General features: G+C 59.0%; 105 protein-coding genes, 4 tRNA genes and 3 pseudogenes (2 of these 112 only partly in view). 50 read left to right on the forward strand and 62 right to left on the reverse strand.

What is annotated here, in order from left to right:
* Window positions 1-788: pseudogene (locus tag BK662_RS09330) on the reverse strand (DNA internalization-related competence protein ComEC/Rec2) (it extends 1415 nt beyond the left edge of the window).
* 136 nt (window positions 789-924) lie between these two features.
* Here BK662_RS09330 and BK662_RS09335 point away from each other — a divergent pair.
* Window positions 925-1446 carry a DUF2062 domain-containing protein gene (locus tag BK662_RS09335; protein ID WP_123357819.1) on the forward strand — a complete coding sequence of 174 codons (522 nt, stop codon included), beginning with the start codon at window positions 925-927 and terminating at the stop codon, window positions 1444-1446.
* 163 nt (window positions 1447-1609) lie between these two features.
* On the opposite strand, the gene BK662_RS09340 is transcribed toward BK662_RS09335, so the two are convergent.
* From BK662_RS09340 to BK662_RS09355, 4 genes are all read right to left on the reverse strand, one after another.
* Window positions 1610-2389, reverse strand: a complete 780-nt coding sequence (locus BK662_RS09340; protein WP_007905224.1) for an ABC transporter permease — start codon at window positions 2387-2389, stop codon at window positions 1610-1612.
* Window positions 2386-3318 carry an ABC transporter ATP-binding protein gene (locus BK662_RS09345; RefSeq protein WP_123357820.1) on the reverse strand — a complete coding sequence of 311 codons (933 nt, stop codon included), beginning with the start codon at window positions 3316-3318 and terminating at the stop codon, window positions 2386-2388. The genes BK662_RS09340 and BK662_RS09345 overlap by 4 nt, the downstream gene beginning before the upstream one ends.
* 133 nt (window positions 3319-3451) lie before the next feature.
* Complete coding sequence (locus BK662_RS09350) at window positions 3452-4075, reverse strand: glutathione S-transferase family protein (RefSeq protein ID WP_123357821.1); 624 nt, start codon at window positions 4073-4075, stop codon at window positions 3452-3454.
* 43 nt (window positions 4076-4118) lie between these two features.
* The gene (locus tag BK662_RS09355) at window positions 4119-4778 is read right to left on the reverse strand and encodes a transglutaminase-like domain-containing protein (RefSeq protein WP_123357822.1); all 660 of its coding nucleotides are present in this window, start codon (window positions 4776-4778) and stop codon (window positions 4119-4121) included.
* A 246-nt stretch (window positions 4779-5024) separates the two neighbouring features.
* Here BK662_RS09355 and BK662_RS09360 point away from each other — a divergent pair, with 246 nt between their 5' ends.
* Entirely contained in the window at window positions 5025-7472 is a 2448-nt protein-coding gene (locus tag BK662_RS09360) for an acyl-CoA dehydrogenase (protein WP_123357823.1), read from the forward strand.
* Window positions 7473-7580: 108 nt separating this feature from the next.
* Window positions 7581-7988 (forward strand): PA2817 family protein, encoded by a 408-nt coding sequence (locus BK662_RS09365; protein ID WP_007905217.1) that lies wholly within the window; start codon window positions 7581-7583, stop codon window positions 7986-7988.
* A gap of 193 nt (window positions 7989-8181) precedes the next feature.
* On the opposite strand, the gene BK662_RS09370 is transcribed toward BK662_RS09365, so the two are convergent.
* Complete coding sequence (locus BK662_RS09370) at window positions 8182-9180, reverse strand: LysR family transcriptional regulator (RefSeq protein ID WP_123357824.1); 999 nt, start codon at window positions 9178-9180, stop codon at window positions 8182-8184.
* 90 nt (window positions 9181-9270) lie between these two features.
* Between BK662_RS09370 and BK662_RS09375 the strand changes: the two genes are divergently transcribed.
* The 3 genes from BK662_RS09375 (at window position 9271) to BK662_RS09385 (ending at window position 11401) form a co-directional block, all read left to right on the forward strand.
* The gene (locus tag BK662_RS09375; RefSeq protein ID WP_123357825.1) at window positions 9271-9897 is read left to right on the forward strand and encodes an alanyl-tRNA editing protein; all 627 of its coding nucleotides are present in this window, start codon (window positions 9271-9273) and stop codon (window positions 9895-9897) included.
* 93 nt (window positions 9898-9990) lie between these two features.
* Window positions 9991-10761: a 2OG-Fe(II) oxygenase gene (locus BK662_RS09380; protein ID WP_123357826.1), complete on the forward strand. Its 771-nt coding sequence runs from the start codon at window positions 9991-9993 to the stop codon at window positions 10759-10761.
* Between the two features lies 1 nt (window position 10762).
* Complete coding sequence (locus BK662_RS09385) at window positions 10763-11401, forward strand: LysE family translocator (protein ID WP_123357827.1); 639 nt, start codon at window positions 10763-10765, stop codon at window positions 11399-11401.
* A gap of 66 nt (window positions 11402-11467) precedes the next feature.
* Here the strand turns inward: BK662_RS09385 and BK662_RS09390 are convergent, their stop codons facing one another.
* Together BK662_RS09390 and BK662_RS09395 are read right to left on the reverse strand one after the other, a co-directional pair.
* Entirely contained in the window at window positions 11468-12709 is a 1242-nt protein-coding gene (locus BK662_RS09390) for an OprD family porin (protein ID WP_123357828.1), read from the reverse strand.
* Window positions 12710-12829: 120 nt separating this feature from the next.
* Window positions 12830-14112, reverse strand: a pseudogene (locus tag BK662_RS09395) (MFS transporter).
* Between the two features lie 275 nt (window positions 14113-14387).
* Here BK662_RS09395 and BK662_RS09400 point away from each other — a divergent pair.
* From BK662_RS09400 to BK662_RS09430, 6 genes are all read left to right on the forward strand, one after another.
* Complete coding sequence (locus tag BK662_RS09400) at window positions 14388-15335, forward strand: LysR family transcriptional regulator (protein ID WP_123357829.1); 948 nt, start codon at window positions 14388-14390, stop codon at window positions 15333-15335.
* A 91-nt stretch (window positions 15336-15426) separates the two neighbouring features.
* Window positions 15427-16230, forward strand: coding sequence for a putative hydro-lyase (locus BK662_RS09405; protein ID WP_123357830.1), 804 nt, complete (start codon window positions 15427-15429; stop codon window positions 16228-16230).
* An 82-nt stretch (window positions 16231-16312) separates the two neighbouring features.
* Entirely contained in the window at window positions 16313-16870 is a 558-nt protein-coding gene (locus BK662_RS09410) for a hypothetical protein (protein ID WP_123357831.1), read from the forward strand.
* Between the two features lie 742 nt (window positions 16871-17612).
* Window positions 17613-18842: a type II and III secretion system protein family protein gene (locus BK662_RS09420; protein ID WP_123357833.1), complete on the forward strand. Its 1230-nt coding sequence runs from the start codon at window positions 17613-17615 to the stop codon at window positions 18840-18842.
* Between the two features lie 113 nt (window positions 18843-18955).
* On the forward strand, window positions 18956-19669 hold the full coding sequence (locus BK662_RS09425; RefSeq protein WP_123357834.1) for a tetratricopeptide repeat protein: 714 nt from the start codon (window positions 18956-18958) through the stop codon (window positions 19667-19669).
* An 18-nt stretch (window positions 19670-19687) separates the two neighbouring features.
* Window positions 19688-19957, forward strand: coding sequence for a DUF3613 domain-containing protein (locus BK662_RS09430; protein ID WP_123357835.1), 270 nt, complete (start codon window positions 19688-19690; stop codon window positions 19955-19957).
* A gap of 522 nt (window positions 19958-20479) precedes the next feature.
* Here the strand turns inward: BK662_RS09430 and BK662_RS09435 are convergent.
* From BK662_RS09435 to BK662_RS09485, 11 genes are all read right to left on the reverse strand, one after another.
* The gene (locus BK662_RS09435; protein ID WP_123357836.1) at window positions 20480-21448 is read right to left on the reverse strand and encodes a type II secretion system F family protein; all 969 of its coding nucleotides are present in this window, start codon (window positions 21446-21448) and stop codon (window positions 20480-20482) included.
* Between the two features lie 29 nt (window positions 21449-21477).
* Entirely contained in the window at window positions 21478-22464 is a 987-nt protein-coding gene (locus tag BK662_RS09440) for a type II secretion system F family protein (RefSeq protein ID WP_123357837.1), read from the reverse strand.
* Window positions 22461-23900: a TadA family conjugal transfer-associated ATPase gene (locus tag BK662_RS09445; RefSeq protein ID WP_123357838.1), complete on the reverse strand. Its 1440-nt coding sequence runs from the start codon at window positions 23898-23900 to the stop codon at window positions 22461-22463. The genes BK662_RS09440 and BK662_RS09445 overlap by 4 nt, the downstream gene beginning before the upstream one ends.
* Before the next feature lie 3 nt (window positions 23901-23903).
* Entirely contained in the window at window positions 23904-25124 is a 1221-nt protein-coding gene (locus tag BK662_RS09450; protein ID WP_123357839.1) for an AAA family ATPase, read from the reverse strand.
* Entirely contained in the window at window positions 25118-25612 is a 495-nt protein-coding gene (locus BK662_RS09455; protein ID WP_123357840.1) for a TadE family protein, read from the reverse strand. Before BK662_RS09455 ends, BK662_RS09450 begins: the two co-directional genes overlap by 7 nt.
* Window positions 25612-26091 carry a TadE/TadG family type IV pilus assembly protein gene (locus tag BK662_RS09460; RefSeq protein WP_123357841.1) on the reverse strand — a complete coding sequence of 160 codons (480 nt, stop codon included), beginning with the start codon at window positions 26089-26091 and terminating at the stop codon, window positions 25612-25614. The genes BK662_RS09455 and BK662_RS09460 overlap by 1 nt, the downstream gene beginning before the upstream one ends.
* An 8-nt stretch (window positions 26092-26099) precedes the next feature.
* Window positions 26100-27440 (reverse strand): pilus assembly protein TadG-related protein, encoded by a 1341-nt coding sequence (locus tag BK662_RS09465; protein ID WP_123357842.1) that lies wholly within the window; start codon window positions 27438-27440, stop codon window positions 26100-26102.
* A 75-nt stretch (window positions 27441-27515) separates the two neighbouring features.
* Window positions 27516-28325: a Flp pilus assembly protein CpaB gene (gene cpaB, locus BK662_RS09470; RefSeq protein WP_123357843.1), complete on the reverse strand. Its 810-nt coding sequence runs from the start codon at window positions 28323-28325 to the stop codon at window positions 27516-27518.
* 15 nt (window positions 28326-28340) lie between these two features.
* The gene (locus BK662_RS09475; protein ID WP_123357844.1) at window positions 28341-29675 is read right to left on the reverse strand and encodes a DUF8689 domain-containing protein; all 1335 of its coding nucleotides are present in this window, start codon (window positions 29673-29675) and stop codon (window positions 28341-28343) included.
* Between the two features lie 2 nt (window positions 29676-29677).
* Complete coding sequence (locus BK662_RS09480) at window positions 29678-30208, reverse strand: A24 family peptidase (RefSeq protein WP_123357845.1); 531 nt, start codon at window positions 30206-30208, stop codon at window positions 29678-29680.
* Window positions 30209-30236: 28 nt separating this feature from the next.
* The gene (locus BK662_RS09485; protein WP_123357846.1) at window positions 30237-30434 is read right to left on the reverse strand and encodes a Flp family type IVb pilin; all 198 of its coding nucleotides are present in this window, start codon (window positions 30432-30434) and stop codon (window positions 30237-30239) included.
* 410 nt (window positions 30435-30844) lie between these two features.
* Between BK662_RS09485 and BK662_RS09490 the strand changes: the two genes are divergently transcribed.
* On the forward strand, window positions 30845-31711 hold the full coding sequence (locus BK662_RS09490) for an AraC family transcriptional regulator (protein WP_123357847.1): 867 nt from the start codon (window positions 30845-30847) through the stop codon (window positions 31709-31711).
* A 58-nt stretch (window positions 31712-31769) separates the two neighbouring features.
* Here BK662_RS09490 and BK662_RS09495 read toward each other — a convergent pair.
* The 4 genes from BK662_RS09495 to BK662_RS09510 form a co-directional block, all read right to left on the reverse strand.
* Window positions 31770-31845, reverse strand: a tRNA-Gly gene (locus tag BK662_RS09495).
* A 3-nt stretch (window positions 31846-31848) separates the two neighbouring features.
* Window positions 31849-31924, reverse strand: a tRNA-Glu gene (locus tag BK662_RS09500).
* A 104-nt stretch (window positions 31925-32028) separates the two neighbouring features.
* Window positions 32029-32104 (reverse strand) — tRNA-Gly (locus BK662_RS09505).
* A 2-nt stretch (window positions 32105-32106) separates the two neighbouring features.
* Window positions 32107-32182, reverse strand: a tRNA-Glu gene (locus BK662_RS09510).
* 395 nt (window positions 32183-32577) lie between these two features.
* On the opposite strand from BK662_RS09510, the gene BK662_RS09515 reads away from it, so the two are divergent.
* Window positions 32578-33336, forward strand: a complete 759-nt coding sequence (locus BK662_RS09515) for a hypothetical protein (RefSeq protein ID WP_185047098.1) — start codon at window positions 32578-32580, stop codon at window positions 33334-33336.
* 111 nt (window positions 33337-33447) lie between these two features.
* Here BK662_RS09515 and BK662_RS35800 read toward each other — a convergent pair whose 3' ends face one another.
* From BK662_RS35800 to BK662_RS09530, 4 genes and pseudogenes are all read right to left on the reverse strand, one after another.
* Window positions 33448-34329, reverse strand: coding sequence for a methyl-accepting chemotaxis protein (locus BK662_RS35800; RefSeq protein WP_375538988.1), 882 nt, complete (start codon window positions 34327-34329; stop codon window positions 33448-33450).
* Between the two features lie 27 nt (window positions 34330-34356).
* A pseudogene (locus BK662_RS35805) lies at window positions 34357-35412 on the reverse strand (methyl-accepting chemotaxis protein); the annotation flags it as partial.
* Window positions 35413-35589: 177 nt separating this feature from the next.
* On the reverse strand, window positions 35590-36966 hold the full coding sequence (locus tag BK662_RS09525; RefSeq protein WP_123357850.1) for an aminotransferase-like domain-containing protein: 1377 nt from the start codon (window positions 36964-36966) through the stop codon (window positions 35590-35592).
* 284 nt (window positions 36967-37250) lie between these two features.
* On the reverse strand, window positions 37251-38012 hold the full coding sequence (locus BK662_RS09530) for an SDR family oxidoreductase (RefSeq protein ID WP_123357851.1): 762 nt from the start codon (window positions 38010-38012) through the stop codon (window positions 37251-37253).
* Between the two features lie 235 nt (window positions 38013-38247).
* Here BK662_RS09530 and BK662_RS09535 point away from each other — a divergent pair, with 235 nt between their 5' ends.
* Entirely contained in the window at window positions 38248-39252 is a 1005-nt protein-coding gene (locus tag BK662_RS09535) for an NADP-dependent oxidoreductase (RefSeq protein ID WP_123357852.1), read from the forward strand.
* A gap of 136 nt (window positions 39253-39388) precedes the next feature.
* Here the strand turns inward: BK662_RS09535 and pyrF are convergent, their stop codons facing one another.
* The gene (gene pyrF, locus BK662_RS09540) at window positions 39389-40087 is read right to left on the reverse strand and encodes an orotidine-5'-phosphate decarboxylase (RefSeq protein ID WP_185047099.1); all 699 of its coding nucleotides are present in this window, start codon (window positions 40085-40087) and stop codon (window positions 39389-39391) included.
* A 292-nt stretch (window positions 40088-40379) separates the two neighbouring features.
* Here pyrF and BK662_RS09545 point away from each other — a divergent pair, with 292 nt between their 5' ends.
* From BK662_RS09545 to xopAW, 3 genes are all read left to right on the forward strand, one after another.
* Entirely contained in the window at window positions 40380-41138 is a 759-nt protein-coding gene (locus tag BK662_RS09545) for a response regulator (RefSeq protein ID WP_123357854.1), read from the forward strand.
* The gene (locus BK662_RS09550; protein ID WP_123357855.1) at window positions 41138-42187 is read left to right on the forward strand and encodes a sensor histidine kinase; all 1050 of its coding nucleotides are present in this window, start codon (window positions 41138-41140) and stop codon (window positions 42185-42187) included. Before BK662_RS09545 ends, BK662_RS09550 begins: the two co-directional genes overlap by 1 nt.
* A gap of 234 nt (window positions 42188-42421) precedes the next feature.
* On the forward strand, window positions 42422-43267 hold the full coding sequence (gene xopAW, locus BK662_RS09555; RefSeq protein WP_123357856.1) for a XopAW family type III secretion system calcium-binding effector: 846 nt from the start codon (window positions 42422-42424) through the stop codon (window positions 43265-43267).
* Window positions 43268-43547: 280 nt separating this feature from the next.
* Here the strand turns inward: xopAW and BK662_RS09560 are convergent, their stop codons facing one another.
* The gene (locus tag BK662_RS09560; RefSeq protein WP_123357857.1) at window positions 43548-50711 is read right to left on the reverse strand and encodes a retention module-containing protein; all 7164 of its coding nucleotides are present in this window, start codon (window positions 50709-50711) and stop codon (window positions 43548-43550) included.
* Between the two features lie 586 nt (window positions 50712-51297).
* On the opposite strand from BK662_RS09560, the gene BK662_RS09565 reads away from it, so the two are divergent.
* The 3 genes from BK662_RS09565 to BK662_RS09575 all read left to right on the forward strand — a co-directional run bounded on the left by BK662_RS09565 (window position 51298) and on the right by BK662_RS09575 (window position 56525).
* On the forward strand, window positions 51298-52656 hold the full coding sequence (locus tag BK662_RS09565; RefSeq protein ID WP_123357858.1) for a TolC family outer membrane protein: 1359 nt from the start codon (window positions 51298-51300) through the stop codon (window positions 52654-52656).
* A gap of 142 nt (window positions 52657-52798) precedes the next feature.
* Window positions 52799-54958, forward strand: a complete 2160-nt coding sequence (locus tag BK662_RS09570) for a type I secretion system permease/ATPase (RefSeq protein ID WP_123357859.1) — start codon at window positions 52799-52801, stop codon at window positions 54956-54958.
* A gap of 202 nt (window positions 54959-55160) precedes the next feature.
* Window positions 55161-56525: an HlyD family type I secretion periplasmic adaptor subunit gene (locus BK662_RS09575; RefSeq protein ID WP_123357860.1), complete on the forward strand. Its 1365-nt coding sequence runs from the start codon at window positions 55161-55163 to the stop codon at window positions 56523-56525.
* Between the two features lie 148 nt (window positions 56526-56673).
* Here BK662_RS09575 and BK662_RS09580 read toward each other — a convergent pair whose 3' ends face one another.
* Together BK662_RS09580 and BK662_RS09585 are read right to left on the reverse strand one after the other, a co-directional pair.
* On the reverse strand, window positions 56674-57270 hold the full coding sequence (locus BK662_RS09580; RefSeq protein ID WP_123357861.1) for a tRNA-uridine aminocarboxypropyltransferase: 597 nt from the start codon (window positions 57268-57270) through the stop codon (window positions 56674-56676).
* Between the two features lie 14 nt (window positions 57271-57284).
* Window positions 57285-58181 (reverse strand): LysR family transcriptional regulator, encoded by an 897-nt coding sequence (locus BK662_RS09585; protein WP_123357862.1) that lies wholly within the window; start codon window positions 58179-58181, stop codon window positions 57285-57287.
* A gap of 337 nt (window positions 58182-58518) precedes the next feature.
* On the opposite strand from BK662_RS09585, the gene speB reads away from it, so the two are divergent.
* The 6 genes from speB (at window position 58519) to BK662_RS09615 (ending at window position 64185) form a co-directional block, all read left to right on the forward strand.
* A complete protein-coding gene (gene speB, locus BK662_RS09590; protein ID WP_123357863.1) occupies window positions 58519-59469 on the forward strand; it encodes an agmatinase in 951 nt (316 codons plus the stop codon).
* Window positions 59470-59478: 9 nt separating this feature from the next.
* The gene (locus BK662_RS09595) at window positions 59479-59901 is read left to right on the forward strand and encodes a YybH family protein (protein WP_123357864.1); all 423 of its coding nucleotides are present in this window, start codon (window positions 59479-59481) and stop codon (window positions 59899-59901) included.
* Window positions 59902-60013: 112 nt separating this feature from the next.
* Window positions 60014-61525, forward strand: a complete 1512-nt coding sequence (locus BK662_RS09600; protein WP_123357865.1) for a purine-cytosine permease family protein — start codon at window positions 60014-60016, stop codon at window positions 61523-61525.
* A 164-nt stretch (window positions 61526-61689) separates the two neighbouring features.
* Complete coding sequence (locus BK662_RS09605; protein WP_123357866.1) at window positions 61690-63069, forward strand: sodium:solute symporter family protein; 1380 nt, start codon at window positions 61690-61692, stop codon at window positions 63067-63069.
* An 83-nt stretch (window positions 63070-63152) separates the two neighbouring features.
* Complete coding sequence (locus BK662_RS09610; RefSeq protein WP_123357867.1) at window positions 63153-63878, forward strand: MBL fold metallo-hydrolase; 726 nt, start codon at window positions 63153-63155, stop codon at window positions 63876-63878.
* 55 nt (window positions 63879-63933) lie between these two features.
* Window positions 63934-64185, forward strand: a complete 252-nt coding sequence (locus BK662_RS09615; RefSeq protein ID WP_123357868.1) for an acyl carrier protein — start codon at window positions 63934-63936, stop codon at window positions 64183-64185.
* A 205-nt stretch (window positions 64186-64390) separates the two neighbouring features.
* Here BK662_RS09615 and BK662_RS35180 read toward each other — a convergent pair whose 3' ends face one another.
* Both BK662_RS35180 and ptrR read right to left on the reverse strand, forming a co-directional pair.
* Window positions 64391-64522 carry a PA1414 family protein gene (locus tag BK662_RS35180; protein WP_256580670.1) on the reverse strand — a complete coding sequence of 44 codons (132 nt, stop codon included), beginning with the start codon at window positions 64520-64522 and terminating at the stop codon, window positions 64391-64393.
* 139 nt (window positions 64523-64661) lie between these two features.
* The gene (ptrR, locus tag BK662_RS09620; RefSeq protein WP_123357869.1) at window positions 64662-65555 is read right to left on the reverse strand and encodes a putrescine utilization regulator PtrR; all 894 of its coding nucleotides are present in this window, start codon (window positions 65553-65555) and stop codon (window positions 64662-64664) included.
* Window positions 65556-65659: 104 nt separating this feature from the next.
* Here ptrR and BK662_RS09625 point away from each other — a divergent pair, with 104 nt between their 5' ends.
* The gene (locus BK662_RS09625; RefSeq protein WP_123357870.1) at window positions 65660-66850 is read left to right on the forward strand and encodes an MFS transporter; all 1191 of its coding nucleotides are present in this window, start codon (window positions 65660-65662) and stop codon (window positions 66848-66850) included.
* Here the strand turns inward: BK662_RS09625 and BK662_RS09630 are convergent.
* The 3 genes from BK662_RS09630 to BK662_RS09640 all read right to left on the reverse strand — a co-directional run bounded on the left by BK662_RS09630 (window position 66786) and on the right by BK662_RS09640 (window position 70597).
* Window positions 66786-67718, reverse strand: a complete 933-nt coding sequence (locus BK662_RS09630) for a DMT family transporter (RefSeq protein ID WP_038982029.1) — start codon at window positions 67716-67718, stop codon at window positions 66786-66788. The genes BK662_RS09625 and BK662_RS09630 overlap by 65 nt on opposite strands.
* Before the next feature lie 168 nt (window positions 67719-67886).
* Window positions 67887-69332, reverse strand: a complete 1446-nt coding sequence (locus BK662_RS09635) for an NCS1 family nucleobase:cation symporter-1 (protein ID WP_123357871.1) — start codon at window positions 69330-69332, stop codon at window positions 67887-67889.
* 428 nt (window positions 69333-69760) lie between these two features.
* Entirely contained in the window at window positions 69761-70597 is an 837-nt protein-coding gene (locus tag BK662_RS09640; RefSeq protein WP_030131899.1) for a CvfB family protein, read from the reverse strand.
* Window positions 70598-70948: 351 nt separating this feature from the next.
* Between BK662_RS09640 and BK662_RS09645 the strand changes: the two genes are divergently transcribed.
* From BK662_RS09645 to BK662_RS09655, 3 genes are all read left to right on the forward strand, one after another.
* A complete protein-coding gene (locus tag BK662_RS09645) occupies window positions 70949-71137 on the forward strand; it encodes a PFL_1563 family small protein (RefSeq protein ID WP_017337097.1) in 189 nt (62 codons plus the stop codon).
* Between the two features lie 210 nt (window positions 71138-71347).
* Entirely contained in the window at window positions 71348-72064 is a 717-nt protein-coding gene (locus BK662_RS09650; RefSeq protein ID WP_123357872.1) for a TorF family putative porin, read from the forward strand.
* A 77-nt stretch (window positions 72065-72141) separates the two neighbouring features.
* Entirely contained in the window at window positions 72142-73011 is an 870-nt protein-coding gene (locus tag BK662_RS09655) for a DUF6279 family lipoprotein (protein WP_123357873.1), read from the forward strand.
* A gap of 126 nt (window positions 73012-73137) precedes the next feature.
* On the opposite strand, the gene BK662_RS09660 is transcribed toward BK662_RS09655, so the two are convergent.
* Window positions 73138-73530, reverse strand: a complete 393-nt coding sequence (locus tag BK662_RS09660; RefSeq protein ID WP_123357874.1) for a transcriptional regulator — start codon at window positions 73528-73530, stop codon at window positions 73138-73140.
* Between the two features lie 201 nt (window positions 73531-73731).
* Between BK662_RS09660 and BK662_RS09665 the strand changes: the two genes are divergently transcribed.
* The 3 genes from BK662_RS09665 (at window position 73732) to BK662_RS09675 (ending at window position 75254) form a co-directional block, all read left to right on the forward strand.
* Complete coding sequence (locus BK662_RS09665; protein WP_123357875.1) at window positions 73732-74466, forward strand: DUF899 domain-containing protein; 735 nt, start codon at window positions 73732-73734, stop codon at window positions 74464-74466.
* A 163-nt stretch (window positions 74467-74629) separates the two neighbouring features.
* Window positions 74630-74872, forward strand: a complete 243-nt coding sequence (locus tag BK662_RS09670) for a hypothetical protein (RefSeq protein ID WP_123357876.1) — start codon at window positions 74630-74632, stop codon at window positions 74870-74872.
* Between the two features lie 106 nt (window positions 74873-74978).
* A complete protein-coding gene (locus BK662_RS09675; RefSeq protein ID WP_123357877.1) occupies window positions 74979-75254 on the forward strand; it encodes a hypothetical protein in 276 nt (91 codons plus the stop codon).
* 135 nt (window positions 75255-75389) lie between these two features.
* Here the strand turns inward: BK662_RS09675 and BK662_RS09680 are convergent, their stop codons facing one another.
* Window positions 75390-76736 (reverse strand): DEAD/DEAH box helicase, encoded by a 1347-nt coding sequence (locus BK662_RS09680; RefSeq protein WP_008153197.1) that lies wholly within the window; start codon window positions 76734-76736, stop codon window positions 75390-75392.
* 192 nt (window positions 76737-76928) lie between these two features.
* On the opposite strand from BK662_RS09680, the gene BK662_RS09685 reads away from it, so the two are divergent.
* Window positions 76929-78227: a mechanosensitive ion channel family protein gene (locus BK662_RS09685; protein ID WP_123357878.1), complete on the forward strand. Its 1299-nt coding sequence runs from the start codon at window positions 76929-76931 to the stop codon at window positions 78225-78227.
* A gap of 108 nt (window positions 78228-78335) precedes the next feature.
* Here BK662_RS09685 and BK662_RS09690 read toward each other — a convergent pair whose 3' ends face one another.
* The 3 genes from BK662_RS09690 to BK662_RS09700 all read right to left on the reverse strand — a co-directional run bounded on the left by BK662_RS09690 (window position 78336) and on the right by BK662_RS09700 (window position 80754).
* Window positions 78336-79202, reverse strand: a complete 867-nt coding sequence (locus BK662_RS09690; protein WP_123357879.1) for a carboxylate/amino acid/amine transporter — start codon at window positions 79200-79202, stop codon at window positions 78336-78338.
* 347 nt (window positions 79203-79549) lie between these two features.
* Window positions 79550-80149: an FMN-dependent NADH-azoreductase gene (locus tag BK662_RS09695; RefSeq protein ID WP_123357880.1), complete on the reverse strand. Its 600-nt coding sequence runs from the start codon at window positions 80147-80149 to the stop codon at window positions 79550-79552.
* Between the two features lie 275 nt (window positions 80150-80424).
* Window positions 80425-80754, reverse strand: a complete 330-nt coding sequence (locus BK662_RS09700; RefSeq protein WP_123357881.1) for a 3-phosphoglycerate kinase — start codon at window positions 80752-80754, stop codon at window positions 80425-80427.
* Window positions 80755-80803: 49 nt separating this feature from the next.
* Between BK662_RS09700 and BK662_RS09705 the strand changes: the two genes are divergently transcribed.
* The 4 genes from BK662_RS09705 to BK662_RS09720 all read left to right on the forward strand — a co-directional run bounded on the left by BK662_RS09705 (window position 80804) and on the right by BK662_RS09720 (window position 85032).
* A complete protein-coding gene (locus BK662_RS09705; RefSeq protein WP_007984865.1) occupies window positions 80804-81727 on the forward strand; it encodes a PA3225 family LysR-type transcriptional regulator in 924 nt (307 codons plus the stop codon).
* Window positions 81728-81741: 14 nt separating this feature from the next.
* A complete protein-coding gene (locus BK662_RS09710) occupies window positions 81742-82545 on the forward strand; it encodes an alpha/beta fold hydrolase (protein ID WP_123357882.1) in 804 nt (267 codons plus the stop codon).
* Between the two features lie 3 nt (window positions 82546-82548).
* The gene (locus BK662_RS09715) at window positions 82549-83106 is read left to right on the forward strand and encodes a peptidylprolyl isomerase A (RefSeq protein ID WP_008013582.1); all 558 of its coding nucleotides are present in this window, start codon (window positions 82549-82551) and stop codon (window positions 83104-83106) included.
* A gap of 93 nt (window positions 83107-83199) precedes the next feature.
* Window positions 83200-85032 (forward strand): ABC transporter ATP-binding protein, encoded by a 1833-nt coding sequence (locus tag BK662_RS09720; RefSeq protein ID WP_123357883.1) that lies wholly within the window; start codon window positions 83200-83202, stop codon window positions 85030-85032.
* A gap of 228 nt (window positions 85033-85260) precedes the next feature.
* On the opposite strand, the gene BK662_RS09725 is transcribed toward BK662_RS09720, so the two are convergent.
* The 3 genes from BK662_RS09725 to BK662_RS09735 form a co-directional block, all read right to left on the reverse strand.
* Window positions 85261-85749 (reverse strand): GNAT family N-acetyltransferase, encoded by a 489-nt coding sequence (locus BK662_RS09725; protein WP_123357884.1) that lies wholly within the window; start codon window positions 85747-85749, stop codon window positions 85261-85263.
* A gap of 90 nt (window positions 85750-85839) precedes the next feature.
* Window positions 85840-86325, reverse strand: a complete 486-nt coding sequence (locus BK662_RS09730; RefSeq protein ID WP_048395713.1) for a GyrI-like domain-containing protein — start codon at window positions 86323-86325, stop codon at window positions 85840-85842.
* A 67-nt stretch (window positions 86326-86392) separates the two neighbouring features.
* Window positions 86393-87055, reverse strand: a complete 663-nt coding sequence (locus BK662_RS09735) for a LysE family translocator (protein WP_123357885.1) — start codon at window positions 87053-87055, stop codon at window positions 86393-86395.
* Window positions 87056-87193: 138 nt separating this feature from the next.
* On the opposite strand from BK662_RS09735, the gene alaC reads away from it, so the two are divergent.
* The gene (gene alaC / locus BK662_RS09740) at window positions 87194-88411 is read left to right on the forward strand and encodes an alanine transaminase (RefSeq protein ID WP_123357886.1); all 1218 of its coding nucleotides are present in this window, start codon (window positions 87194-87196) and stop codon (window positions 88409-88411) included.
* 243 nt (window positions 88412-88654) lie between these two features.
* Here alaC and BK662_RS09745 read toward each other — a convergent pair whose 3' ends face one another.
* Both BK662_RS09745 and BK662_RS09750 read right to left on the reverse strand, forming a co-directional pair.
* A complete protein-coding gene (locus tag BK662_RS09745; RefSeq protein WP_123357887.1) occupies window positions 88655-90007 on the reverse strand; it encodes a GntP family permease in 1353 nt (450 codons plus the stop codon).
* Window positions 90008-90090: 83 nt separating this feature from the next.
* Complete coding sequence (locus BK662_RS09750) at window positions 90091-90624, reverse strand: gluconokinase (RefSeq protein WP_007902444.1); 534 nt, start codon at window positions 90622-90624, stop codon at window positions 90091-90093.
* Window positions 90625-90839: 215 nt separating this feature from the next.
* Here BK662_RS09750 and gntR point away from each other — a divergent pair, with 215 nt between their 5' ends.
* Entirely contained in the window at window positions 90840-91871 is a 1032-nt protein-coding gene (gene gntR / locus BK662_RS09755; RefSeq protein ID WP_123357888.1) for an HTH-type transcriptional regulator GntR, read from the forward strand.
* A 66-nt stretch (window positions 91872-91937) separates the two neighbouring features.
* Entirely contained in the window at window positions 91938-92570 is a 633-nt protein-coding gene (locus tag BK662_RS09760; RefSeq protein WP_123357889.1) for a glutathione S-transferase family protein, read from the forward strand.
* Window positions 92571-92632: 62 nt separating this feature from the next.
* Here BK662_RS09760 and BK662_RS09770 read toward each other — a convergent pair whose 3' ends face one another.
* Window positions 92633-93565, reverse strand: coding sequence for a LysR family transcriptional regulator (locus tag BK662_RS09770; RefSeq protein WP_259695891.1), 933 nt, complete (start codon window positions 93563-93565; stop codon window positions 92633-92635).
* A gap of 99 nt (window positions 93566-93664) precedes the next feature.
* Here BK662_RS09770 and gstA point away from each other — a divergent pair, with 99 nt between their 5' ends.
* Window positions 93665-94267: a glutathione transferase GstA gene (gene gstA / locus BK662_RS09775; RefSeq protein ID WP_123357890.1), complete on the forward strand. Its 603-nt coding sequence runs from the start codon at window positions 93665-93667 to the stop codon at window positions 94265-94267.
* Between the two features lie 142 nt (window positions 94268-94409).
* Here gstA and BK662_RS09780 read toward each other — a convergent pair whose 3' ends face one another.
* The 4 genes from BK662_RS09780 to BK662_RS09795 all read right to left on the reverse strand — a co-directional run bounded on the left by BK662_RS09780 (window position 94410) and on the right by BK662_RS09795 (window position 98091).
* On the reverse strand, window positions 94410-95423 hold the full coding sequence (locus tag BK662_RS09780) for an ABC transporter substrate-binding protein (protein ID WP_123357891.1): 1014 nt from the start codon (window positions 95421-95423) through the stop codon (window positions 94410-94412).
* On the reverse strand, window positions 95420-95983 hold the full coding sequence (locus BK662_RS09785) for a sigma-70 family RNA polymerase sigma factor (protein WP_123357892.1): 564 nt from the start codon (window positions 95981-95983) through the stop codon (window positions 95420-95422). Before BK662_RS09785 ends, BK662_RS09780 begins: the two co-directional genes overlap by 4 nt.
* 238 nt (window positions 95984-96221) lie before the next feature.
* Window positions 96222-97013 (reverse strand): phosphate/phosphite/phosphonate ABC transporter substrate-binding protein, encoded by a 792-nt coding sequence (locus BK662_RS09790; RefSeq protein ID WP_123357893.1) that lies wholly within the window; start codon window positions 97011-97013, stop codon window positions 96222-96224.
* 136 nt (window positions 97014-97149) lie between these two features.
* A complete protein-coding gene (locus tag BK662_RS09795; protein ID WP_123357894.1) occupies window positions 97150-98091 on the reverse strand; it encodes a fatty acid desaturase in 942 nt (313 codons plus the stop codon).
* A gap of 342 nt (window positions 98092-98433) precedes the next feature.
* On the opposite strand from BK662_RS09795, the gene BK662_RS09800 reads away from it, so the two are divergent.
* A complete protein-coding gene (locus BK662_RS09800; RefSeq protein ID WP_123357895.1) occupies window positions 98434-98850 on the forward strand; it encodes a GNAT family N-acetyltransferase in 417 nt (138 codons plus the stop codon).
* Window positions 98851-98988: 138 nt separating this feature from the next.
* Here BK662_RS09800 and def read toward each other — a convergent pair whose 3' ends face one another.
* The 3 genes from def to BK662_RS09820 form a co-directional block, all read right to left on the reverse strand.
* Window positions 98989-99528: a peptide deformylase gene (gene def, locus BK662_RS09810; protein WP_123357897.1), complete on the reverse strand. Its 540-nt coding sequence runs from the start codon at window positions 99526-99528 to the stop codon at window positions 98989-98991.
* Window positions 99525-100469, reverse strand: a complete 945-nt coding sequence (locus tag BK662_RS09815; protein ID WP_123357898.1) for a YihY/virulence factor BrkB family protein — start codon at window positions 100467-100469, stop codon at window positions 99525-99527. Before BK662_RS09815 ends, def begins: the two co-directional genes overlap by 4 nt.
* A 169-nt stretch (window positions 100470-100638) precedes the next feature.
* On the reverse strand, window positions 100639-100830 hold the full coding sequence (locus BK662_RS09820) for a CsbD family protein (RefSeq protein ID WP_123357899.1): 192 nt from the start codon (window positions 100828-100830) through the stop codon (window positions 100639-100641).
* Window positions 100831-101021: 191 nt separating this feature from the next.
* On the opposite strand from BK662_RS09820, the gene BK662_RS09825 reads away from it, so the two are divergent.
* The gene (locus BK662_RS09825; protein ID WP_123357900.1) at window positions 101022-101399 is read left to right on the forward strand and encodes a hypothetical protein; all 378 of its coding nucleotides are present in this window, start codon (window positions 101022-101024) and stop codon (window positions 101397-101399) included.
* A 203-nt stretch (window positions 101400-101602) separates the two neighbouring features.
* On the opposite strand, the gene fadD1 is transcribed toward BK662_RS09825, so the two are convergent.
* Both fadD1 and fadD2 read right to left on the reverse strand, forming a co-directional pair.
* On the reverse strand, window positions 101603-103303 hold the full coding sequence (gene fadD1, locus BK662_RS09830) for a long-chain-fatty-acid--CoA ligase FadD1 (RefSeq protein WP_123357901.1): 1701 nt from the start codon (window positions 103301-103303) through the stop codon (window positions 101603-101605).
* 382 nt (window positions 103304-103685) lie between these two features.
* Window positions 103686-105374, reverse strand: a complete 1689-nt coding sequence (gene fadD2 / locus BK662_RS09835; RefSeq protein ID WP_123357902.1) for a long-chain-fatty-acid--CoA ligase FadD2 — start codon at window positions 105372-105374, stop codon at window positions 103686-103688.
* Window positions 105375-105618: 244 nt separating this feature from the next.
* Here fadD2 and BK662_RS09840 point away from each other — a divergent pair, with 244 nt between their 5' ends.
* Window positions 105619-106563, forward strand: a complete 945-nt coding sequence (locus tag BK662_RS09840; RefSeq protein WP_123357903.1) for an alpha/beta hydrolase — start codon at window positions 105619-105621, stop codon at window positions 106561-106563.
* 43 nt (window positions 106564-106606) lie between these two features.
* On the forward strand, window positions 106607-107077 hold the full coding sequence (locus tag BK662_RS09845; protein ID WP_007902410.1) for a MaoC family dehydratase: 471 nt from the start codon (window positions 106607-106609) through the stop codon (window positions 107075-107077).
* Window positions 107078-107178: 101 nt separating this feature from the next.
* Here BK662_RS09845 and BK662_RS09850 read toward each other — a convergent pair whose 3' ends face one another.
* Window positions 107179-107913, reverse strand: a complete 735-nt coding sequence (locus tag BK662_RS09850) for a hypothetical protein (protein ID WP_123357904.1) — start codon at window positions 107911-107913, stop codon at window positions 107179-107181.
* A 250-nt stretch (window positions 107914-108163) separates the two neighbouring features.
* Window positions 108164-108631, reverse strand: coding sequence for a ferritin-like domain-containing protein (locus BK662_RS09855; protein ID WP_123357905.1), 468 nt, complete (start codon window positions 108629-108631; stop codon window positions 108164-108166).
* 204 nt (window positions 108632-108835) lie between these two features.
* On the opposite strand from BK662_RS09855, the gene BK662_RS09860 reads away from it, so the two are divergent.
* Complete coding sequence (locus tag BK662_RS09860; RefSeq protein ID WP_123358128.1) at window positions 108836-109072, forward strand: DUF3820 family protein; 237 nt, start codon at window positions 108836-108838, stop codon at window positions 109070-109072.
* A 25-nt stretch (window positions 109073-109097) separates the two neighbouring features.
* Window positions 109098-110279, forward strand: coding sequence for an aminotransferase class V-fold PLP-dependent enzyme (locus tag BK662_RS09865; protein WP_123357906.1), 1182 nt, complete (start codon window positions 109098-109100; stop codon window positions 110277-110279).
* A 2-nt stretch (window positions 110280-110281) separates the two neighbouring features.
* Here the strand turns inward: BK662_RS09865 and BK662_RS09870 are convergent, their stop codons facing one another.
* The 4 genes from BK662_RS09870 to zwf all read right to left on the reverse strand — a co-directional run bounded on the left by BK662_RS09870 (window position 110282) and on the right by zwf (window position 114141).
* A complete protein-coding gene (locus tag BK662_RS09870) occupies window positions 110282-111007 on the reverse strand; it encodes an intradiol ring-cleavage dioxygenase (RefSeq protein WP_123357907.1) in 726 nt (241 codons plus the stop codon).
* A gap of 281 nt (window positions 111008-111288) precedes the next feature.
* Complete coding sequence (locus BK662_RS09880) at window positions 111289-111954, reverse strand: bifunctional 4-hydroxy-2-oxoglutarate aldolase/2-dehydro-3-deoxy-phosphogluconate aldolase (protein ID WP_123357909.1); 666 nt, start codon at window positions 111952-111954, stop codon at window positions 111289-111291.
* A gap of 17 nt (window positions 111955-111971) precedes the next feature.
* A complete protein-coding gene (gene pgl, locus BK662_RS09885; RefSeq protein ID WP_123357910.1) occupies window positions 111972-112685 on the reverse strand; it encodes a 6-phosphogluconolactonase in 714 nt (237 codons plus the stop codon).
* Complete coding sequence (gene zwf, locus BK662_RS09890; RefSeq protein ID WP_048395673.1) at window positions 112672-114141, reverse strand: glucose-6-phosphate dehydrogenase; 1470 nt, start codon at window positions 114139-114141, stop codon at window positions 112672-112674. The genes pgl and zwf overlap by 14 nt, the downstream gene beginning before the upstream one ends.
* 227 nt (window positions 114142-114368) lie before the next feature.
* Here zwf and BK662_RS09895 point away from each other — a divergent pair, with 227 nt between their 5' ends.
* A protein-coding gene (locus tag BK662_RS09895; protein WP_173667542.1) for a MurR/RpiR family transcriptional regulator crosses the window boundary here: on the forward strand, window positions 114369-114695 show its beginning. 534 nt of this gene lie beyond the right edge of the window; the window shows 327 of its 861 coding nt (coding positions 1-327); the start codon lies at window positions 114369-114371; its stop codon lies beyond the right edge, outside the window.

Consider the following 114695-nt stretch of genomic DNA (forward strand, 5'->3'; position numbering starts at 1 on the left):
GCAGCCCATAACCGAGCGCCGCCGCGAATGCCAATCCGCATGCCCAAGGCAACCACGGCAAGCGCCTGGGCCACAAACCATAACGAGCCAGTCCGGCAATCAGCAGATACACCACGCCCGCCAACAAACCAATGTGCTGCCCGGAAATCACCAACAAATGCACGGTGCCGGTATCTTGCAGCACCTGCCAGCACCAACGCCGTCAGCGCACCCGTTCGCCCTTGGGCATCCACGGCCTGCAAACGCTGACGGATGCCGTCACGCCAGGCCCACTGCGCTTCCATCAGTCGCTGGCCATCCTTGACGGTCCCGGTGGCGCCGATGTGCCGGGCCAGTAACCAGGCGTCGTAATCGAATGCATGCGGGTTGAGCAGCCCTGAAGGACGCTTCAATTTGACGGCCAGCCGCCAATGCTCGCCGCTATTGACGGGCGGCCCGCCATACCAGGCCAGGCGCAGGTACCGAGGCAGTCTGGTGCGACGCGACTGACTGTCCGTCAGTTCGAAACGCACTACGCCCTCGGCCTGCTGCGGCAACCCGGTCACACGACCTTCGACCCAGCGAGTCTCGCCATCGAGCTTCAGCACCAGGCGATCATTCAACGCCCACTGGGCATTCGCGCCCGCCCAACTGAAACCGAACAGAAAAAATGCCAGGGGAAAGGTGCGAAACGGCAGCAACATCAAACCCACTACCGGCAACAACAGCCACAACCCCGCCGGCGGTAATACCGGTAAAAAACGCAGGGCCAGCAAACCCAACGCCAGCGCCATCATCCCTGTGCGCATAAGCCCGTCCTTGAGAGTCCCCTTCCCAGGCTTAGCCGCTGCGCCGCACGTCTGTCGTTATCAATTGTCACAAAGTCTGAATGGGCGGCTCGTAGAATCCAGACATACTTGCCGCCTGAACCGACCGAGAAGCCTTATGCCCCGGCGCTTATTCAAACGTTACATGCCAGATCCGACCAGCATCAGGGAACATAAATCCTTACGCTTTCTCGGCACCCTGCTGCATGACCCGAACCTCTGGCACCTCAATCGCCACTCCGTCGCACGGGCTATGGCGGTCGGTTTGTTCGCGGCGTTCCTGCCTATCCCGTTGCAGATGCTGTTGGCGGCCATCCTTGCCATTGTGGTGCGCGGCAACATGCCGATTGCCGTCAGCCTGGTCTGGCTGACCAACCCGATCACCATGCCGGCGGTGTTCTTCTGTACTTACCAGACCGGCGCCTGGTTGATGGATGTTCCCGCCCGCAGCCTGCCGGATGAGTTGACCTGGGAATGGATCAGCGGCGAACTCTCGAGCCTGTGGCAACCGTTCTTGCTCGGGTCGGTGGTTACGGGGCTGGTGCTGGGTGCCCTCGCCTATTGTCTGACCATGATGTACTGGCGCTGGTGGGTGAGTCGGCAGTGGAAGCGGCGTAAGAAAAGCCGGATGCAAGAATGAAAACGGCCTCCGCTTGGGAGGCCGTTTCTTTTTGCGGTGTTTGTGCTGACGCCATCGCGAGCAGGCTCGCTCCCACACTGATTGGCGTTGCCCATCTATTTTGCGATCGACACAAAACCAATGTGGGAGCGAGCCTGCTCGCGATGCAGGCGACTCGGTTTTCTTAGGTACGCATCCCGCGCCCACTCACCAGCAACCGCGCACAGCCGATGTACAGCACAACGGTCGCTATCAGCATGAAGGTAATCGCCACGCTGATCTTGATGTCCGACACACCGAGGATGCCGTAACGGAAAGCGTTGACCATGTGCAGCACCGGGTTGGCCAGTGACACGGTCTGCCAGAACGGTGGCAGCAAGCTGATCGAGTAGAACACCCCGCCCAGGTACGTCAACGGCGTCAGCACGAATGTCGGGATGATCGAGATATCATCGAAGTTGCGTGCAAATACCGCGTTGATGAAGCCCAGCAGCGAGAAGATCGTCGCCGTCAGCACCACCACCAGAACGGTCACGCCCAGGTGATGAACCTGCAATTGAGTGAAGAACAACGACAACAGGGTCACGATGATCCCGACCATCAACCCACGCAGCACGCCGCCCAGAGTGTAGCCGATCAGAATCGTATGCGGTGATACCGGCGACACCATCAATTCTTCGATAGAACGCTGGAACTTGCTGCCAAAGAAACTCGACACCACGTTGCCGTAGGAGTTGGTGATCACCGACATCATGATCAGCCCCGGCACGATGTACTCCATGTAAGTGAAGCCACCCATGTCGCCGATCTGCCGACCGATCAGATTGCCGAAGATCACGAAGTACAAAACCATGGTGATGGCCGGCGGCAGCAGGGTCTGCGGCCAGATCCGGGTGAAACGCTTGACCTCACGGTAGACGATGGTATTGAGGGCAACGAGGTTGGGTTGCAGCTCGGAACTCATACCGCCACCTTCGACAGATTCTTCTCCACCAGGGACACGAACAACTCCTCGAGGCGATTGGTTTTGTTACGCAGGCTCAACACTTCGATGTTCTGCTGTGCCAATTGGGTGAACAGCGCGGTAATGCCCATGGCCTTGTCGACCTGAACTTCCAGGGTATGACTGTCGACCAGTTTGGCCGGGTAACCGAGCAATTGCGGGGCCACTTGCAAGGTGTTCTTAATATCCAGCAGGAAGGTTTCGACATGCAGTTGGCTGAGCAACTGCTTCATGCTGGTGTTCTCGACAATGGTGCCGTGGTCGATGATGCCGATGTTGCGGCACAACTGCTCAGCCTCTTCCAGATAGTGAGTGGTGAGGATGATGGTGATGCCTTTCTTGTTCAGTTCGGTGAGGAAGGTCCACATCGAGCGACGCAATTCGATGTCCACCCCCGCCGTCGGTTCGTCGAGGATCAGCAGGCGCGGTTCGTGAACCAGCGCACGGGCGATCATCAGTCGGCGCTTCATGCCACCGGACAGGGAGCGCGACGGCACATCGCGCTTGTCCCACAGGCCCAGTTGGGTCAGGTACTGCTCGGCGCGTTCCTTGGCGATTTTCGGCGGAATGCCGTAGTAACCGGCCTGGGTCACGACAATGTCGAAGGTTTTTTCGAACTGGTTGAAGTTGAATTCCTGAGGCACCACGCCGATGGAGCGCTTGAGCTGCGCAGGATTCTTGTCCAGGTCGTGACCGAAGATGTTCACCGTTCCGCTGGTCTTGTTCACCAGCGTCGAGAGAATGCCGATGGTCGTGGATTTGCCGGCGCCGTTGGGGCCGAGCAAGGCGAAAAAGTCACCTTCGGCGACGTCCAGATCGATACCACTCAAGGCCTGGAAACCGTTGCCGTAGGTTTTGGTTAGCTGCCGGATGGACAGAGCGGAACTCATATCGGATTTACGCACCAAGAAGGGAAGAAAGGAATAAATAAGGGCGGGCGGCGAGCAATGCAACCGCGGCGCATGAGCGCAATGGTGCTTGTCGCTGCCGCACAAGTACAGTCAAGCGTGTCGATAGTGAGTATTAAGTCAACGCGGTCATGACGGCTTTGCGATACGCCGGACGCTGTTTCAGGCGCTCGTACCAGGCTTGGAGATGAGGCTGCGGCGCACGCTCGATCGGCATCTCGAACCAGGCATAAATGAAACTGCCCAGGGGAATGTCGCCCATGCCGATCTCATCGCCGGACAGGTACGGTTTGGCCGCCAGCACTTGATCGGCCATCGACAGCAGATCGTCGCACTCCTTGATCGCGGCCTTGATGGCTGGCCAGTCCTGCTGGTCTTCCGGGGTGCGCAACACGCCCCAGAACACCGTGCGGAACGGAGCGGCAAAACTTGAGGTGGTCCAGTCCATCCACTTTTCGGCAGAGGCTCGGGCCTGCAGGTCTGTCGGATACCAGGCCGTATCGCTGGCATGACGGGCCATCAGATAACGGACGATGGTATTGGATTCCCACAGCACGAAACCGTCGTCTTCGATCACCGGCACCCGGCCGTTGGGATTCATCGCGCGGTACTCAGGCGTGTCGACCACGCCAAAGGCGCCGCCGGCGTCGATGGCTTCATAGGCCAGGCCCAGTTCTTCGGCCGCCCACAACGGCTTCCTGACATTCGACGAATTTTTCCGACCCCAGATCTTCAGCATGACCGCCCCTTTTTGGATGAATGCGCAGGCAGCATACGCCGGATCAGGCGCGACTCAAATCGCTCTGCATGTCACCCAGCAGCACCGGCAGCTGCTCGCCGAACAGATGCGGATAGCACTTTTCCAGGTGTTCGAAAAAGAACGCTTCAGGCACATCGGTGAACTGGCCGTGATCGATCAGGTACTCCATCAATTGCTCGCCGTCACGGTTGAAGGGGTGGAACACGCTGTCGTTGATCCCGTCGAACTCCAGCGGCGCGACATTGAACAGTTCGCAGAGTTGTTGATTAAAGGCTGGGGTGGCTTTGACCCAACGATCGTTCAGATATAACTCGGTGTAGCCGTGCATGGCGAACACATCGCTTTTGAGCAATTCGAGCAGACGCGGCGTCGATAAATGATTACGCACATCCGCCAGACCGATACGCGCCGGGATCCCGCAATGCCGTGCTGCACCGGCCAGCAGCGTGGCTTTGGGCACGCAATAACTCTCCCCCGCCGCCAGCGCATAGCTGCCGCGCAAGGTTTCTGGATCGCGACTGAAGGTGTAAGGGTTGTAGCGCACAGCCTCGCGCACCGCGTAATAGAGATTGATCGCCTGTTCGAGCGGATCGCGCCCGGCGCCACGATGTTTTTCGGCGAACTCCACCACCGAGGGGTGGTCACTGTCGATGAAGCGGCCGGGGCTCAGACATGCGTGCATGGGAACAATCTCCTGGGGGAAGCCACGAGTCTAGCGATACCTTCAGCACAGAGATAACGACGTTTCGGCCAAATATCAGCGTTTGCCGCCTGTCGATCACAGCGCTCAACCGTCAGCCCTCGAAATAACTGACAAGTTTCAGCCGTTGCTTCCTACACACTCAGACTCATGCTCTGCCCCCCACTTTTATGGATGCCGTCTAAGCTCTGAAAGTGGTTTTGCCCCTGGCTTCATGGAGAATTGAATATGTTGCTGTTGTGGATACTGGTTCTGGTGGTCGGGATTGCCTACCTGGCACATCGCCGCACTGCACCTCTGCCCGCCTTGGGCATCATCGCGGCCTATCTGCTGGCAATGGGCATCTTCAGCCATGCCCCCGTCTGGCTCATGCTGATTTTCTGGGTGATGCTCGCGGTCGTGACCGCTTTCCTGTTGCTGCCGGATCTGCGCCGAAAACTCTTCACTGCGCCAATATTCGTCTGGTTTCAAAAAAACCTGCCGCCGATGTCGCAAACCGAGCGTGAAGCCATTGAAGCTGGCACGGTCTGGTGGGACGGCGAACTGTTCAACGGCCGTCCGGACTGGAACAAGCTGCTGGCCTATCCAAAAGCGCAACTGAGCGAAGAGGAACAAGCCTTCATCGATGGCCCGACCGAAGAGCTCTGCGCCATGGTCAGCGATTGGCAGATCAGCCAGTTGATGGATCTGCCGCCCAAGGCTTGGGATCACATTAAACAACATGGCTTTTTTGCCCTGATCATCCCCAAAGAGTACGGTGGCAAAGGCTTCTCGGCCTATGCCCACTCCCAAGTGGCGATGAAACTGGCCACCCGCAGCGGTGACCTGGCGTCGACCGTCATGGTGCCCAATTCCCTCGGCCCGGCGGAATTGCTGCTGCATTACGGCACCGACGAACAACGCAATCATTACCTGCCACGGCTGGCACGCGGCGACGATATCCCCTGCTTTGCCCTGACAGGCCCGATGGCAGGCTCCAACGTCGGCGGGATGACCGACACCGGGGTGATCTGCAAAGGTGAATGGGAAGGCAAAGAAACGCTCGGTCTGCGCCTTAACTGGGAAAAACGCTACATCACCCTCGGCCCGGTGGCGACCTTGATCGGCCTGGCGTTCAAGGCTTATGACCCGGAGCATCTACTGGGCGACAAAGTCGACCTGGGGATCAGCCTCGCCTTGATTCCAACCCAGACCCCCGGTGTAGAAATCGGTCGCCGTCACTTGCCGCTGGGCGCCTCATTCATGAACGGCCCGAATTCCGGCAAGGATGTGTTCGTACCGCTGGAATTCATCATCGGCGGTCAGGAGATGCTCGGTGAAGGCTGGATGATGCTGATGAATTGCCTGTCAGTCGGGCGTTCCATTTCGCTGCCTGCCATCGGTACCGCTGCGGGCAAGTTCACCAGTCTGGTGACGGGCCAGTACGCGCAGGTTCGCGAACAATTCAACGCACCGCTGTCAGCGTTCGAAGGGATTCAGGAAGCACTGGCGCGGATCGCCGGCAGTACCTGGCTGATGGACAGCGCACGGATGCTCACCGCCAACGCGGTCGATCTCGGCGAAAAACCGTCGGTACCTTCGGCCATTATCAAATACCACCTCTCCGAACGCGGCCGCGAGTGCATCAGCCACGCCATGGATGTTCACGGTGGCAGGGCCATCATCATGGGCCCGAACAATTACCTGGCGCGTAGCTGGCAAGGTGCGCCCATTTCCGTCACGGTCGAAGGTGCGAACATCCTGACACGCAACTTGATGATCTTCGGCCAGGGCGCTATTCGCTGCCATCCGTTTGTGCTCAAGGAAATGGCCCTCGCCCACCGCGAAGACAAACAACAGGCACTGGTCGAATTCGACGCACTGCTGCTCGACCACATTGGTTTTGCCGTGAGCAACGCCGCCAGCACCCTGGTGCTGAACCTCGGTCTTGGGCATTTCGAACACGTCCCCGGGGACAAGCTCAGCCAAGGCTATTTCCGCTCCCTCAACCGTCAGGCCGCGGCCTTTGCCCTGCTTGCAGACCTGAGCATGATGCTGCTGGGCGGTGAACTGAAGCGCCGCGAACGGCTGTCCGCACGTTTGGGCGATGTGCTCAGCTACCTGTATCTGGCCTCCGCCGCCCTGAAGCGTTATCACGATCTCGATTCACCGGAGCATATGCATCCGCTGTTCGCCTGGGCCATGGAAGAGAGCCTCGGTCAGTCCGAACGTGCGCTGGACGAACTGCTGACCAACTTCCCGAACAAGGTACTTGGATGCCTGCTGCGGGTGATGGTGTTTCCGTTCGGTCGTCGCCACAGAGGCCCGTCGGACAGACTGGCGGCCCAAGTCGCAGCCGTCATCAGCCGCGCCAAGGGCGATCCAACGCTTGAGGAGTTACTGGGGGGCTGCTATCGCCCGCAATCGCCAGAGGATTCGGTCGGCGCCCTGCAGCACGCCTGCGACTTGTTGAATGCTGCCAAGCCGCTACAGAAAAAACTCAATACCGCACTGAGAAGTCGTCAGGTCAAACCCACTGTCGGAGAATCTGCCATCGATGCCGCCCTGGAGGCTGGCGTCTTGCAACCGGCCGAAGCCCAGAGCTTGCGCGAGTCAGAAGTGGCACGACGCAAGGTGATTGATGTCGATGATTTCGACCCAAAGGAGCTGATATTGGCCAAAGGCAAGGTTCGCTGATCCAGCAGACCGTGTGTCTTCTCGCTATCATGGGGCTCTTTACCATGTGAAAAAGGGGCTCAGGAGCTTTATACTCCTGCGCCCGTTTTGCTCTTGAGGACTTATCTCGTGTCCAATGTCGTTGCCGATCATCTCGTCTTGCTCGACCACCTGCGCAGCATCCTGGTCGCCGTAGGTGAGGCCGAACAGGTTCCCGAAGAAAGCCATGCCTTGTTCCTGGAGCGCTTCGACGAACTGCGTGCATTGCTGCCGGTCGACCCGATCGAAAGCCAGTACCTGGGCCAGGACATTCTGTGTCAGGTGATCACTCGTTATCCGCAAATCGCCCACCTGGTCCCGCGCGACCTGCTGTGGTACTTCGCCGGCGACTGCCTGCATTACATGCCCGATGATGAAATCGACCTGTACCAGGCCCTTGAAGAGCGTCGCTTCGAAGCCGAACAGAACGACGAGCCGTTTGACTGGAATCAGGAAAAACAGCTGCTGGCGATGTCGAACCAGGACAGCAAGCACTGATCCCACAGTCAGTAATGCAAAAGGCCCGCATGGTTGAACATGCGGGCCTTTTTTGTGGCATTGCCGAGTGATGTGGTGGTTGGGCTGCCGTCTTCGCGAGCAAGCCCGCTCCCACAGTGGATTTCTGTCATACACAGAATCTGTGTCCACTGAGGATCAAATGTGGGAGCGGGCTTGCTCGCGAAAGGGCTCTTCAGAGCAACCCATCACTCTCGGGCAACTCATACTCCGCCGCGACCTTACCTGAACCACTCAACCTCCCCGGCCTGCTCAAGGTCGGCTCCTTCTCCAGGCATTCCACCAGATAGTCGATAAACACCCGTAATTTGGGCGGTAGATAGCGCGTTGGCGAATGCAGCAACCAGGCGCCTCCGTGATAGGACGCCAAAAAAGTCCAGTCCGGCAGTACCTGCACGATCAGCCCTTGTTCCAGCGCATAACGGGCGGTGAAGTACGGCAGGCTGCCGATTCCGATGTGTTGCAATACCGCGCCCAGTCGCACGCCCGTGTGGTTGGCGGCATAACGTCCGCGTACGCCAACGGTCACGGCTTTGCTGCCTTTCTTGAATTTCCAGCGCGCATCGCTCGGGGTTTCGCCCAGATAGATGCAGCTATGGTTGAGTAAGTCGTGGGGATGAGTTGGCGTGCCGTGTTCGGCCAGGTACTGCGGCGTTGCGCAGAGCAAATGATCGATGGTCAGCAACTGTCGCCCCACCAGCCCTGCAGGCGGGCAATCGGTAATACGGATCGCCAGATCAACGTTATCGTCGATCAAATCCACCTGACGGTCCTCGAGCAACAACTCCACATTCACTTTGGGATAGCGCCGCAGAAATTCCGGCATGTGCGGATGAATCACGAATCGCCCGACGGCCTTGGGCACGCTGACGCGCACCAGCCCTTCCGCTTCATGGGTGAACTGACCGCTGATTTCCATCACCGACTTCGCCGCGCTGACCATCTCCTGGCAACGCTTGAACACCTCTTCGCCACCGTCACTCAGGCGCAGCTTGCGCGTGGTTCGTTGCAGCAGCCGCGTGGCGAGCGCCTTCTCCAGCCGAGAAATGCTGCGACTCACCGCCGAGGGTGAAGAACCTAATTGACGCGCGGCTTCGGAGAAACTGCCGGTCTCGACAACTTTGACGAAAATCGCCATTTCACCGAGCAGTGGCAGGGGAAGATTTATGCTCACAGCGCAACAGTCCTTTGATGATTGAACGGATTATCACGCAATTCCACGGTTCATATAATAAAAATAGAAACTTTAATAAGAGCATGGAATATGACGCTTCGCCTCTTCTTCCATAGTGATGAGCTCAAGGCCAATGTGGAAGTCCTGGAATGCACACCCCAGGAGAACGAATTCACTGTGGTGCTGCGGGCCACACTGTTTCATCCCCAAGGCGGCGGGCAATCCTGGGATACCGGCTGGATCGGCGAAAGCCAGGTACTGCGCGTGGTTCAGGATCCGGACCGGATCATCCATTTTGTCGACCACCCGGTAAAACTCGGCATGACTCAGATTCGGGTCGACGAGCAACGCCGCCAGTTCAACACGCGCATGCATTCGGCGGGGCACTTGATTGGCCACTTCGTCCAGGCGATGGGCTGGATGCCGATCAAGGCTCATCACTGGCCGGATGAAGGACGTGTCCAGTTCAAGCCGGGTGATAGCGCACAGGAGGTCGATGCCCAAATGATTCAACACGGCATCACGCAATGGATCGCCCATGACCTGCCGCGCCTGACGTCGTTACGCGAAGGTGCCCGGGAAATCGGTTTCGGTGAACTGCCCGCCTACGGCTGCGGCGGCACCCATGTACGGAGCCTGAAGGATTTGGGCACGGTCACGATTGCTTCCCTTTCACAGAAAAAGGGAACGCTGTCAGTCCACTACAGCGTGGATTGAGCATTTGGGCGATGTCGGCCCCGTCATCGCCTGACGCCGGGGGAGCCTGCGTTCGCGGGCTCTGTTGACTATCTGATAGATGGACCTAAAGACATGATGCTTGACGTCGAGCGTCTCGATGAGACGTGCATACAAAAACTGGCCAACGAAGAAGTCCTCGCCATCCGCGTCAAAGGCTTGTTGCCTCGGCCGCTGGCGATCCAGATCGGCGACAAGATCCTCGCCCCCGGCTTCGAAGGCTACATCAACGCGCCGAGTATCGGTCGCATTGGTATGGCGTTTTATGAAGCGGAAAACCAGCCGCTGCTGATCGAGGACTATTTTGAGCGCGCCACCAGCAATATCGCCGAATTGCGCAGCCGTTGTGCGCCCTACTCCTCTCCTGTCGACACGCTGCGCTGCATGCTCGACGAGTCCTGGCCGGCAGGGGCGCATCTGGAGAATCTCTATGGCCGCAAGATGTATGTGGGGCTATCCCGGGTCGTGAAGCCCGGGGTGTGCTTCCTCGCCCATCACGACATTTTCGCCAAGGATGCCCCGGACAGCTTCCAGGCCAGAAGCCTGGAAGCGCAGTTCGCCTGCAACGTCTATCTGAACATGCCGACCGAGGGCGGCGCGTTGCAGATGTGGGATCACGACATTTCCCCGGATCAGTTCGACGAAATGCGTGGCGACAGTTACGGCATCGACCCGGCCTTGCTTGGCCCTCCGACCCTGGAGATTCGTCCTGAGCCGGGTGATTTCATCATGTTCAATTCGCGCTGCATGCACTCGGTGACCCCGGGTGTGGACGACCCGCGATTGAGCCTTTCCTTCTTTGTCGGCTATCGCGGCAATGCTTCACCCCTGACTTTCTGGAGCTGAGATGTTTTCGAATTACCTGGGCGAGTTTCTGGCGCTGGCAACGATCCACTTTCTGGCCGTGGTCGCCCCCGGACCGGACTTCGCCGTGACCATCCGCCAAAGCGTGCGTTTCGGCCGTTTAGTGGGCATCTGCACGGCGCTGGGCATCGGTGCGGGCATTTCCGTGCATGTGCTTTACACCTTGCTCGGCGTCGGCGCGCTGATGCACACCACGCCCTGGTTGTTGACGGTGGCCAAGATCGTGGGGGGTGCCTATATCTTGTACCTCGGCGTGAGCCTGATACGCAGCAAACCCAAATCGGCAATTGAAGGCGACAAGGGTGCAGAAGCGTCAGCGGAACGGCAGACCTTGTTCAAGGCCTTCAGCACGGGGTTTCTGACCAACGCCACCAACCCCAAGGCCACGCTGTTTTTCCTGGCGATCTTCACGACCATCATCAGCGCCTCGACACCGCTGCAGATTCAGGCGCTGTACGGGCTGTGGATGTGCTTCGTGAATGCCTTGTGGTTCGTGATCGTGGCGCTGTTTTTTTCCAGCGCGAGGGTGCGATTGCTGTTCATGCGCATGGGGCACTGGTTCGAACGGACCATGGGGGTGATCCTGATTCTGTTCGCTGGCCGGTTGATTCTGTCGATGTAAAACAAACGGCCCGCACAGTCTGACTGGCGGGCCGTCGACTCATTACTTGCTTGATAGCCCAGACATTTACCAAAGCGCCAGGGTATAGCTGACGATCAAGCGATTCTCATCCAGATCATTGCCAAAGTTCGAACGCACCGACGCGTTGCGCCATTTAAAGCCCAAGCCTTTCAACGTACCGTCCTGCACCACGTAAGCGATATCGGTGTTGCGCTCCCACTCCTTGCCTTCACCCGCAGCACTGCGCTGCACGTTATCCCCCGAGACGTAGCGGGTCATAAAGCTCAACCCCGGTACACCCAATGCGGCGAAATTATAGTCATAGCGCGTTTGCCAGGAGTGTTCGTCAACGTTGGCGAAGTCATTGATCTGCACGAAGTTGACCAGGTACGGATCGCTGCGTCCGATGTACGGAAACGGATCGTCGCCGCTCATGCGCTGGTAGCCGAAGCCCAACGCGTGACCGCCGAGACTGTAGGTAAACATCGCACCGAGAGCCTGATTGTCGAGGTCACGAAAGTTGCCATCTTCGGCACTGCGCGCATAACGCACGTCGCTCTTGAGCGACTGACCGGCCCCCAGATCCAGCAGGTGGATCAATCCGAGGTAGTTTTGCTGGTAGATATTTTCCAGTTTGCCGTAGCGGTACTGCGCTGTCAGGTTCGGCAGGAATTGATAGTCAGCCCCGGCGAACTGGAATTTGTCGCTTTGCCCGCCGATGCGATTGGCAGTCATGTCCTGGTAGTCAGTGGAATCGACAAAATTGATCTGTGTGAGTTGACCGGCGGTGAGCTTCAAACGGTCGATTTCCTGCACATTGACCAGGCCGCCTTTGAAAGTTGACGGCAACAGACGAGTGTCGTTGGAATTCACCACCGGATCCTTGATCTGCAACGTCCCCAGCTTCAGGGTGCTCTTGGACAAGCGCACTTTGGCGGTCAGGCCCAACTCGCCATAGCGATCCTGCGAGCCGCCCGACAAATCCGGCGGCAACAGATTGGTGCCCGCCGTGCCGCCGCCGGAGTCCAGTTTAAAACCGGCCATGCCCAGCGCATCCAGACCAAACCCCAGCGTGCCAGCGGTATACCCGGACTCCATCCGCAACAGAAAACCCTGTGCCCATTCCTCGGCTTTGTCTCGCGAGCCGTCCTGGCGGAAATCGCGATTGAAGTAAAAGTTGCGTGCCTCCAGGCTTCCCTTACTGTCGGCAATGAAATCCGCCTGAGCGGCCGGTGCGCCGAGCAAGCTCAAGCCGAGCAATGTGCCGACCGGGAGGTACAACCGTTGGGTGGAAAGCGAATAGTGCATGCCGTGCTCCTGTTACGGACGCGAGCGAGCCCTCTCGGGGGCGTTGCGATCGCGACCGATGTTTGTCGATTAGCAATGGATCAGCGACGTCTGGGCACAATTGCCCAGACGTGTCGGGGTTCAGGATTCGAGTTGGCGACCGCGGGTTTCCGGCAGGCTTAACGCGGCCAGAATCACCACGCCATAGGCACCGGCAGCGAAGATTCCGATCCCCGTACCAATCGGCAACGTTTCGCTCAGCGCACCGATGAACAACGGAAACAGCGCGGCGATGGAGCGCCCGGCGTTATAGCAAAAGCCCTGGCCCGAACCGCGCATGCGGGTCGGAAACAACTCGGTCAGAAAAGCCCCCATGCCAGCAAAAATGCCCGAAGCGAAGAAACCCAATGGAAAGCCCAGCCAGAGCATCCAGGTGTTGTCGATGGGCAGTTGGGTGTAGGCCAGAACGATCGCCATGGAGCCGACGGCAAACAGGATGAAGTTCTTCTTTCGGCCGATGGCATCGGTCAGCAATGCACTGGTCACATAGCCGATGTAGGAGCCGACGATCACCATCGCCAGATAGCCGCCAGTGCCGAGCACGCTCAGGCCTCGCTCGGTTTTCAGGTAGGTCGGCAACCACGTGGTGATCGCGTAATAACCGCCCAGCGCACCAGTGGTCAGCAACGAAGCGCGCAGGGTGGTACTGAGCATCCGAGGCGCGAAAATTTCGAAGAAGGCCCAACGCGAATCCTTTTCAGGCTTGGCCTTGCGCTCAATGCAGGCCTGCTCGAAGGTGTCCGACTCCTTGACCAGTCGGCGGATTACCAATACGAATAGCGCTGGCACCAACCCGATCATGAACAGCGCCCGCCAGGCCTCTTCCGGTGGCAGAACGCTGAATAATCCGGCGTAGAGCAGTGCCGTAAGCCCCCACCCTAGCGCCCATCCGGCCTGCACCATGCCCACTGCCTTGCCACGATCCTGGGAGCGAATCACTTCGCCAATCAGCACCGCACCCGCCGTCCATTCACCACCGAAACCAAAGCCCATCAAAGTCCGGGCCACCAGCAGTTGCTCGTAGTTCTGTGCCAGTCCGCAGAGGAAGGTGAAGAAGGCGAACCACAGCACCGTCAGTTGCAAGTGCGCACCCGACCGATGCGGTCGGACAGTATTCCGGCGACCCAGCCACCCGCCGCCGAGGCCAGCAGCGTGCAGGTGCCGATCATCCCGGCATCGCCCTTGGAGATGCCCCAGGTGGCGATCAGGGTCGGAATGACGAAACTCAGCATCTGTGTGTCCATGCCATCCAGGGCATAGCCGATCTTGCAACTCCAGAAGGTACGCTTTTCATTTTTCGACAGGGGGCCGTACCAACTGAACGGGCCGGTGCGGCCCGAACCTGAAAGCACGTGGTCAGTCATGGTCTTTTCCATGGGAGTTCCTGCGGCAGCAAGCGAAGATGACGGACACGCCTCATTATTTTTTTGTGAAGGCGTTGTCGTGGGGGGCAGACGCAGTGGCTGCGTCGTGGAGCGGATTCTTCGCGTCAAGGCCAAACTGCGTCAAACGGGAAAAAAACGGGGTTATGCATAAGAAAATTTGATACCCCCGGCGACGAACTCTGGAGTAACAATTACTGCACCCCCACCACGGTTCTCTGTGGAAAAACAGTGAACGCCCTACAACGAGAACCGCCATGAACCTCAAATTTCTCGAAACCTTCGTCTGGGTCGCACGCCTGCAAAGCTTCAGCCTTACCGCCGAGAAAATGTTCAGCACCCAGGCGGCTATCTCCAGCCGGATTGCCTCGCTGGAAGAAGAGTTGGGCCTGCGTTTGTTCGTGCGCGATTCGCGCGGCGTGTCGCTAACGCTGGAAGGCCTCAAGGTGCTCGACTACGCCGAGCAGATGCTCGAGGTTCAGCGAGCGTTGAAACACTCACTGGACAACACCAACCCGCAACAGGGCCTAGTGCGCATCGGTGTGATGGATACGGTGATCCACACCTGGCTCAGCCCGTTGATGTCGACCCTGATGCAGACCTTCCCCGCCGTAGAAATCGAGATCACCGCAGACGCCGCACGCAATCTGTGCGATCAGCTGCAAAAGGGCTATCTGGACATCGTGTTCCAGACGGACCTGATCCGCCACGAAAGTGTGCGCAACCTCGAACTGGCGCACTACCCCATGCACTGGATCGCCGCCAGTAACTCAATCTATGCCCGCCCCTATGCCTCACTGACCGAAATGGCCAGTGAGCGCATCATCACCTTCGTCAAAAACTCCCGGCCGCATCAGGATGTACTCAACCTGCTGCACGCCCACGGCATCAGCACGCCACGCGTCAGTTGCGTCAACTCGGTGTCGGCCATGACCCGGCTGATTCGTGACGGCTTTGGCATTGGCGCCTTGCCGGCCGCGCTGGTGGCCAAGCCCTTGGCCAGCGGCGAGCTGATTCAGCTGGAACCGGGCACTCGCTTGCCGCAGCTGGATGTCGTGGCTTCATGGCGCGCCGGCGTCGGCCTGGAATTGATCGAAAGCATCGTCGACATGAGCCGCCAGGTGGTGTCCCAATACGCAGCGGATGTCGGCCCGCTTAGAATGGTTCCGGCACCCGGTCTCAACCGCCGACGGACTCTTGAATAACTTTTTGTTGTCCGGGGGTAACAACATTCCTGGTTGGACGCCATCGTCATGGTTTTCTAAAAAGGGTCATCGAACCTGAAGAGTTGCCGTGATGAGCCAATCCACCCTGTCTTTCGAACAACTGAAGCACAGCGTTCCACTGGCCCTGCGCCAATGCATCGCTGCCGGACAATATCGGGGCCACACCAGCGGCTTGGCCCAAGGTCGGGTGCAAGCCAATATCGTGATTCTGCCCAATGATTGGGCTAACGAGTTTCTCCGGTATTGCACGCTCAATCGGCAGGCTTGCCCGGTGCTCGACGTTACCGAACCGGGTGATCCGTATTTTCGCAATCTCGGCACAGCCATTGATATCCGCCACGAGGTGTCCCGATACAGGGTCTATCGCCATGGCGAACTGAGCGAAGAACCGTCGGATATCGGGCATTTGTGGCAGGACGATCTGGTGGCCTTCGCCATCGGTTGCTCGTTCTCCTTCGAACAACCGCTGCTGGATGCCGGCATCACCCTCAGGCACATCGATCTGGGGCGCAATGTCGCCATGTACCGGACGAACATAGACACTCGCCCTACCGCGCGCCTGAGCGGCAAGCTGGTGGTGAGCATGCGCCCGATGAAGGCCGCCGCGGCGATCCAGGCGATCCAGATCACCGCACGCATGCCCAACGTCCACGGCGCGCCCGTGCATATCGGTGATCCGGCGCTGATTGGCATCGATTCACTCAGCAGCCCGGACTACGGCGATGCCGTGCCAGTCGAAGCCGACGAAATCCCGGTATTCTGGGCCTGCGGTGTGACCCCGCAATCGGTGGTGCAAACTTCACGTCCGCCGCTGTGCATCACCCACGCCCCCGGCTGCATGCTGGTAACGGATGTTTTGAATAGCGCTTTGTAAATGAGTGCGGGCTCGCGTGGAATAGTAACGTGAGCCTTGGATTAGACTGTTTTCAACCTGATATGGATGCCACGGAAAAACAATGAACACTGCTCAACAATCGATTCGACAGTACATAAAAGCCAAGGACGGTAACCGCCCCCATTTGTTGCGCCAGGCCTTTGCGCCAGACGCGATCCTGGACATGGTCGTGCACACCGGGTCTATCTCGTTTCCACCCCACGTTGAAGGCCTTGGACCTATCGGCGATGTGCTGGTCAGGCGATTCGGCCAGACCTTCGAAAACGTCTATACCTTTTGCCTGGGACTCCCACCAGAACCAGAGGCCAAAACATTCCAGTGCAAATGGCTGGTCGGCATGTCCGACAAGAGCTGCGGCGAAGTCCGAGTCGGTTGTGGTCTGTATGAATGGCAGTTCAGCCCCGAGTCGGGGCTTGTCGAGAGGCTCACTATCACCATTGAGCACATGAAAACCCTGCCGGCGACTGATCTGCACTGCATCATGGAGTGGGTATCACATCTGGATTACCCATGGTGCAGTTCGCAAGCGTTAGTGAACAATGCTCCTGACATAGACACCCTTGAAGAGGTGATCCAGTACCTTACAGCCAATACTCCAATCCGCACCTCGCAAGTGTAGAGCTACACAATCAGTCGTATTCAGCTTCCTGGTCATATCCCGCCAGATGCCATTGTTACTATTGGTCAGCCTTCGAAAAGTACAAACCGGTACGCCTGAAAACGCCACTCAATGAGTGGCGTTTTTGTGAAATGTGCAGCGCAAAATCCAAAGAAAAACTCGCGGGACCGTAAAGCACCCCTTATTCCATCAGCATCCGGCGCAATACCAATGATTGCGTGGCCTGACCGTGGCTTTCAGAAAAAAACCAGTATCTGTATCGAAAGTTTTCGCTCAAAGCATGGCGCTTTGCCTCGGTTGAACTACCTTTCAAACAAGAAGAAGACGTAACGGTTCGAAATGCCACGTTAGGTTCAGCGATCAGATAGCGGAATGGCAAAAGGAGTTACCTCACTATGGTCCTGGCAAGCATTTTCCGGCTCTTTGCTTTGATTGCCGGTTGCTTTTTAGGGGAGTCAGGTCGGCACAAAGTGCCGTCTTTAGCTGCTGTTGCTTTCGAGCCCGAGCCTATCGTTCGGGTCGACAGCTCAGGTATCTGGATCACTAAAAACCGTTATAGCGAAGGTCGCTCGTTGTTCCGTCAGAACAGCGTATTGCACCTGCTTGCATGTAGCACCACGGAATATTGCCGGGGCCATTAGTCAGGGGTCTGGCGGGGTAGAGGGCCGACCAAGGCCCCTTGTAGTGATCCGAGGCAACCTAGTTAGCCTCAAAGATGGCCTATTCAGCGAGGATGCACTTAATGAGCTATCGTACCGTGCCCGCTTTCAAGCGAATTATCCAAGGCCTGTTCTGGACAGGCCTCAGCGTGAATGCGGCTCAGGCCGCGCCGGCCAATTGTTCGCAACTGAATAGTTTGCCGGCAACGTTCGAGGTCGGTCAGGGACTTCAGAACGAACTGCGCGTCCCCGTGCCGGTGACAAAACTGGCGATAGGCGACCCGAAAATCGCCGACGTGCAACCCAGCGGCAACAATCTCGACGCCTTCTTACTCACCGGTATAGCGCCGGGGACCACCAGCCTGATGGTCTGGACCGCCTGTTCGAAAGAACCGCGCCAAAGCATGGTGTTCGTCAAAGGCAGGGCCACCGCGGCGCTGACCAGCGTGTCGACGGTGCCTTCCGAAGACCCGCTGCTGCCAAGCCAGGTGCAGACCGATATCCGCTTCGTTGAAGTCAGCCGGACCAAACTCAAGGAGGCCTCCGCCTCGATTTTCGGCACCCGCGGCAACTTCCTGTTCGGCTCGCCAAGAACCTTGCCCACCATCGGCGGCATTGTCACGCCGTCGGTGCCGGTGAACAACGACATGTTCAATCTCTCGTTTGCTACCGGCAATACCTTGGTGGCGATCAACGCGCTCGAAGGCAGCGGTTTCGCCTACACCCTGGCGCGACCAAGTCTGGTGGCGCTCAGCGGGCAGAGTGCAAGCTTTCTGGCCGGTGGTGAAGTGCCGATTCCGGTGCCCAGTTCCGGCAGCGATAACGTGTCCATCGAGTACAAGGAATTCGGTATCCGCCTGACCCTGACGCCGACCATCGTCGGGAAAAACCGTATCGCACTGAAGGTCGCGCCAGAAGTCAGTGAGCTGGACTTCACCAACGCCGTGAGCATCGCCGGCACCATTGTTCCGGCGCTGACCATACGCCGTACCGACACCAGCATTTCCCTGGCCGACGGCGAAAGTTTCGTCATCAGCGGTCTGATCAGCACCCGCAACAGTTCCCAGGTGAACAAGTTTCCGGGGCTGGGCGATATTCCGATTCTGGGCGCCTTCTTCCGCGATAACTCCATCAACCGTGAAGAGCGCGAACTGCTGATGATCGTTACCCCGCATCTGGTCCAGCCACTGGCTGCCAATGCACAACTACCGTCGTTGCCGGGCGAGCAGCTGCGTAATTACGACCCGAACTTCTACCGCATGTTCTTCCTCGAAAATGGCGATTTCGACAGTCGCTCCGGGCTCTCGCAATGAGCCTGAATCAGACTTGCCTCGACCTCACTCGTAACGGTGACCTTGAGCGCTGGCCGGGCCAGCTTTATTGCCATTGGCCAGGCGTTCAACGTGTTGTAGCCAGAGGACACTCGATGAAAGCAGTCTTTGCAATAGCGGCGACAATAATGCTCACAGGTTGTGCCACCAACGGCCTGTCTTCGCAACCGGCCATCTGTGCCAAGCCTGCCTCAGAGCAAGAGCTGGCCCTGAACCTGGCCGACAACATGGCCAACGAGGGCCGTTTGTATGCCAGCCTGGCGAATCTGGAGGGCTTACCCGACAACCTGGTCCAGGTTCGCCTGCGCAAGGCTCGGGTACTGCGCTTGATGGGGCGAAAAGACGCGGAGCCTTTGTATCGAAGCTTGCTCGGCACCTGTCTGGCCGCTGACGGGGAACATGGCCTGGGCCAGTTGGCCGCGGCCAAAAATGATTACGCCTCCGCGACCACTCACCTTGAGCGTGCGGTGAAGATGGCCCCTACCGACGACAAGATGCGCAATGACCTGGGGGTCGTCTACCTCAATCAGCGACGCATCCCTGAAGCACGCTTCGAGTTCATGACCGCCATGGAGCTCAAGCAGACCGATTCACTGGCGGCACTGAATATGGTGACGCTGCTGATCTATCAGGATAACTGGAAGGCAGCTTCCGAGCTCGTGACCCGCGCCAGCTTGAGTCCTCAGCAAGTCGCAGAGGCTCAAACCCGCGCTGAAAAACTCAAGGCTTCTGCTAAAAAAGCGGTGGCTTCCGAGGGGAATCGCAGAACCGAGGTAGCCGATGCCTCCTCCACTGCTGCGAACAAGTAACAAGTACGAGGAGTCGAGATGAATACCAAGAGGCTGTTGATCGTGTGCATGGCTTGCCTGTCCACCAGTGCCTGGGCTTTTGAACCAGGCCCCTCTTCGAAGGAGCAAAAAGGCACCGAGCAGTGGATGCAGCTACAGATTCGCGGCACCGTTGCTTCACCCAAACTGCAAACCGCTTCGGCCACCGAACGTGACCTGGCCATGCAGCGTTGGATCAATAGCTTCAGCCACCCGATTCCGGAGTTTTTTGACCAGGATACTGCGGGAGAGATGCCCAGCAGTAATTGAGGCGCATCAACGGGTGATCAGTTTCTGGCGTCGTCTAGAGTGGCCTGGCTGCAAAGCCGGGCTAGACGTCGTATGCAGGAAAGCATAGGCATCTACACATTGTCCGAGCCTGGCCGGATTACCCTGGCGCTGCCGCAGGCTGCGATCTTTTGCTCTTCAGCGATCCCTCGGCCATCCAAATAAAAAGATTGCCGGCTTCGCCAGTTCCTACGTCTGACCGAATCGGTGTTCCTGAAAGGGGTATCAGGCAACCATCGATTCCGCCTGATCAGCCTGTCACCGAGCGTATCGCAGCAATCAGCGCCAGGTCGTGATCAACCGATGTATACAAATCTCTGTAGGAGCGGCCGCAGGCTGCGATCTTTTGATTCAGAGACTTGGGCAACAAATTGCCTGTCATCAAAATCAAAAAATCGCAGCCTGCGGAGTTCTTACGGGGAGGTGTAGATCTATGGCTGGACGTGCAAATCAGGTTCAGGAGACAAGGCCATCTGACTCGACAGCACATGCCTCCTGTTCATTTCAAAGCTTCCCGAATGCTCTGAGCACTCCGATCAACGGAGGGCCCACGGCTACCAGAAAGAAGCTCGGCCACAGACAGAAAATCAATGGGAATATCAGCTTGGTACCGATTTTCGCCCCCGCTTCTTCGGCGGCCTGCGTACGCCGGTCACGGAACTCATCGGCATAGATGCGTAGGGTATCGGCCACGCTGGTACCAAAGCGGATGCTCTGCGCCAAGAGGCTGACCAACCCTTGTACGTCTTCCAGCCCGGTCCGCACAGCCAGTTGCTTGAGCGCTTCGGTACTGGGGACGCCGGCGCGGATTTGCGAATTGACCAGCGCCAGCTCCTCAGCCAGCTCAACCTGGCTGACCGACATCTCCTCAGCCACCCGCTCGATGGTCTGCGGCAATGCCAGACCCGACTCCACGCACACCACCATAAGGTCCAGTGCATCAGGAAAGGCGGCACGCAGTCTGCCCTGTCTAGCCTGCTTGCGCTTTTCGACATAAATCGCTGGCAGCAACCATCCAGCAGCAGCAGCCATTGACACCATCAACAACCCCATATTCAGAGAAAGCCTGGAGAACATCGGCAACAACAACAGCGCAAGACCAACCGATATCAGTGGCAACAGCAAGCGCACCGCCCAGTACATCTGTACCGCTGAGGGCGAGCGGTAACCGGCGTGCATTAACAGAGTTTGGGTGGCAGACGTCTGAGCCGCCTCAACCGAGCCAAAACGTTGGCCGACCCGCTCCAGCAATAATTGCAGATTACTCGGAGCGTCCTGCCCGGCGACATTCCCTGAATGACCGCGTTTGATAAGTGCCAGACGACGCTGCACTGGATCCTGCAGTCCCAACACCAGCAACATCACGGTGACGGCCGCTAGCACCGCACTCAAACCAATAACACAGACGAACAACATACGCGCCAGCTGCGCATTGCCCGCCACCTGACTGAATACCCCGAGCAAATAGTCCATGACCTGCACCTCTGAGAAACGAATACCACTCAAACCTGGATCCGGATAATTTTGCGAATCCAAAAAATCCCAAGCAACATGGCGCCGAAAGCCCCGATGATCAACTTGTGGCCAAGCGGATCATTGAGTAGCAAAGGCATATAACTGGGGGTTGTGACCAGGATCACTGCAGCCAACACGAAGGGAATGGCCACCAGCACCCAAGCCGACATGCGTCCTTCAGCAGACAAGGTTTTGACCTTGCGCTGGAAACGGAAGCGCCCACGAATCAGTCGACTCAAACGCTCCAGCACCTCGGTCAGATTACCTCCGGTCTCGCGATGAATGAGGATTGAGGTCACCAGCATCATCACTGTCATGCTCGGCATCCGCTCTAGCAGGCCAAGCATGGCCCGGCGTACATCGTTGCCGTAGTTGATATCGGCAAAGGTCGCGCCGAATTCTTGAGCCACTGGTCCCTTATGCTCCTCAGCCACCAAATGCAAGGTTTCATTGAAGGGGTGACCGGCTCGCAGAGCCCTGCACATGGCATCCAATGCATCTGGCAGGCCCTCCTCAAACGCAGCGAAACGTTTGCCACGGTCACGAGAGATTTTCAGCATGGGTAACCAGAACGCTCCGAGGCTCGCCATCAACGCCATCCACCAGACGGACGAGACCATCCAGATCAAGACACCCGCCCAAGCGCCCAGCACCAACCCGAGCAGCAATACCCTATAGGCCCGGTATTCGTGCCCAGATTGCTCAATCATTTGCGTCAATGTCTCCATAAAGGGCAGCTGCTCAAGCCTGGCCTCCAGTGGTGACAAACGCGTCAGGTATTTCTGCCGCAATACCGTCTGCATGTTGGGCAGATTGTTGGCCTTCTCCATCACATGCAAGCGGCCGCGGATGCGCTTGCGCATCTTGCCGGCCTCGCCGAACACCGGCACCACCACGCCCTGGGACAGCAGGAACACGGCAATAAACACCATGCCGAGGAACATCAGGATGAATTCACTGGGAATATTGTTCATGGCTGCCGTGCCTCCATCCATTCAGGCCTGAACATGTTAAGCGGCAATTCAATGCCGCGCTTGGCCAGCACATCGCGGAAGGCCGGGATCATGCCGCTGGGACGGTATTCGCCGAGCACTTCGCCGTTTTCGCCCATGCCTTGACGGGCAAAGGAGAAGATTTCGGTCATGGTGATGATCTCGCCCTCCATGCCGTTGATCTCCTGCACGCTGACCAGTCGGCGCTTGCCGTCTTCCTGACGCTCCAGCTGAATCACCACATCAATGGCCGAAGCGATCTGCTGCCGCATGGCCTTGATCGGGAAGGTCGCCCCGGTCATCGACACCATGTTCTCAACTCTTCCCAACGCATCGCGCGCGGTGTTGGCGTGGATGGTGGTCAACGAGCCATCGTGGCCGGTGTTCATCGCCGTCAGCATGTCCAGCGCTTCGGCGCCACGCACTTCGCCGATCACAATGCGGTCCGGACGCATCCGCAGGCTGTTGCGCACCAACTCCCGCTGACTCACCTCGCCACGCCCTTCGATGTTGCAAGGGCGGGTTTCCAGGCGCACCACATGGGGCTGCTGCAGTTGCAGTTCGGCCGAGTCTTCGATGGTGACAATCCGTTCGTTTTGCGGGATGAAACTGGACAGCACATTGAGCATGGTTGTCTTGCCGCTGCCGGTACCACCGGAAATCAGCACGTTCAAGCGTCCGCGGACAATCGCCTTGAGCAGCAGGGCTATGGCCGGGGTCAACGTCCCCACCGAGATCAGGCTGTCGGTATTGAGCAGGTCCACCGCAAAGCGGCGAATCGACATGCTCGGGCCGTCGATGGCCAGCGGCGGGATAATCGCGTTGACCCGTGAACCGTCCTTGAGCCGGGCGTCCACCAATGGCGAGGACTCGTCGATACGCCGACCAAGGCTGGATACAATGCGGTCGATGATGTTCAGCAAATGCTGATCATCGCGAAAGCGCACATCGGTCCGTTGCAGTTTGCCGAAGCGCTCGACATAGACCGAGGCATAGCCGTTGACCAGAATGTCGGACACGCTGTGATCGGCCAGCAGCGGTTCCAGGGGACCCAGGCCAAGCACCTCGTCGGTGATCTGCTTGATGATCAATTGGCGGCTAACGGAACTCACCGGCGCCGAATGTTCATCGAGCAAGCGCTGGCAAATATCACGAATCTGCCGCGTGGCCTCGGCCTGTTCAAGGGAGTCCAGCAAGGACAGGTCCATGACCTTGAGCAACTGCTGGTAGATCTTTTCCCGCCACTCGGCCTCCACCGGGGTGACCTGGGTTCTGGTTTCATACAGGACATCCGGAATTGCATGCTCCCACGCCATCAACTCTTCTGCCGGATCCGGGTCACGGCCCAACTGGGTAGCCGACGAAGAGGCGGGTTTACCGGACTGTTTGCGCAAGCGGTTACGAAAGTCGCTGATCATGGGTCATCCCCCGAAAAAACGGTTGAAGGCGCGTTTGAGTAAGCCTTTGTTCCCGGCCACCTGTTGACCGACCAGGTCCTCGGTCATGTCGCGCAGTGCGGCAGTAATCGCTGCCCTCGGCGCATGCAGCCCCAACGGCACGCCAGTGTTCTGACTCTGGCTGACCAGGTTGAAGTCGTTGGGTAATTTCGACAGATTGGTGCAGCGCAGTGCCTCGCCAATGTCTTTGAGGCTGATCGCTCCCGCCTTGTCAAAGCGGTTGACCACTATCTGCAATTGATCCCCGCGCACGCCCAGGTCATCGCGAAGAATCCGCACCAGGGAGCTGGCATCCCGCAGATGACTGACGCTTTGCTGCACCACTACGTACACCCGATCCACCTGTTCCAGCACGGAGCCGGTGAGGTGATCGATTTGCCGCGGCAGGTCGATCACCACCCAGTCATAGCTGGCACGGGCCAACTTCAACAGGGCATCAAGCTGCTCGGGTTGGGCATCCTGCGGTAGACACAGCTCACCGGCCCGACCACCCAGCACATGCAAGGTCGGGCTGAAGTGGCTGCAAAAACCGCGTAGCGCGACGCTGTCCATGCCGTCGATCTGGTGCAACACCTCCAGATGGCTGTGCGACTGCGCCACATCCAGATAATGCGTCACGCTGCCAAATTGCAGGTCCATGTCCAGCAACAGGGTACTGCCACCCCTGGCACTGAGCTGCTGAGCCAGGTTGCAAGCCACCAGGGTTCCGCCGGAGCCGCCCTTGGCGCTCATCACGGCGATCAATTTCCCTTCTGCCCCGCTGCCGGTCCGAACCTCCATGACCAGGCGATTCAAGGCGGCGACCAGCTCTGTCTCGGCGATGGGCTCCGGCAGCACGTCACGGGCCCCCGCTTGCATCGCCAGACGCATGGCCTCCTGCTCGCTCAAGAGCCCGCACACCAACATCGGCGGCCGCTCATGGGCCGGACGCTGTAACAGCGCTGACAACTCTTCGCGCCACAGATGGCTGACGCGCAACAGCAACAGATCGGGCATCCGGTCCAGACCGTAGAGTGGGTCGACATGCCCATTACTTACCAGGCGAGTGCTCACCTCCAGGCAAGGCATGCGTTGGCAGACGCTCTGCAGATCGCGCAAAGCGGTGGCATCACGGCTGCTGATCAGCAACCGGAGCCCGGTTTTGCCGGTCGAGGTGGAGAGCGGAGTTTCCTTGGTATTCAGCATGGCGTGATCTCCCCGGAATCGGAATGACGCCCGAGGCTTTCGCGTGGCAACGTTGCCCTGAAGGTAGGCAAGGTAATAGGCACGCCGAACCCGGGAATAAACAGATTGAAAACGAAGTTTTGCAGGTTCAACTGGACGTAGCGGATGGCACGAAAACCATTGACCCCAGTCGTGTCAGCGGGGTTGGCCACCAGCGCGCCATTTTCATCCAGATAGGTCAACGACAGGTTGCTGGTGGCCAGATTGTTGATCAGCTGGCTCGTACCGGCATCGCTCGCGGCATTGAAGATCGCCCGCCGCAACACCACCGGATCACTGATATTGCATACCGCCGCCAGGCGTGCACCACGCCGCGCAGCTTCATCCAGCGCATTGACCGTGAAGTACAGACGGCCCATTTCCAATACGCCGAACAACAGGGTGAACACCAGTAAACCAACGACGGCGAATTCCACAATATAGGTACCGTGCATGTGTTTGCGATTCATCACAGTGCCCTCATGACGGTCGTGGCGACCAGCGGAATGCTCAGCGCAATTTGACTACCAAAAAATCCTGGAATCGCTCCACTGCAATTGCCACCGCCAATTACCGGACAAAAGTTATAGGTGATGGTGACTCGCACATGGTCGGCGCCTACCGCGGCGACCACTACGTTCGCGGTCGTCAAGCCAGACACCACCGCGGTCCCGGTATTTGCAGGCACACCATAGACCGCCACGTTTTTTGTCTGGGTCTGCAGCGTACTGCTCAGAGCGACCATTCCAAGCGTCGAGTTCCAGGCTTGACTGGCGACAAAACGGTCGGCATCACGACTGGCCTGCAACAGGACGTTGTACTGATAGAGCAAGCGGCCGAACTCACCGAAGGTCAGCAATAGCAACAGCAATACCGGCAGGACGAGGGTGAATTCAACCATGGCAAGGCCTTGCTGGGCCTGTGGTCGTTTGAACGTGTGATGTCTCATGACGCCTCCTACGAGTCTGTGCTCGGAGTGCCGCTGCCGTTGAGATAGGTTTTATAGAGCTGAATGATCTGCGGACCGGAATCATTTGCCGGCGAAGGGCTGGGCACATTGTCGCCTTCGCACTCCCTCACAAACTGTCCGAATATCTGCGCTTGCGTGCCGCCACTACTCATTGGCTGCACCACGAAATAGCAACCAAAACCCAGGACAGGGATCGTAGTTGAACCGCCCTGTTTGCCGGTGCAGTTGCCAACGACGACTTTCAACATCCGACGCTCGAATACCCCATTGCTCTGGCAGCCACTGCCGGCCCCCCCCACACACGCGGCAACACTCGCCTTCCAGTCGTTGTAATCCAGTATGGTGTTGCTGCCGGCGGTGAGATTGCCGCCGCTCGAGGTGACGGGCTGCCCCTTGTAAAGCACCTGCGCCGGGGTGACTGAATCGTTGTAGGTGATCGCGGGATTGCTCGACGACGTCACCAGGTCTGGCGGATAGTTCGAGGCACTTACCGGGCCGTTGTAGATGCCGAAGCGCGTATTCAGGCCTTGAGACGCAGGGCCCACCGTGTTGCCGGGTGAAGTCTGGACATTGTCCCCCACATTGCGGCAGACCGAGCCGCCTCCGGCCAGATCTTCTCTGACCGAACTGCCGCCCGAACCGAAATCGAGCAATTGAAAGTTTCCTGGACCAATGGCGGACGAATTGCCAGCCGCCGACTTCAACACCTGCAAATCACCAAACCGGAAGCCCCAGAACATACCAGCGTTCGGATCGTATTGAGTCGCATCGCCACAGATCATCAACGGTGCAAGATCACACGGCCTAGTAGGGCTAGGTCCAGCAGTGGCGATTGCCGCCACCGCTTTGTTCCCCACGGCGCCGAATGCCTCGGCGAAGTTCCAGAAAAATCCCGTCAGGTTATAGTTCGGTACCGATACTCGGACGTATTTGGCATTCGAAGGCCCGGGATAGGAGAACGGGCCATAAACGAGGCTGGACAGTTCCACCACCGCGAATGCGCCTGGGTTGCCGGCGACAGCCGTGGCCAATTCGGTGTTGCCGGTGGCATTGGCATTTTGCATCAGCGTATTGAGCGCGGCAGTCCGCGTCGTGCTGGCACTGTTGGCACCTCCTACCACCTGGCTCAGGGTTTTGGCACCACTCAGGGCTGCGGCATCCACCGCATTCTGCAGACGGCTCTTGTTCAGCAGCATGTGTCCGCCGTCCAGAGCCAACGCCGCCATCATGAGCATCACCACCAACGTGATCGCCATCAATATGCTCACCGCCCCTCTCTGGCGCCTTGGCGTCGTAGTGAACGGCCGTTGAATACGAAGATTCATCATCAAGCCCTCATTTGCCGATACTGATCCGGATCGGCTCCGCCAATACCTGGGTGTCCAGGCGCCTGTTGCGTTCTGTCAGCGAATATTGACTACTTTGGTTTCGATCCCGCGGATAATGGTGATCGCCCCGCCACCCTCATTGCTGCTGCGCTGCACCACGCGTTTTGGCACCGTGGCGGTGGCCACAGCCATGACCGGTGCGGCAGGCGCAACGGCCGCGATTTTTTTCTCGGAGTTCAGCGGGTTGCGCAGGGTCAGTTGCAATTTCCCCTCCGTTTGCGCCGTGACCAGGGTTTCCGCCTCTGCGGTCGTCATCTCCAGCGTCACTGCACGCACCACCACCGGTTGGGTCTTGTCGGTACCCGCCGTCTGGTCCACTGCCAACACCCGCAAGTTCTCGAGGATGGTCCTGGACACGGCGCTGTTACTGCCGGCGTTGGTGGTTTTGGTCGCCAGCACATCGACCCGGTTACCTGGCAGGAGAAATCCGCCCACGCCGACCACATCGTCCACGCGTACCGATATGGCACGTTTGTCGGTCGCAATCAGCGAGGCCAGGGTGCTGCCACCCAAGTGCTCGCTCAGGCGCGCGCCGCGCATGATGTCGCCCTTCAGAATGTCGAACGTTGCGATCTTGCCCACTGCTTTGTCGCTGGAGTCGAAGGCATCGTCCGGGATCGTGTCCATGGGCATGCGCATGGTCGTGACTTGCTGGGCCTCGACCATCTGCCCGAATGGAATCTCTGCCGTGGCGACCACCACGCTTCGAAGGTGGTCATCCGGGCTGGCATTGAGCCGCGCGCTCAGCCAGGAATCGGCCATCCATGCGGCGCCAAGGCCCATGACCAGGGAAACACCTATCAGGGGAAGAGTACGAGAGCTCATGTCAGTATCTCCGAATCAAAGAAAGTCGAGCTGGACGAAATAGTTGTGCCAGGCCCATTCCAATTCTTGCGGTGACAGGGGTCCGGAACCGCCCATATAACGCTGACGGTCAAGCGCCATGTTCAGGAGATCGCGGGGATGGCAAGGCACCAGGGGCATGCCTTCACTTGCATAAAGCCTCTGGAGTACATAACGCAGCAGCAGCGGGTCAAAAGGAATGCCCAGACGCTCGCTTTCCTGACGCCAGATCTTTTCGTATTCCTCGGGCTTCAGGTAACCGAACTGCAGCTTGTAGCCAATCCGGCGGAGGAAGGCCTCATCGGCCAGTTCCAGAGGATTGAGGTTGGTGGAGAACACCAGAATCAGATCGAACGGCAGCTCGCAATGCCGACCGCCGCCCAGGTTGAGGAAATCGCGTTTCTCTTCCATGGGTACGATCCAGCGGTTCAACAGTTCGGCGGGGGCCATGCGCTGGCGCCCCATGTCGTCGATGATGAACAGGCCGTTACTGGCCTTGAGTTGCAAGGCAGCCTGGTACTGACGGGTGAAGGGGTCATAGCGAACGTCCAGCTGTTCCATGCTCAGCTCGCCGCCCGTGATAACGATCGGGCGTTTGCAACACAGCAGTCGACGGTCGATCCCTTCGTTGAGCATCAGATTGTTCTGTTGACTGCTTTCATCGAGCCGCTGATGTACCTGCGGATCGTAGATCTCTATCACCGACTCGTTGATCACGATGGCATGAGGTACCCAGATGGCCTCGGCGAACAGACGAATCAGCCGACTGCTGACATAAGTCTTGCCGGTACCCGCCGGGCCATAAATCATGATCGCGCGCCCGGAGTTCAGTGCCACACCCAACTGATCGAGCATCCCCTCGGTAAGCACTACACCAGCAAGGGCGTTGCGCATATCGTTGGCGTTGATGCGACCATGGTGAATGGTCTGCAATTTGATCAGGGAGCGGTAAGTACTCACCGGGAAAGGTGCAGCGCCGATGTAGCCACTGCGCGACAGCGCATCGCGGGCGGCACTGCGACCGCGTTCAGTCAGGCCATAACGCAGCATTTGCCCACTCGTGGTTTGCGGCCCCATCTGACCAAGCACTTCGACACGGCCATCCTTGCGCAAAAACGCCAGGACTTCTTCAAGTACAGCGCCGGTCAGTGCCAGGCGCTCCACCAGACGCGACATGTCCAGCACGCCGGCGTCATATAAATGTTTGCAAACCAACTCGCCGAGAAAACTGTCTGTCAGACCTGTTTCGCGGATTGTGCACGGCTGAGGAGCCAGTCGTTGCACCGCTTCCCGCTCATTGGGGAAGGCATCAGTATCAACCATGACGTGCATGACTAATCTCCCAACCCACTGGCAATGAGTTGCCAGTAGATGCTGCCCAGAGTGCCGAGCAAGATTGCAATAGCGTAAGGAAAGGGCTTTCCGGCAGCCTCGTCCGCACTCGGCGCCAAGTAGGCCCGAGCCTTCAGAATCAGCCAATAACGCCCCAGGGTTTGCAACATCTGACCGTGCACCAGTACGATCAGAAAACCGCACAGACCGCCAAATACCAGACTGTATAGAGCGGCCCACACTGCGTAATGAACCGGTAGGAAGCTGCCAACCATGGCCATCAACTTGACGTCGCCGGCGGCCATGCCACCCACAGCATGCATGGGCAGAAACAGCGCAAAACAGATCAGGACGCTTAACAGGCTGTCACCCAACCCGCTTATTCCACCTGAATAAGCCTGGCCGGCTAATCCCAGAGCCAGGCCCACCAGGATCAGCAGGTTGGGAATGCGGTGGCGACGAATATCGCTCACCACCGCTACGCCCAGCAGCCCTATCAGCAAACCAGTAGCTATCAGCTGCTCCATGGACATTGCAGCATCTCCCTATCGGAAATTGTTGTTACGCGCACGCATTACCAGCACCGACGGCATTGCACAGCGCTGTGATTTGGGTATGCACGGCAATTCCGAGATCGGTGAATGCGAGGGCAACAGCCGCCGTAATCAACCCTCCCGCTACCGCATACTCCACAATGGTCAGGCCATCTTCGTCTTTGACGAATTTCACTACCGAAGCCTTGATTGCTTGAATGATCATTTTGCCCACCTCACTCGAATGTTGTTTTTCCGGAAGGCAGTACGTTCTGTGCTGCCTGGATGCAACACTAGTCAGGGGCAAGGCATGTGCGTTAGGAAGATTTTGCACATCACTAGGACTTTTTTGCGGGTGAGCCAAATACGGTTCATTGGCCTTTGAAGACGTATCAAGAGGGGGCAAAACGAGGGCTGGCAGGCAAAGATGATTGCCATTGATTCACAAGCGACGAGCGGTTGATACCGGGTGTGCCAAGCCACGTCAACAAACAGTCGCCCTAGACAGGCTTCAGGCAACCCATAGAGCGAATAGAACTAACTTACGTTTTTCTTATCAGCATTTAGTCTGCAAAGTGATAGCACGTTAGCAATACTACTCACCGAGAACGGCACGAAGAACCGCAGAGTAGAGACATGACGTCCAATTTGACCAAAAGGCCATCGCTACTGTGGTTCGATCTGACCCACGATCGCTCCACAAAGGAACTCATCTCGCAGTTCGAGGGCACCTGCGACTGCAAACTGGCGAAAAACTCCGTGTTGCCCCACGGGGAACAGGCAGACATGATCTGCATCCATTTTGATCGCCCCGACACACCAGGCTTGAGGCTGTTGCTGGAGATCAAACGCACCACCCCCACCATCCCGATCACCATGTTCACCGTGCAGCACTCGGAAGAACTGGCCGTCTGGGCCATGCGTTCCAGTGTCTGGGAATACATGGTGCTCCCGCTCTCGGCCACCGAGAGGAAGCGCTACCTGACGGCTGTGGTGCAGCTGTGCGAGTTGCGCCGAAACATCAACGGCCAGGGCCAGACATCGCTGATCGATCACTCTCCGACCCTGCCGGACAGCATCCGCCTGACCTCGGGGCACCAAAAACACCAGGCGCTGAGCAATATCATGCTGTACATCGATCAGCATTTTCGCGACAGCATCGATCAGAGGGATTTGGCCAAGCGCTGCGGCATGACGACCTTTCGCTTCAGCCGCCTGTTCAAGGAAGCCAATGGCGTTGGCTTCACCGATTACATCCTGGACAAGCGCATGAGCTTCGCCAAGCAACTGCTCGACAATAGCCAGATGCCTATTACCAGCATCGGCTATGAGGCTGGCTTCAAGGACCCGTCCTACTTCGCTCGCGCCTTCAAGCAGTTCGTCAACTGCACGCCCAGCGAATACCGTTTGACCTGCCAACTCAGAGCGGTAGCAGCACAACCGGCGCTCGAGGATACAACCGCTGAAGCGCTCGAAAACCTGGTGCAGAGCCTCGGAAGTTGAGGCAGGTTTTCTACGCGCATAAAAAAACGCCGCTCAATGAGCGGCGTTTTTTTGAATTTGGAGCGGGAAACGAGACTCGAACTCGCGACCCCGACCTTGGCAAGGTCGTGCTCTACCAACTGAGCTATTCCCGCAAATGGCGTCCCCTAGGGGACTCGAACCCCTGTTACCGCCGTGAAAGGGCGGTGTCCTAGGCCACTAGACGAAGGGGACACGCTGCCCGGAACACATGGTGTGTGTTTCGGTGCCCAGATCCGCATCCGAAGATTTGGTTCTGGTTTCACTCAGCCCTGCCCGAAAGCAAAGCCGTTTAAAACTGGAGCGGGAAACGAGACTCGAACTCGCGACCCCGACCTTGGCAAGGTCGTGCTCTACCAACTGAGCTATTCCCGCATTGGCGTCCCCTAGGGGACTCGAACCCCTGTTACCGCCGTGAAAGGGCGGTGTCCTAGGCCACTAGACGAAGGGGACACACGTACAACATTCACTCCCTACCGCGTTTCGCTGTGTGCTTTACGCTGTAAGTGGCGCGCATTCTATGGATGGATTGAGGGGTCGTCAACCCCCAGATATAAATTTATTTAAATCAATGACTTCGCCCTGCTTTCAGCAGCGTTTCAGGCTTTTCCGTCGACTAACCTTTGGCGCCTATATTCTGGCATCCAGCAAGGCGCTATAGTCCGTGCCGAGATGATGGCAATGTGATCTCGTACGCTATTTACTTATATATGCAGCGTTACGGCCGATATAAGCAGAGCCATAGCCGATTCAACTCGTCGAGCGGCCCTAGGCGCCCAAATGCCAAGCTACTACACTCGACTCGCACGCGAACCCTAATAAAAGAGGTCTTACCGGTGACACCACTCATGATCACCCTGCTAGTCGTAGCCGGGATCGCACTATTGATCGCCATTGGCTACATGAACCATGTGGTGGAGAACAATAAGCTGGAAAAGGCCCGCACCAAGGTTGAACTCAATGACCGCCTGCGTCGCTGCGGCGAAATCACCGAGACTTTCCCCGGTCAATTGATGACGCCAACGCTCAAGCTGCTGTTGACCCGTCTGGAATTGAACGTCTGCCAGCGCTTGCTGAACCTGGAAAAAACCAACGCCACGTTGAAGGCACGGATTAGCGAGCTGAGTGCCTTGGTCGCCCAGGGCGAATCGATCCCGGTCAACAACCCGCCGGCACCGATCCAGACCGAAGCCAAAGCCAAAGACGTGCGCTTCCTGCTCGAAGCCCTGCATGGCCAGATCACACGCGCGGCACAGGACGGTTTCCTGCCGACCAACGAAGCCAAGCGCTGGATCCGCGAAGTCCGTCACACCCTGGTCCTGCTGCACATCGAATTCTTCAACAACCTGGGCCAGCACTCTCTGCAACAGAACCAGCCCGGCCAGGCCCGCCTCGCCTTTGAACGCGGTGTGCAATACCTGCGCAAACAACAGGAACCGCAGGTTTACGCTGAACAGCTGGAATACCTGGAGAAACTCCTGGCCCGCGCCAACGCCCAGGTCATGGACAAGATCGCTCCGGTTGAAGGCGAGGTGAACCAACTGACCGAAGGCCTCAAAGACGTCGAGGCTGACGCCGACTGGAAGAAAAAAGCGCTCTACGACTGATCATGCAAATGCTGAAAAGCCACCGGGTCAGGTGGCTTTTTTTTGCATGGGAATTGATGGATAGGTGAGTACGTCCAGCCGTCAAGATCAAACAATCGCCTTCGGCAACTCCTACAGCCTGAAGTGCCCCACCATCCCCTTCAACTCAGCCCCCAACTGCGCCAACTCAATACTCGACGCCGCATTGCCCCGCATCGCCAACGACGACTGATCCGCACTGGCGCGAATACTGGTGACACTGCGATTGATCTCCTCGGCCACTGAACTCTGCTCTTCGGCAGCCGCTGCAATCTGCTGGTTCATCTGCTGAATCAACGACACCGCTGCCGCAATGCTCCCCAAGGCGCTCTCGGTCTGCAATGCATCACTCACCGCCAGCTTCACCAACTCGCCGCTGTTCTGAATCTGCTGCACCGACGACTGCGCCGCCGAGCGCAAGGCACTGACCAGCCGTTCGATTTCCTCGGTCGATTGCTGAGTTCGCTTGGCCAGCGCCCGAACCTCATCGGCCACCACCGCAAAGCCCCTGCCCTGCTCGCCAGCCCGCGCCGCCTCGATGGCCGCATTGAGCGCCAACAGATTGGTCTGCTCGGCGACGCTCTTGATCACGCTGAGCACCGTGCCAATGTTCTGGATTTCCGCACTGAGGCTTTCGATGCTGGAGCTGGCCGAGGTGGCCGAGTCCGCCAATTGTTCGATCCGCGCCATGCTCTGACGCACCACCTGCTGACCACTTTCGACTTTGCCGTCGGCAGTCTGCGCCGCCTGGGCAGCTTCCTCCGCGTTACGAGCGACGTCGTGTACCGTGGCGGTCATCTGATTCATCGCGGTGGCGACCTGGTCGGTTTCTTCCTTTTGGCTGCTGACTTCAAGGTTGGTCTGCTCGGTCACCGCCGACAGCGACTGTGCTGAGCTTGCCAACTGTTCGATACCGGCCTGCAAACCACTGACGATACTGCTGAGCCCCGCCCCCATTTGCTGCATGGCTTGCATCAACTGGCCGATCTCGTCACGGCGAGTCACTTCAATCGTCGCACTCAAATCACCCGCCGCAATCTGCTGAGCGACACGAATCACACTGCGCAGCGGCGCGACGATCAACCGAGTGATCACCCACGCAGCAATCAGCCCCACCAGCAAGGCCAGCGCCGAGGAGCCGATGATCAACAGCGAATTCTTTTTCAGCTCTGCCTGCATCGACTGGTCTTCGGCAACGTAGGCCTGATCCACCCGCTCCACCACTTGAGCGGCGCGCTGGTGAAGTTGCTCGTAGACAGTCTTTTCCTGTGCCAATAGACCGGTGTATTCGGCAAGTTTTTCACTGAAACCGGCGATGTGACCGGCCACTTCGTTGAGGACAGTCTGGTAACCCTCATCCTTGATGGTGGTTTTCAGTTGCTCGGCCTGGGTCAGTGCCTGATCGGCTTGCTCAATCTTGCCCTGCCCGCCGCTGTCGTCGCCCTTGCGGCTCTGGTCCATGCGTACGCGCGCTTCGTTCATGGCCTGCAACATCAGCTGCGATACCTGACTGACCTGATTGGCCTGCTCGATGAATTGCGCGCCGTCCTTGCCCTCGGACTCCTTCAAGGTATAAGCACCATCGTCGGCGAGCCCGGCCTGTAGCACATCCAGGTTATTGGCCACGCTGGACACCGACCAACTGGCCATTTCCAGCGCCAGGTCCTTGGCCTGACTCAGCGAGACGAACTCGTCAAAAGCCTTGCGATAGGCCCCCAGAGATTGCTCGACGTCATTCATGACCGCCACGTTGGCCGCTGACTGGGCCTTGAGCTGGGTGGCCAGGGCGATCAGAGCGTCCACCCCGGCGCGCAAGGCGTCCGCGGTTTTCGGGTCGCCGTGCAAAGCGTATTCCTGTTCGAGCAGGCGAACCTTGAGCAAACCACTGTTGAGCGACGACATCTGCTTGAGCCCGTCGAAGCGTTGACTGATGGTTTGCAGGGACCATACGCCGATAGCCGCCACCAGGGCTGTCAACAGCAGCACCAGTACAAACCCGACACCCAGTTTTTTCGCCATACCGAGGTTGGCAAAACGTCCTTGCACGGCCGAAATCATTGCGCTTAGTCCCCTGCCATTGTCTGTTGATGCAGATTCGCAACGGGCTTGTGCCAACACAAGTCTCTGGCGTTGGAATAATGGCAAAAAGCTACGCCCGCGTCGCTTTCAGAACGCTTGAGGTCGATCCCCAGGGTCTGTTGACGTTCGCATCGCAATGCGATTCGTCACCAAACGTCAACAGACCCTGGCGGTGGCCTGAAAAAATGCCCGGGCGCGCGGATCACAGGCATAGGCAACGTTGATCCGCTGCCAGTCATGAGTCTGGCCGGTCGGACTGAATGCCGTTGGGCAAGACAGCACGATACCGAAACGTCGCACCTGAGCGCGCACCTGAGCGTAGTCAGACTTGCGCGATCGCGCCCAGATAAACAGGCCGCCCGCCGGTTTGCCGAAAACCTCCCACTCCGCGTCTTCGAGCACCTGCAAGGCCGCTTCCCTGCCAGTGCTTAAACGCTGACGCTGACGCTGCACCAATTTTCGATAGGCACCACTGGCCAACAGACAAGCCAGCACCGACTCGCTAAACCGTGAAGCGCCCATGCTGCTGATCATCTTGACCTCTGCCAGTCGCGAAATTACATCGGCACTGGCCACTACAAAGCCGACCCGCAACGAACTGCTGAGGGTTTTGGAGTAACTGCCAACATAGATCACGTTGTCATCGATGCCGAGTGCCGCAAGACGCGTGCCTGGACCGCTGTGCAAATCCGCATAGACGTCGTCTTCGATCACCAGCACGCCATGTTTTCTGGCCAGTTGCAGGACCTGTTGAGCCACCCCCGGGGTCAAACTACTACCGGTGGGGTTGTGATAAAAGCTGTTGATAAACAAGCCACGGGGTTTGTACTTCAACAACAATGCCTCGAGTGCTTCGGTATCGGGTCCGCGAGGGGTTCGCGGTACCTCGATCATGCTGACCCCGTGCAGCCTGAGCAGATCGAACAGCATCGAATAACCGGGACTTTCCACCACCACACAATCGCCCGGCTTGAACAAAGTGCGCACAATCAGATCGAGCCCATGACTGGCCCCCGCCGTGGTCAGGATTCGGCTTTCATCCACCGCAATACCCAGCTGTTTCAGTCGTTTGAGGATCTGCAGGCGCAAGGCTGGCAGGCCCAGCGACGTGCTGTAGTTGAACAACCCGGCCATGTCGGTGCGGCTGACCTGGCGTATGGCGTAGCTCAGGTCGTCAGTCTCGCGCCAGCTTTCAGGTAATCCGCCGCAACCCAGTTTCAGTTCGCCGATGAGATTGCTCTGCTGCTCAACCCCTTCGAACCAGGGAAGGTCCCGTTGCTCCTGAACGGCCAGCACCGTTGCCGCGACAAAGAAACCCGCCCCGTTGCGCGTCGCCAATACGCCTTGAGCCACAAGCCGTTCACAGGCCTCGACGACACTGGACTGACAGAGCAGATTGATTCGCGCGATCTGCCGCACAGAAGGCAAACGCGTCCCCGGCGACACCTCGCCACGACGGAGCCAATCCGCCAATGCGTCGACGATTTGCTGCACGACAGGCACCAATGCCTGTCGATCGATTCTCAACTCCATGAGCAAGCAAACTCCTGTCTGTTTTGCGGGAAACAGTTAATCACAGGAGCGCTCCAGGGGATGTGCGACAACGCCGCCAAAACCCTCAGATCTCATCATTTGAAACACATTGACCGGCGTCTTCAGGGAACTGGCGGCCCTGTGGCGAGGGAGCTTGCTCCCGCTTGAGTGCGCAGCACTCATAAACTTTTGGGGCTGCTGCGCAGCCCAGCGCGAGCAAGCTCGCTCGCCACAGAGGTAAATATGCCTGAAGAGGCAGGTTCCCTGTATCGCAGCCTAAAACTTCAAAACGCCGTAACCCCACCATCCACCGCCAGCGAATGGCCGGTGGTGAATGCCGCGCCGTCGCTGCACAGGTAGAGCACCGCGCTGGCAATTTCTTCGACCTTGCCTATACGCCCGACCGGGTGCATGGCGTTGGCGAACTCGCCCTTCTTCGGGTCCGCTTCATAGGCTCGACGGAACATGTCGGTGTCGATCACCGCCGGGCACACGGCATTCACGCGAATCTTTTTCTTGGCGTATTCGATGGCCGCCGACTTCGTCAGGCCGATCACCGCGTGTTTCGAGGCAGCGTAGATGCTCATCTTCGGCGCAGCGCCCAGGCCGGCGACCGAGGCGGTGTTGACGATCGCGCCGCCGCCCTGGGCCAGCAGCAACGGCAGCTGATACTTCATGCACAGCCAGACGCCTTTGACGTTAACGCCCATGATCGCGTCGAACTCATCGATCGTGCCTTCGGCCAGTTTGCCTTTCTCGATTTCGATACCGGCGTTGTTGAAGGCATAGTCGAGACGGCCGTAGGTATTCACGACCTCGTCCATCAGATTTTTTACCTCGCTTTCCACAGTGACGTTGCAGCGCACGAAGGTCGCGTTCCCCCCCGCGGTGCGAATCAGCGCCACAGTGCCTTCACCACCGGCCGCGTCCAGATCGGCGACCACCACTTTCAAACCTTCGGCGGCGAACGCCAAAGCGGTCGCGCGGCCAATACCATTGGCCGCGCCTGTCACAACGGCGACCTGGCCGGAAAACGTCATGCTCATTGTTATGTCCTCGGAGGGAAGAATGCGGGGGATCGCGTGTTTTCAGTTAGCCACAGCGCTCTGTGACACGGCAGCACTATCAGAAGGCCGGTTGGGCACCCATGAGTTGCAGTGATAGAACTGGCGCCCTGACTATCACTGCACTGGATCGATGTGCATTCGCAGCGTCAGCCAACCTTGCAGCATCGCCCATGAAGGTCTATCAACAAGACTTCATTCATCTTGAGTGCCTGTCATGACTACCCAGACCAATCGCCAGTTCCTGCTCGCCAAACGCCCCGTGGGGGCGGCCACCCGTGAGACGTTCACCTATCAAGAAGTACCGGTCGGCGAACCGGCGGCGGGTCAGATTTTGGTCAAAAATGAATACCTGTCCCTGGACCCGGCCATGCGTGGCTGGATGAACGAGGGCAAGTCCTACATCCCTCCGGTCGGCATTGGCGAAGTCATGCGTGCATTGGGCGTAGGCAAAGTCATCGCTTCGAACAATCCGGGTTTCGCCGTGGGGGACTACGTCAATGGCGCCCTCGGTGTGCAGGATTACTTCCTCGGCGAGCCACGAGGTTTCTATAAAGTCGATCCGACACTGGCACCGCTGCCGCGCTATTTATCTGCGCTGGGCATGACCGGGATGACCGCCTACTTCGCTCTGCTCGATGTCGGCGCACCGAAAGCCGGCGACACCGTGGTGCTGTCGGGCGCGGCCGGTGCAGTGGGCAGCATTGCCGGGCAGATTGCCAAGCTCAAAGGTTGCCGGGTGATCGGCATTGCCGGCGGCGCGGACAAATGCAAGTTTCTGATCGACGAACTGGGTTTTGACGGTGCCATCGACTACAAAAACGAAGACGTGCAGGCCGGCCTCAAGCGCGAATGCCCTACAGGGGTCGACGTGTATTTCGATAACGTCGGCGGCGATATTCTCGATGCCGTGCTGAGCCGCCTGAACATGAAGGCGCGGGTGGTGATTTGCGGCGCCATCAGCCAGTACAACAACAAGGAAGCGGTCAAAGGCCCGGCCAACTACCTGTCGCTGCTGGTCAACCGTGCGCGGATGGAAGGCTTTGTGGTGATGGATTACGCCGCACAGTTCGGCGCTGCCGGGCAGGAAATGGCCGGCTGGATGGCCAAGGGGCAGCTCAAGAGCAAGGAAGACATCGTCGAAGGACTGGAAACATTCCCGGAGACACTGATGAAATTGTTCAGCGGCGAGAATTTCGGGAAGTTGGTGTTGAAGGTTTAACCCATACCCGCAAACAACACTAACCCATGTGGGAGCGAGCCTGCTCGCGATAGCGGTGGATCAGACAACATTTATGTCGACTGACACTCCGCAATCGCGAGCAGGCTCGCTCCCACATTTGATCTTCAGCGTTTGTTTAAGCGAGCTCGGCCACTACGGCCGCCAACGCCTTCGCCGGATCCGCCGCCTGGCTGATCGGACGGCCGATTACCAGGTAATCGGAACCGGCCTCCAGCGCCTGACGCGGAGTCAGGATGCGGCGTTGATCGTCCTGGGCACTGCCCGCCGGACGAATCCCCGGGGTCACCAGCTGCAACGACGGGTGAGCGGTTTTCAGGGCCCGGGCTTCCAGGGCCGAGCAGACCAGACCGTCCATCCCGGCTTTTTCCGCCAGCGCGGCCAGGCGCAGCACCTGCTCCTGTGGCTCGATGTCCAGACCGATACCCGCCAGATCCTCACGCTCCATGCTGGTCAGCACGGTCACGCCGATCAACAACGGTTTCGGGCCGCTGCGCTTATCGAGCACTTCACGGCAGGCGGCCATCATGCGCAGACCGCCGGAGCAATGCACGTTGACCATCCACACGCCCATTTCCGCGGCAGCCTTGACGGCCATGGCGGTGGTGTTCGGAATGTCGTGGAACTTGAGGTCCAGGAACACTTCGAAGCCTTTGTCGCGCAAGGTGCCGACGATTTCCGAAGCGCAACTGGTGAACAGTTCTTTACCGACTTTGACCCGGCACAGCTTCGGGTCCAGTTGATCGGCCAGCTTCAGTGCGGCGTCACGGGTAGGGAAATCCAGGGCGACGATGATAGGCGTCTGGCAGGCGGACATGAGTGGGCTCTCAGGCAAGTCGAAATCGGCGCGCATTGTAGCGGAACCAGCGCCGCTGCGGGACCCGATGATCGGTAATTCGTCGTCGAGGTCAAGACAAGACTAGCTCCTGCGGCAATTGTGTCGAGTTCGATACACACACGACACGCCCACAACACCCTTCAACGCTACCCTCGGCAGCCGCAACAGGTCCTACAGCACTTCCCGCCTCACGGCCGGACGCCTATGCTGAAGCCACAACCTCGCAGCCTATCTTTGTGGTTGGCAGCCTATCTGGCAGATGAACGCACGCATGCACAACTCCCCAGCACCTCTGAACGACGATCAAAAAGCGCCGGCCGACGATAAACGCTGGAGCATTCGCGCCCTGATCGTAGACGATGACGTCCCGATCCGTGAACTGATGATCGACTACCTGGCCCGGTTCAGTATCCACGCCAGCGGTGTCACCGATGGCGCCGCCATGCGTCAGGCGCTGCAAGCCGAGCATTTCGACGTGGTGGTGCTCGACCTCATGCTGCCGGGCGAAGACGGTTTGTCGCTGTGCCGCTGGTTGCGCGCCGAATCGGACATCCCGATCCTGATGCTCACCGCCCGCTGCGAACCCACCGACCGGATCATCGGCCTGGAACTGGGCGCCGACGACTACATGGCCAAGCCATTCGAGCCGCGGGAACTGGTCGCGCGGATTCAGACCATTCTGCGTCGGGTACGCGACGACCGCACCGAACAGCGTGCGAATATTCGCTTCGATAACTGGCGCCTCAACAGCGTGCTGCGCCAGTTGATCGCCGCCGATGGCCTGGTGGTGCCGTTGTCCAACGCCGAATTCCGTTTGCTCTGGGTGTTCATCGAACGTCCGCGCCGGGTGCTCAGCCGCGAACAGCTGCTGGACGCCGCCCGTGGTCGCTCGATCGAAGCCTTTGATCGCAGCATCGATTTGCTCGTCTCGCGCCTGCGCCAGAAACTCGGCGACGACCCGAAAGCCCCACAACTGATCAAGACCGTTCGCGGCGAGGGTTATCTGTTCGACGCACGAGACATCGGCTGATGCGTGCGCGTTTCGATACGCTGTTCGGCCGCCTGTTTGGCGTGCTGCTGCTGGCGATCGTACTGGCGCATCTGTTAGCGTTTTTCTGGTTCAAACATTACGGGCCACCCCCTCCCCCTCCTCCGTCGGAGTTTTCCGAGCGCTTCGACGGACAACGCCCACCACCGGACCCGCGCTTCGACCACCGGCCACCACGGCCGTGGTTCGGCGGGCCGCTGGTGCCGCTGACCTTTCAGTTTGTCTCGCTGATCATCGCCGCCTGGTACGGCGCCAAGCTGCTGACCCGCCCGATTCAACGCCTGAGCGACGCCGCCGAGCGCCTGAGTGAAAATCTCGACAGCCCACCGCTGGATGAGTCCGGCCCACGAGAAGCGCGGCAAGCGGCCCACACCTTCAATCTGATGCAGCAACGCATTCTTGAACAGATGCAGCAGCGCTCGCGGATGCTTGGCGCGGTGTCCCATGACCTGCGCACGCCGCTGTCGCGACTCAAGCTGCGACTGGAGAAGATCGATGACGACAAGCTGCAAGGCCAGATGCGTCAGGACCTGGACGACATGATCAGCATGCTCGATTCCACCCTCACCTACTTGCACGAACAGCGCACCAGCGAGGCGCCACAATGGATGGACGTGCAGGCGCTGGTGGAATCCCTGAGCGAAAACGCCCAGGACCAGGGCGCCGACGTCCAGGCCAGCGGCCACTGCGCCCCGCTGCAGGTTCAGCCGATGGCCTTGCGCTCGTGCATCAATAACCTGCTCGACAACGCCTTGCGTTATGCCGGGGATGCGCTGATCACGCTCGAAGACAGCCGCGAGGAGCTGGTGATCCGGGTCATCGACCATGGCCCGGGTATCGCGGCGGATAAACGTGAAGCGGTGTTTGAACCGTTCTTTCGCCTGGAAGGTTCGCGTAATCGCAACTCCGGCGGCGTCGGCCTGGGCATGACCATCGCTAGGGAAGCAGCGGAGCGTCTGGGCGGGCAGTTGAGCCTGGAAGAAACCTCCGGTGGTGGTTTAACCGCAGTCATCCGCCTGCCCCGCCTCTAAGCCACACCCCCATCCAATGTGGGAGCGAGCCTGCTCGCGATAGCGGTCTGTCAGCGGAATTGATATTGAATGTACCGCCGTCATCGCGAGCAGGCTCGCTCCCACAGGGTCCGGGCCTGATCAGACAAGTGTGTGTACCCATCGGTACAAACCCCACATACCCACGACAACTCACCCCTTGAGGCTGCATAAGCCGGTGTACTCACCGGTTTCCCATTCCAAGGAGTGAGCACAATGATCGGTAGCGTCAGTAACTACACGAGCTATACCAGCACCAGCAGCACCTCCACCAACAGTGCCCGCAGCCAGCAATTTCAGAAAGAACTGCTCGCCAAACTCGACAGCAACAGCGACGGCGCGGTGGATCAGGACGAGCTCACGAGCGCCCTGTCGCAGAAAACCGACGACGGTCTGCTGGTCAGCCTGAGCAAAAACTTCAGCGACCTGGACAGCGACGAAAGCGGCAGCCTGAGCAGCGAAGAAATGGCCGCGATGGCCACTCCGCCGCCACCGCGTGATGAGGCGCCGAGCACCGAACTGGCCGATGCGCTGATCAGCGCTCTGGACACTGACGGCGACGGCGCCATCAGCAGCGATGAACTGAGCAACGGCCTGACCAGCACCGGCAGCACGGCCGACAGCGCAGAAATCTTCTCGGCCCTGGACAAGAACGAAGACGGCACCGTCAGCCAAGACGAACTCGCCGCCAGCCTGACCCCACCGCCACCACCACCTCAGCAGGTGTCCAGTGAAGAGCTGTTCAGCCAGCTCGATACCGACAGCGACGGCAGTGTCACAGCCACCGAACTGAGCAGTGCCCTGGCCAGCGACAGCACCTCGTCGACCGGTACCGACACCAGCGCCGCATTGCTCAAGATTCTGGATAGCGACAGCAGCGGTGGCGTCAGCAGCGATGAACTGAAAACCGCCCTGCACGCCGGTCGCGAGCAGAACACGGACAGCTCCACCAATCAGTTCAACGTGACCGAAGCCCTGAACAAAATGATCGCCAACCTGAGCAAACAGTACTCGCTCGACAATGTGGCGACCGTGGGCAAATACCTGAACGAGGCGACCTGAGCCAAAAGCTTCGCGGGGCCCTAAGCCCCAACAAAAAAACCAGGGCCGGCGATATTCAACCCGGGCCTGGTTTTTTTGCTCCAGAGACACAGGGTTTGTAGATCCAAAGATCGCAGCCTTCGGCAGCTCCTACGCGGGATTGTGCTCAACCGCGATAGGGCGGTGAACACCGAATCTGTAGGAGCTGCCGAAGGCTGCGATCTTTTGACTTTCAAAACCCCAAACAACAAAAAGCCTGCCATTTCTTTCCAAAGAAATGGCGGGTTTTTGTACTTTCAGATCACACGGTATCCACCTTCAACGAATGATCATTGAGCATGCCGTTGATAATGGTCGCGGTATCGTGACCGCCGGCAATCACCCCATCCGCCCCCGGCGTGACGCCGTAGTGGCTGGCCAGGTTCACACCGGCCAGGTCGATGGTCTGGTTCGGCGTGGCGCCGGCCATGGCGCTGACGTCGATGCTGGTGATCACCGACGCGCCACTGCCGCTGACGGTGAAGTGCAGGTAGTCATCCAGCGATGCCGCGCTGCCGTTTTCCCCTTGCAGCAGTTGCGACAGGTCGAGTTTGTCGGTGCCTGGGGTGAAGTCGGTGATGACGTCGTGGCCGCTGTTGCCTTTGAGCCACTGGAAGGTGTCGGCACCGCTGCCGCCGGTGAGGGTATTGTTGCCGAGGCCGCCGATGAGGAAGTCGTCGCCGCCCCCGCCGTTGAGCACATCGTTACCCAAACCGCCGTTGATGATGTTGCTGTTGTTATCCCCCATGAGGCTGTCGTTGAAGTTCGAGCCGGTAAGGTTTTCGATGCCGGTCAGGGTGTCGGTGCCGGCACCAAGGGTGTTTTGCGCGGTGAGCAGGTTCAGGTCGACGGTGACGCCGGCGGTGGCGTGCGCATAGCTCGCGGTGTCGTTGCCGATGCCGCCATCGAGCAGGTCATTGCCCGCTCCGCTGAACAGCAAGTCATTGCCGGCGCCGCCGTGCATTGCGTTGTTGCCGGAACCGGCGGTGAGCACGTCATTGCCGTCGCCGGCATTGATGACGTTGTTGCCCGTGCCCGCCACCAGTACGTCGTCGCCCGAAGTGCCGGTCAGCGTATGGCCATCCTGATAGCTGATGGTCACATTGGCCGAGTCGCTGCCGCCGTGGTTGTCGTTGGCGGTGTAGGTGCCGTGGAAGTCCGGCGTGGCGTCGTGGGCTCCGGCGTAGTTGACGGTCATGGTCAGTTGGTAGTTTTCCGCCCCCTTCCCGCTGTTGCCCGGACCACCGTCGTCGATGTTGGTGATGTGGATCTGGTACGTGCCGTCCGCCGTGGCGGTGATGGTCTGGCCGTCGGCGATGGCAATGAAAGCACCGCCGTTGACCGAGTACTCCATGGTGACGTGGCCGGCCGCCATGTTGTGGTCCAGGTTGAGGGTTTCACCCTGTTTGAGGGTGACGGTGATGCTGTCCTCATCATTGGTATTGTTGGCGCTGACCGACCCCAGTGCCCCGCTGACCACCAACATCGCCGTCATGGCCGCTGTATTGGCAACGAATGCGCTGCGGGCGATGGTGACTGCCTGGGTGTTATTGGCGGTGAAGCTGAAGCTTGAGTTGGTGCCGGTAAAGTCCGCGCCCTTGGCCGTCCAGCCGGTGTTGAAGGTGGTCGGCGATGCAGTGAGCGTGTCGCCATTGACGTCGGTGTCGTTGGCCAGCAGCAGTTCGCCCGGCACCACAATACTGCCCGACAGCACGTTGGTGATGACGTGGTCATCGACCGCCACCGGTGGCGTGTTCGGAATCACATTGATCACCAGCGTGGAGCTGGCCAGATCGCCGTCGTTGTCGCTGGCGGTGAAGCCGATGTTTTCGGTGATCACCGCCGTCGTGGTTTTCTGCGAGAGGTAGGTGTACTCGCCAGTGTCGAGATTCACCAGCAAGGTGCCGCTGTCATTGGTGGCGATGCTCAGGCTGTTATTGGCGGTGTTGAACGTGCCGTGGTTCGCACCGCCGCCGAAGCTCAGCGCCCCCTGATTGCTGTTGGCTTTCGGATCATAGGTATAAGTGGTGCCATCGACGGTGATGGTTTTGATGAAGCCGCCATCGGCGCCGAACGTACCGCCCCCGCCCCCGCCCTCGCCCAGCAGCGAGCCGGTGACCGGCGCGCCTTGCACGGTGCCCGAGAGTACCGAGTTGAGTTGGTTGAGGTCAGTCACCGCCACGGCATTGGTGTTGGTGTGCGTACTGCCGTCATAGGCCACTGGATCGAGGCTGTCGTTACTGACACCGCTACCCAGGCCGATGGCGTAGTTCTTGATGCCATTGGCGTCGAGAAAGGCTTTGAGGGCGGTCTCGTCCGCGGTGCCGATGTCGCCTTCGTTGGGCTTTCCATCGGAGAAGAAGTAGCCGACGTTCTGCGCCCCGATGAGTTTGCCCGTGGTGTCGAACGCGCTTTGCATGGTCGCCACGGCCGCGTCGTAGTTGGTCCCGCCGCCAGCCGTCAGCGTCGCGATGATCAACTTGGCCGTCGCCACATCGACCCAGATCGACGTCTGGTCCGTGGCGCTGCTGCTGAAGGTGACGATCTGCACCTTCACGTCGCCCAGATTGTCGTACTTGTCGAGCAGTGCACTGATCGCCTGCTTGGCCAGGTCTAGCCGCGACAGCCCCGATACGCCGGAAGGGTCGTCCATGCTCCCGGACACGTCGATCACCAGCAGCAGGTTGGAATCGATCTGCACCGCGGGCACCGAACGGCCCGAGGCGACGGCGTTAGGCGGCACGTCATCGACGATGCTGACCACAAGGGTGCCGGTGGTGCTGTTGCCCACGGCATCGGTGGCGGTGTAGGTGAAGCTTTCGTTCAGGGTGTTCGCGCCATCGTTGGCGTTGGGCGAAGTTTTCGGCGCCGAGGTCAGGGTGTAGGTGTAGCTGCCGTCGGGGTTGAGCAGGATCTGTCCGTAGGTTCCGGTGGCACTGCCGACCAGGGTGTAACTGATCGCACCGCTGGCGCCGGTGACCGCACCGACCAGCGTACCGGAGCCGGTTTCACCGGTGTTGCCCGGCTCGCTGCCAGTGACTGTGCCCGCTGCCAGGTCCTGGCCGTTCTGGGTCAAATCCAGGGCTTTTTCGTAGACCGTCACGTCGGTATCGGTGACCGTTACGAGACAGCTGTTGTGGACGTCGATGGTGATCGTGGTGGTGCTTTCATCACCATCGGCATCGCGCACGGTGTAGGTGAACACATCCGTGGCGCCCGGCTCGCCGACCGAGTTCGGGTTGCTGTGGTACACGGCGTTGCCGTTGGCATCCAGCGTCAGGTAGCCGTAGGTGCCGTTGATTTGCGTGTGCAAACCGCCGATGGCCGAGGTCGAAGTGTCGCTGCCGGCGCGCACGCCAACCACTGCGCCACCCACGGCTGGGCCGTCAGCACCGAGCACATCGTTGGCCAGCACATTACCGCTGACTGTCCCGCCCTCGACCACCGAGACTGAATCGCAGTGAGCAGTCGGCACATCATCGACGATGTTGATCACGATGGTGCTGGTGACGCTGTTGCCTAAAGAATCGGTGGCCTGATAGGTGAAGCTTTCGCTCAGGGTGTTTGGCCCGTCGTTAGCGTTGGGCGTGGTCGCGGGTGCGGACGTCAGCGTGTAGGTATAGCTGCCGTCCGGGTTGAGCAGGATTTGCCCATAAGTCCCGGTAGCACTGCCGACCAGGGTGAAAGTGATTGCGCCAGTAGCGCCAGTGATGGAGCCGACCAACGTCCCAGAGGCGGTTTCGCCACTGTTGCCTGGCTCACTGCCGATCACCGTGCCCGCCGCCAGGTCCTGGCCGTCCTTGGTCAAATCCAGGGCTTTTTCCAGAACCGTCACGTCGGTATCGGGGGGCACTACGAGGGAGCAGTTGGCCACGTCGATGGTAATGGTCGTGGTGCTTTCATCGCCGTCGGCATCGCGCACGGTGTAGGTGAACACATCCGTGGCGCCCGGTGCGCTGACCGAGTTCGGGTTGCTGTGGTACACGGTGTTGCCATTGGCATCCAGGGTCAGATAGCCGTAGGTGCCGTTGATTTGCGTATTCAGACCGCCGATGGCAGAAGTCGAGGTGTCGCTGCCGGCGCGCACGCCGACCACTGCACCACCCGATGCAGGGCCGTCAGCGCCGAGCACATCATTGCCCAACACATTGCCGCTGACCGTTCCACCTTCTGCCACCGAGACTGCATCGGCATGAGCGGTGGGTACGTCATCGACAATGTTGATCACGATGGTACTGGTGACGCTGTTGCCGAGGGGATCGGTGGCTTGGTAGGTGAAACTTTCGCTCAGGGTATTCGGCCCGTCGTTGGCGTGGGGGGTGGTCGTCGGTGCGGAGGTCAGGGTGTAGGTGTAGCTGCCGTCGGGGTTGAGCACGATTTGCCCATAAGTCCCGGTGGCACTGCCGACCAAGGTGTAAGTGATCGTGCCAGTGGTGCCAGTGACCGAACCGACCAGCGTACCGGAGCCGGTTTCACCGGTGTTGCCAGGCTCGCTGCCGGTGACCGTGCCCGCTGCCAGATCCTGGCCGTCCTTGGTCAAATCCAGGGCTTTTTCGTTAACCGTCACATCACTATCGCTGGCCGCTACGAGGGTGCAGTCCGCCACGTTAATGGTGATGGTCGTGGTGCTTTCATCGCCGTCGGCATCACGCACGGTGTAGGTGAACACATCCGTGGCGCCCGGCGCGCTGACCGAGTTCGGGTTGCTGTGGTACACGGCGTTGCCGTTGGCATCCAGCGTCAGGTAGCCATAGGCACCGTTGATTTGCGTATTCAGGCCACCGATGGCTGAAGTCGAAGTGTCGCTGCCGGCGCGCACGCCAACCACCGCACCACTGAGTGCCGGGCCATCGGCGCCGCCGATGTCATTGTCGAGCACGTTACCTGAGGCCGTCGCGCCTTCGGCCACCGTGGCGTGATCAGGGTTGGCGGTGGGCAAGTCATCGACGATGTTGACGTTGATCTGCCCCAATGCCGTGCTGCCGTCGACGTCGGTGGCAACGACGTTGAGGTTCTCGGTGATGCTGTTGATGCCGTCGGCGTTCGGGTGGGTTTCGTTATCCACCAGGGTGTAGCTGTAGCTGACCGCACCGGTCGTGCTGTTGAAACCGGTGATGGTCAGCGTATTGCCGAGCGCAGTGACGATCGATTGCGGGAAGCCTGCGGCCACGCCACCGGTGACCACCGCGATGCCGCCCACGGTCAGGGTTTGCAAACCGTCGAGCGCGGTGACGGTGAAGGTACCGCTCTGGGTCAAGGCCGGTGTGTTGGGGCTAGTGCCGTCGCTGAGGTTTTTCTCGTAGACGGTGAGTTCGCCGCCGTTGACGTTCAGGCCATCGAGGGTCACTGGGTCATCGTTGTTATGGATGTTCAGCACCAGCGTCGCGGTGCTGGTATCGCCATCGGAATCGGTGAGGGTGTAGACAAAATTCTCGGTCCCGTTGCCACCGCCGTTCAGGGCTTTGAAGTCGGCATCGCTGGTGTTCAGGGTGTAGGTGTACGTGCCATTGGGATTGAGTACCAGAGTGCCGTATGTCCCGTTGAACGTGCCGCCAATGATCGGCCCGCTGTCGGGGCCAATGGCAATGCGGTCAGCGCCCTGAATGTCGTTGGGCAGCACGCTGCCGGTCAAGGTCAGCAGGGTTTCCGAGGCGGTATTGGCGTTGCTGTCGTTCACGGCATGGGGCAAGTCATCGACGATGTTCACATCGAGATTGCCGTTGGCAGTAGTGCCGTTGTCGTCCACCACAACCACGGCGAACTGCTCGGAGAGACTGTTGGCGCCGTTGGCATCCGGGTGTGTTTCGTTATCGGCAAGGGTGTAGCTGTAGCTGACCACGCCAGTCGCGCTGTCGAACCCGGTGATGGTCAGCGTGCTGCCGAGCGGAGTGACAATCGATTGCGGAAAACCTGCGGCGACACCGCCAGTGACCACCGCGATGCCGCCCACGGTCAAGGTCTGCACACCGTCTAGCGCAGTGAGGGTGAAGGTGCCGCTTTGGGTCAGCGCCGGTGCATCGGGGTTGCTGCCGTCCGAAAGGTTTTTCTCGTGGACAGTCAGCTCGCCGCCTTCGGCATTCAGCCCATCGATGATCACCGGATCATCGTTGTTGTGAATCTCCAACACCAGGTTCGCGGTGCTGGTATCGCCGTCGGAATCCGTCAGGGTGTAGATGAAGGTTTCCGTGGCGCTGCCGCCGCCGTGCAAGGCTTTGAAGTCGGCATCGCTGGTGTTCAGGGTGTAGGTGTACGTGCCATTGGGATTGAGTACCAGAGTGCCGTATGTCCCGTTGAACGTGCCGCCAATGATCGGCCCGCTGTCGGGGCCAGTGGCAATGCGGTCAGCGCCCTGAATGTCGTTGGGCAGCACGCTGCCGGTCAGGGTCAGCAGGGTTTCCGAGGCGGTATTGGAGTTGGTGTCGTCAATCGCTTTGGGCACATCGTCAGTGATGTTGACGTCCAGCGAACCGGTGGCGGTATCGCCGTTGCTGTCACTCGCGACCACGGTGAACTGTTCGCTGAGGTTGTTGGCGCCGTCGCCAGCCGAGTGGGTTTCGTTGCCAACCAGGGTGTAGCTGTAACTCACCACGCCGGTGGCCGGGTTGTAGCCGGTGATCGTCAGGGTGTTGCCCAGTTGCGTGGTGATCGACTGCGGAAAACCAGCAGGCACACCGCCACTGATCACGTTGATTCCACCGATGTTCAGGCTGGTCAGCCCGTCAGCCGCAATGATTGTAAAGGTGCCGTTTTGAATCAGCGCTCCGGGGTTGCTGGCCGAACCGTCCGCCAGGTTGGCTTCATTGAGAGTCAGTTCGCCCCCCGCCGCCGACAAGCCGATGAGGGTGACCGGGTTATTCGGCGCGCCTGTCCCACCTGCACCACCTGCACCACCCGCACCGCCTGCACCGTTGTCGCCGTTGTCCGGGTCCCGACGTTCCAGGGGGAATTCGGGAATACCGTTGAAGCCCGCAGTGGGGAAACCAATCGTGGGATCGACCCGGCCCGCCACTTCCTCCAGCAACACAAAACTGTGACCGCCGCCCAATCCACCCGGCGCGCCCGAGGCGCCCGGTCCGACGGCAGTGGCTTCACCTGTTTGAGTCGGGTCGGCGCCGGCGGCAATGGCTTTTTGCAGTTGCTCGACATCGGTCAGTTGCGCCTGGCTCGGCGTTACCGCATCGGCGGTCTCCACGTGCGGGACCTGATGCGCCAGTAATTGGGACGTCATCTGCAGGCTGCTGTCACGACCCAGGGTCAGCTCCTGGCCATTTTGCAGGTGCACCGCCACCGCGCCTTCGGCCCCGGTGACCAGTTGCTCGCCGGCAAACAGCCGATCGCCCTCGACCAGGGTGCGTCGGGTGCCATCACCCGCCACTGCGTACACCTGACCGATGACCTTACTGACGATACCGATGAGCGTTGCCATGTGCATTTCCTCCGCTGCCAACAGCTGTCGGCATCCTGTTTGCGCGAAGACGTGCTCATGGTTCAGGCAGGTTGTCTGGCGGATTTGCCGAGAAGGCGTTTACCTGACGTAAACCACTGCCTCCCGACACTCTCGCCAGGCATGTCGCTCGCGAGGGGAATTTCTGGATCGGGATAAAACCCTCTGCAATCAATGGCATCGGGGTCCACTTCCAAAATAACCGGCCTGCGAACGATGCGTAACGGTTTTGAATCACTCGAGCGACAAAAAATTGTCGCCTCTAAACCGTCTCGCTTCCCTCCCCTCCAGCACTTCTTCGCCCTGTGTCGAAAAGTGAATGGAACTTTTCCAAAGCCCGTCAATGCTCTGAGAGCTCATGAAAACAAGGCTTTCGCATTGAACAATGTGCTGGATTTTTCAGGGCGCATAAGTTTTTTTCGGCATAAACCTTATGAGAAATCCTTCTTAGCTTCGCGTCAGGATGTTCTTAGCTCTGTTGTAACAAGTGTGAGACGGATTCACTTAAAAATAACGTCAAATATTTGGCGACTCGTTAAGTACCATCAGGAATCAGGGAGAGGCATCCATGCGCGTTTTAACCCCCCTCTGCAGCGCGATTTTGCTGGCCATGGCCTGCACTTCTCAGGCACAGGCGATGTCATTGACCGAGGCGATCCAGAGCACCATTGCGACCCACCCGGAACTGGCGTCGCGGGTCGATGCCCGGCTCTCGGCCGACGAGCAGATTAAAGTCGCCAAAGGGGGCTTCTATCCATCGGTGGATTTGAACGCCGGCTACGGGCGCGGGTACAGCGATAACACCACCACTCGGGCGCAGGGCAATCACCACACCGAAATCCTCACCTACACCCAATCGGAACTGCGCCTGCGGCAGATGCTGTTCGACGGCTTCAACACCTCCAACGAGGTCGCGCGCACCAAAGGCGTGGCCAACTCGCGAGCCTATTACGCTCAGGGCACCGCCCAGGATCTGGCCCTGCGCACCATCGAGGTGTACCTCGAAGTGCTCAAGCGCCGCGAACTGGTGACCCTGGCCAAGAACAACCTGCAAGCGCACATGCGAGTCAACGATCAGATCGGCCTGCGCACTCAGCGTGGGGTCGGCAGCAACGCCGACTCCGACCAGTCCACCGCTCGCCGGGCGCTGGCGCAAAACAACCTCGACACCGCCGAAGTCGATCTGGCCGATGCCGAGACGAATTTTTACAGCGTCGTGGGGCGCATGCCCGATGAACTCGAAGCGCCGCCATCGACCCGCGGTGAATTGCCCGCCACCCTGCCGGAAGCCCAGCAGAGCATGATGGAAAACAACCCGTACCTGAAATCCGCCCAGGCCGATGTGCAATCGGCCGAGAGCCAGTACGAAGTCGCCAAGTCGCCGTTCTACCCGCGCTTTGACGCTGAAGCGGCGGTGGGCGCGAATAACAATATTCAGGGCGACGAAGGCCACGACAACGAATGGCGAGTGGGTGTGGTGATGAACTACAACCTGTTCCGCGGTGGCAGCGACAAGGCCCGGCTGGCCTCCGATGCGCACCAGATCAACCAGGCGCTGGACATCCGCAACAACGCCCTGCGCCAGCTCAACGAGAACATCCACCTGGCCTGGAACGCAATGCTCAACGCCAAGAAACAAACCCCGACCGCCCGTGAATACGCCGAAACCACCACACGTGTGCGGGCCGCGTATCAGGATCAGTTCGGCCTTGGCCAACGGACCTTGCTCGACTTGCTCGACAGTGAAAACGAGCTCTACAACGCCAACCGCCGCTACACCGAAGTGCGCTACACCGAGGAGTTTTCGATGTACCGCGTGCTGGCGAACATGGGTCAGTTGCTGAGCAAACAACGGGTGGTGCTACCCGCCGATGCGATCGCCTCCACCGAAGTGAAAAACGAAGCTCGTTTGCCCGAACTGAAATGAAGTAGCTCAACGTGACCAATTGTGGCGAGGGAGCTTGCTCCCGCTGGGTTGCGCAGCAACCCCGAACACCGATTGAAGATGAAGACAGTGTGAGTGCTGCGCACTCAAGCGGGAGCAAGCTCCCTCGCCACAGGCAATCAATATGACCAGCATGGAAACCGGCAACACGGGTGTCGATCCGCGTCTGAGCTTCGATGACCCGCTTCTGGACGGTCTGTTGATTCTCTGCAAACTTCATGGCGCGACGGTCAGTCGCGCCAGCCTGAGTGCCGGGCTGCCAATGGCACACCAACGTTTGAGCCTGGACCTGCTGCCGCGCGCAGCGGCCCGGGCCAGTTTGCAGGCGCGTGTGTTGCGCCGCGAGCTGGGGGAGATTTCCGCGCTCAACCTGCCTGTGATGCTGATCCTCAACCATGGCCGCTGCGCAATCTTGCGTCGCTTCGGCGATGACGGTCAGGCGCTGATTCTGCCGAGCGAAGCCGACGGCGGAGAACAATGGGTCAGCACGGATGAGCTGACCGCCAATTACAGCGGCCAGGCCTTGTTTGCCCGGCCGCGGCATGAACTCGAAGACTTGCGCGCGCCACTGGTGCCGCGAGTGGAGGCGTGGTTTCGCGACACGTTGAAGTTGTCGAAGTGGCTGTACAGCGATGCGATTCTGGCGAGTTTTCTGATCAACCTGCTGGGCCTGATGGTGCCGTTGTTCGTGATGCAGACCTACGACCGGGTGGTGCCGAACCAGGCCACTTCAACGTTGTGGGTGCTGTCGATCGGCCTGCTGATCGGCACCGGCTTCGAACTGGTGCTGCGGGTGGTGCGCGCGCACTTGCTGGACACCGCCGGGAAGAAAACCGACGTGATTCTTTCGGCGACCTTGTTCGAACGCATCACCGGCATGGCAATGAAAGCGCGGCCGGCGACCATCGGTGGTTTCGCCCAGAGCATTCATGATTTTCAGGGCCTGCGGGAATTTCTCACCGCCGTCACGCTGACCAGTCTGATCGACCTGCCCTTCTCGGTGTTGATGCTGGTGGTGATCGGCCTGCTCGGTGGCTGGCTGGTGGTGATTCCGCTGTTGGCCTTCCCCATCACGATCATCTTTGCCATGGTGATTCAGGCACGTCTGCGCGACACCGTGCAGAAGAGTCTGAGCCTCGGCGCCGAACGCCAGGCCCTGCTGATCGAAACCCTCGGCGGCCTGGAAACCCTCAAGGCGTGCAGCGCCGAAAGCGAACGCCAGCACAAATGGGAAAGCACCCACGGCGCCCTCACCCGCCTCGACAGCCATGCACGCAACCTCTCGGCGCTGGCCACCAACGGCACGTTGTTCATTCAGCAATTCTCCGGCATGGCGACCATCGTCGCCGGGGTCTACAGCATCATTGCCGGCAACCTCAGCGTCGGTGCGCTGGTGGCGACCTACATGCTCGGCAGCCGCGTGCTTGCGCCGCTGGGGCAAATCGCCGGGCTGATCACCCGTTATCAGCAAGCGCAACTGACCATGAAAAGTACCGATGCGCTGATGTCGTTGCCGCAAGAACGTGACGCCAAACAGCGGCCGCTGGAGCGCACGCAATTGCAAGGCGCACTGGATGTCAGCGGCGTGACGTTCCACTACAACGGCCAGAATGCTCCGGCCCTGGCCAACGTCAGCTTCAGCATGAAACCGGGCGAACGGATCGGCATCATCGGCCGCAGCGGTTCGGGCAAAAGCACATTGGCGCGGCTGGTGATGGGTTTCTATGCGCCGGAAGAAGGCCAGTTGCTGCTTGATGGCCTGGACCTGCGGCAACTGGACGTCGCCGACCTGCGTCAACAGATCGGCTACGTCGCCCACGACCTGCCATTGCTGGCCGGCAGCCTGCGCGACAACCTGACCCTCGGCGCGCGCTACATCAGCGATGCCCGGATGCTTGAAGTCGCTGAACTGACCGGCGTGACCGAACTGGCTCGTCAACACCCCCAGGGCTTCGACCGGCCGGTAGGCGAGCGCGGTCAGTTGCTGTCGGGCGGTCAACGCCAAGCGGTATTGCTGGCGCGGGCCTTGTTGCTCGACCCGCCGATCATGCTGCTCGATGAACCCACCAGCGCCATGGACAACAGCAGCGAAGACGTCCTGCGGCAAAAACTCCACGGCTGGATTCAGGGCAAAACCCTACTGCTGGTCACTCACCGCACCTCGATGCTCAGCCTGGTAGACCGGTTGGTGGTGCTGGACAACGGGCGGATCGTCGCCGACGGCCCGAAAGAAGCGGTCATCGATGCATTGCGCAAGGGCCGTGTTGGCTCTGCGACGGTTTAGGGGCGCCCACTCGATGCCAATACAAACCTGTGGCAAGGGAGCTTGCTCCCGCTGGGTTGCGAAGCAGCCCCAAAGCCATTCACCTCATGGTGTCAGCTGGACCGCATCAGTAGATTTTGCGACGGCTTCGCCGTCGAGCGGGAGCAAGCTCCCTCGCCACAGGTTTGTGTTCGGCTATTTCTCTAACTGACGGGTATTGCCCATGTCTGCTCAAACACCGGATTCAGCGGCCCGAAGCTACCTCGGCAGTTTCAGCAAAAGTGCCGAAAGCGAATTCATGCCGGAAACCGCCGGCGCCTCGTTGCAGGATTCGCCGCGCTGGTCGCGGATCACCGTGTGGCTGGCGGCTGCGCTGCTGATCACCTCGCTGGTCTGGGCCAAGTTCGCCGTGTTGCAGGAAGTCACCACGGGCGAAGGCAAGGCGATTCCGTCGAGCAAGATTCAAGTGATCCAGAACCTGGAGGGCGGCATCGTCACGGAAATCTTCGTGCGCGAAGGGCAAATGGTGAACAAGGGCGACACTTTGCTGCGCCTGGATGACACGCGATTTCTGTCGAACAAAGGTGAAAGCGAAGCGGACCGCTATGCACTGACCGCGCAGGTCGAACGGCTGTCGGCCGAAGCGGAAGGCCGGCCGTTCAAGCTGTCCGCGGAAGTCATCGCCAAGGCGCCGCAAGTGGCCGAGGACGAACGCTCGCTGTACGAACAACGCCAGCGGCGACTGGCCAGCGAACAGCGCACGCTGACCGAACAACTTCGGCAGAAAACCCAGGAGCTGGCGGAATTCCGCTCCAAACAGGGGCAGTTCAGTTCCAGCCTGGCGCTGCTGCAACAAGAGATGAACATGTCTGCGCCGCTAGTGGGCACCGGGGCGGTTTCGCCGGTGGAAATCCTGCGGCTCAAACGTAGCGCGGTGGAAATCCGCGGCTCGCTGAACGCCACGACCCTGGCGATTCCCCGGGCGGAATCGGCGATCAATGAGATCAAAAGCAAGATCGACGAATCCGAACAATCCTTCCGTTCAGACGCGGCAAAAGAGCTGAATGAGAAACGCACCGACCTGTCGAAAATCACTGCCACGAGCATTGCCATCGACGACCGGGTGACGCGCACCACCGTGGTGTCGCCGGTTCACGGCATTATCAAGATGCTGAAGGTCAACACCATCGGCGGCGTGGTCCAGCCGGGCAACGACATGGTGGAAATCGTGCCGCTGGAAGACAACCTGCTGATCGAAGCCAAGGTCCGTCCTCAAGACGTGGCGTTCCTGCACCCAGGCCAGAAAGCCATGGTCAAGTTCAGCGCTTACGACTACACGATTTATGGGGGGTTGAGTGCGAAGCTGGAACTGATCGGAGCGGACACCATCACTGATGACAAGGGCAACAGTTTTTATCTGATTCAGGTGCGCACCGACAAGAATCACTTGGGTGGGGATGTGAAACCGCTGCTGATCATTCCGGGGATGGTGGCGACGGTGGACATTATTACCGGGGAGAAAAGCGTGCTGGATTATTTGCTTAAACCGGTGTTGAAAGCGCGGACTGAGGCGATGCGGGAGCGGTAGTCTGCGGCGGGAATTTTCTGTGATTGCTCCACCGCTATCACGAGCAGGCTCGCTCCCACAGGGATCTGCAGTGGTCACAAATTTTGTGTGCGCCGGAGATCAACTGTGGGAGCGAGCCTGCTCGCGAAGAGGCCGGCACAAACAACGATTATTTCGGCCCATGATTACGCAGAAAAGTCTCCTCCCCCATCGCCTCAATCTGCCCCTCGATCAACGCCTCGAATGGCTTCAACAACGGCTCAAAACTGACGGGTGACTCAAGCGTCTGCAACGCCTGCACAATCGCCTCCACCGTCGACAACGCCCCCGGCCCCGGAGCCTTGCGCAGGCGATAACGCGACACCCCGCCCTCGGCCAATGTCACTCTGGGCAACGCCGCCAACAACGGATTGAGGTGCAGCATTTTGCGCGCTTTACGCCAGGTGCCGTCCGGAACCACCAGCAGCAGCGGCTCATCATTAGCGGTGTACGTCTGCATCGGCTGCGCCTCCTCGCCGGGAAACAGCAACCGTGCCTGATAGCCCGGCTGATTCAACAGCGCCGGCAAATCCTCGAACACCTCACCCACAATCAACTCGGCATTCTTCAACCCCAGCGCCGCCAATCGCGCGGTGTTCAGCGCGTGGTTCACTTCGCTTGGATGCTGAAGCAGCAACACCCGAGTGCGACTGTCGAGGCTCGGGATCAGCGGGCACAGGCAATGGGTTTGCGGGCGTAGACAGCGTGGACATTGGATTCGGGACATTGCTTCTTTTTCCTTTAAGCGGCCTGATTGAGCTGCGCTTTGAGCAGGTCGCGAAAGGTCTGGATCAGCGGTTCGCGGCTGCGACCACGGCGCACGATCATCGAGAACGGTGCCTGATAACCGAATGTCGCTGGCAGCAGCACGCGCAAATCACCTTTGTCGGCCCACGCCTGGGCGTAGTGCTCCGGCAGGTAACCGATGTAGGCGCCGGACAGCACCAGAATCAACTGGGCTTCCATACTTTCAACGGTGGCCGCGCTGTGCTTGAAACCGTGGCGGGCCAGTTCGGCCTGGCTCCAATAGCCGCGACCGACCATGCGCTGCTGGGTGATGACTTGCTCGGGAATACGCCGCTCGGTGAACAGCGGATGGCGACTGCTGCAATACAGCCAGTGTTGCTCGCGGTACAGCGGCATGTAGACCAGACCGCTCATGCGCGTGGAAAAGGCACCGATGGCCAGGTCGAGACGGTTGTCCTGCACGCCGAGTTGCAATTCGTAGGGGCTCATGACCGACAGATGCAAATGCACTGCCGGGTGTTCCTGAGTGTAGGCACCGATGGCTTCGGCAAACGGCAGGGCTTTGTCGCTGACGGTGGAGTCGATCACCCCCAGGTTCAGAGTGCCGCGCAACTCGCCTTTGAGGGCGGCGGCGTATTGTTCGAAACCTTCGAGTTCGGCCAATAGACGCAGGGTTTCCTGATGGAACAGCTCGCCTTTGCTGGTCAGGCTGAAACCACCGCGACCGCGATGGCAAAGCACCAGACCCAAGGCCGCTTCGAGCTGGCTCATGTAGGTGCTGATGGCCGAGGTCGAAAGGTTGAGCTCTTGCTGGGCGTTGGCGAACCCCTGATGGCGGACCACGCTGACGAAGATGCGCAATAGTTTCAGGTCGGGTAAAGCGTTGGCCATGGGGGCTCCAAAAACACGGGTCGAGATTCAGCTACATCCCTGTAGGAGCTGCCGAAGGCTGCGATCTTTTGATCTTTAATGTGTGCGGCCATGGCTCCGCCAAAAATCAAAATATCGCAGCCTTCGGCAGCTCCTACAGGGTTATTCGTCAGCGGCTACGAGACGTGTTGAGTCTATCGCCACACATTCCATTAGTTTAGAAAAATCTGAACTAAGTATTTGCCCGTAGCGATTCTTCCCGGTTACTACATTTCGCAGAATCGGCCCACAGCGGTGCCCGCCTCTCCCCGAGCAGGGCAACCGACATAATTAAAACAACGACGATGAGGCCTTACCCGTGGACAAGATTCTTCACCAACCACTGGGCGGCAACGAAATGCCGCGCTTCGGCGGCATCGCCACCATGCTGCGACTCCCCCATTTGCCATCTGCTGCTGGCCTGGACGCTGCCTTTATCGGCATCCCACTGGACATCGGCACTTCCCTGCGCCCCGGCACCCGTTTCGGGCCGCGTGAAATCCGCGCTGAATCGGTGATGATTCGCCCGTACAACATGGCCACCGGAGCCGCACCGTTCGATTCGCTGTCAGTTGCCGACATCGGTGACGTGGCGATCAACACGTTCAACCTTCTGGATGCCGTGCGGATCATCGAAGAGGCCTACGACAATATCCTCGAACACGATGTGATCCCCATGACTCTCGGCGGCGATCACACCATCACCCTGCCGATCCTGCGTGCCATCCATAAAAAGCACGGCAAGGTCGGCCTGGTGCATATCGACGCTCACGCCGATGTGAACGATCACATGTTCGGCGAGAAGATCGCCCACGGCACCACCTTCCGTCGCGCAGTGGAAGAAGGCCTTCTGGATTGCGACCGCGTGGTGCAAATTGGCCTGCGCGCTCAGGGTTACACCGCTGATGACTTCAACTGGAGCCGCAATCAAGGCTTCCGTGTGGTTCAGGCTGAAGAATGCTGGCACAAATCCCTGGCACCGCTGATGGCCGAAGTTCGCGAGAAAGTCGGCGGCGGTCCGGTGTACCTGAGTTTCGATATCGACGGTATCGACCCGGCCTGGGCACCAGGCACTGGCACCCCGGAAATCGGCGGTCTGACGACCATTCAGGCGATCGAAATCGTGCGCGGCTGCCAAGGTCTCGACCTGGTCGGCTGCGATCTGGTAGAAGTCTCGCCAGCGTACGACACCTCCGGTAATACCTCGCTGTTGGGCGCCAACCTGCTGTACGAAATGCTCTGCGTACTGCCTGGCGTGGTCCATCGCTGAGGATCGGTCATGAGCGAACGTGATCAGGTACTCAACGCCGCCGCCGAGCTGGTGTCGGCCTTTGCCCGTAACGATCGCGAAGCCTACTTCGGCGCATTCAGTGCCGATGCCAGCTTCGTGTTCTACACCCTCGAGCAGCCTCTGTTGTCGCGCGATGCCTATCAGGCGTTGTGGGACACCTGGCGCGCCGAGGACGGCTTCGAGGTGCTGTCGTGCACCTCGAGCAACGCCTTCGTCAGCCTGCAGGGTGATGTGGCGATTTTCATCCATGACGTGGCCACCGAGCTGCGCATGCAAGGGGAGCAACACTTCAGCCAGGAGCGCGAGACGATTGTTTTCAAAAAACAGACGTCTGGCCAAGAACAACAAGGCCTATGGCTGGCCTGCCACGAACATTTGTCCGCAATGCCGGAAGGGCTGCCACCCCCTTAGGGTCTGTTGACGTTTGGCGCAGCAACGCGGTTCGCCACCAAACGTCAACAGACCCTAACCAAACAGGTGACGCTCACGCACGATGAGCGCGCCTTTATGATCGGAGCAGATCATGAATAACAACAACAAAGACCAAAGCCTTACGCAAATCGAAACCTACGGGGTCGAACAGATCCCGGACAACGAACGCACCGCAGGCCCGACGGACTTGTTCCGGATGATCTTCGGCGGTTCCAACACCTTTGCCACCGCCGTGCTCGGCAGTTTTCCGGTGCTGTTCGGCCTGTCTTTTCAGGCGGGCGTCTGGGCGATTGTGCTGGGCGTGTTGCTGGGTTCGCTGATCCTTGCGCCGATGGGCCTGTTCGGTCCGCTCAATGGCACCAACAACGCTGTTTCGTCGGGTGCGCACTTCGGCGTGCATGGGCGGATTGTCGGTTCGTTTCTGTCGCTGCTGACCGCCATCGCCTTCTTCTCGCTTTCGGTGTGGAGTTCGGGCGATGCATTGATCGGTGGCGCGAAACGCCTGATCGGCCTGCCGGAAACCGACCTGACCCTGGGCCTGGCCTACGGTCTGTTCGCGATCCTGGTGCTGACGGTGTGCATCTACGGTTTCCGCTTCCTGCTGTGGGTCAACAAGATCGCCGTATGGAGCGCCAGCCTGTTGTTCCTGTTGGGCATCTTCGCTTTCGCAGGTCCCTTCGATGTGAACTACGCCGGCAGCGTCAGCCTCGGTCAACCGGGTTTCTGGGCGGCCTTCATCGGCGCTGCGCTGGTAGCGATGAGCAACCCGATTTCCTTCGGCGCGTTCCTCGGCGACTGGTCGCGCTACATCCCGCGTGATACCTCCAAGCGCCGGATCATGGCCGCCGTGGTGATCTCGCAGATCGCCACCTTCATCCCGTTCCTGTTCGGCCTCGCCACCGCCACCATTGTGGCGATCAAGGCACCTGACTACATCGCGGCCAATAACTACGTCGGCGGTCTGCTGGCGGTGTCGCCGAGCTGGTTCTTCCTGCCGGTGTGCCTGATTGCGGTGATCGGCGGCATGTCCACCGGCACCACCTCGCTGTATGGCACCGGGCTGGACATGTCCAGCGTGTTCCCACGGGTGCTGTCGCGGGTCAAGGCAACGCTGCTGATCGGCGTGATGTCGATTGCCTTCATCTTCATCGGGCGCTTTGCGGCGAACCTGGTGCAGAGCGTGTCGACCTTCGCCGTGCTGATCATCACCTGCACCACCCCGTGGATGGTGATCATGATCATCGGCCTGCTGGTGCGTCGCGGCTTCTACTGCCCGGATGACCTTCAAGTATTCACCCGTGGCGAGAAAGGTGGCCGCTACTGGTTCACCCACGGCTGGAACTGGCGTGGCCTGGGTGCCTGGATCCCGAGCGCGCTGGTGGGTTTGTGCTTCGTGAACCTGCCGGGGCAGTTTGTCGGGCCACTCGGGAATCTGGTGGGCGGCATCGACATCAGCCTGCCGGTGACCCTCGGTCTGGCCTCGCTGGTGTACCTGACGCTGCTGAGCCTGTTCCCGGAACCGGCCACGGTGTTCGGCCCCAACGATTCACGCAGCAAGGGCGCAAGCACCATGGCAAAACCTGAACTACGTCAGCCCGCCTGACACAGATCCACCTGTGGGAGCGAGCCTGCTCGCGATGACTGCGGCACATCCGACATTGATGTGACTGACAAATCGCAATCGCGAGCAGGCTCGCTCCCACAGAGACCTGGCCCACAGAACCATCTTTGTTTCACCATAAAAAAGACAATCGGAGACACGCCATCATGGCTTTGGATTTATTCGTCGTACTCATCTACGCCGCCGCGATGCTGATACTCGGCTACTACGGCATGCGCAAGGCCAAGACCCACGAAGACTATTTGGTCGCCGGTCGCAACCTCGGCCCAGGTCTCTACATGGGCACCATGGCCGCTACCGTTCTGGGTGGCGCGTCCACCGTCGGCACCGTGCGCCTGGGCTATGTTCATGGCATTTCCGGTTTCTGGCTGTGCGCCGCACTGGGCTGCGGCATCGTGGCGCTGAACCTGTTCCTCGCCAAACCGCTGCTGAAGCTGAAGGTATTCACCGTTACCCAAGTGCTGGAAAAGCGCTATAACCCAATGGCTCGTACCGCGAGCGCGAGCATCATGCTGGCCTATGCACTGATGATCGGCGTGACCTCGATCCTGGCAATCGGCACCGTGCTGCAAGTGCTTTTCGGCCTGCCGTTCTGGCTCTCGGTGCTGCTCGGCGGCGGCGTGGTGGTGATTTACTCGACCATCGGTGGCATGTGGTCCCTGACCCTGACCGACATCGTCCAGTTCGGTATCCAGACCGTCGGCCTGATGTTCCTGTTGCTGCCGATCTGCCTGTACCGTGTCGGTGGCTGGGATCAACTGGTTGCCCAATTGCCGGCCGCCAGCTTCAACTTCACCAGCATCGGCTGGGACACCATCATCACCTACTTCCTGATCTACTTCTTTGGCATCCTGATCGGTCAAGACATCTGGCAACGAGTGTTCACCGCACGAAGCGAGAAAGTCGCCAAGTACGCCGGTACGTCTGCCGGGATCTACTGCATTGTCTACGGCCTGGTTTGTGCGCTGATCGGCATGGCTGCTCATGTGCTGATTCCGGATCTGGACAACGTCAACAATGCCTTTGCCGCCATCGTCAAAGTGTCCCTGCCGGACGGTATTCGCGGCCTGGTGATCGCTGCTGCACTGGCGGCCATGATGTCCACCGCCAGCGCCGGCCTGCTCGCCGCATCCACCACCCTGACCGAAGACCTGCTGCCGAAACTGCGCGGCGGCAAACAGTCGAACGTGAGCGTCAATCGCCTGTTTACCCTGCTGACTGGCATCGCAGTACTGGGCATCGCTCTGGTGGTCAACGATGTGATCAGCGCACTGACCCTGGCCTACAACCTGTTGGTGGGTGGCATGCTGATCCCGCTGATGGGAGCGATCTACTGGAAACGCGCCACGACGGCCGGTGCGATCACCAGCATGGCGCTGGGCTTCGTCACCGCGCTGGTGTTCATGTTCAAGGATGGTATGGACGCCAACACACCGATCTACTATAGCCTCGGCGTAGGCCTGGTGAGTTTCGTGCTGGTCAGTTTGCTGTCCCGTCGCCCGGCAGTGGTGGCGAGCGCGATCTAACCTTTCTATAACGACTTGATGCTTTCTTCGACGGGTGTGGCGTCGGTTGCCACACCCGTTTTTTTCGCCTGAAGGAATCTGCCATGAAGATCGTCAGCCGCGATCAGTGGTTCGAGGTCAAACAGTTCAGCGACAGCATACGCTTGATTCACGAGCCCTATATTCGGCCCTTTTACCGCTGCAACCTCTGGCACATTCAGGGGCGTGACAAGGATTTGCTGCTGGACAGCGGCTCCGGGCTGGTCAGCCTGCGCGAGCAGTTGCCATGGATCACCGAACGGCCACTGGTGGCGGTGGCCAGCCACTGCCATTTCGACCACATCGCCGGCCATCACGAATTCCCCGAACGGCTGGTGCATCCGGCCGAAGCACGGATCCTCGCCGAGCCCGACGGCGACAACACCCTGAGCAAGGTTTTCGTCGGTGACGACATGTTCGAGGCTCACCCCGACTGCCTGTTGTGCTACGCCGAATACCGGGTCAAAGCCGCACCGGCCACGGGTTTGATCGAAGAAGGCGACGTGCTTGATCTCGGTAATAGGGTCTTGCGAGTGCTGCACACACCAGGGCATTCACCGGGCGGCATCAGCCTGTTTGAGGCGGCGACCGAAACCCTGTTCAGCGGCGACATCATTTACGACGGGCCGCTGATCGAAGACGCCTACCACTCCAACCTAGCCGACTACGCCCGCAGCCTGCAACGCTTGCGCGCGCTGCCGATCCGCACGGTGCATGGCGGGCATTTCGGGAGTTTTTCCGGGGAATATTTGCGCACGATGATTGACGAGTGGCAGCGCCGACACGCCTGAAGCCTGCTGTACTCACCACCAGGGACAACAACAATAACGCCCTCGAAGAACAACCATGACCAGAGACGCCGTTCGTACAGCCGTGCATCGCCTCATCAGCCACCTGCTGGTAAATCAGGATGATTTCGACGACAACTCCAATCTGGTGCAGTTGGGACTGGATAAAGAAGATATTGAAGAGCTGATTTTCCATCTGGAAGATCAGCTGGGATTAACTGCGTTTACCGCCGAAGAAGACCGGATGCTCAAGATTGCGACGACCGTCGACGACTTGAGCCGGTTTTTGATTGAGATCGGGCGGTATTGAGATGGGTTGAAATGCACCTTTGAGGCAAGAATTCAGGTTTTTGTGGCGAGGGAGCTTGCTCCCGCTCGACTGCGCAGCAGTCGCAGGCCAGGATCCGCGTGCCGCCTGATACACCTTGGTGATGGTCTATGGGGGGCTGCTGTGCAGCCCAGCGGGAGCAAGCTCCCTCGCCACAAGCAAGCCCCCTTACCAAATAGATCCAGGCTTACCTGCGGCGCTGCTGCTGGCGGCGACGTTGTTCGTCGTCAGTGCGAATAGGCACGGGTTGCAGAGGCGGTTCGATCAAACCGAGTGCGACGCCCAGGTCATGCAGCCAGTTTTGGATTTTCTCTTTCATGGTGCCCCCTTCAGGGTAGTGCCGAGCGGCCGAAGTTCTGTAGCCCCTTCGCACTGATAATAGTCCGAAGTCCTACGCAATGCTCGTCCAACATCGCAATGATCTGTTACTGAATTGATCCAAATCCCTGGACGTTCGTTCAAGCAGTTGCCTGGGCCTGAATCGCTGCCGACGGATACACCGCCTGCTGCTGCTCGATCCATGCATTCAGGTTGGCGCCGACCATGCCCTTGCGCCACATCAGCCAGGTGGTCGCGCTGGCGAACGGCTCGGCCAAGGGATGCACCGCCACGCTTTCGCGCCCCGGCAGGCTGGCGAGCATCGACTCTGACATCAGCGCCACGCCGGAGCCGGCAATCACGCAGGCGAGCATTCCCGGATAAGACTCGATCTCCATGGCCCGGCCCATGGCCGCATGATCATGGGTAAACCAGGCTTCCAGGCGCATCCGATAGGAACAGCCCTGCCGAAACGTAAACACCGAACGCCCTTCGACATCCAGCGCGCTGCGTACCGGCGGATGATCGGCTTCGCTGATCAATACCAACCGTTCGTCGCACAACGGCACGCCGTCGAGCCCGGCCAGTTCCAGCGGGCCGTCCACCAGCGCCGCATCGAGACGCCCGGTGAGTAGACCTTCGAGCAACTCGCCGCTGGGCCCCGATTGCACCTGCAGGTTTACCGCCGGATAGCTGCGGTGATAACGCGCCAACAGCTCTGGCAGGTGAATCGCGGCGGTGCTGTACATGGTGCCGAGCACGAAACCCCCGGCCGGTTGCCCGCCCTGCACCGCCGCGTGGGCTTCGTCGTGCAAGGCGAACAGCCTGGCGGTGTAGTCCAAAAGGACTTTTCCCGCAGGTGACAACTGCAAACGCTGACGCTCGCGTACGAACAGATCAACACCGAGTTGCTCTTCGAGCTGCTTGAGCCGGGTCGACAGGTTGGACGGCACACGATGCAGGCGTTCAGCAGCGCGGGTAATGGAGCCCTCCTCCGCCACCGCCTGGAAGATCCGCAATTGGCTGAATTCCACGCCATTCTCCAAATCAGAACAAGTTTCTCACTATTATTCATTTTTAAAGAAAGTCAATCAGTCCTAGCCTGACGGTCATTGATCCTCGAAACGGAACTCAGACCATGTCCCCTCTGATTCGCTTAACCGCCAGCTTTATCTCCCTGATGATGGCCATGGGCATCGGGCGTTTCGCCCTGACGCCGCAACTGCCGCACTTGCTCAGCGAAGGCCAGATCGACCTGACTGCCGCCGGTCTGATTGCCGCTGCCAACTACCTCGGCTACTTCGTCGGCGCGGTAGATGCGATGTTCGCCCGCCGCCCCGATCAGGTTCGTCGGCGCCTGCTCGGCGGTTTGTGGCTCTGTGTATTGCTGACCTTGGCCTCGTTCTGGGCCGATGGGTTCTGGTCGCATGTGGTGCTGCGTTTCGGTACGGGCGTGGCCAGCGCCTGGGTGTTGGTGATGATTACCGCATTGAGTCAACCGCTGGCAGCGGCGGCCGGTCGTCCACGGCTCGGCGCCCTGGTCTTTGCCGGGCCGGGTCTGGGGATTTTTCTGACAGGATTGTTGGCCTTGGGCTCGAACCTGCTGGGGCAGACGTCCGCGATCTTATGGCTGGTGTATGCCGGTGTGGGGCTGGTGATGCTGCTGGGGATTCTGCCGTTCCTGCCGCAACCGGCTGCCTCTTCTGTGGCGACACCGCCTGCTGCCACATCCGGCGCCCAAGGTGTCGGACGTTTACCGGTGATCTATGGTCTGTACGGTTTGGGCTACATCATCCCCGCCACTTTCCTCTCACAGATGGCCAGCGCGCAGTTCCATGGGCAATGGCAAGCCGATCTGTTCTGGCCATGCTTCGGCCTGGCGGCGGCAATCGGGGTGGTGTTGGTGAGCCTGCGTCGGCACAACCCGAACGCCACTCGCCATTGGCTGATGGCAACGTTGTGGTTGCAGGCGGCCGGGGTCTTCGCCTGCCTGTTGGGCAGCGGTGCCGGCTTGGCGTTGGGGGTGATCCTGTGTGGCGGACCGTTCCTGGCCTGCATGCAACTGGTGATGCAACGCTCCCGGGAACTGGCGCCCCATGCCACCCAGCGCAACGCCGGGCTGCTGACCGCGTGCTTCGCCGTGGGTCAGCTCAGCGGGCCGTTGCTGGCAGCGCTGAGCAGCCATTTCAGCGGTGGATTGCAACCGGCGCTGGTGATCGCCGGCAGCGGTTTGCTCATCGCAGGAGGCCTGTTGCTGCGCCCGGTCAGGGTTGCCCAAGTGCTTTGCGCAAACGACGGCGGACCCACTGTTCTGCGCTCACAAAAGTGATCCCGAGCAAAACCAGCACCGCGCCGATCACAAAGTTGAGGCTCAGTTCTTCGCCCAGCAGCACCACGCCGAACGTGACGCCGAACAATGGCGTCATGAACGAAAACACCGCCAGGTTCGCCGCCAGATAACGGCGCAGCAGCCAGAACCAGGTCAGGTAACTGAAGAACGACACCACCAACCCCTGGAACAGCACGCTGGCCACGGCAACAGTGGTCAGGCTGACATGGGTAACCTGCCCGCTGAGGATCGCGATCAACAGCAGGCCAACGAAACCGACGATCAGTTGATAAAACAACGTCAGGGTCACCGGCGCTTCCGACAGACGCGAGGCGCGCACCACCACGGTGGTCGCGCCCCACGACGCGCCGGCCAGCACGCCCAACGCATCGCCCATCAGCATGCGGTGGTCGAGGTTGTCCCACGACACACCACCGGCAAACGCAATGGCAATGCCGATGAAGGCGAGAAAAATCCCCAGCCACTGCACCGGCCGTAAACGCTCACTCGGCAGCAGCCAATGCACGCCCAACGCGGTGAAGATCGGCGCGGTGTAGAGGAACACCGACATGTGCGCTGCCGTGGTCAATTGCAGGCCTTCGGAAATGAAGAAGAACTCCAGGCCAAACAACGCACCCGCCAGCAAGCCGCCGCGCCAGGTATTACCGACCTGATCCCAGCCGCCCTTCCAGCAGATCAACAATCCTACGAGCAATGCGGAAATACCCGACCGCCCCGCCGCTTGCATGACCGGAGCGATGTCGGGCGCGGCCCACTTGATCATCACCTGCTGCACGCCCCAGATCAGGCACAACCCGACCATCACCTGCAGGGCAAATCCATCGGCGCTACGCCGGGTGGCGCTCACCGGAACACCTCGACAACACAATCCATGGCAGTGACTCGACAGTAAAAGCAAAGCAAAGCCCCGACCTTCTGGCTGAGCAGAGTGCCGGGGCGAAAAATTATGCTGTCGATTATTAACCAGACGGACAGAAAAAGGTGTCTGCAAAAGACCTTTAAATCGCCGCTTGCGTCATCCCGCTATGACCAGCGCCGCCGACTGCTGCGCCTGCTCGCGTTTGGCCAGTGCGAAGTACAGGACGCTGCCAAGGAAGCAGCCCGTAAACCAGGCGAAGTTGGCCATCGGCTGCAGGACTGGAATGAAGGTGATCGCAACGCCCATCAGGGTGGCCGGAATCAACGCCTTGACCGCCGTCCAGTTGATCCCGCCGCTGTAGTAATAACGCCCGCTCGGGCCGTCGTTAAACAGTGCATCGACGTCGATCTGCTGCTTTTTGATCAGGTAGTAATCCACCAGCAGAATCCCGAACAGCGGTCCGATGAACGCCGCCAGCACGTCGAGGGTGTAGTGAATCACTTCGGGGTTGTTGAACAGGTTCCACGGGGTGATGAAGATCGAAGCCACGGCGGCGATCATGCCGCCGGCGCGCCAGCTGATTTTGCTCGGGGCGACGTTGGCGAAGTCGAACGCCGGGGACACAAAGTTGGCGACGATATTGATACCAATGGTCGCCGTGACGAAGGCAAAGGCGCCGAGCAGCACCGCTACGCTGTTGTCGATGCGCGCCACAGTGGCGATCGGATCGTGAAGCATTTCACCGAACACCGGCAAGGTGCCGGAAACGATCACCACGGTCACCAGCGAGAACGCCAGAAAATTCACCGGCAGGCCCCAGAAATTGCCACGTCGCACGTCATTCATGCTGCGGCAGTAGCGACTGAAATCGCCGAAGTTCAGGGTCGGACCGGAAAAGTACGACACCACCAACGCCGTTGCCACGATCACTTGGCCGAAAGCTTCCCAGCCAGATAGGGATTTTTCCGCCAGGGTGAAGCTGATGTTGCTCCACCCCGCCTGCCAGACTATCCAGCCGGCGAGCAGGAACATCACGCCGTAGACCACCGGGCCGGCCCAGTCGATGAAGCGGCGGATCGACTCCATGCCAGTCCAGAACACCAGCGCCTGGACGAACCACAGGCTGAGGAAACCGAACCAGCCGAGGTAGGACAAACCGGCAAAGTGCGATTCGGCGTAGGCCGCCATTGAAGGAAAAAACCGCAACACGACGATGATCAGGGCACTGGACGCCAGGTACGTCTGAATCCCGTACCAGGCCACCGCGATCAGGCCGCGGATGACCGCAGGAATATTCGCCCCGAACACCCCGAACGCCAATCGGCAGATCACCGGGTATGGCACCGCTGCTTGCTGACTCGGCTTGGCCACCAGGTTGGCGATCAACTGCACGATGCAAATCCCGCCCAGCAACGCAATCAACACCTGCCAACTGGCCAGCCCAAGTGCAAACAGGCTGGCGGCGAACACATAGCCGCCGACGCTGTGCACGTCACTCATCCAGAAAGCAAAGATGTTGTACCAATTCCATTTCTGCGGCAGCGGCCCCAGGTCCTGGTTATACAGGCGTGGGCTGTAGCCGTTGGGCAATTGCTCGGTCATCGCAGGGCTCCTCGAAAGTACAGGCGCGGCCCCCGGGATTGATGTGGCGACCACACTGCGTACGGGAGCTGGCATGGTTTGTATACGAGTTGCTACGCAGAATGCATGCCATACGTTCTAAAGATGCGACAAATCGGGCTTCAACTCTGTTAAGAGCAAAACCTTCAAGACGCAGAGGGGGTGGTAATGCCCATGAACAGGGCGTCAGCGCCTGCAAACGGTGCAGGACGTTATGTATACAAAGAGATGGGTGACTGCTGCGCAGTCAATCGCGAGCAGGCTCGCTCCCACATTGGAATTGTGGTGAGCCTGGGAGTTTGTGCCCGACGCATATTGCAGGAGCTGCCGCAGGCTGCGATCTTTTGCCTGTAAAAGATCAAGATCAAAAGATCGCAGCCTTCGGCAGCTCCTACAGGGGCGGCGTAAGGTCAGCTGAGTTCGATACGATCAGCGTGAATGACGATCTGGCCGTTCTTGTACAACGCACCGATGGCCTTTTTGAAGTTGCCCTTGCTAACGCCGAACATACTGCTGATCAGGGTCGGGTCGCTCTTGTCGCTGACCGGCAGGGTGCCGTTGTTGTCGCGCAACTTGGCGAGAATTTTCGAGTTCAGACTGGTGGCGGCTTCCTCGCCCACCGGTTGCAGGCTCAGGCTGATCTTGCCGTCGGCGCGGACTTCTTTGATAAAGCCCTTCTCTTCTTTGCCGGCACGCATGAACTTGAAGATTTCGTTCTTGTGGATCAGGCCCCAGTGCTTGTTGTTGATGATTGCCTTGAAGCCCATATCGGTCGCTTCGGCCACCAGCAAATCAACTTCCTGACCCGGGGTGTAATTGGCCGGGGTCTTGTCCAGATAGCGGTCCAGACGCGCCGTCGCGGTGATGCGGCGCGTGTGTTTGTCGAGATAAACATGCACCACGACATACTCGCCGGCCGTCATCTGGCGCTTTTCTTCGGAATACGGCAGCAGCAGATCCTTCGGCAAACCCCAATCCAGGAACACGCCGATGCTGTTGACTTCAACAACTTTCAAACTGGCGAATTCACCGACCTGAACTTTCGGCTTTTCGGTGGTGGCGATAAGTTTGTCATCGCTGTCCAGATAAATAAAAACGTTGAGCCAGTCTTCATCTTCGCTGGGAATATCTTTGGGGATATAACGATTAGGCAGGAGGATTTCGCCATCCGCGCCACCGTCCAGATATAAACCGAAGTTAGTGTGTTTAACCACTTGCAAACTGTTGTAGCGCCCGACTAAAGCCATGTCCAATACCCTCATTGCGTGGGCGGCATTCTACCCGGTTTTGCGGGCGGCGTTCGGTGGCCGGCCCGGTGGTGCAAGAAAATCCGCGGAAGGGCTTAATTTTCCTGGGTTTTGACGTGTGCGTTTGGCCGCTCGTCAGGCCATTTGGGCGCCCCGCACCTTGGCCTGCTCATCCGAAAAGCGCTTTTCTCCCACTTGGGTTCTTAATTAAAACAGCAGCTTAGGGGAACATTGCGAATAATAACTTGCGATAAATCACGCTGCTCCAATGTGTATTTCGGGAGGATATTTACCAAGCAATTGTCAAGTATTTCCTGTACGATGCCTGGCCAAGTTAATTTCTACAGGTTAATGGCCGCCATGCGTGTAAAAGCATCCAACAGCAAAGCAAAGCCAGCTCCAGCCGTTGAAACCAGCGAATCGATCAACAACCAGATCGCTGCGTTCCTCAAGTCCGGTGGCGAGATCCAGCAAATTGCCAAAGGCGTCAGCGGCCAGACGTTCGGCCCGTCCAAGCAGATCACGCTGGGCAAGAAGTAATTTCCCCCGCGTTAACTGGTCCGTAAGCGCTTTGAGCTTCGAAGCGCTTGGACTGGAACCCTTCCGCAATACCCCATAAAACAAATCAATATTTCAAAAATCGACGAACGGCCCTCGATGCCGAACATTCGCCGGTATGCTTGCACGTGTCTGGATCAAGCGTTTCAGCAGGTTTTCAGTACCTGCTCCTCGCTGTTCATGGAGTGACGCATGTTCAAGCCCTCTCTTTTCCTGTTCGGCAGCCTGCTGTGGTGTTCGGTCGCCCATGCGCAAGTCTTTCAGCGCGAACTGGGCGACTTCGATCTCAAACTCGCCACCACCCCCAGCCGCAGCATGGCCCAAGGTCTGGTCAAGCCTTCGACGACTGGCTCGTTCCACGGTGGTCTCGACCTGAGCCACGACAGTGGCTTCTACGTAGGCCAATGGTCCCCCAGCATGGGACTGAGCCCGTCGAGCAACCTTGAAGTCGATTCCTACATGGGCTTTAAACAGCCTTTCGATCAATCCCTCGGCTACGAAGTGGGCATGATCCATTACAGCTACCCGAAAGTGGACACTCTCGACAGCCAGGAGCTTTTCGGCGGCCTGACCCTGCTGGGCAGTCGCTTCGGCGCGGCCTTCAGCAACGACCCGGACAAACAGAACAGCACTCTCTTCGCCGACCTCAGTGGCAATCAGCCGTTCGGCATCGGGATCAGCCTGAAATACACCACCCATCAACTCAACACACCGGTGTCCGTCGACGATGGGTATGTAGGCAGTTTCACCGACTGGTCAGTGAAATTCTCCCGGCCGTTCATGGGCATCGATCTGGACTTGATCTACAGTGATTCAAGCCTGAGCGGCAGCGATTGTTCCGCCTATTCCGGTCACAATAGCGAGTGCGACGGCCTGGTGACGCTCAAGGCTGCGCACAGCTTCTATTAATCGGCTGAACTGCCGGGCTGATCCTGCAATCACATAAGAGAACCCAATTAGAAACCAGGTCTTCGCAAGGACTCGCCATGTCGCACTGGTTGAAGCAGATCGGCGTCATCATCACCCTCAGCCTTACCGTCGCCGCGTGCAGTCGCGTAGGCCTGGCTTATCGCAACCTCGACGTGATCATTCCCTGGACGCTCAGCGACTACCTGGAGATGAACCACGAGCAAAAAGACTGGTTCAACGAGCGCCTCAAAGAACACCTGAGCTGGCACTGCACGACGCAATTGCCTGGTTACCTCGACTGGCTGGACCGCTTACAGGCCATGGTCGAAGACAACCAGATCACCGACGCCGCACTGCAAACCCGCACCCAGGAAGCCAAACAGGCCATCGCCGAAACCGCCCGGGAAATCACTCCGTCGGCCATCGAGCTGCTGCAAGGCCTTGATGACAAGCAAGTCGCGGAAATGAACGACGCCTTCGCAAAGGACCAGCGCAAACGTCAGGAGGCCTACATCAAACCGTCGCTGGAGCAACAGATCAAAGCGCGGAGTGTGCGCATGGAGAAACGCCTGAATGTCTGGCTCGGCCCGCTCAGCCCAACCCAACAGCAACGGGTCATGGCTTGGTCGAATGCCTTGGGTGATCAGAACAAACAATGGATTGCCAACCGTGCCCATTGGCAGCAGCAATTCAGCGCGGCAGTCGCACAACGGCAGAGTCCAGAATTCCCACACCAAATCGAGACACTTCTGGTGAATCGTGAGAGTTTGTGGACGCCGGCTTACCGCGAGGCCTACGCCAACACCGAAGCCCAGGCTCGGGCGTTGCTGGTGGACGTGATGGCCGAGAGCACGCCGGTCCAGCGTGAACGGTTGCAGAAGAAGATTGAAGGCGTGCGCAAGGATTTCACCGATTTGAAATGCCTGAAGGCGGCGCGGCAGGATTAAACGGACCAGCACAATCCAATGTGGGAGCGGGCTTGCTCGCGAATGCGGTGTGACAGACGACATGGATTCTGAATGTTAAACCGCATTCGCGAGCAAGCCCGCTCCCACAGGGGGTAAACGCGATCTTCAGGCAATCTGCGCCTTCGACGCCACCTCATCAAACGTCAGCTCCTCCAGCGCATCTTCCTGTTCATCCAGCACCTGCCGCGGATGCTCATTACCCGGAATGCTGCTGTCGATCAGGCTCAATAAACTCGAGCCCCGAGGCGTCAAAATGTAGTTCTCGCCATTGCCACCCTGATCTTCTGGCCGAGGCTCGATATAGCCCCGTATCAACAATAACTTTTCGTACTCGCCAGCCACCGTTTTCAGGTGATCCAGGTTCTCAAACGGCTCACCTTCCGACGCTTTCTCCGCCGCATACTGCTCGGCGTAGGGCCGTGGGGTGAAACTGTGGCCAGCGCCGTTCTGCACTTCATGCAGCAAGCGTTCAATCAAATCCCAGTTATAAGTCAACATCCTGATCAACCTCCAGAGCCCGTGAGTGAAATGGCCTTCATAGGTTGTGACCGACAGGGTCGGCAGCCGTTCAGCCGAGGTATTTCGCCCTACCGACCGGCGGTATGTCGAATAGGGCACAGGCCAAACGACTAGGCTGTGTAAGACGGTTTACCCCTCTGCGCGGATCGACTTTCGCCAAAGCATGCAGGAGAAATCACCATGAACATTCAGAATCATCCGGTCGTGTCCCGAGAAGAATGGCTCGCCGCCCGCAAACAACACCTGGCCCACGAAAAAGCCTTTACCAGGGAACGAGACAAACTCAGCGCCGAACGCCGCGCCCTGCCCTGGGTGAAAATCGACAAACCCTACCGCTTCCAGGGCCCCAACGGCGAACTGAGCCTGGCCGACCTGTTCGGCGGCCGCAGCCAATTAATCATCTATCACTTCATGTTCGCCGCTGGCTGGGACGAAGGCTGCCCCGGTTGCTCGTTCCTGTCCGACCACATCGACGGTGCCAACCAACACCTGGCCCATCACGACGTCGCCATGGTCGCGGTTTCCCACGCACCGTTCACCGAATTCCAACCCTTCAAACAGCGCATGGGCTGGAAATTCGACTGGGTGTCGTCCGAAGGTTGCGACTTCAACTACGACTTTGGCGTCTCGGCTCGAGCCGAAGACGTCGCCGCGGGAAAAGCCACCTACAACTACGAAAAAACTGACGGCGCCGAGGAAGAACTCCCAGGGCTCAGCGTGTTTTATCGCAATGAAGCGGGGGAGATTTTCCATACCTATTCAACGTATGCCCGCGGCCTGGACCTGCTGGTCGGCACCTACAACTATCTGGACCTCACGCCTAAGGGCCGTAATGAAGAGGAGATCATGGATTGGGTCAGGTATCACGACCGGTATGAGGACAAGGCGCCGGCCAGTTGCTGTCATGGGGGGTAGACCCTCAGCGATCAAGGCTCAGCCATTAGTCCGAACTGGACACAGTCCCCATGAACACCACAAATCCCCTCTGGGAGCGAGCCTGCTCGCGATGACTAACATTCAACATTGATGTCGGACTGATACACCGCTTTCGCGAGCAGGCTCGCTCCCACAAGGTTGCGTGTGTTCTGTAGGTACATGCGGTTGCCTGACTGCAACGGGGGCAAACGCCCTACAACAACCTCCCGACTACCGCATTCGCACCGTCACCCAAGTGCTGGAAAACATCGCCTTTCGCGCCGAGATCGGTAGCGACACGGTGGTGCTTTCCGACTTCTCCAAACTGCTGGCCATTCCGTTACGCGATGGTTGTGATTTGATGGATGTCATTGGCAGACGGCTGCGGGCGCAGGCTGCGGAGTGAATGAAAACGGGCGACCTGTGGGTCGCCCGTTTCTGTCACTGAACTTTTTTCGCCCTTCAGCCCTCAACCGGATAACCCGCCTTATCCGGAACCGAGGCCTGACTTTATGAAAACCCTGCTCAAACTCACCCTCGCCGCCACCCTCGCCTGCGCCCTCCCCGTTTGGGCCTGCCCTCCCGAGGAAGCCACCGCCAAGCGCGAACAACTGGCCAAGGAAATCGCCAAGATCACTGAGCAGAACCCGGCCAAGGCCAAGGAGATCAACGATGAGCTGCAGAAGATGGACCTGGATACGGCCAGCAAGGATTTTCCGGACAAGTGCCAGTTGATCGATCAGCGTATCAAGGAGCTGGAATCGGCGGAGATGAAAGCCAAGGGTTAAAGGGCAAGATCAAAAGATCGCAGCCTTCGGTAGCTCCTACACCGGTTGAGCGTGCAGCTGTAAGAGCTGCTGCGATTTTTTGACGTAAAAAAACCCGGACACTGTCCGGGTTTTTTATTGGTTCGCTACCGCGCTTTATTCAGCAGCCGGCGCTTCCGGCTTGCGGCGTTTCAGCGGGGCCATGCCGTCCTTGCTGACCAGCGACAGGGCGTCGGTCTTCGGGCGGTTGGCGATCTTGCGCTTGGTCGGGGCCTTGGCGCCGGTTTTCTTCTTGTCGCCCTTGGCGTCGACCTTTTTCTTCTTCACGCCAACGGCTTTGCCCGAGGCCTTGACCTTTTTCGGTCCGCCGTAGGTGCCTTTGACTTCCTTGATGGTGCGGCGCTCGAAGCTCTGCTTGAGGTAGCGCTCGACGCTCGACATCAGGTTCCAGTCGCCATGGCAGATCAGCGAGATGGCCAGGCCATCGTTGCCGGCGCGACCGGTGCGACCGATGCGGTGAACGTATTCGTCGCCGCTGCGCGGCATGTCGAAGTTGATCACCAGGTCCAGGCCTTCCACGTCCAGGCCGCGAGCGGCGACGTCGGTGGCCACGAGGATCTTCACGCCGCCCTGCTTCAGGCGGTCGATGGCCAGTTTGCGATCTTTCTGGTCTTTGTCACCGTGCAGCACGAACGCTTTGTATTCCTGCGCTACCAGACGGCCGTAAATACGGTCGGCCATGGCCCGGGTGTTGGTGAACACGATGGCCTTCTGATAGGTCTCGTTGGCCAGCAGCCAGTTCACGATCTGTTCTTTGTGCTGATTGTGGTCGGCGGTGATGATCTGCTGACGAGTGGTGGCGTTCAGATCGCTGACGTTGTTCAGCTGCAAGTGTTCAGGGTTGTTCAGGACCTTGGCGACCATCTCGCGCAGGCCCGAACCGCCGGTGGTGGCGGAAAACAGCATGGTCTGCTGACGGTTGGTACACTCTTCTACCAGACGCTGAACGTCTTCGGCAAAGCCCATGTCGAGCATGCGGTCGGCTTCGTCGAGCACCAGCACTTCGACTTCTTTGAGGTCGAGGTTGCCGGCGTTCAGTTGCTCGATCATCCGGCCCGGCGTACCGATCAGGATGTCCGGCACCTTGCGCAACATGGCAGCCTGGACCTTGAAGTCTTCACCGCCGGTGATCAGGCCGGACTTGATGAAGGTGAATTGAGCGAAGCGCTCGACTTCCTTGATGGTCTGCTGGGCCAGCTCGCGGGTCGGCAGCAGGATCAGGGTCTTGATGCTGACGCGGACTTTGGCCGGGCCGATCAAGCGGTTGAGGATTGGCAAAACGAAGGCAGCGGTTTTGCCGCTACCGGTTTGCGCTGTCACCCGCAGGTCACGCCCTTGGAGCGCCAGCGGAATAGCCGCTGCTTGCACAGGCGTTGGCTCGACAAATTTAAGCTCGGCCACGGCTTTGAGCAGGCGTTCGTGCAGGGCGAATTGGGAAAACACGGGTGCTACCTCGAAGAAATACAAAAAAACAGCTGCATAGGGTAACGGTTTCGAGCGCGAAGGCCGAGTTTCTTTATACAAACGGCTGCAAACAGTGGGTTTTTATTGTTTGATTTGTACCCAAACGTCATCCGAAACGTCTTAAGTGCTCTAATCGCCCCGTCGCGTCCTACAGAAGAACCGTTTTCGCCCATGGATATCAAACAGCTCTGGCTCAACGCCCAAGACCTCTGGGGCGCCCTCGATCAGCACCCGCTCCTGCATTCCACGCTCGCGCTGATGTTGCTGCTGGTGGTGGCGCTGGTGCTCGGACGAGTGGCGCGTTACCTCATTCTTCATATGACCAAAATACTCGGCCGCCAGCCGTCGCTGCACTGGATCACCGATTTTCGCCACAACAAAGTGTTTCATCGCCTGGCGCAGATGACGCCCTCGCTGCTGATCCAGTTCGGCCTGCACCTGGTGCCGGAGTTGGGCAAGACCAGCCTGAACTTCCTCGGCAACGTGGCGCTGGCGTTCACCATTCTGTTCCTGGTGCTGGCCGTCAGCGCATTGCTCAATGCCCTGCTGGACATCTATGCCCGCACCGAACATGCCCGCACCCGCTCGATCAAAGGCTACGTGCAACTGGCGAAAATGGTGCTGTTCGTGTTTGGCGCGATCATCATCGTCGCCACGTTGATCGACCGTTCGCCGCTGTTGCTGCTGTCGGGTCTGGGCGCCATGTCGGCGGTGATTCTGTTGGTCTACAAAGACACCCTGCTGTCGTTCGTTGCCAGTGTGCAACTGACCAGCAACGATATGCTGCGGGTCGGCGACTGGATCGAGATGCCGCAAGTCGGGGCCGACGGTGATGTGGTGGACATCACCTTGCACACGGTCAAGGTGCAGAATTTCGACAAGACAATAGTGTCGATCCCGACCTGGCGCCTGATGTCCGAGTCGTTCAAGAACTGGCGCGGCATGCAGCAATCCGGCGGGCGCCGGATCAAGCGCAGCTTGTTCATCGACGCCAGCGGCGTGCGGTTTATTCGCGATGACGAAGAGCTGAAGCTGTCCCAGGTGCATCTGCTGACCGACTACATCAACCGCAAACAGGCTGAACTCAAGGCCTGGAACGAAGCCCAGGGCAATGTCGCGGCGATGTCGGCCAACCGCCGGCGGATGACCAACATCGGCACCTTCCGCGCCTATGCGCTGGCATACCTGAAGAGTCACCCGGAGATTCAGCCGAACATGACCTGCATGGTTCGCCAGATGCAGACCACCGCGCAGGGCATCCCGCTGGAAATCTACTGCTTCACCCGCACCACGGTGTGGGCCGATTACGAGCGGATTCAGGGGGATATTTTCGATTACCTGCTGGCGGTGCTGCCGGAGTTTGGCTTGAGCCTTTATCAGCAGCCGAGCGGTGGTGATCTGCGGTCGGGGTTACTTCCGGCGGTGTTGGGCGCGAGCCACATTCCCGAGCCCGAAAAACACATCATGTAGCACCGTTTCCCCCCTGTGGGAGCGAGCCTGCTCGCGATGGCTGAGTATCAGTCAGCATAAATATTGACTGTCATACCGCTATCGCGAGCGGGCTCGCTCCCACAGGGTTTAGTGTGCGGCCACCGTTTTTTGTACACCCAACCGACTAATCCACACCGCCATCAGAATCACCATCCCACCCAACAACAACCGCCCCAATTCTTCATGCTGATTCCAGATCAGCAAGTTGATCAACAACCCCACCGGCACATGCAAATTGTTCATCACCGCCAGCGTCCCGCCGTTCACCAGGCACGCGCCCTTGTTCCACCAGTACAAGCCCAGCGCGGTCGAGACCAGGCCGAGGAACAGCAGCACGCCCCATTGCAGCGGTGCTTCAGGCAGGAAGTTCTGTTTGCCGAACAGCAGAAACGCCGGCAACGCCACCGCCAACGCGCCCAGGTAGAAGTAGCCGAAGCGCCGGTAATGCGGCAGATCACTCGGATGTCGGGCCACCAGATGTTTGTAGAGCACCTGCCCGGCGGCGTAGGTGAAGTTGGCCAGTTGCAGTAACAGAAAGCCCATGAAGAAATCCGGGTTGATCCGATCAAACCGAATCACCGCCGCGCCCGCCACCGCCACCAGTGCCGCAATCAAGGCCCACGGATTGAAGCGCCGGTTCAGCGCGTCTTCGATCAGGGTCACGTGCAGCGGCGTGAGGATGGTGAACAACAACACTTCCGGCACCGTCAGCACCCGGAAGCTCAGGTACAGGCAGACGTAAGTCACGCCGAACTGCAACGCGCCGATCAGCAACATGCCGCGCATGAACGCCGGCTCAACCTGACGCCAGCGTGTCAGCGGAATGAACACCAACCCCGCCAGCAGCACCCGCACCAGCACCGCGAAGTAACTGTCGACATGACCGGCCAGGTATTCGCCGATCAAGCTGAAGGAAAACGCCTGGATCAGCGTGACAAAAAGTAGATAGCCCATGGTCGCCTCATTTCGAATGGCGGCGACGATAGCGGGTTTTGCCCTTCATCGCGAATCGTCAGGCCACACACAAATCCCCTGTGGGAGCGAGCCTGCTCGCGATGACGGCGTTACATTCAACATTGATGTTGGCTGACACACCGCTATCGCGAGCAGGCTCGCTCCCACAAGGGTTGTGTGCTCATTCACAAAATCGCAGGCAAAAAAAAGCCCGATCTCGCTAATGCGTTCAATCGGGCTACAGCACTCAGGAGCAACAAGTGCAAAGGGAAGTTCGATGCGCGTACAGGCTTGAAGGGTTGCGCCAGATCACTAGACCATCCAGCGATTATCTGGCGATTAACGGGTCAGGCGACCTGGGAAAGCTTGGCGTTGGCCTGGTTCAGGCCTTTCTCCTGGAAGCCGCCGCCCAGGTTCATGCCTTCGGCGTGAATGAACGTTACGTCGTGGATGCCGATGAAGGCCATGACCTGGCGCAGGTACGGTTCCTGGTGATCCGAGGCGGCTCCGGCATGGATACCACCGCGAGCGGTCAGCACATAAACACGCTTGCCGTTGAGCAAACCTTGCGGGCCGGTTTCGGTGTACTTGAAGGTCACGCCGGCACGCAGCACGTGGTCGAGCCAGGCTTTGAGAGTGCTTGGAATGGCAAAGTTGTACATCGGTGCGGCCATTACCAGTACGTCGGCGGCCAGCAATTCATCGGTCAGCAGGTTGGAGCGTTCCAACGAGGCTTGTTCGATGTCGTTGCGTTGTTCGGCAGGTTTCATCCAGCCGCCCAGCAAGTTGATGTCCAGGTGCGGCACCGGGGTGGTGGCTAGGTCACGGACGGTGATCTGGTCGGCCGGGTGTGCGGCTTTCCATTGGCTGATGAAGGTCTGGGTCAGCTGGCGGGAAACCGAGTCTTGCTGACGGGCGCTGCTTTCGATGATCAGAACGCGGGACATGGGATGTAGCCTCCATCTGAGAATGCTGTAGGTCGATGGAGTGAAGGTTAAACAGAGTCATATCGATGAAAAAGCGCAAATAACTGCTATAAAGCATCGATAAATTCGTTTATAAGCGGAGCATGCCCTTTGGGATCGGGTGTGGCGAAGGGGCTTGCCCCCGTTTGAGTGCATAGCACTCACAAGATCTTTGGTATATCAGATTTTTGGGGCGGCTTCGCAGCCCAACGGGGGCAAGCCCCCTCGCCACAGCCCGCTCCCACAGGGTTGTAAAGTCATTTCGGGGTGCAGGTCAGGTTGATACGCATCTTGATGATGGTCCGGGTGAACTTGGCGGTGGCGTTTTTGTGTTTACCGGCGGGCACTTCGATTGTGCGGGTGCGCGGCGACTCCGGGCCATTGTTGAAAACCACCTTGCAGATCGCGTCGGTGCTGCCGTAGTTGTTCACTTGAATGGAGGCGATGTCGTTATCCGTGTCGTACGAGTTGTAGTCGATGCTCAAGCCGTTCAATTGCTTTTGAACGTCGATCGGATAAGCAAACGCAGTCAGCGGCAGCATTGCCAACACTGCACAACCCGCCATCACACAACAAAGTTTTTTCATTCAGCAGCCTCCAATAAGGACTGCCAGCTTAGGACAAGAGGAACTCAACATGAAAGCGCCCCGCGTGACCCTTGATCAATGGCGAACATTGCAGGCCGTGGTCGATCACGGCGGTTTCGCCCAGGCCGCCGAAGCGCTGCACCGCTCGCAATCGTCGGTCAGCTACACCGTAGCGCGCATGCAGGACCAGCTCGGTGTGCCATTGCTACGCATCGACGGCCGCAAAGCGGTGCTCACCGAAGCCGGCGGCGTGCTGCTGCGCCGCTCCCGGCAACTGGTGAAACAGGCCAGCCAGCTGGAAGACCTGGCCCATCACATGGAGCAAGGCTGGGAAGCGGAAGTGCGGCTGGTGGTCGACGCCGCCTACCCCAGCGCCCGCCTCGTTCGCGCACTGACCGCGTTCATGCCGCAAAGCCGTGGCTGCCGGGTGCGTCTGCGCGAAGAAGTGTTGTCGGGTGTCGAGGAAGTGTTGCTTGAAGGCGTGGCCGATCTGGCCATCACCGGTTTCAGCATTCCCGGTTATCTGGGCGCAGAATTGAGCGACGTCGAATTTATCGCGGTCGCCCACCCCGAGCATCCCTTGCATCGCCTGAACCGCGAACTGAGCTTCCAGGACCTGGAGAGCCAGATGCAAGTGGTAATCCGCGACTCCGGCCGTCAACAACCGCGAGACGTCGGCTGGCTCGGCGCCGAACAGCGCTGGACCGTCGGCAGCCTGGCCACCGCCGCGACTTTCGTCAGCAGCGGCCTGGGCTTCGCCTGGCTGCCCCGGCACATGATCGAGCGCGAACTCAAGGAAGGGACGCTCAAAGTGCTACCGTTGGACCAGGGTGGCAGCCGCAACCCGAGCTTCTATCTGTATTCAAACAAGGACAAACCCTTGGGCCCGGCCACGCAGATTCTCATCGAACTGCTGCGCACCTTCGATACCGCGCCGCTGGATGCGCCCTTCGCCGCCCCTGAACAAGCCTGACACGGAGTGTACCCATGGCCTATTTCGAACATGAAGGTTGCAACCTGCACTATGAGGAATATGGCCAAGGCACGCCGTTGCTGCTGGTTCACGGGCTGGGTTCCAGCACCCTGGACTGGGAAATGCAGATCCCGGCGCTCTCGGCCCACCATCGGGTGATTGTCCCGGATGTACGCGGCCACGGGCGCTCCGACAAACCCCGCGAGCGCTACAGCATCGCCGGGTTCAGCGCCGACCTGATTGCGTTGATGGAACACTTGAATCTTGGCCCTGCGCATCTTGTCGGGCTTTCGATGGGTGGCATGATCGCTTTTCAACTGGCGGTGGACCAGCCACAACTGCTCAAGAGCCTGTGCATCGTCAACAGCGCGCCCGAGGTCAAACGGCGCAGCCGCAACGATTACTGGCAGTGGTTCAAGCGTTGGAGTCTGATGCGCGCGCTGAGCATGGGCACCATCGGCAAGGCCCTGGGCGCCAAGCTGTTTCCCAAGCCCGAGCAAGCTTCGCTACGACAAAAAATAGCGGCGCGCTGGGCAAAAAACGACAAACATGCTTATCTCGCCAGCTTCGATGCCATCGTTGGCTGGGGGGTTCAGGAACGACTTTCCAAAGTGTCCTGTCCAACCCTCATCGTCAGCGCCGACCGTGACTACACTCCGGTCGCGTTGAAAGAAACCTATGTAAAACTGCTGCCCGATGCGCGGCTGGTGGTGATCGCCGACTCGCGCCACGCCACCCCGCTGGATCAACCCGAACGCTTCAACCAAACGCTGCTCGAGTTTCTCACCGCAGTCGACACCACTACTCAGGATCACTGACCCATGCTGAAAAAAATCGCCCTCGTCGCCGGCTCCGTTCTATTTGCCGCCAACCTGATGGCCGCCACGCCCGCCAAGGCGCCGCACGTGCTGCTGGAAACCACCAACGGCCAGATCGAAATCGAACTGGACCCGGTCAAAGCGCCGATCAGTACCAAGAACTTCCTTGAGTACGTCGACAGCGGTTTCTACAACAACACGATTTTTCATCGTGTGATTCCTGGCTTTATGGTCCAGGGCGGCGGTTTCACTCAACAGATGCAGCAAAAAGAAACCAAGGCGCCGATCAAGAACGAATCCAAGAACGGCCTGCATAACGTGCGTGGCACGCTGTCCATGGCCCGTACGTCCGTCCCGGATTCGGCCACCAGCCAGTTCTTCGTCAACGTCAAAGACAATGACTTCCTCGACCAGGGCGACGGCTACGCGGTGTTCGGTAAAGTCGTGAAAGGCATGGACGTGGTGGACATCATCGTCAACTCGCCAACCACCACCCGCGGTGGCATGAAAGACGTGCCGGCCGACCCTGTCTTCATCAAGTCGGCCAAGCGCATCGACTGAGAGTAAGCTGGACAGGGAGTTTTGAGCGGCCGCCGGTGCTTCCGGCGCCGCTCATATCGTTTAAAGGAGAGCCCGTGCGCGGGCGAAGAACTGATGCTTTATCGCCGTTTTGAAAAACTGATCGACATTTTCCGCGATGCACCGACGGCGGCTCCGCCGGATCGGGTTCTCCCCTTCTATACCTACTACCTGAAGCAGGTCTGGCCGAGTTTCGCCGTCCTGCTGATCGTCGGCCTGTTCGGCGCGCTGATCGAAGTGGCGCTGTTCAGCTACCTGAGCCGCATCATCGACCTCGCCCAAGGCACGCCCAATGTCAATTTCTTCAAGGAACACGGCATCGAACTGGCCTGGATGGCGGTGGTTGCGCTGGTCCTGCGCCCGATATTTGTTGGCCTGCATGACTTGCTGGTACACCAGACCTTGAGCCCCAGCCTGACCAGCCTGATCCGCTGGCAAAACCACAGTTACGTGCTCAAACAGAGCCTCAATTTCTTCCAGAACGACTTCGCCGGGCGCATCGCCCAACGCATCATGCAGACCGGCAACTCGTTGCGCGATTCCGCTGTGCAAGCGGTGGACGCGCTATGGCACGTGCTGATCTATGCGATCAGTTCATTGGTGCTGTTCGCCGAAGCCGACTGGCGCCTGATGATCCCGCTGCTGACCTGGATCGCCGCCTTCATCGGCGCCCTCTACTACTTCGTGCCACGGGTCAAGGAACGCTCGGTGGTGTCCTCCGATGCGCGCTCCAAACTCATGGGGCGGATCGTCGATGGCTACACCAACATCACCACCCTGAAGCTGTTCGCTCACACCAACTTCGAGCAGCAATACGCCCGCGAAGCGATCAAGGAGCAAACCGAAAAAGCCCAACTGGCCGGCCGTGTGGTGACCAGCATGGACGTTGCCATCACCAGCATGAACGGCCTGCTGATCGTCAGCACCACCGGCCTCGCACTGTGGCTGTGGACGCAATCGCTGATCACGGTGGGCGCCATCGCCCTCGCCACAGGCCTGGTGATCCGCATCGTCAACATGTCTGGCTGGATCATGTGGGTGGTCACTGGCATTTTCGAAAACATCGGCATGGTTCAGGACGGTTTGCAGACCATTTCCCAGCCAGTCAGTATCACCGACCGCGAGCAGGCCAAGCCTTTGAATGTGGCGCGTGGCGAGGTGCGTTTCGATCACGTCGATTTTCACTACGGCAAGAAAAGCGGGATCATCGGCGACCTCAACCTGACCATTAAACCCGGTGAGAAAATCGGCCTGATCGGCCCGTCCGGTGCCGGCAAATCGACGTTGGTCAATCTGCTGCTTCGCCTCTATGACGTGCAGGGCGGACGGATCCTCATCGATGGCCAGAACATCGCCGAAGTCGGTCAGGAAAGCCTGCGTGAACGCATCGGCATGATCACCCAGGACACCTCGCTGCTGCACCGTTCGATCCGCGACAATTTGCTGTACGGCAAACCTGACGCCACCGATGCCGAACTCTGGGAAGCGGTACACAAGGCCCGTGCCGACGAATTCATCCCGTTGCTGTCGGACTCTGAGGGCCGCACCGGTTTCGATGCTCACGTCGGTGAACGCGGAGTGAAGCTCTCCGGTGGCCAGCGTCAGCGGATTGCCATCGCCCGGGTGCTGCTCAAGGACGCGCCGATCCTGATCATGGACGAAGCCACCTCGGCACTGGACTCGGAAGTCGAAGCGGCGATTCAGGAAAGCCTCGAAACCCTGATGCAGGGCAAGACTGTGATCGCCATCGCCCACCGCCTCTCGACCATCGCGCGGATGGACCGCTTGGTGGTGCTGGAAAACGGCAAGATTGCCGAAACCGGCAGCCACGCCGAACTGCTGGCCCATGGCGGCTTGTATGCGCGGTTGTGGCAGCACCAGACCGGGGGGTTTGTCGGAATCGATTGAGGCTTGTGATTAACACCAAACCTGTAGGGCTTGCCCCAATGGGGTCAGTTAAGGACTTGAACACCGCAGCTCCTGTGGGAGCGAGCCTGCTCGCGATTGCGGCGGGTCAGCCAATATTGATGCTGAATGTACCGCCGTCATCGCGAGCAGGCTCGCTCCCACAAGTTGCGCACCTTAACTGACAGGCATTAGAGCTTGCCCCCACACTAGATCTGGGCCGGCGGCGGGTTACAGCGTCAACACCATCTCATGCCACGCCATCCCGCCATGGTCGGACGCCGAAGGCTTGATGTAGGCAAAACCAAACCCGGCATAGAACGCAATGTGCCGCTCTTTGCACATCAGATGGATGCTGGCCTTGTCCAGTGCGCGCATGCGCTGGATGAACTCACCCATCAAACGTTTCGCCAGGCCCTGCCCTTGGTAGTCCGGATGCACCACCACCGACATGATCACCACGTGCGGGCCCGCCGGGTCGTGGCCGATCAGTTCCTTGAATGCCTCGTCCGACATCTGCACCTCAAACGCCGCACCGGAATTGATGAAACCGGCTACAACGCCATCCACTTCAGCAACGATGAAGCCCTCGGGCCACGTGGCTATGCGGGTGGCGATTTTCTCGCGGGTGGCGGCTTCATCGCCTTCATAGGCAACGGTTTCGATGGCGTAGCAGCGGTCCAGGTCAGCGGGGCTGACGTGACGGATAACGGTGTTCATGGTAGCTCGGAATCGGCGAGGGAAAGGTCGGGGATCATAAATCAGCATCAATCGAGAGGCGAATCACCGATCCGCCGCTCGACCCGCTCTTTACGCTTTGAGCGGCAGCCAGATTTCCAGCACACCGGTATTGAGCTTCGGGTTGAAATCGTCGCTGTAGCGTTCGAACTCCGGAGCGTCCGCAGCTTCATGACCGGATTTCGGCAACCAGGTTTTCCAGATGTATTGAAAGGTCTGGGGCAAGGTATCCAGAGAGCCCTTATGTTCGAAGACTGCATACTTCTGAGGCTGAACTTCGATCCAGCGGTACTTCTCGGGCAGGTCGTCAAGCTTGCTGATTTCGACACCGGCGATGTATTCGAAACCACCCTTGCCATCCGGATTGCAGCAGATACCGTAGGTTACTTCGCTTTTCTGACCGGGAATTTTGCCAATCTCGGGAATGAATTTCTCCCATAGATCGGGGATCGCTTTGGTCGTATCCGCAGTAAATCGTCCACCAAGCCCCGCTATGAGCATGAAGTGCCCGTTTTCGAAGCGTGGCTCGGCGGTTTCGACGCCTGTTTGCTCATCCATGACTCAACTCCTTGTACTGAAAGGTGGGTTCGGCTGGGAGTATAGAAGCCAAACCCGATTCGCCCAATTACAGTGCGTGCAACTGCTCGATGGCGCCTGGTCCGATGAACTCGTTATAACCCGACAGGATCACGTAGACCGCGAAATAGCAGAAGATCGCTGCCGATGCCATGTAGGAATAACGCAATAATTTGTCACCGAGCAGTTTGCCGCCGTGGCTCGCAGCGAAGCACAGACCGACACACCAAAGCACCCCGGCGCACAAGAAACCACCGAGAAACAGCGCCGAACTGAGCGCGCCACCGCCACCGGAACGGGCGATCAGCGTGCCGCCCACCGCGGCGAACCAGAGAATGGCACTGGGCGATGACATTGCGAGAAAAATCCCGCGGAAAAACTCGCGACGGTGCGAGTTATGCCCCACCTCCGGGGTTTGCGCCAACAGCGCTTCATGGTGGATCGCCGAATAAATCATCTTCGCCGCGAAATACAGCAGCAACGCCGACCCGCCAATCCACAACACCCAGCGCACGGTCTCGTACTGCAGCAATACGGTCATGCCGGCCAATGCCAGCACCGCGTAAAACAGGTCGCCGACACACGTCCCCAACCCCAGGGCAAAGCCTTGAAAATAGCCGCGCTGCATCGCCAGCGTGATCATCGCGATATTGGCCACGCCGATGTCCAGGCACAGCGAAAGGCTCAACAAGAAGCCACTGGTAAATTCCATCGACCATATCCTTGGGAAAAATTTATTGATGCGCAGGCTAGACAGTTTGCCACGACTGCCCTTACATTCCGCCACAGGCCACCGCAGTGGCCAGCGTCGCTCGGACGGTTCCGGGCGCTTACGTTATCCGAGGCAACAATGGCCGAACAAGGTTCGCCGCGCCGCTTTGCGCGCATAGATCGACTCCCCCCTTACGTTTTCAACATCACTGCCGAGCTGAAGATGGCCGCCCGTCGTCGTGGCGAAGACATCATCGACTTGAGCATGGGCAACCCCGACGGGGCCACACCGCCGCACATTGTCGAAAAACTCGTCACCGTCGCCCAGCGCGAAGACACCCATGGCTACTCCACGTCCAAAGGGATTCCGCGCCTGCGCCGGGCGATTTCCAATTGGTACAAGGATCGCTACGAAGTCGACATCGACCCGGAAACCGAAGCCATCGTCACCATCGGTTCCAAGGAAGGTCTGGCGCATTTGATGCTGGCTACCCTTGACCAGGGCGACACGGTGCTGGTGCCGAACCCGAGCTACCCGATTCACATCTACGGTGCCGTGATTGCCGGCGCCCAGGTGCGCTCGGTGCCGCTGATCCCTGGCGTGGATTTCTTCGCCGAGCTGGAACGGGCGATTCGCGGCTCGATCCCTAAACCGAAAATGATGATCCTCGGTTTCCCGTCCAACCCCACCGCCCAGTGCGTGGAGCTGGACTTCTTCGAGCGGGTGATTGCCCTCGCCAAACAGTACGACGTTTTGGTGGTGCATGACCTGGCCTATGCCGACATCGTCTACGACGGCTGGAAAGCCCCGTCGATCATGCAGGTACCCGGCGCCAAGGACATTGCGGTGGAGTTTTTCACCCTGTCCAAGAGCTACAACATGGCCGGCTGGCGCATCGGTTTCATGGTCGGCAACCCGGAGCTGGTCAACGCCCTGGCGCGGATCAAGAGCTATCACGACTACGGCACGTTCACCCCGCTGCAAGTCGCGGCCATCGCGGCGCTGGAAGGCGATCAGCAGTGCGTCAAAGACATTGCCGATCAGTATCGGCAGCGTCGCAACGTGCTGGTCAAAGGCCTGCATGAACTGGGCTGGATGGTCGAAAACCCGAAAGCATCGATGTATGTCTGGGCCAAGATTCCCGAGGCTTATGCACACATGGGCTCGCTGGAATTCGCCAAGAAACTGCTGGCCGAGGCCAAGGTTTGCGTCTCGCCGGGTGTGGGATTTGGCGAGTATGGGGACGATCATGTGCGCTTCGCGCTGATCGAAAACCAGGACCGGATTCGTCAGGCCGTGCGCGGGATTCGCGGGATGTTCCGGGCTGATGGGCTAGTGACTAAAACCAACGCCTGACACACAAAACCCGGTGGGAACAAACATCTATGGCGAGGGAGCTTGCTCCCGCTGGGTCGCGCAGCGGCCCCAAAACCAATCACCGTGTTTTTTTTCAGATAGAACACGGTGGACGGATTTACGACTGCTGCGTAGCCGAGCGGGAGCAAGCTCCCTCGCCACAAAAAGCTTGCTCGACATTGGGTTAGATCTCACCCACAAAAAAACCGCATCGCTGCGGTTTTTTTGTGTTTGCCGATCGTGTCAGACGAACAACGACAACAGCAGGATGAAGCCCAGGCCCACCACGGACAGGATGGTTTCCATCGCGGTCCAGGTCTTGAAGGTTTCCGCCACGGTCATGTTGAAGTACTGCTTCACCAGCCAGAAACCTGCGTCGTTGACGTGAGACAGGATCAACGAACCGGCACCGGTGGCCAGCACCAGCAGCTCACGGTTCACACCCGGAATCATCCCTACCACCGGCACCACGATGCCCGCGCCAGTAATGGTTGCCACGGTTGCCGAACCGGTCGCGATGCGAATCACCGCCGCCACCAGCCAGGCCAGCAGGATCGGCGAGATCTGTGCGTTCACCGCCATGTGGCCGATCACGTCACCCACACCGCTGGTCACCAGCATCTGCTTGAAGCCACCACCGGCACCGATGATCAGAATGATCGCGGCGGTCGGTGCAAGGCTTGCATCCAGCCATTTCATCATTTGGCTGGAACCGATGCCCTGCTTGTAGCCGAAGGTATACAGCGACAGCAGCAATGCCAGCAGCAACGCCGAAATCGGGTGACCGATCAGGTCCATGAAGGTGCGGAAGAAGTTGCCGTCTGGCAGCACTACATCGGCAAAGGTCTTGAGCAGCATCAGGAACACGGGTGACAGCACGGTGATCAGGGTGATGCCGAAGCTCGGCAGATCGGCTGAACCCTCATCGCGCGCCAGTTGATCCACCAGCTCCTGGTTCGGATGACCGGGAATGTGCTTGGCAATGAACGTGCCGTAGATCGGACCGGCGATAATAGCGGTCGGCAACGCAACGATCAGACCGTAAAGAATGGTTTTACCGATGTCGGCACCGAACACACCGATGGCCAGCAGCGGACCCGGGTGCGGCGGCACCAGGCCGTGTACCGCGGACAGACCAGCCAGCAACGGGATACCGATCTTGATGATCGACACGCCAGTACGACGGGCCACGATGAACACCAGCGGAATCAGCAGCACGAAGCCGATTTCGAAGAACAGCGGAATGCCGACCAGGAACGCGGCGAACATCATCGCCCACTGCACCTTGTCCTTGCCGAAGGCGCGGATCAACGTCTGCGCAATCTGATCCGCACCGCCTGATTCGGCCATCATTTTGCCGAGCATGGTGCCCAGTGCCAGGATGATGCCGACGAAACCAAGCACACCACCGAAGCCGTCCTGGAACGCCTTGATGATGGTGCCGATCGGCATGCCGGACGTCAGCCCGAGGAAAGCGGCGGCGATGATCAGTGCGAGGAATGGGTGCAACTTGAACTTGGTGATCAGGACGATAAGCCCGATCACTGTGACCACTGCGTCTAGCAGCAAGAATGACTCGTGGGACATGCCAAACATGGGGGGTGTCTCCGTTGTTTGTTGTTGTTATGAAAGCAATTATTCAAATGCCGTCAGGACAGCGCTATCTCTTGGAGCAAAACTCAACTGGCGAGTTTCAAGCCATGATCGAGCCACCATGCATGAGCCTGCTTCGCCAATTCATCGACGCTGTGGCTGGACGCATCCAGAGCCAGGGTCAGGGGCTCACCAACGGGCGATTCAAGTGTGGCGAACTGGCTGTCGATCAAGGTCGACGGCATGAAGTGGCCCGGCCGATGAGACACACGATCGGCGGCGACCTCGGGGGTCAGCTCAAGAAAAACGAAGCCCAGGCCCGGCAAGGCACTGCGCAAGCGTTCGCGGTAACTGTGTTTGAGGGCCGAGCAAGTCAGCACTGGGCGCTCGCCCTTGGCGTCGACGCGGCGCAGTTCATCGCACAGGCTGTCGAGCCAGCCGGCACGGTCTTCATCGTTCAGGGGGATACCCGCGCTCATCTTTTCGATATTGGCGGCAGGGTGGAAAGTGTCGCCTTCAATGGCGGTCGCGCCGCTAAGCTGGCACAGGGACTGGCTGACGCACGTCTTGCCGCAACCGGCAACGCCCATGATGACCAGGGCGGTGATGGGATGATTCATGTAACACCTCAGCGCGCAGACAGCGCTACCTTTGCTACGTAAGACTCTAGTGCAAAAGCAGAAGTTGCCGACGCCTTCTTGTCATTTTTGTGGGTTGCAGCATGTTCGTTCTCGAGGCCAAAAAGCGAGGATCAGGCAAACCTCGTTCACGCATTTGCAGCTGCATCGAGACAGCGCTACCTTAGTGCCTTGAATTTTGTTTGGCAAGCCGTCCGATGATTACCCCTAAAAACGATAAAAATACTCGCACCACTGGCCGCCCTACCCTCAACGAAGTCGCGCGCCTGGCCGGTGTCAGCCCGATTACCGCGTCCCGCGCCCTGCGCGGCGTCAGCACCGTGGCCACCGAACTGGTGGAAAAAGTCCAGAAGGCCGCCCTCGACCTGAACTACGTGGTCAACCCCGCCGCCCGCGCATTAGCCTCGGCCCAGAGCCATTCCGTGGTGGTTTTGGTGCCGTCACTGTCCAACCTGCTGTTCATCGACACGCTGGAAGCCATTCATCAGGTTTTGCGACCAAAGGGCTTCGAAGTGTTGATCGGCAACTTCCATTATTCGCGTGATGAAGAAGAAAACCTGCTGCGCAATTACATGGCCTATCAGCCTCGCGGCTTGCTGCTGACCGGTTTCGACCGTACCGAAAGTTCGCGGCGAATGATCGAGACCAGCAACATTCCCTGCGTCTACATGATGGAACTGGACAGCGCGGCCGGGCTCAATTGCGTCGGTTTTTCGCAAGTCGCTGCCGGCGAAACGGCAGCCGAGCATTTGCTCTCCCGTGGTCGCAAACGCCTGGCTTACATCGGCGCGCAACTGGATCAACGCACGCTGCTGCGCGGCGAAGGTTTCCGTCGCGCGCTGCAAAAGGCCGGCTTGTATGATCCGGCTCTGGAAGTGCTGACCCCACGGGCCTCGTCGGTGGGACTGGGCGGCGAATTGTTCCTGCAACTGCTCGCTGCCCATCCGGACGTCGATGCAATCTTCTTCGGCAACGACGACCTGGCCCAGGGCGCGTTGCTCGAAGCGCTGCGCAACGGAATCAAGATCCCCGAACGCGTGGCGATCCTCGGCTTCAACGACTTGCCGGCGTCTGAGCACATGGTGCCGCGCCTGAGCAGCATCAGCACCCCACGAGAAGCCATTGGCCGTCGCTCCGCGGAGCTGATGCTGACCTTGCTGGCCGGCAATTCAGTGACCAGACCGGTGCAGGATATGGGGTTTGAATTGAAGGTGCGCGAGAGCACCTGATGCACGACCATTCCCACGCTCCGCGTGCTAGATTCCGATACCTGGAACAGCAAACGGAGAAGCTCAATGGGACATACGCTGAAGATTTTGGGTCGGGCCTCGTCAATCAACGTCAGAAAAGTCCTGTGGACTTGCGACGAACTGGGCGTTTCATACGAACGCGAAGACTGGGGCAGCGGTTTCGCATCGACCCAGAGCCCGGAATTTCTCCAGCTCAACCCCAACGCACAGGTGCCGGTCCTCATCGACGAAGCCGGCGTGCTGTGGGAGTCCAATACCATTTGCCGGTACCTGGCCGGCAAACATCAAAACATTGACCTGTTGCCCATCGAACCGGCGGCGCGCGCTCGCGTGGAGCAGTGGATGGACTGGCAAGCCACCGAACTCAATCCGTCCTGGGGCTACGCATTTTTTGCGCTGGTCCGGCAACTGCCGAACTTTCAGGACTCGCAGCGGATTGCTGATGGCGTTCGCGGCTGGAACGCGAAAATGGGCATCCTCGAACAGCAACTCGCGGCAACCGGTGCGTATGTTGCGGGACCACACTTCACACTGGCCGATATTCTCATCGGGCTGTCGGTCAACCGCTGGCGCATGACACCGATGGAGCGCCCGGACTACCCCGCCGTCGACGCCTATTGCCAACGACTGGCACTGCGGCCGGGGTTCATGGAGCATGCCTGCAACGGCGTGCCTTGATTTCCCCCGAACGACTTACCTCGCCCAGTTCAAGCGCGAAACCTGCCCGCGATAGCGGAATGTCAGTCCACGAATGTGTTGAATGTGACGCCGCCATCGCGGGCAAGCCCGCTCCCACATGGATTGCGGTCTGCAAGCATGCCCAACAACGCCCGCACCGGCGCCGAAGGTTCTTTGTTGGGCGCGACGACCAAGGCAAACTCGCGATCAATGCGCGGCGTCACAGGCACTACGCGCAAGCCTTGGCGATGGGTCGGCAGGGTCATTTCCGGTACCAGGGTCACGCCGATGTTTTCCCTCACGAGGGTGAATGCACTGCTCCACTCTCGCACCTCGGCCCGCACATCCAGCAGTTGCAGTCCGGCATCGGCGGCCAGGCTGCGGGCATTGGTCGAACAACCGCCTGTGGCCAGCACAAAGGGTTGCTCCGCCAGTTCCGCCAGTGAGACACCCTCTTCATTTGAGCGGCGCGCCAAGGGGTGTCCACCGGGCAGAACCGCCACCCAGGCATCGCGTCCCAAACGACCGGCATTGCGCGCGGGTGCCGGGTTCAACGCCACGCCGACATCCACCAGCCCATCACTGAGCAACGTTTCCACTTCATCGTCGCTGACCTCCAGCGCCACCACCTGAATGCCGGGATACAGTCGATTGAATTGGCGCAGCAGCGGCGGCAGAAAGGTCGTCAGCACCAACGGGAAACTGGCCAGGCGAATCGTCCCGCGCTGGAGATCTTTAGTGGCGTCGATGGTACTGCGAATGTTCTCCAGAGCACCGAGCATGGTTCGCGCCTGTTCGATCACAGGCAAGCCGATGGCGGTCGGCAAGGTCTGACGGTTTTCCCGGCTGAACAGCTGAACGCCCAGGGTTTCTTCGATCAGTGCCAGCGCCTGACTGGCACCGGACTGGGTCATTCCGACTCGTTCGGCGGCCCGGGTAATGTTGCCGGTATCGGCCACCGCCACCACCATTCGCCAGTGCATCAAATTCATCATGGCAGTAGCTTTCCTAATGGCAGTGTTCTGAAAGATTAATTTTACCGAGCATGCCGCGCACTATGACACTGGCGCAAATCCGCAACCAGAGCCCTGCCCATGAAGTTGTATTACGCCCCGCAAGCCTGCTCATTGGCGCCGCACATTGTGCTGCGCGAACTGGGTTTGCCGTTCGAGTTGGTCCGCGTCGACAACAGCACCAAGCAAACCGTCAGCGGCGAGGACTTTCTTGCCATCAACCCCAAAGGCTACGTTGCGGCGTTGCAGCTGGATAACGCGGAGGTGCTGACCGAAGGTCCGGCGATCCTGCAGTACCTGGCGGATCTACGGCCCGAGGCGAACCTGGCACCGGCGAACGGGACGTTCGAGCGGGTGCGTTTGCAGGAATGGCTGAATTTCGTTTCGACCGAGATTCATGGCGGGCTGGGTTGGCTGTTCAATTCGCAGTTTGCGGATGATGTGAAAGCGCTCATTAAAGAGAAACTGTTCAAGCGTTTTGTCGTGTTGAGTCAGACGCTGGAGGGGCAGGATTATTTGATGGCTGACGGATTCAGTATTGCTGATGCGTATCTGTTTACTGTGTTGCGCTGGACGCAGGTGTTTGACATCGATTTGAATCGGTGGCCGGCGTTGGCGCGGTTTCAGAACAGGGTTGATTCGCGGCCTGCCGTGAAGGCGGCGTTGGCTGCGGAATTGGTGTAAGGCGTTAGATCAATCGCGAGCAGGCTCGCTCCCACAGGGAATTTATGTCGGCCCACCCATTTGTGACCGACATTTACCCAATGTGGGAGCGAGCCTGCTCGCGATAGCGGTGGTTCATGCACCATAGAAACACCAGGCGAACTTACAAACTCCCACTCACCTTCGTGGCCACCTCCCCCGGCACCCAGGCCTTCCACACCTGCGGCTGATCGCGCAAAAACGCTTCGGCGACCTGGCGCGGTGGCTGGCGTTTTTCGCTCATCTGCCCGAGGGTCTGGTTCAGCAGATCGATCGGCAAATCAACCTTTTCGAAGAACGCTACCAAGTCCGGGTACTGCGCCTTGAACGGTGCCGACACACCGATGGCCAGGCTGGCCGGCATCGAACGTGTGCCCTTGGGGTTCGGGTTGTTGGCATCGGCCAGGGTCTTCCAGGCTGCAGCATCGAACGGCGGTTCTTCGAGTTTCACCAGCTTGAAGCGGCCCAACAGTGGCGTCGGCGACCAGTAATAAAACAGCACCGGTTTGCCACGGCGGATCGATGAAGCGACCTCGGCATCCAGCGCCGCGCCGGAACCGGTGCGGAAGTTGACGTAACTGGCGGTCAGGTCATAAGCCTTGAGTTTCTGGCTGTTGACGATCTCCGACGTCCAGCCTGTCGGGCTGTTGAGGAAGCGTCCGCGACTTGGGTCTTCCGGATCGCGGAACACGTCCTTGTAGCGCGCCAGGTCGGCGACGGATTTCAGCTCCGGCGCCAAAGGTTTAATGCCGCGTTCCGGGTCGCCCTTGATCACATATTCCGGCACCCACCAACCTTCGGTGGCGCCTTTGACCGTGTCGCCCAAACCAGACACTTTGCCCTCCGAAGCCGCCTTGACCCAGGCCGGACTGCGCCCCGCCCACTCTTCGCCGATCACTTGAATATCGTTCTTCGCCAAGGCTGCTTCGAGGCTGACGGTACTGCCCGGCAAGGTGTCAGTCGGGTAGCCATAACCTTTCTCGACGATCAACCGCAGGATCTCGGTGATCAGGCTGCCACTTTCCCAGGTGATGTCACCAAAGTGAATGGGCGTGATTTTTTCTGCGGCTGGAACGTGCCCAGCCACAAGGCTCAGGGCCAGCAGCGAACTGCCGAGCAGGGTTTTGATCGATCTCATGCGGACCTCTGGTTCAGTGGGAATCGGCTCAGGGGTAGTCGGTTCAAGGGTTCGTTGGCACTGTGCTGGGCGCACAGTGCCTGGGAGCGGGTCATGTAAACGCTGACCGAGCGCTGGGAAATTCCTAGTTCGGCGGCGATTTGTGGGTAGGTCAGGCCATCGATTCGCGACAGCAGGAAGGTTGCCCTGACCTTGCCCGGAAGGCGGTCGAGGGTTTGATCAAGGCGTGTCAGGGCCTGGGAAAACTGCGCCAGATCTTCAGGCGATGGCCCGCCGAGCGGGTCAATCGCCGGTAGCTGATCGAGGTGCTGGCGTTCCAGATCGCGACGGCGCCACAGCCGATAAATCAACCGATGGGCAATGGTGGTAAGCAAGGCGCGAGGTTCGCGAATTGGTGTCAGACCGGGCGATTCGAGCAACTGCACGAAGGTCTCGGCAGCGATGTCTTCGACGCTGGGACTGGCCCCCAGGTAATGGCGCAGCCATGCGCACAGCCAGGCGTAGTGGGCGCGGAACAATCCGCCCACGTCGTTGCGATGGGAAAAGTCGGCGCCGGACATAGAGGCTCCATGGGTTAGGGGTCGCTGAATGTCCGGTGATCCGGTGGCGCGATCCTACCAAGGAGCCTTATTCATTAATAATACTTAAAACGAATTTTTATATTCCATAAATGAATTTAAATAAGCGGCGCCTGATGCATCGCCATCGCGGGCAGCCACGCTCCCACAAATCCACCGAAATCCTGTAGGAGCGTGGCTTGCCCGCGATTGATGGAACTGTCGGCACAAGCCTCAAGCCTCATCGCAACCGCCCGTACCCCAGCGCTTCGGCCTCCTGCTGATAATCGAGAATGACCTGATAGTCGCTTTCGGTGGCCGGCAGCACTTCTTGCAGGCCCAAAGTCTCGGCGACGTCGGGCAGTTCCTTCAACGTTTGATTCATCACCCGTCGAAGCTGTTCAGCCTGCTCATCGGTAGTGCCAGCGGCCGCGATGTACGGCAACGTCGGGCTAAACGCCGTGCGCGCCAACACGCGCAAGCCTTCGACCTCTGCCTGGGCATACTGCGCTAGATAAGCGAAGGTCACGCTGTCGATGGCGGCCAGGTCCGCCCGGTCATCACGCAGCCAGCGCAGGCTTTCGCGGTGGCTGCCGCTGATGGCGATAGTGGCAAAAAATTCTCCATCGCGTTGCAACGGTGCCAATCGGTGACGCAACAGATTCATCCCACTGTTGGAGTCTTCACCGTTGATCACACCGCGACTGCCCCGGAAGGCCGACAAGGTCCATCGAGGATCGTCGGCGCGAGTCAATAACAGACTGCAATGGTTACCGCCGTTACTGTCCGGAAGTTCGTAACGAGGACGACCGATGACCCGGACGCGACCGCGCAAGGCAGTCATCAATGGATAGCCGCAGGTCTGGGTAAGCAGCAGGTGCGGGGACAGCCAAAGGTCCATCAGCGATAGCCCTTCGGCACTCAAACGGGCATGGCCCAAGTGTTCGAGGATGCGCGAGAGCCAGCGCTCGTTCGCCGCGCGGATCGGCTCGGGGGCGACGTACATCTGGAGTTCGGCGATGTAGTGGGTCATCGAAATCTTCCATACAACGTAATTCTAATTGTGGGAGCGAGCCTGCTCGCGAAGGGGCCGGTACATTCCACATTGATGTTGCCTGAGGCACCGCTTTCGCGAGCAGGCTCGCTCCCACAGGGGAACTGATTCGCAATCAGTGGAATGGGTGCTTGGGGCTGTCGATGGCCTTCACCCCGTTCTGGCACCATAACTGAGCATAACCCTGCACCACAAACCCGCCACTGCGCGCCAGCCATTGCTCGCGGCGCGCGCGATAGACCCGTGGCAGGTCGTACCAGGGCAGGCCCGGCAAGTCGTGGTGCACCAGGTGCAGGTTGAGGTTCAGGAACAGCCAGCGCCACGGCCAGGCTGCTTCGTTAAGCACGGTGCGTTGCTCGGATGCGGCGTGAGGGCGGTGTTCATAGTAGGAACGAATCATCGCAATCGACAGCGCCGGCACGCTGATCAGCAACAGGTAATGCCAGACCGGCAGCACGCTGTAGCGCGCGATGAATGTCAGCATCAGCAGCGTCAGCGCACCGTGGGTCAGCCACATCAACCAGGCTTGGCGCTCACCCGTTTTTAGCCGTTGCAGCTCCTCCCGGGCCAGCGCCAGCAAGGCCAGTGGCGCACCGAGAGCAAAGCGCCCGAGCACGGTTTTGTTCAGCCAGTGCAGGCCTTGTTCGAACAACGAACTGCGCTGCCACTGTTCAGCGCTCAGGTAACGGCTTTCCGGATCGCGACCGGGGACGGTCAGGTCTTCGTCGCGGTGATGCAGCAAATGACTGTCGCGGTACAGGGTGTAGGGATACCAGACCGCGAACGGCGCATAACCGAGGACTTTGTTCAGCGTTTGCCAACGGGTGGGATGGCCGTGCAGCAATTCGTGCTGCACCGACAACCACAACACCAGCAGTGGAATCAGCAACAGCGTGCTCCACCAAAGCCCCAATCGGTCGCTGCCCAGGACAATGCTGAACCAGCCGACGTACACGCCGATCAACAGCAGCCAGGTCGGCCACTCGGTGCGAGCGGTCAAACGTTGGCGCAGGGTTTCGATTTCTTCACGGTGGGCAGCATCAAAATAATGGGGCATGGCATTGCTCAGATCGGGAACCAGTCCCTCTCTGTGCAACGGCGCAGGGATTTCTTGCAGATTATCTGGTTATTTCGATAGGCCTAAAAAACAAGGAGCCCGAGGACTCGGGCTCCGTTGACGCAGGATCAGTGGCCGAACACGCCCACCTTCTTGGCCTTCTTGTCCGCACGTTTTTCATCGGCGGTTTTAGCCGGTTTCTTCTTTGCCGCTTTCTTTGAATCCATGCCTTTGGCCATGATACATACTCCTCTCATACGGGACGTGAGATCAGGTATACACCTATCGCGGCGCCCGCGTTCTTTTATAATCACCCGCTTTGCGCACTGACAGTCCAGGCCCATGCCCAACACCCAATACACCTTGCTCGACGAGCCGTTATGGCCGTTGATGAACAAGTTTTACCGCGCCCACCAATCGTCGATGAAAGCCGTCCGCGACGCTCGGCTGTGGGTGGCAAAACGCGATGAGATCATTGCGGCGTTATGTTTGCGGCCAGTGGCCGGCGGGCATTGGCTGACCGGGCTGCTCGTCGACCCGCGCTGTCGCGAACAAGGAATCGCCGCGACGTTGATCGCCCACGCCGTCAAGCATCTCGAAGAGCCGGTCTGGTTGTTCTGCCATCCGGACTTGCGCAGCTTTTATGAGCGCCGCGGCTTTACGTTCGACCCGCCCCTGCCCTACGCCATGGCTGAACGGTTGAGCCGTTATGCGCGTAGCAAACCGATGATTGCGATGGGTTTGAAACCGAAGCACTAGAAACCTGTGAAGGCCGAATGTGGGAGCGAGCCTGCTCGCGATAGCGGTGTAACAGTCACCATTAATATTGACTGTCAGGGCCTCATCGCGAGCAAGCCCGCTCCCACATTGATTTTGTGCTGGATTGGAAGGGCGGTATCAGTCGTCCGCCGCGGGATCGAGATCCGGGAACATCACCTCGGTAAACCCGAACTTGCTGAAATCACTGATGCGCGAAGGGTATAGCCGGCCGATCAGGTGATCGCATTCATGCTGCACCACCCGCGCGTGAAATCCCGAGGCGATGCGCACGATCGGCTGGCCCTTGGGATCGAAGCCTTCATAACGAATCTGCTGATAACGATCCACCGCCCCGCGCAAGCCCGGCACCGACAGGCAGCCTTCGAAACCCTCTTCGAGGGTCGGGCTTAACGGCGTGATCAGCGGATTGATCAAAATCGTCTGCGGCACCGCTTCGGCGTCCGGATAGCGTTCGCTGTGTTCGAAACCAAAGATCACCAGTTGCAGGTCGACACCGATCTGCGGCGCGGCCAGGCCGACTCCGCCGACGCTTTCCATGGTCTGGAACATGTCGTCGATCAGTTGCCACAACTCAGGGCTGTCGAACATTTCTGCCGGTACCGGTGGGGCAATACGCAGCAGGCGCTCATCGCCCATTTTCAGAATTTCACGGATCATTTTATGGCTTCGTCAGTGGTCGACTTGATTGAGTGGTCTCGCCCCAGTCCCGAAACGTGGTGTTTGGGTTCTTCGGGCACCTTTTCGCCAGGCTTCTTGCCTTCGGATGACATGTGCTCGATCACAGCGTTCATTTCCGCGCCGAGCAACAGCACTGCGGCGGAAATATAGAAGTACAGCAGCAACACGATGATCGCGCCGATACTGCCATACATGGCGTTGTAGTTGGCGAAGGTTTTGACGTAGAGACCGAAGCCCAGCGAAGCGATGATCCAGACCACCACGGACAACACCGCACCCGGGGTGATGAAGCGAAACTCTTGTTTGACGTCGGGCATGACGTAGTAAATCAGCGCCACCGCCATCATCAGCAAAATCACGATCACCGGCCAGCGGACAATGGTCCAGACGGTCACGATAAAATCTTCGAGGCCCACTTGCGCGGCGATCCAGCCCATCACCTGCGGCCCGAGCACCATCAGCGCGGCGGCGATCAGCAACATGCCGGCGATGCCGATGGTGTAGAAAATCGACAGCGGAAAACGTTTCCAGACCGGACGGCCTTCGACCACGTCATACGCGGCGTTCATCGCGCTCATCATCAACCGCACACCGGCGGACGCGGTCCACAGGGCAATCACGATACCCACTGACAATAATCCCCCCTTGGATTGCTGCAGCTGATCGATTACCGGGTTCACCTGCTCCAGCGCCTGGGGTGGCAGAACCAGTTCCGATTGCAGGCGCAGCCAGGAGAAGAAGTCCGGCAAATGCAGGAAACCGATCAGGGCGATCAGGAACAGGATGAAAGGGAACAGCGAGAACAACATTTGATAGGCCAGCGCCGAGGCATAGGTCGACATCTCGTCGTCGACGAACTCGGTGACCGTGCGCATCATCACCCGATGCAGGGGCAAACCTTTCATGGTCGGAAAAAACATTAGCGTCTCCTTTCGCCGCAAAAAGGTTGAAGTCATGGCGACTCAGAGGCCGTTTTCTACAACAAAGTAGCCTACTTGGCGACTTTGAAACAATTTCCTTGTTCAAGTTCAAGCTGACACAGAAACGGCCATCCGCGGATGGCCGTTTCTGTTACTCGTCAAACGCCGGTTACGCCTTATCGATGCCTTTTTTGAGCGCATCCTTGGCTTTGCCGATCGCTTGCTGAGCTTCGCCCTTCTTCTCTTGCACCGTGCCTTCGGCGCGCAGTCTGTCGTTACCGGTGGCCTTGCCGACGCCTTGTTTGACGTTGCCGGCCGCTTCGTTTGCCATGCCTTTAACTTTATCGCCTGTGCTGCTCATGGTATTTCTCCTGTGAACATTTCAACGGGGAAAGTGGTTACACAAGGGTTGACCGGGGGCCTTGGCGCGGAGTTTCATTTATTTATTAACCAGACATTTCGCAGGTTAGGCTTTATGTTTGCAGGCTTTGCCCCGAGAATGCGCAACGTATTCAGGCCATGGCGCTGAAGATTCAATCCCGTAGGAACGTTATGAAACTCGATAAAAAGCAGGCCATTGCCCGCAGAAACCAGGAACTCGGCGGTGCTGTGCTTGGCGTCAACAACTGCCATTTCACCGAATTGAACCGCAACCGCAATATCTTCTGGTTCGATATTCCGGTCGCGCGCCTGGCCGTTGGTCAGTACGAATGGATTCACTTGCTGATGCACATCCCGGATACCGACGAACTGCTACACCTGAAAGTGCCGACGGTGTTCCTGCGCGAGAAACTCGAAGGCCTGGTGGTGCGCAACCAGGGCAAGCGCAAGGCAGCCCTGAGCCTGGAACTGAGCGCCGACAAGGACTCCTACCTGCAGGACATGCGCCCGGCGGGTACCAACGTCAATTTCGCGCAGTTCCGTCAGTAACCCCCCGTCTGTACTGAGGACTACTGTGGCGAGGGAGCTTGCTCCCGCTGGGGTGCGCAGCGCCCCCAAATCAGTCACCTCGATTCACCTGATGACAACTTTTACGACTGCTGCGCAGCCGAACGGGAGTAAGCTCCCTCGCCACAAAAGCGCTCTTGATACCGCTTAAAAAAAAGCCCCGCATCTGCGGGGCTTTTGTTTGACTAGGCGCTGACTTTCTTCACGCCCAGTTTCTTCAGCTCTTCGTCGCGCAGTTCGCGGCGCAGGATCTTGCCGACGTTGGTCGTCGGCAGCGCGTCGCGGAACTCCACGGCTTTCGGTACTTTGTAGCCGGTGACGTTGGCGCGCATGTGCTCCATCACCTGCTCCTTGGTCAGGGTCACGCCCGGTTTGGCGACGATAAAAATCTTGATCGCCTCGCCCGATTTTTCGTCCGGAACACCAATGGCCGCACATTGCAGCACGCCCGGCAGGGTCGCCAGCACGTCTTCAAGCTCATTGGGGTACACGTTGAAACCGGAGACCAGAATCATGTCTTTCTTGCGATCGACGATGCGCATGTAACCGTCTGGCTGGATCAGCGCGATGTCACCGGTCTTCAACCAGCCTTCGCTGTCGAGTATTTCATCGGTCGCGTCCTGGCGCTGCCAGTAGCCCCTCATCACTTGCGGACCTTTCACACACAGTTCACCGATGGCGCCCAACGGCTGTTCAACACCGGCATCGTCGATGACTTTGCACAGGGTCGATGGCACCGGAATACCGATGGTGCCGATCTGGATGTTCTGGCTCGGGTTCACCGTGGCGACCGGGCTGGTTTCGGTCATGCCGTAACCTTCGCAGATCGGGCAACCGGTGACCGCTTTCCAGCGCTCGGCCGCGGCCAGTTGCAAGGCCATGCCGCCGGACAGGGTGATTTTCAGACTGGAGAAATCCAGCTTGCGGAACGCTTCGTTGTTGCACAACGCGACGAACAGCGTGTTCAGGCCGACGAAACCGCTGAACTTCCACTTCGACAGTTCCTTGACCATCGCCGTCAGGTCGCGCGGGTTGCTGATCAGGATGTTGTGGTTGCCGATCAGCATCATCGACATGCAATGAAAGGTGAAGGCATAGATGTGGTACAGCGGCAGCGGGGTGATCAGGATTTCGCAACCTTCGTTGAGGTTGGAGCCCATCAGCGCCTTGCACTGCAGCATGTTCGCCACCAGGTTGCGGTGGGTCAGCATCGCGCCCTTGGCCACGCCGGTGGTGCCGCCGGTGTATTGCAGCACGGCAACGTCGCTGCTGGCCGGGTTGGCTTCAGCCACTGGCTGGCCATGGCCCTTGCTCAGCACGTCATTGAATTTGATGGCCTTGGGCAAGTGATACGCCGGGACCATTTTCTTCACATACTTGATGACGCTGTTGACCAGCAGACGTTTGAGCGGCGGCAGCAGGTCGGCCACTTCAGTGACGATCACGTGCTTGACACCGGTCTTCGGCACGACGGTCTGGGCCAGGTGCGCCATGTTGGCCAGGCAGACCAGGGCTTTGGCACCGGAGTCGTTGAATTGGTGTTCCATTTCCCGCGCGGTGTACAACGGGTTGGTGTTGACCACGATCAGCCCGGCGCGGATGGCACCGAAGACGGCGACCGGGTATTGCAACACGTTGGGCAGTTGCACGGCGATTCGATCGCCGGGTTGCAAATCGGTATGCTGTTGCAGGTAAGCAGCAAAGGCACCGGACAATTCGTACAGCTCACCGTAGGTGATTGTCTTGCCCAGGTTGCTGAATGCCGGTTTGTCAGCGAAGCGTTGGCAGGATTGCTTCAACACTGCCTGAATATTCGGATACTCGTCTGGATTGATCTCGGCAGCAATTCCAGCTGGGTACTTATCCTTCCAAAAGTCTTCGATCATGGAAGCCCACTCCTCAGCAACGCGAATTCAAATACCGCATTTGATGCGATTATTATTGGTGTTTGATTATTGGTGAGTCTGGCTTTTAACAAGGCCGAGAAGTCACAAAGCGCGCCGAGAGTAGCAGCTTTGCCAAGGGCCGACTAGAGCCTAAATCGGCCTCTACGGTCACATTTATGACTCTTGAATATTCAATAGTCACTTTTAGAGCAAAAATTCTATAGCACCTTGAAAGCCCCGTACTTCGGGCCTCTTCCCTCAAAAGCATCGCGGGCAAGCCCGCTCCCACAAGGTTCGCGTCGTACACATTCTTTGTGCACAACACTAAACCTGTGGGAGCGAGGCTTGCCCGCCGATCGCGCGAAGCGCGGCCATTCAACGATCAGGCGATCTCTCGCAACTCCCGCCGCAGAATCTTGCCCACCGGCGTCATCGGCAACGACTCACGCAAGACGATGTGCTTGGGCACTTTGTATGCCGTGAAGTTTTCTTTGCAGTAGGCCTTCAGCTCCTCAAGGCTGACTCCGGATTCACGGGCTACCACAAACAACTTCACCGCCTCCCCCGAACGCTCGTCCGGCACGCCGATCACCGCGCAGCTGGCGACTTTCGGGTGGGCCATCACCACGTCTTCGATCTCGTTGGGGTACACGTTGAAGCCCGAGACGATGATCATGTCTTTTTTGCGATCGACGATACGCACGAAACCGTCCGGGTCGATCACCGCGATGTCGCCCGACTTGAACCAGCCGTCGGCGTCCAGCACTTCGGCGGTGGCTTCGGGTTTCTGCCAGTAGCCCTTCATGATCTGCGGGCCCTTGATGCACAGTTCGCCACGCTCGCCCAGCGGCTGCTCGACGCCTTCATCGTTGATCACCTTCAGGGTCGTACCCGGCACCGGCAGGCCGACCGTGCCGATGCGCGACTTGTCGCCGTAAGGGTTGGTGCAAGCCACCGGCGAGGTTTCGGTCAGGCCGTAACCCTCGGTGATCCGGCAACCGGTGAGCTGTTCCCAGCGCTCGGCCGTGGCCTTGACCAGCGCCGTGCCACCGGAGTTGGTGAGTTTAAGACTGGAGAAATCCAGGGTCTTGAAATCGGGATGGTCCATCAGGGCGACGAACAGCGTGTTGAGCCCCAGCAGCGCCGAAAACCGCCAGTTCTTCAGTTCCTTGATGAAGTTACCAATGTCCCGTGGATTGGTGATCAACACGTTGTGGTTGCCGGTCACCATCATGCACATGCAATTCGCCGTGAACGCATAGATGTGGTACAGCGGCAGCGGCGCGATCATCACTTCCTGGCCTTCGCGCAGCAGTGGTTGACCGTCTGCACCGAATTGCCCCAGACACGCCCGCGCCTGCTGCATGTTCGCCACCAGGTTGCCGTGGGTCAGCATGGCGCCCTTGGCCAGCCCGGTGGTGCCGCCGGTATATTGCAGCACGGCGATGTCGTCGAGGCCGACGTTCAGCGGTTTGATGCCCAGGCCCCGGCCCAGACGCAGCGCGCTCTTGAAGGAAATCGCCTGCGGCAAGGAATAGTCCGGGACCATCTTCTTGACTTTGCTCACCAGGGTATTGACCAGCCAGCCCTTGGCGGTGGGCATCAAGTCGCCCATCTTCGCTTCGATCAGGTACTGAATGTCGGTGTCGGGCAGCACTTCCTGGACCTTCTGTCCGAACACGTTCAAGTAAACCAGCGCCCGGGCACCGGAGTCCTTGAACTGATGACGCATCTCCCGCGCGGTGTACAACGGGTTGGTATTGACCACGATCAGCCCGGCGCGCAAGGCACCGAACACGGCAATAGGATAATGCAGGACATTGGGCATCTGCACCGCAATGCGATCCCCCGGCACCAGGTCGGTATGGGCTTGCAGGTAACCGGCGAACGCGGCGCTGTAGCGTTCCAGTTCGGCGTAGGTCAGGGTCACGCCCATGTTGCTGAATGCCGGGCGGTCGGCAAATTTCTTGCAGGAACGCTCGAACACCTCGATCACCGACTTATAGGCCCCAAGGTCAATATCCAGGGGCACGCCGGCCGGGCGTTTGTCATTCCAGAAATCAGGTTGCATTATTTTTGTCCTCTTTACCTGAGCCTATCCGGAGCCGCTTTCTGTCACTTCTGAAAAAGCGGTGCTTCCCGGACACTAGCAGCTATGGTGAATCAGGCAAATATGCGCACGGGCGTCATAGATCGCGTGAATCTTGCTGCCCCGCCGTGGCCTGATCAGACGGTAGGCGACGGATGCGCTATACAATGCAGCGGGGCTGTTTTCCACCCAGCAGTCTCATGCAGTCCAACGCAAAGGAATCGCCATGATCCACGACACTTTCTGGCTGACCGCGAGTGACCGCAGCCGCCTCTTCGTCAACCAGTGGCTGCCGGCCGCGCCGCTCAAGGCGGTGATCCTGCTGGCCCACGGCATGGCGGAACACAGCGGTCGCTACGCCCGTCTGGCGCAAGCATGCTGTGATCAGGATTACGGCGTTTATGCCCCGGACCTGCGTGGACATGGCAAAACTGCCGAAAACGGTATGTTGGGCCATTTCGCCGACGATGATGGCTGGTGCAAAGTGGTCGGCGACCTGGCCAGACTCAACCAACATATCGGCCAACAGCATCCCGGCGTGCCGATCGTGCTGCTGGGCCACAGCATGGGCAGTTACATCGCCCAGGCTTACTTGCTGCACCACAGCGCCAGCCTGCACGGGGCGATTCTCAGTGGCTCGAACTTCCAGCCCGTGGCGCTCTATCGCGCAGCGCGACAGATTGCTCGTCTGGAACGCTTGCGCCAAGGGCCCAAGGGGCGCAGTGCGCTGATCGAATGGCTGTCGTTCGGCTCCTTCAATAAAAAATTCAAACCGGCGCGCACGCCGTTCGACTGGCTGAGCCGCGACCCGGCCGAAGTCGACAAATACGCCAATGACCCGCTCTGCGGCTTTCGTTGCACCAATCAACTGTGGGTCGATTTGCTCGGCGGCTTGCAGCAAATCAGCAAAGCGTCCAATCTCGCCCAGATCGATCCGGGCTTGCCGTTGCTGGTGATTGGCGGTGAATGTGATCCGGTGAGCGAAGGCAAACGTCTGAAAGATCTGGCCCACGCCCTGCGCGACGCTGGCTGCCAGAGCCTGCAGCTGACTATTTACCCGCAGGCCCGGCATGAGCTGTTCAATGAGAGCAACCGCGACGAAGTGACGGCCGATGTGCTGAACTGGATCGCCCAGGCCTTGAGCAACCGTCGGCCACCCAGGGCCGAATAGTTTTTTTGTGGATTTATTTAATTCGTCACAGGAATCGAGACAGATGACCCAGGTTACCAACACCCCTTACGAAGCCCTCGAAGTCGGCCAGACCGCCAGCTACAGCAAGACCGTCGAGGAGCGCGATATTCAGTTGTTCGCCGCGATGTCCGGCGATCACAACCCGGTGCATCTGGACGCCGAATTCGCCGCCGCCAGCATGTTCAAGGAGCGTATCGCCCACGGCATGTTCAGCGGCGCGTTGATCAGCGCGGCAGTGGCTTGCGAGTTGCCTGGGCCGGGGACTATTTATATCGGTCAGACGATGAGCTTTCAGAAGCCAGTGAAGATTGGCGACACGCTGACTGTGCGCCTGGAGATTCTCGAGAAACTGCCGAAGTTTCGTGTGCGTATCGCCACTCGGGTGTTCAACCAGCGCGATGAGTTGGTCGTGGATGGCGAGGCGGAGATTCTGGCGCCACGCAAGCAACAGACCGTGACATTGCCTACCCTGCCGGCGATCAGCATCGGCTGATTTGCAAGTCCGCTGATCGTTCCCACGCTTCGCGTCACTGGTGTCCGGGAAAACTGAAGGGGGAGCTTGCTCCCCCTTGCTGTGCCTGCCTCTGAGCCAAATCAGAGATTGCGCGATAACGCCCTGCGCACACTCTCACTGTTCAGCGCAGGGCTTTCAGTCTCGGCAGGGGGTTGTGCCGGTGCAGGACTTTCGGCCTGGAAAGAGATTTCAGCCTGAACCGGGCTTTCAACTTGAACAGGGCTTGGCGCCTGACCGCGACTGGCGACCTGATTGCCCAGCTTCTCAATGTAGGCGTTCAAATCGCTAATCAGCAGTTTCTTGCGCTGGGAGCCCTGATACCACGCGTAGCAAAAATAGCCCGTCGCCGCCAGGAAGCCTAGCCCGGCTGTAGCAAGACCGGCGATGCACAATCCAAGCACGATCAGCACTGTCTTCCAGTTAAAGGGCGACAGCTCCAGCTCGGTATTCAGCACGTTCGCGTCACGCAGCACCCAGCGCTTGGACGCCGTGTGGTTCTGCAAAAGGGTGTGCAGCGGCGAGCCATCCTTGTTCAAGGCACTGATTAAAGAGATTTCCTGACCGGTGCGCAAAGGAATGTCCACGCCGCGCAGCTTTACATCGTGCTCGACGCCGTCCGGCGTCTTGACCCAGAACTCATGATTGATGATCGAAACAGAACTGATGCGCACAGGCGTCACATCACCGTCGTCACCGTTCACATGAACGCCGCCCGTGGATGTCACACGGGTCTCGCTGACTTTTTCGCTACCCACCACTTCACCGCTCAAGACAGTGAAAGAAACGGTTTTATCGCCATGGGTGAAGTTGTGCATTTCGATTCCTTGATGACCCACGTCGATCGGACGTGCAGGAGAAAGATCCGTATGCGGCGGATGCTACTAATTAGCCACTAGGCTGTCCAGAATTCACCACCACTAACACTTGGCAGCGCCAGGTCGCCGCCGATCAAAGTCTTGATCGCGAACTGCAAGGCGCGGCAAGCTAGCTATATCCCGCCCAGCATTAAATGCCGAACACAAAAAAACGCCAGACAAGCTGGCGTTTTTGACAGATAACGAACGCTTATGAGCGCGCGCGAGCCTGGTTACGCAGGGCTTTCACCTGATCGTGGTTGCGTTGTACGCCGTGATACTGGCGTTCAACGATGTCACGAATGCTCACCAGGTTGTCCTTGTTGATTTTTTCCAGTGCGTCCTTGTAAGCCTTCAGCGCGTGGTCTTCACCGCGTTCGGCTTCGTTCAGCACCGCCTCTTCGTCCTTGCCGGTGAACATCGCCTTCACGTCGACCCAGCGACGGTGCAGATCGCCACTGACGCTGGTGGAGGTTTCTGGATCACCGCCCAGGGAACGCACAGTTGCCTGCAGTTCGGCAGCGGCAGTAGCGCAGTCGGCGGAGCGCTGCATGAACAGGTTTTTAAGTTCTGGATGTTTGATGTCTTCAGCGCAAGTCTTGAACCCTTCCTGACCGTCTTTACTGGTTTCAATCAGGTCGTTGAGTACAGAGATCGCTTCTTTATTAATGTCGGTCATTTTTCAATTCCTTGCGGTTGATGAAAGATGCAATAAGTAGTTGCACCCTGCATGCCAGCTTTGAATTGACGTCTTTTTACTTATATTTCAATTAGTTGTCGTTTAAGTCGAAATCTGTATCCGCTTTTTTTGCATGATCTGTCATTTGGCCTGCATGCAGAATGCCTGTATTTTCCAGACTGTTTTGAATCACGACGACTGATGATGAATCCCGAAAAGCTCGAACTGCTGATTACCCATGAAATGCCCTTCGGCAAATACAAGGGCCGCATCATCGCTGACCTGCCCGGCCAGTACCTGAACTGGTTCGCTCGCGAAGGTTTCCCTCACGGTGAACTGGGCGGTTTGCTGGCCTTGATGCAGGAAATCGACCACAACGGCTTGTCGGAGCTGCTTGAACCGCTGCGCGCCAAACACGGCAAACCTGCGCCTCGCCACTGACCCGCCCTACCTCACCGAGTTGCTCATGCCCGATAACCCCCGCCGTTCCCGCGATGAAGCCTTTTGGCAGACCTTTGCCGACCGCTATGCTGTCGAACCCGGCCCCCTGAACCTGGAGAACGGTTACTTCGGGCGTATGTCGCGCACCGTGGTCGAGGAGTATCAGCGCAACATAGAGCTGATCAACCGCGGCAACTCGGTACATGTGCGCCAGCGCTTCGAACAGGGCGAAAGCGTCAAGATTCGTGAGCAACTGGCCGAGCTGATCGGTGCTCCCGCCGAAGCCGTCGCCCTCACCCGCAACGCCTCCGACGGCCTGCAATCGCTGATCCGCAACTACAACCGCCTGGAACCGGGAGATCAGGTGCTGATATGCGATCTGGAGTACGACACGGTCAAGGGCGCGATGCGTTGGCTGGCGCGCTATCGAGGTGTGGAAGTGATCGAGATCGAACACTGCCACCCCGCCAGTTTCGACAGTTTATTCACCACTTACCGCGAAGCTTTTATCCGTTATCCTCGACTGAAGCTGATGGCCCTGACCCACGTCACCCATCGCACCGGGCTGGTGATGCCGGTGCAGGCGATTGCCGCTGCCGCCAGGGAACACGGCATCGATGTGATTCTCGACGGCGCCCATGCCCTCGGCCAGATCGAGTTCAATCTCGATGAACTGGGCATCGCCTTTGCCGGCTACAACCTGCACAAATGGATCGGTGCGCCGCTGACCCTGGGCTTCATTTACATCGCCCCTCAGCGGCTGGCCGATATCGACCCGGACATGGGCGAGATGCATTTCCCGGTCACCGACATTCGCGCCCGCACGCCGTACAGCACCCCGAACATCCCGGCCCTGCTGACCCTGCCGCTGGTGTTCGAAGAACATCACGCGATGGGCGGTTCCGTCGCCAAGGGCACGCGGCTCAATTACCTGCGCAACCGATGGGTCAATGCCGTTCGGGGGTTACCGGGAATCGAAGTCATGACCCCGGATGACCCGCGCCTGTATTGCGGCATCACCTCGATGCGCTTTACCCGGCATGCCGATCAGCAGGCGATGGTCGAGCGCCTGCTCAACGACTACAACCTGTTTACCGTGGCGCGCAGCGGCGCGGCGTGTGGCCCGTGCATCCGCATTACGCCGGGGCTCACGACCACTGCAGCCGACATGGATCTGCTGGCCCGGGCGCTGACCGAACTGCGCTGAAGTCACACGGTGTATTTGTCGAAGTCCTCGGGCTTGATCTGCGATGACAGCGCAAACGTGTCGACACCGATGGTCATGTGCCCGAAAAAGCCGTCGTCGTTCGAGTCTCGACCGATGGCATGGACATTCAAGGTCGAGGCTTCCCCCCCCATGCCCTGATAGAACTCATCCTGCTCGTTGTTCAGCACGCAGATGCCACGCCCACGGTACTCGCGGGCATTGAGTACCGTCCGCGATGCCACCTCGGGAAAGTACAGCTGGCCTACCCAGGCGACATGCCGCTCTTCCAGGTAGTTGTTGCCGGCCGTGATTCGTACCGCCACATGAATATGCAGGGCGCGGCCGGCATAAAAACCGGGGTAGATGGTGGTAAATCGCACCACACCCTGGTGATCGGTAAATTGCCCGCCGCGCAGGTAGGTATCGTCATCGGTGCGCGGGATTGAACCGATGGCATCGACGTCGACTTCCTTGTCCGGGTCGACCTTGCTCCAACCCGAATACGCCCCCCGCGCGTTGCAATGCCAGATATCAACCAACGCCCCCGTAACCGGTTGACCGGTCATGGCATCGACGATCGTCAGTCGCAGCACAAGGGGAACGCCGTCCATGCCTTCGCATATGTTTCGTCTGATCAGCTTCGGGTTTCGAAAATACGGGCCGGCGATCTGTTCGGGTGACAGTTGGCATACCGGTGGTGGGGATGTAATTGCAGTGTTGTCGTCCATGACGTTCTCTCTTCCATAAGATGAACGCAGGTTAACGCTGGACGAGTGACGAGATGCGGTAACTATGTATCGCATGATGTCCTGTGGGAGCGGTGGTGCGGCGATCCGACTTGCTCGCGAAAGCGGTCTGACAGTCAACATCTGCATTGAATGTGATGGCCCCTTCGCGAGCAAGCCTGCTCCCACAGGGGTTTTATTTCAGGCAAAAAAAAACGGTGCACCGACCAAGCGCACCGTAAAGCCGTAGAACACACAACGAAGTGTTTGGTAAATCCGGTGAATCAGTCCAGCAGGGCCAACGCCTCGGCGGTGCACTCCTGGATGCGGGCCCAGTCGCCGTTCTTGATCCACTCAGGGTCAAGCATCCAGCTACCGCCCACGCACATCACGTTTTTCAACGCCATGTAGCTCTTGATGTTGGCCGGGCTGACGCCGCCGGTCGGGCAGAATTTTACTTCGCCGAACGGGCCGCCCAAGGCCTTGATGGCCGCGACGCCGCCGCTGACTTCCGCCGGGAACAGCTTGAAGCGGCGATAACCCAGGCTATAGCCTTCCATGATGCCGGAGGCATTGCTGATGCCCGGCAGCAGCGGGATCGGGCTGCCGACACTGGCTTCAAGCAGGTCACGGGTGATGCCCGGCGTGACGATGAATTGCGAACCAGCCGCTTCGGCAGCGGCCAACATGCTGCGATCAAGCACGGTGCCGGCACCGGTGACCAGTTCCGGACGCTTCTCGCGCAGGATCTGGATCGCCTTGAGGCCGAACTGCGAACGCAGGGTCACTTCCAGCGCCGTCAGGCCACCGGCCGCCAGGGCGTCGGCCAACGGCAGTACGTCCTGTTCACGAGCGATGGTGATCACTGGCAGGATCCGCGCCTTGGCGCAGAGGCTGTCGATCAGGGCGACTTTGTCCGCCATGGAAACGGTCGGGGATGTGTTTGTCATAGCGGCTGATCCTTGGTTCATGGGCACCAGTAAATCTCTAACGTAGGTTGCAGAAACGCCCGAATCGGCATGGCGGCGACATCGTCACCGGCCAGTGCGGCATTCAGGGTGGTCAGCTTGGACTGACCGGAAATCGATAGAACGGTGTGTTTCGCCGAAGCCAGCAGCGCGCGACTCATGGTCAGGCGTTGATGGGGCACAGTCGGCGCCAGCATCGGCCAGCAACGACGGGTGCCGTCGACTTTCAAGGCGTCGGCCAGGTTCGGGCTGTTGGGGAACAGCGATGCGGTATGACCGTCGTCACCCATGCCCAGCACCAGCACGTCGATCGACGGCAATTCGGCGAGCAAGCGATCAGCCTGCTCGGCGGCTTGTTCCAGGTTGGCGGTGGCACTGTAGAGGCTCAGGAACTGAGCCTTGGCCGCCGGGCCTTGCAACAGATAACGCTTGAGCAGACCGGCATTGCTGTCGGCATGTTCCACCGGCACCCAGCGCTCGTCAGCCAGGCTGACCACCACTTTCGACCAGTCCAGCGCCTGCTTGGCCAAGTGCTGGAAAAACGCCACCGGGCTGCGTCCGCCAGACACCACCAGTGTCGCGGCGCCTTGTGCGGCAATCGCGTCGCTCAGTTGTTTGGCCACCGTCAATGCCAGGCCTTCGGCCAGCAGCACCGGGCTTTTGAACTCATGGGCGCTGACGCCCTGAGGCAGTTTCAATTTAGATATCGCCATACCATGACCTCCCGTCCCGCGTAATCAGTGCAATGGAGCTCATCGGCCCCCAGGACCCAGCCGCGTACGGTTTGGGCGCATCACCGGATTTTTTCCACCCGGCGATCAACTGGTCACACCACTTCCACGCGGCTTCGATTTCATCTTTACGGACAAACAAGTTCTGATTGCCGCGCATCACTTCCAGCAACAACCGCTCGTAGGCGTCGGGAATCCGCGCGCTGCGATAGGTGTCGGAAAAATTCAGCTGCAACGGACCGCTGCGCAGCTGCATGCCCTTGTCCAGGCCTTGTTCTTTGGTCATCACGCGCAAAGAAATGCCTTCGTCCGGTTGCAGGCGGATGATCAGTTTGTTGCTGATCTGCAAGCGCTGCTCGGGGGCGAAGATGTAGTGCGACGGTTCCTTGAAGTGGATGACGATCTGCGACAGCTTTTGCGGCATGCGCTTGCCGGTCCGCAGGTAAAACGGCACGCCGGCCCAGCGCCAGTTACGAATATCGGCACGCAGGGCGACGAAGGTTTCGGTGTCGCTCTGGGTGTTGGAGTTAGGCTCCTCCAGATACCCGGGTACCGATTTGCCTTCGCTGTGACCGGCGATGTACTGGCCGCGCACCACTTGAGTGGTCAGGCCTTCCGGGCTGATCGGCGCCAGCGCCTTGAGGACTTTGACTTTCTCATCGCGGATGCTGTCGGCAGACAGGTCGGCCGGCGGGTCCATGGCGATCAGGCAGAGCAGTTGCAGCAGGTGATTCTGGATCATGTCCCGCAGCTGGCCCGCCTTGTCGAAGTAACCCCAACGGCCTTCGATCCCGACCTGCTCGGCCACGGTGATTTCCACGTGGGAGATGTAATTCTGGTTCCACTGGGTTTCGAACAGGCTGTTGGCGAAACGCAGGGCGATCAGGTTTTGTACGGTCTCTTTGCCCAGGTAGTGGTCGATGCGGTAGGTGCGGTTCTCGGGGAAGAACTGCGCCACGGCGTCGTTGACCTTGCGCGAGGATTCCAGGTCCGAACCGATGGGTTTTTCCAGCACCACGCGGGTGTTTTCGGTCAGGCCGACCTTCGACAGGTTCTCGCAAATAGCGCCATAAACCGCCGCCGGGGTGGCGAAGTAAGCAATCACCCGCTGGGCGCTGCCAGCCTGTTCGGCCAGGGCGACGTAATCGTCAGCCTTGAGAAAGTCGACGTGCAGGTAGCTCAAACGGGCCAGGAAGCGCTCGACCACTGCTTCATCCAGCTCTTTGGCGCCCACGTAGCGGCGCAGCTCAGTGGCGATGAATGCCAGATGCTGCTGCTCGCTGCCGGGTTCACGGGCCAGCGCGATAATGCGCGTATCCTCATGAAGCAGGCCGGCGCCATCGAGTTGATAGAGGGCAGGAAACAGCTTGCGCAGGGCTAGATCGCCGAGAGCGCCGAACAAGGCAAAGGTGCACGGTTCAACCGTAATCGAAGGCATGATGTTTGTTCTTTTATCAAGTTAAGCTACAAATACCTTTTTTCAAGGCATCACTCAAGGGAAAATGTAGTAATAACCACAACATTTTCGCAAAATACAGATTCCGAGTGGTGGTCGGTCGGAGCCATCAGTAGGATAGGCCACCGTTATGGGCCATATCAAAGGCCCAATTTGCATAGCCGAACGCTTATTTGCGCTGCTGACCTAAGGAACATGTAATGGACCGCGTGCGAAATTTACTGGAACAGATCCAGAATCGCCTTGAAGACCTGAACAAGGCAGAACGCAAAGTCGCCGAAGTGATCCTGCTCAACCCAGAGCAGGCCACCCGGTTCAGCATCGCCGCCCTCGCCCAGGCCTCTAAGGTCAGCGAGCCGACGGTCAACCGTTTCTGCCGTTCGTTCGGCGTCAGCGGCTACCCGGAACTGAAACTGCAGCTGGCCCAGAGTCTGGCCAGTGGCGCGGCGTATGTCAGCCGGGCGGTTGAGGCTGATGACAATCCGGAAGCGTATACAAAAAAGATTTTCGGCAGCGCCATCGCCTCTTTGGACAGT

The sequence above is a fragment of the Pseudomonas frederiksbergensis genome, assembly GCF_003732275.1.
In the GTDB taxonomy this organism is placed as follows: Bacteria; Pseudomonadota; Gammaproteobacteria; order Pseudomonadales; family Pseudomonadaceae; genus Aquipseudomonas; species Aquipseudomonas frederiksbergensis_H.

Bases quoted from the DNA above. Each gene is read 5' to 3' on its own strand.
- BK662_RS09625 (WP_123357870.1), top strand. From the start codon at position 65,660: ATGTCCCCTCTGATTCGCTTAACCGCCAGCTTTATCTCCCTGATGATG.
- BK662_RS09550 (WP_123357855.1), top strand. From the start codon at position 41,138: ATGCGTGCGCGTTTCGATACGCTGTTCGGCCGCCTGTTTGGCGTGCTG.
- alaC (WP_123357886.1), top strand. From the start codon at position 87,194: ATGGCCGAACAAGGTTCGCCGCGCCGCTTTGCGCGCATAGATCGACTC.
- BK662_RS09610 (WP_123357867.1), top strand. From the start codon at position 63,153: ATGAAGATCGTCAGCCGCGATCAGTGGTTCGAGGTCAAACAGTTCAGC.
- BK662_RS09355 (WP_123357822.1), bottom strand. From the start codon at position 4,778: ATGCACGCATGTCTGAGCCCCGGCCGCTTCATCGACAGTGACCACCCC.
- BK662_RS09380 (WP_123357826.1), top strand. From the start codon at position 9,991: ATGATGCTTGACGTCGAGCGTCTCGATGAGACGTGCATACAAAAACTG.
- BK662_RS09720 (WP_123357883.1), top strand. From the start codon at position 83,200: ATGCTTTATCGCCGTTTTGAAAAACTGATCGACATTTTCCGCGATGCA.
- BK662_RS09570 (WP_123357859.1), top strand. From the start codon at position 52,799: ATGACCAGCATGGAAACCGGCAACACGGGTGTCGATCCGCGTCTGAGC.
- BK662_RS09545 (WP_123357854.1), top strand. From the start codon at position 40,380: ATGCACAACTCCCCAGCACCTCTGAACGACGATCAAAAAGCGCCGGCC.
- BK662_RS09815 (WP_123357898.1), bottom strand. From the start codon at position 100,469: ATGTTTTTTCCGACCATGAAAGGTTTGCCCCTGCATCGGGTGATGATG.
- BK662_RS09645 (WP_017337097.1), top strand. From the start codon at position 70,949: ATGGCCGCCATGCGTGTAAAAGCATCCAACAGCAAAGCAAAGCCAGCT.
- BK662_RS09675 (WP_123357877.1), top strand. From the start codon at position 74,979: ATGAAAACCCTGCTCAAACTCACCCTCGCCGCCACCCTCGCCTGCGCC.
- BK662_RS09420 (WP_123357833.1), top strand. From the start codon at position 17,613: ATGAGCTATCGTACCGTGCCCGCTTTCAAGCGAATTATCCAAGGCCTG.
- BK662_RS09350 (WP_123357821.1), bottom strand. From the start codon at position 4,075: ATGCTGAAGATCTGGGGTCGGAAAAATTCGTCGAATGTCAGGAAGCCG.
- BK662_RS09635 (WP_123357871.1), bottom strand. From the start codon at position 69,332: ATGACCGAGCAATTGCCCAACGGCTACAGCCCACGCCTGTATAACCAG.
- BK662_RS09855 (WP_123357905.1), bottom strand. From the start codon at position 108,631: ATGACCGACATTAATAAAGAAGCGATCTCTGTACTCAACGACCTGATT.
- BK662_RS35800 (WP_375538988.1), bottom strand. From the start codon at position 34,329: ATGCAAGCCATGCAGCAAATGGGGGCGGGGCTCAGCAGTATCGTCAGT.
- BK662_RS09560 (WP_123357857.1), bottom strand. From the start codon at position 50,711: ATGGCAACGCTCATCGGTATCGTCAGTAAGGTCATCGGTCAGGTGTAC.
- BK662_RS09695 (WP_123357880.1), bottom strand. From the start codon at position 80,149: ATGTCCCGCGTTCTGATCATCGAAAGCAGCGCCCGTCAGCAAGACTCG.
- BK662_RS09490 (WP_123357847.1), top strand. From the start codon at position 30,845: ATGACGTCCAATTTGACCAAAAGGCCATCGCTACTGTGGTTCGATCTG.
- BK662_RS09400 (WP_123357829.1), top strand. From the start codon at position 14,388: ATGAACCTCAAATTTCTCGAAACCTTCGTCTGGGTCGCACGCCTGCAA.
- BK662_RS09345 (WP_123357820.1), bottom strand. From the start codon at position 3,318: ATGAGTTCCGCTCTGTCCATCCGGCAGCTAACCAAAACCTACGGCAAC.
- BK662_RS35180 (WP_256580670.1), bottom strand. From the start codon at position 64,522: ATGAAAGAGAAAATCCAAAACTGGCTGCATGACCTGGGCGTCGCACTC.
- BK662_RS09840 (WP_123357903.1), top strand. From the start codon at position 105,619: ATGATCCACGACACTTTCTGGCTGACCGCGAGTGACCGCAGCCGCCTC.
- BK662_RS09650 (WP_123357872.1), top strand. From the start codon at position 71,348: ATGTTCAAGCCCTCTCTTTTCCTGTTCGGCAGCCTGCTGTGGTGTTCG.
- BK662_RS09335 (WP_123357819.1), top strand. From the start codon at position 925: ATGCCCCGGCGCTTATTCAAACGTTACATGCCAGATCCGACCAGCATC.
- BK662_RS09785 (WP_123357892.1), bottom strand. From the start codon at position 95,983: ATGTCCGGCGCCGACTTTTCCCATCGCAACGACGTGGGCGGATTGTTC.
- BK662_RS09800 (WP_123357895.1), top strand. From the start codon at position 98,434: ATGCCCAACACCCAATACACCTTGCTCGACGAGCCGTTATGGCCGTTG.
- BK662_RS09390 (WP_123357828.1), bottom strand. From the start codon at position 12,709: ATGCACTATTCGCTTTCCACCCAACGGTTGTACCTCCCGGTCGGCACA.
- BK662_RS09745 (WP_123357887.1), bottom strand. From the start codon at position 90,007: ATGTTTGGCATGTCCCACGAGTCATTCTTGCTGCTAGACGCAGTGGTC.
- BK662_RS09795 (WP_123357894.1), bottom strand. From the start codon at position 98,091: ATGCCCCATTATTTTGATGCTGCCCACCGTGAAGAAATCGAAACCCTG.
- BK662_RS09825 (WP_123357900.1), top strand. From the start codon at position 101,022: ATGAAACTCGATAAAAAGCAGGCCATTGCCCGCAGAAACCAGGAACTC.
- BK662_RS09615 (WP_123357868.1), top strand. From the start codon at position 63,934: ATGACCAGAGACGCCGTTCGTACAGCCGTGCATCGCCTCATCAGCCAC.
- gstA (WP_123357890.1), top strand. From the start codon at position 93,665: ATGAAGTTGTATTACGCCCCGCAAGCCTGCTCATTGGCGCCGCACATT.
- BK662_RS09780 (WP_123357891.1), bottom strand. From the start codon at position 95,423: ATGAGATCGATCAAAACCCTGCTCGGCAGTTCGCTGCTGGCCCTGAGC.
- xopAW (WP_123357856.1), top strand. From the start codon at position 42,422: ATGATCGGTAGCGTCAGTAACTACACGAGCTATACCAGCACCAGCAGC.
- BK662_RS09850 (WP_123357904.1), bottom strand. From the start codon at position 107,913: ATGCACAACTTCACCCATGGCGATAAAACCGTTTCTTTCACTGTCTTG.
- BK662_RS09430 (WP_123357835.1), top strand. From the start codon at position 19,688: ATGAATACCAAGAGGCTGTTGATCGTGTGCATGGCTTGCCTGTCCACC.
- BK662_RS09580 (WP_123357861.1), bottom strand. From the start codon at position 57,270: ATGTCCCGAATCCAATGTCCACGCTGTCTACGCCCGCAAACCCATTGC.
- BK662_RS09530 (WP_123357851.1), bottom strand. From the start codon at position 38,012: ATGAGCATGACGTTTTCCGGCCAGGTCGCCGTTGTGACAGGCGCGGCC.
- BK662_RS09725 (WP_123357884.1), bottom strand. From the start codon at position 85,749: ATGAACACCGTTATCCGTCACGTCAGCCCCGCTGACCTGGACCGCTGC.
- BK662_RS09655 (WP_123357873.1), top strand. From the start codon at position 72,142: ATGTCGCACTGGTTGAAGCAGATCGGCGTCATCATCACCCTCAGCCTT.
- BK662_RS09340 (WP_007905224.1), bottom strand. From the start codon at position 2,389: ATGAGTTCCGAGCTGCAACCCAACCTCGTTGCCCTCAATACCATCGTC.
- BK662_RS09480 (WP_123357845.1), bottom strand. From the start codon at position 30,208: ATGTCCATGGAGCAGCTGATAGCTACTGGTTTGCTGATAGGGCTGCTG.
- BK662_RS09870 (WP_123357907.1), bottom strand. From the start codon at position 111,007: ATGGACGACAACACTGCAATTACATCCCCACCACCGGTATGCCAACTG.
- pgl (WP_123357910.1), bottom strand. From the start codon at position 112,685: ATGGCGATATCTAAATTGAAACTGCCTCAGGGCGTCAGCGCCCATGAG.
- BK662_RS09465 (WP_123357842.1), bottom strand. From the start codon at position 27,440: ATGATGAATCTTCGTATTCAACGGCCGTTCACTACGACGCCAAGGCGC.
- BK662_RS09450 (WP_123357839.1), bottom strand. From the start codon at position 25,124: ATGCTGAATACCAAGGAAACTCCGCTCTCCACCTCGACCGGCAAAACC.
- BK662_RS09770 (WP_259695891.1), bottom strand. From the start codon at position 93,565: ATGATGAATTTGATGCACTGGCGAATGGTGGTGGCGGTGGCCGATACC.
- BK662_RS09455 (WP_123357840.1), bottom strand. From the start codon at position 25,612: ATGAATCGCAAACACATGCACGGTACCTATATTGTGGAATTCGCCGTC.
- zwf (WP_048395673.1), bottom strand. From the start codon at position 114,141: ATGCCTTCGATTACGGTTGAACCGTGCACCTTTGCCTTGTTCGGCGCT.
- BK662_RS09405 (WP_123357830.1), top strand. From the start codon at position 15,427: ATGAGCCAATCCACCCTGTCTTTCGAACAACTGAAGCACAGCGTTCCA.
- BK662_RS09860 (WP_123358128.1), top strand. From the start codon at position 108,836: ATGAATCCCGAAAAGCTCGAACTGCTGATTACCCATGAAATGCCCTTC.
- BK662_RS09475 (WP_123357844.1), bottom strand. From the start codon at position 29,675: ATGCACGTCATGGTTGATACTGATGCCTTCCCCAATGAGCGGGAAGCG.
- BK662_RS09760 (WP_123357889.1), top strand. From the start codon at position 91,938: ATGGGACATACGCTGAAGATTTTGGGTCGGGCCTCGTCAATCAACGTC.
- pyrF (WP_185047099.1), bottom strand. From the start codon at position 40,087: ATGTCCGCCTGCCAGACGCCTATCATCGTCGCCCTGGATTTCCCTACC.
- BK662_RS09360 (WP_123357823.1), top strand. From the start codon at position 5,025: ATGTTGCTGTTGTGGATACTGGTTCTGGTGGTCGGGATTGCCTACCTG.
- BK662_RS09845 (WP_007902410.1), top strand. From the start codon at position 106,607: ATGACCCAGGTTACCAACACCCCTTACGAAGCCCTCGAAGTCGGCCAG.
- BK662_RS09515 (WP_185047098.1), top strand. From the start codon at position 32,578: ATGATCACCCTGCTAGTCGTAGCCGGGATCGCACTATTGATCGCCATT.
- fadD1 (WP_123357901.1), bottom strand. From the start codon at position 103,303: ATGATCGAAGACTTTTGGAAGGATAAGTACCCAGCTGGAATTGCTGCC.
- BK662_RS09605 (WP_123357866.1), top strand. From the start codon at position 61,690: ATGGCTTTGGATTTATTCGTCGTACTCATCTACGCCGCCGCGATGCTG.
- BK662_RS09820 (WP_123357899.1), bottom strand. From the start codon at position 100,830: ATGAGCAGCACAGGCGATAAAGTTAAAGGCATGGCAAACGAAGCGGCC.
- fadD2 (WP_123357902.1), bottom strand. From the start codon at position 105,374: ATGCAACCTGATTTCTGGAATGACAAACGCCCGGCCGGCGTGCCCCTG.
- BK662_RS09640 (WP_030131899.1), bottom strand. From the start codon at position 70,597: ATGGCTTTAGTCGGGCGCTACAACAGTTTGCAAGTGGTTAAACACACT.
- BK662_RS09375 (WP_123357825.1), top strand. From the start codon at position 9,271: ATGACGCTTCGCCTCTTCTTCCATAGTGATGAGCTCAAGGCCAATGTG.
- def (WP_123357897.1), bottom strand. From the start codon at position 99,528: ATGATCCGTGAAATTCTGAAAATGGGCGATGAGCGCCTGCTGCGTATT.
- BK662_RS09425 (WP_123357834.1), top strand. From the start codon at position 18,956: ATGAAAGCAGTCTTTGCAATAGCGGCGACAATAATGCTCACAGGTTGT.
- BK662_RS09585 (WP_123357862.1), bottom strand. From the start codon at position 58,181: ATGGCCAACGCTTTACCCGACCTGAAACTATTGCGCATCTTCGTCAGC.
- BK662_RS09660 (WP_123357874.1), bottom strand. From the start codon at position 73,530: ATGTTGACTTATAACTGGGATTTGATTGAACGCTTGCTGCATGAAGTG.
- BK662_RS09700 (WP_123357881.1), bottom strand. From the start codon at position 80,754: ATGAAAAAACTTTGTTGTGTGATGGCGGGTTGTGCAGTGTTGGCAATG.
- BK662_RS09710 (WP_123357882.1), top strand. From the start codon at position 81,742: ATGGCCTATTTCGAACATGAAGGTTGCAACCTGCACTATGAGGAATAT.
- cpaB (WP_123357843.1), bottom strand. From the start codon at position 28,325: ATGAGCTCTCGTACTCTTCCCCTGATAGGTGTTTCCCTGGTCATGGGC.
- BK662_RS09385 (WP_123357827.1), top strand. From the start codon at position 10,763: ATGTTTTCGAATTACCTGGGCGAGTTTCTGGCGCTGGCAACGATCCAC.
- BK662_RS09790 (WP_123357893.1), bottom strand. From the start codon at position 97,013: ATGACCCACTACATCGCCGAACTCCAGATGTACGTCGCCCCCGAGCCG.
- BK662_RS09460 (WP_123357841.1), bottom strand. From the start codon at position 26,091: ATGAGACATCACACGTTCAAACGACCACAGGCCCAGCAAGGCCTTGCC.
- BK662_RS09525 (WP_123357850.1), bottom strand. From the start codon at position 36,966: ATGGAGTTGAGAATCGATCGACAGGCATTGGTGCCTGTCGTGCAGCAA.
- gntR (WP_123357888.1), top strand. From the start codon at position 90,840: ATGATTACCCCTAAAAACGATAAAAATACTCGCACCACTGGCCGCCCT.
- BK662_RS09730 (WP_048395713.1), bottom strand. From the start codon at position 86,325: ATGGATGAGCAAACAGGCGTCGAAACCGCCGAGCCACGCTTCGAAAAC.
- BK662_RS09880 (WP_123357909.1), bottom strand. From the start codon at position 111,954: ATGACAAACACATCCCCGACCGTTTCCATGGCGGACAAAGTCGCCCTG.
- BK662_RS09575 (WP_123357860.1), top strand. From the start codon at position 55,161: ATGTCTGCTCAAACACCGGATTCAGCGGCCCGAAGCTACCTCGGCAGT.
- BK662_RS09410 (WP_123357831.1), top strand. From the start codon at position 16,313: ATGAACACTGCTCAACAATCGATTCGACAGTACATAAAAGCCAAGGAC.
- BK662_RS09690 (WP_123357879.1), bottom strand. From the start codon at position 79,202: ATGGGCTATCTACTTTTTGTCACGCTGATCCAGGCGTTTTCCTTCAGC.
- BK662_RS09435 (WP_123357836.1), bottom strand. From the start codon at position 21,448: ATGGACTATTTGCTCGGGGTATTCAGTCAGGTGGCGGGCAATGCGCAG.
- BK662_RS09600 (WP_123357865.1), top strand. From the start codon at position 60,014: ATGAATAACAACAACAAAGACCAAAGCCTTACGCAAATCGAAACCTAC.
- BK662_RS09485 (WP_123357846.1), bottom strand. From the start codon at position 30,434: ATGATCATTCAAGCAATCAAGGCTTCGGTAGTGAAATTCGTCAAAGAC.
- BK662_RS09595 (WP_123357864.1), top strand. From the start codon at position 59,479: ATGAGCGAACGTGATCAGGTACTCAACGCCGCCGCCGAGCTGGTGTCG.
- BK662_RS09705 (WP_007984865.1), top strand. From the start codon at position 80,804: ATGAAAGCGCCCCGCGTGACCCTTGATCAATGGCGAACATTGCAGGCC.
- BK662_RS09750 (WP_007902444.1), bottom strand. From the start codon at position 90,624: ATGAATCATCCCATCACCGCCCTGGTCATCATGGGCGTTGCCGGTTGC.
- BK662_RS09440 (WP_123357837.1), bottom strand. From the start codon at position 22,464: ATGAACAATATTCCCAGTGAATTCATCCTGATGTTCCTCGGCATGGTG.
- BK662_RS09685 (WP_123357878.1), top strand. From the start codon at position 76,929: ATGGATATCAAACAGCTCTGGCTCAACGCCCAAGACCTCTGGGGCGCC.
- BK662_RS09715 (WP_008013582.1), top strand. From the start codon at position 82,549: ATGCTGAAAAAAATCGCCCTCGTCGCCGGCTCCGTTCTATTTGCCGCC.
- BK662_RS09565 (WP_123357858.1), top strand. From the start codon at position 51,298: ATGCGCGTTTTAACCCCCCTCTGCAGCGCGATTTTGCTGGCCATGGCC.
- BK662_RS09445 (WP_123357838.1), bottom strand. From the start codon at position 23,900: ATGATCAGCGACTTTCGTAACCGCTTGCGCAAACAGTCCGGTAAACCC.
- BK662_RS09665 (WP_123357875.1), top strand. From the start codon at position 73,732: ATGAACATTCAGAATCATCCGGTCGTGTCCCGAGAAGAATGGCTCGCC.
- BK662_RS09735 (WP_123357885.1), bottom strand. From the start codon at position 87,055: ATGGAATTTACCAGTGGCTTCTTGTTGAGCCTTTCGCTGTGCCTGGAC.
- BK662_RS09865 (WP_123357906.1), top strand. From the start codon at position 109,098: ATGCCCGATAACCCCCGCCGTTCCCGCGATGAAGCCTTTTGGCAGACC.
- BK662_RS09535 (WP_123357852.1), top strand. From the start codon at position 38,248: ATGACTACCCAGACCAATCGCCAGTTCCTGCTCGCCAAACGCCCCGTG.